Genomic DNA, 89,893 nt, shown 5'->3' with positions numbered 1-89,893 from the left:
GGTGCGAGTCGTTGGACATGTGGAACATCGCCACGAAGCGCACGTCCCAAGGGTTTTCACCCGTGCGTTCGTTCACCAGTACCGGCACGCGCTGGTAGATGGCGCGGGTGAGGTCGGCGTCTTGCCGGGTGCGGAAGACGGGCAGGGTGCGGGTGTTGGGGTTGATGCGGGCAATGTCCTGCGGCGTTAGGCTAAAGAGCCGACGCGGGTCGCGCAGGTGGTCGGCACGGGTGGCGAAGAAGGCGAAAGCAGGGGCACTCGCTGATACGTTTCTGCCGGTGAGGGTGAGCAGGCAGAATTTCATGCGACTATCCACCGCCGGGAAGAGTTTGTCGCGGTTTTCAAAATCAAACAGACTGGCCAGTTGCCCTTTTTCCACCACATCGGCAAAGAAAAGCTTGTTGGTGTCGTCGGTGGCAATGCCGGTAGGAATGATGATGCCCGCCCGTCCGCGGGGGCTAAGCAGGAGGCGCACCCTCTCGGCAAAAACGGAATAGGTGTTGATGTCGCCGCGACCCGTGAGCGGATAGGCTCCACTGCTGCGCAAAAAGCGGCTGGTGCTTTCGGCAGCATGCAGGGCGTGTTGATACTCTGCCCACAGAGCAGGGTTGACCTCAGGCAGTTGCTTAATCAAGCGCTTGCGGGCATCAGCATTGGGTGCTTTGGCAATCTGGGCATCGCGGCTGGCAAAAAACTCCTCTTCCTGGAGCTTGATCCGCTCCCACGGCGGGTTGCCCAGAATGACGTCGAAGCCGCCCTGCTCAAAGACCTCAGGAAACTCCAGCGGCCAGTGGAAGAAGCGTTGCTCTGAGGCCAGGGCTTGGGCAGTTGCTAGAGCTTGGGGATGGGCCCTACCCTCCAGCCGGTCAATCACCGCTTGGGTGGTAATGGCTCTGGAGAAGTCAGAGGTCAAGGGCTGGAAAAAGGCCGCTGTCCAGAGGTGGCAGGCTTCCACTAGCTTTTGGTGTTGCGGGTCTTGGCAGTAGCGGCTGTAGAGCTGCTGCTTACGGCTCACCTCCTCTGGGGAGTTATCTGGAATGGCTTCTAGCTCCTGTCGTTCCTGGCTTAGCTTGGTCAGCGCCTCCTCAGGTTCAAGGGGAAGGGAAAGTTGCCCGCTTTGCAAAGCTTTGCGCTCGCTGCGATTGCGCCTCTTGAGGGACTGGGCAGCCTCCCTGGAGTCAGAGCTGACCGGGGTGAAGGCTTCATCGGGAATGCCTGCTTGCAACACCTTGGGATCCAGCACCCCCACCAGCGAGTCGCCACACTTGATGCGGTGATCCAAAAAGGTAAGGGGCTTGCCGGCACAGTGGGCTTCTAGCCACAGGGCCACCCGACAGAGCTCCACCGCCAGGGGGTTTTTGTCCACACCATAGAGGCAATGGGCTACAACATCCCGGATGGCTTCCCGCACCCGCTCTGGGGCAGGTTCCTCTTCGCCGCTGCGAATCTTGGCCAGCTCCTTGCCCAAACGCCGGGCCGCTGCCAGCAGGAAGTGCCCCGAGCCACAGGCAGGATCCAGAATGCGCAGGGAAAGCAGGGCCTGCTCAGCCGCAAGAATGTGGCGGTCACTCAAGGGGGTAGACTGCCAGGCTAGGGCCAGTTCTTCTTCCGAGGGAGTTGCCTGCCGTTGACCTCCAGGGGGCTTTGCCAGTCTTGCAGCGACTTGGCGGGCAAGCCTCTGGCGAAGGGCTGGAGGGATCGAGCTCCACTCCCTGCTAGCTATCTTTCTTGCTTCCTCTAGCCGTGCTTCCAGGACGGGCTCCAACGCCGAGCGGACCAGTTCAGCCACTAGCTCCGGTGGGGTGTAGTAAGAGCCCGTGCTCTTGCGCTCAGAGCCGTAGCCGAGTTCAAAGCGAGGCACCCCCTGGGAGGTGACAACCTGGGGCTGGTAGTCCAGCAGACTTTCGTAGACGGATCCCAGCTCCTCCACGTCCAGGGCAGCGTAGTTCACCCGGCGAGGGGGAGAGGTGGGGCTTTCCTGGTAGTAGGCCAAGTGCCAGAAGGCCTGCAGCAGATCCCGGTTGCTGAGGCTGCAGCTATCCAGATCCAGAGGGGCAAAGAGGTCCCCATTGAGAGGGGCAGCCCCCAAAAGCTGGGCCAGCTCCTCTTGGGAGAGCACCCGCCAGAGCACTCGCAGGCTGCACCAGAGATCCTCATGTTCCGTAAAGGCGCTCCGCCGCTCCAAAAGCTGCCGCAGCCGACCCACGCCGTAGTGATCCCGGTAGAGAGGACTGGCGCTGATAAGCCCCCGCTCCTCCGAGACCAGCAGGAACAAGAAGCGATAGACTAGCCGCAGCAACTGGCGGTAGAACTCCAAAGCTGCCGACCTGCCAGAAGCCAGCCAACCCCGCAACTGGGAGTTCTTGGGGTGGGAGAGAAACCCATTGGCCAAGCCCTTGAGGCAGGCTTCCACCCCATCCCGCAGTCGCTCCCGTACCCGGCCACCTTGCTCCAGAGCCTGCTGGTAGTACTTTTCCAACAGACAATCCGCCGCTTGCCCTGCAACTTGGGGCAGCCGGCTGCGGTGCAGCAGCCGAAAGAGAAGGGCAAAGTCGTTAAACCGCTGCTCCTCTAGGATTTGCCTTAGGTCAAACTCCACATAGGCCTGCCGACGCACATAGGTGGAGTCGCGCAAAAGGCGCAGGGTCAAGCCGTTGGTGACAATGCCCCAGAGGTGCTCGCTGCGGTTGAGATACTCCTGCAACAGAGAATGGGGCGCTAGACGAGGTCGGCCCGTTGGAGCTAGCCGCCCCAGCTCCTGCCGCACGCCCACAATGTGCACCGGCGGCGCCTCTTCCGCCTCCCCTGCCCGGTGGGAGATGGCAAAGGTAGCACCATCAACCTCCTGGGCCCGTGGGTTGTAGTGCAGCTCGTAGCCCAGCAGGCTCAAGAACGGGATAACCCAGGCGTCGCGCGTAACCGAAGTGCCCAGATCCTCTTGGGGCAGACGGGCCAACCGCCCCTGGAAAGCCTCCCAGTAGGTGCGGGCAGTGGCCAGCGCCATGGCTATCTCTTCGGTGAGGCTGCGCTTGCTGGCTAGGCCAAAGTCTTCTGGCTTTTGTCCTGGCAGATCCCCGGCTAGAAGTTTCTCCAGGATGTCAGGCCCCAACAGGCCCCCTTCGATGCGTACCCCAGCCCACTCACTCATTTCTGCCCGCCCACCAAAGGTTGGAGAACCAGAAGTCCCAGAAGATCCGGGGGAAACTGCGGCTTTACCTGCAGGCCCCGCACCTGCAGCGACACCGCCTGACGGATGCGCCTGTGGGCAGCCTCCAGCTCACTAGCCCGCTGGCCAATCCGCTCCCGCACCGCCTGCTGCAGGGGGTGCCCTGTCCCCCAGTTTTCCCCTGTTTCCGGCCAGGGGCCAAGACAGGCCAGGAGATGCTCGACCAGCTCCTGTTTTTCTGCCAAGGGCAGGTTGGCATCCGGCTTGGCTTTGGCCAGCAGTTGCCAAGCGGTGGCTGTCTCCAGCCACTGGGCCTCCCCCCTTTCCAGGCCAACCCCACCCAGCACCAACACCTCCTCCCCCAAAAGAGGCTGGTTTTGGGATAGCTCCAGCAGGTAGCGCACCCGCAGCAGCAAGAGGGTGGTGAGCTCAGCTACAGCCCGGCTGCGGAGAGCGCCACAGCGGCAGATGAGGGGATTCTCCCCAGCGCTGAGGGCCTCCTCCAGCAAAAAATGGGCCAGGGCAGCCACAAAGCGGTGGTTGCGGCCAACATACTCCGCCCCTGGCGGTGTAGGCGAGTCAAAGCTAATGAGCCAGCGCCCGCTCTTGGAAGCGGGTAGAGCCAGGCGAAGGGCTTCCGGCAGGGTGGCGGTGGCCTCGGCGCCCACACTCACCTGGTAAACTCCAGGCTGCTTCTGGGGGGTTACCGTCAGGTTGAGGCGCTGGGCGGCAGTCAAGAAAAACTCGCGGACGGCGTCGGGATCCCCTAGGACAGCATCTGCAGCCTCCAGCTCCCGCTGCACTTCTTCAGGCTTGAGGGCCCGCTGGGCAAAGCGAGTGCGGTTGAGCTTTTCCCGCTGGGCCTGCTCCTCCCACTGCTGGTGAAACTTGAGCACTTCTCCGTCCAGATCCAGCACCAACTGGCGCTCGGCTGACCACTCTCCTTGGCGCAGGAAGAGGGCTTCCAGCACAGCCTGGGTAACGCTTTCGCTGGCTTCTGGGACAGGCACCGGGGTGCCGAGGGTGCGGTGGATTTCCCGCGCCTTGTCCAGCAACACCTTCAGCACCACGCCGTCGATGGGGTTGTCCTGCCCAAAAAAGCGGATCACCTTGACCCGGTCGGCTTTTTGGCCGTAGCGATCCACCCGCCCCTCCCGCTGCTCCAGCCGATTGGGGTTCCAGGGTAGGTCGTAGTGGATGACGGCGGTAAACTTTTCCTGCAGGTTGATCCCTTCCGAAAGGCAGTCGGTGGCCACCAGTACCCGGGGCTGCTCAACGGCCAGTTCGGCAATCTTGGCCTTGCGCTCCTCGTCCCCCATCCTGCCGGTTACGCAGGCTACTTGGGCGGCGGATCCCAGGTGTTGCCGCAGGTGGCTGGCCAGGTACTCCGCTGTGGCTACGTAGCGGCACCAGAGGATGGGGTGAAAGCCTTCTTCGAGCAACCTCTTCACCAACTCAATGGCCCGCGCCAACTTGGTGTCGTGCTCGGGGCCCTGCAGGTGTTCAGCTAGCCGAGCCAGAGCTTGTAGCCGGCGGCGGTCGCTATCTCCAGCTTCTAGAGCTAGCGCTGACCATTCATCGTCAACCCGCTCTTCTGCCGACTCGAACACCCAGCGGCTCAACTCCGCCTCAAGGTCTTCTGCCTCCGGGGTTAGGCCGCTGCGATGGCGCAAGGCGGCCACGGCTGCTGCTGGGCTGGACATCACACAGCGCAAGAGAGCCAAAGCACCCCAGTAGCGCACTCGCCGCCGCCGCTGCTCCAGATGTTCTCCTGTCCGCACCAACTCTGAGCAAAAGGCATAGGTGCGCTCAAACAGCTCCCGCTGCCGCTCAGAAAGGGTGTAGGTTGCATCTCCAGCTTCGCGGGTTGGAAAACAGGTCAGCTCTTGCCAGGTCTCCCTAATGTCCCGCCGGGTGCGCTGGACAAAGTGACGGGCTAGCTGGAGACGTTGCTCTTCTGAGAGAGCCTGGAGATCCCACCCCTCAAACTCAGGCCGCAACAGCCCCAGCAGCGAGCGAAAGGCCTCTGGAATGCCACTGTGGGGGGTGGCCGTCAGCAGGATCAAGTGGCGGCTGGGCTTTTGGGCCACCGCTTTGAGCAGGCTATGGCGTTCCTGCTGGCTTCTGCCTGGAGCTGCCGCTGCCCCATGGACTTCGTCGGCAATGACCAGCTCAGGACAAAACTGCAGAAACTGGTGGCGGTTGCGCTCAGTCTTGAGGAAGTCAATGCTGGCCACCTGGACAGGGAAGTGTTCGTAGAGGCTGCGCCCAGGGGGGGTTTTCCGCTCCAGTTGCCCCACCGTTCCCGAGCGGAGGATCACGGGCTCCAGGTTAAACTTTTCCGCCAGCTCACTGGCCCACTGCTCGCAGAGGTAAGGGGGACACAGGACGCAAAGGCGTCGGATCTCGCCGCGATCCCAAAGCTCTCTGGCTATCAGCAGCGCCTCAATGGTTTTGCCTACCCCCACGTCGTCGGCAATCAACAGCCGCACCGGATCCAGGCGCAGGGCCATGAGCAGCGGCACAAACTGGTACACCCGTGGACGGATGGAGATGCGGCCCAGGGAGCGGAAGGGGGTGGCTCCCTCCCGTAGAATTAGCCGGGCAGCCTGCCAGAGAAGGTAAGTGCTTGTAGCGTCGGAAACATTCTTGGCGCTTGGCAGGGGAAATGAGGCAGGGGTAACCCGCTCAAAGGGCAGGGTACCTCCCACCAGATGCATAAGCCGCCGGTGGACGTGAACCCCCTCCTCAGGGGTGCCAGTCAGGGGCCGGAGCACCAGGACTTCCTCGGTCTCGCCGGGGAGCACCACCCACTCGCGGTGGCGAAAGCGAACAACTGAGCCAGGCTGCATGGAACCCAAAAGGCGCCACGGAACAAGCTTAAACTAGCTGTTGTCCCAGTAGAATCAAGAAGAAGCCTCGCCCTACTGCTACGGGTTTTGCCTGGGTGGGCAGTGGGCTTTGGCAAGCCAAGAGGGTGGGGAGGATGTCAATCTGGGCTGTTTTCCATGGCTAAGTCTTGCGAAACCCTGGAGCTCCGCGACGAGCAAAACCAGCCTCTCAAGTGCGAGGTGCTAAGACGGGTGGTCATTGAGGATCAGGTCTATGCCTTGGCCACCCCCCTGGATGCCGTCATCAAAGTGCTGGTGTGGGAGGAGGAGCCCGGGCAGAATGGAGATGCAGAGATGGAAGGGATCCTGGATGAGCCGGATCCCGAGGAGCTCCAGGCGGCTCTCCCCACCCTCCAAGCGGTTTTGGGGGAGTTGAACCTGACCCTGCAGCAAAACGGCTTTGACATCTTGACGGTGCAGGGAGAGCTGCCCCCCGTGGAAGAGGAAGATGTGTTTGAGCTGGGCGAAAGCGAGGAGGAAGCCCAGGAGTTCCAACTGTTGGCTACTTTCTTCCACCAGGACAAAAAGTACGGCGTTTTTACTCCCCTTGAGCCGCCGCTCATTTACGTCGCCCTGCCCGACGAGGGGGATCCCTACCTGCTGGATCCAGAGGACTCTCCTGCTCTTTTCAATCAGCTTAGTGCGCTGCTCTTGGATCTAGACGAGGCGGGCGAGGATGAGGAGTAGGTGACGCCTCTCTCCCTGCGGCTTTGAGCTGCTGGCGGTGGCAGGGCGCCTAGACTTTAGCTCGCCCTATAAGGAGCAGCAGGGATGCAACCGGTTGACCTGACCACCCTCCGGGCGGTGCTGGCGGATCTCAAACGGGCTGAGGCCGGCAGGGATCCCTTGCTGCCTGCCCGCGTGGAGTGGATCCAGCAGACGGATCTCTGGACAGTGGTGATTGGCCTACGCACCCTCACGGCCCGGCCTTGCTTGCTCCTGTCTTGGCATCCCCAGGCGGCCCGAGTTCACCTCTGTCAGGCTCCCCCTAAGGAGGCAGAGGACTTCCCATTTGGCCAACAGCTGCAGCGGCACCTGCGGGGCTTGGCCTTGACAGAGCTGGCGCTGCTGGACGAGTGGGAGCGGGTGATTGACTTTCGCTTTGGCCCTCGCCCTGGGGATCCCCCTCAACGCCACCTTTATCTCGAAGTCATGGGCAAGTACAGCAATGCCATCCTGGTGGACGAGGGGGGCGTGATCTTGGCCTGTGGCCACGGGGTCAGCGAGCGGCAGTCGCGGGTCCGCCCCGTGCAGCCGGGTCTACCTTACGAAGCTCCCCCTGCCCTCAGCGATCCCATCCCGCACCAAGCCGAGCCCTTCTCCCAGTGGCAGGAGCGCCTTGCCCTGATCCCTGGCCCCATCAGTCAACGGCTGCTGCGCGGCTACCGTGGCCTCAGCCGGCATTTGGCAGAGGCGATGTGCCTGAAGGCCGGGATCCCACCCCAAACCCCCAGCAGCCAACTCTCGCCCCAGGAGTGGCAGGCCCTGTTTTTTTGGTGGCAGGACTGGCTGGCTCGGCTGGAAACAGGCCGGTTTGAGCCGGCACTCACCCCCCAGGGGTACACTGTTCTCGGCTGGGGGGGCTCCAGCGGGGATCCCGTTCAGCCCAACTTGCACCAGCTCCTTGAAACCTACTACCAAGCCCAGCTCAACCGCGAACGCTTTGAGCGGGAGCGGCAGCGTCTGGGGCAAAAGCTAGCTGCCCTGCTGAAAAAACTCCGCCAGCGGCGCGAGCACTTTGAGAAGATGTTGGCCGACTCGGCCCAGGCCGAAGCCTCCAAGCAGGCTGCCGATCTCCTCATGGCCCATCTCCACCTCTGGCGGCCAGGGCTGAGCTCGATTGAGCTGCCGGATTTTGCCAGCGGCCAGAGGGTCAAGATCCTCCTGGATCCGGAGAAAAACGCTGTTCTCAACGCCCAGGCCTACTATCGCAAGCACCGCAAACAAAAGCGAGCCCAGGAGGCCGTCCGACCTTTGCTAGAAGCTGTAGCGCAAGAGATCCGCTACCTAGAGCAGGTGGAAGCGTCCCTGCAGCAGCTAGAAGCCTACCGCGAGCCCCAGGACTTGGCCGTCCTCCAGGAAATTGAGGCGGAGCTGATTCAGCAAGGCTACCTAGAAAGCCCCAGCCGGCTAGAGGGATCTAGGCGGGCCTCCTCAGCCAGCTTCAACCCCTATCGCTTCACTAGCCCCAGTGGCTTTTCTATCTGGGTGGGGCGCAACAACTGGCAAAATGAGCGGCTGACCTTTCGCGTCGCCCAAGACCAGGACTGGTGGTTCCATGCCCAGGAGATCCCGGGCAGCCATGTGCTGTTGCGCCTACCTCCAGGGGCGGTGGCCGAAAGCGAAGATCTCCAAGCGGCTGCCGACTTGGCGGCCTATTTTAGCCGCGGCCGCTTCAGCGAGCAGGTGCCTGTGGTGTATACCCGCCCCAAATGCGTCTTTAAGCCCAAGGGATCCCCCCCCGGAATGGTGGTCTACAAGCACGAGCAGGTGCTGTGGGGGCGCCCCAGCCGCGCTCAGTTGCTTGTGGAAAGCCTCCCAGCCCTGTTGTAGCCTCTACTTCGGGTCTACTACGGATCCCATAAACAGCAGCGTTTGAGCCGCCGGGTTGCCGCCGGATCCCGAGGCCACAATGGCCAACCAGAAGGGGCGATCCGCTACGAATTGGAAGGGTTCTTGCCGGTCGAGAGCGGTGCGCGAGACAAGCACGCCAGTGGCGGCTGCCGCCTCGGATCCCTCTTCGTTGACTTCGAGGGCCGCCTTGTGCAAGACTCTGCTGACCCGTGTCGGCTCTGGGGTCATCTGGCTGAAATCGGCCCGACGGGAAAAGGCGATCCCCAGGCCCAACTGCTGCAAAGCCGGCCCCAGATCGGTCTCGTAGGCCAGCTTAAGCTTGGGGATCCGCACCGAGCCGGGGCGGGTGGGCAGGGATCCCGTCCATTCTTGCCACGTTTCTGGGCTGAGCTCCTGCCGCAGGGCTTCTAAGCTTACTCCCGGTTTCGGCAGCAGGATCAGCAGGGCCAGCTCCCCTTCCCCATAGGGCAGGCGCACCACCTGGAGCTGCTTGGTCTCCCGGTAGCCGTAGCGGCCGGATTGGGCCATCATCGGCACTTGGACACGGCTGCCATCCGGGCGGGTGAAGGGCTGGGGCTCTGTCAGGGCCGGATCGAAGGGCTGGGTCCACTTTCCCCTGAAATAGATGGCGTTGAGCAAAACCATCCTGTCTTCACGGCTGAGGCGGTCCACAAGGCGGTCAATCTTGCCCTGAGTGCGCTCGGCTACCCAACGGTTGATGGCCTGCACCGTTTGAGGGGATCCCAGCTCCACCCGATTGGCCACTGCTTGGTAATAGGTAGCCAGGGCTTGCAAAAAGGGAGGCCGCAAGGTGAGGGTGGTATCGACCCAAAGACCGTTGGCCATTTGCACCTGGATTGGCCCTGCTGTTTGCGATCTTTCCGCCAGCCAGCGCACCATCTGAGCCTGGGTCCAGTTCAACTCATTGAGGGAGAGTTCCTGGGCCTCCAGGACCTTGGCCATTGCCGCTTGGGTCTCTCCAGCAGCGCCGTTGTACAGCAGGCTCAAGGCTAGGCGAATGCTCAAGGGGGAGAAAAAAAGGTTCTCTCGCGGCTGCTGCCGGAGCAAGTGATCGAAGAGTTTTAGCGCAAAGCGACTTTGGGCTTGCTGGGCCACCGCCTCTTCTCCATACCCTTCCCCGTAGGTCACGGTCGGCTGGAACGGGAGCCGCAGAGGGGTTTCCTGGGATCCCATCCCGTGCGTGGGCCAAAGGCCCAAGAGCAACAGGCCAAACAGAACCAAAAGCGGGATCTGGCTTGCCGAGAATCTGCTCATTCTTGGTTGGGGAACGACTCTGAGGCTATGGTATCGGGCTAGGGGTGGAGGGCTCTTGCCCAAACTGGCCGTTGTGGCTGCGCTTGAGGAGATCCCGGCCAAACTGGCCAAGGCTTTCCTCTAGTCCTCGTTCGCGACAGCGGTGCGGCCCAATTCCTGTCGGATTAGCAGCAGCAGAGCCAGCACCAAGGTCACTTCCGAGAGCAAGGTGGCCAGGGCTGCCCCTCGCCACCCCCACGCCGGGATCCAGATCCCGTTCAAAGCTCCATTCAGGACTAGGGCTGCCAGTTGTCGGCGGCTTCGCAGCTTTTGCAGGCCAGCGCCAGTGAGCAGATGAGACAGCAGCAGGTGGAGCCCTTCTAGCAAAATGACGGGACTAAGCCAGCGCAGGATGAGAGCTGTCTCCTGGTAGGCGGATCCCAGCAGCCAAGGGATCCCGTAGGATCCTAGGGCCACCCCCAGAGTAGCCAAGCTGCCATAGCCGACCACCCAGGGGAAAAGCTGGCGGGCGTAGCGGCAGCCCTGCAGCAGGCCCTGCTGACCCTGGCGGCACAGCTCGGCAAAGTGGCTAGTGAGCAGCGCAATCATCGGCGTTTGCGAGAAGTTGATGACCCGGTAGGCGGCGCTGTAGAGCCCCCCTGTTGCGCTCGAGGCCAGGCGAGGCAAAAGCAGCTTGTCTAGGTCGGCGAAGGTTTTTGCCGCAGCCAGCCCTACGGCAAAGTCCCAACCTGCTCTCAGCCGTGGCCCTACCTCTTGCCAGTCCAGAGCCGCAAGAGAAGGAGCGCACCACCGCCGCATCCTCCAGCTCATTGCCCCCAGCACTGCCAACACCATTAGCCCGTAGAGGATAGCCCATTGGGTCAGGGATCCCCAGCCCAAAACCATCGCCAGCAGCACGGCACTAACCCGCCCTAGGGCCATGCCGGTGTCGATGAAGGCTACCCCGGCAACTTGCTCTTGCCCAATGAGGATCCCTCTGTACACTTCGGGGAGGGCAATAAACAGCAGGTCGCTCCCCAGCAGGATGCCCACCTCAAGGGGGGAGATCCCGGCTAGCCAAAGGCTCAGCAGAGGTGTTAACAGCAGCACTATCCCACCGCAGCCCAGTCCGACCAGCCACAAGCTGGGAGCGATCTCCTGGGCAGATGCTGCGGCTCCTCGGCCGCTTAGGCGCTGGATCAGAAGTTCTGACTGGCCCCAATAGCCAAAGGGGGCAGCTAGATTGCTGCAGGCCAAGATGGCGGAGAACACCCCAAATGCTTCTGGGCCCAACAGCCGCGCCAACAGGACGAAATAGGCTCCAGACAACCCTAAGCGCAGCCCATTGCCCAGCATCAGCCAGGCTGCCTGGCGCAGTCGGTGCCTTGCTTTTCCTGGACGAGGCCTGCCAAGGCTAGAGATACTGAGTAGATGCTGAGGCTGTCCGCCTAGCTGGCTCCCATTCTTTTTCCGGCAGTTTTTCATGGCCAAACTTTACCCTGTTGCTCCTGCCCCGCCCAGCTCCAGCGCCTTAGGGGAGCGGAAGCCTCAAGCCTTGTTTTCCCCCCACTCCAAGCCGGCCGTACTGCGACAAGTCCTTCCCCCACCGCCGTCCCCTAGCCCCCCTTGCCTGGGATCCCCCCCGGCCAAAACAGTAGGCCAAGGCTATCGAGCCCTTGCCTTGCTCTTGCTGGCTAGCGGGTTGCTGTGGGGAGGACTGGGATCGCGACTGGCCTACCTGCAACTGGTGCGTGCCCAGTACTACCGCCAGTTGGCCGACACCAACCGCATTCGCCTGTTGCCCCAGCCGCCGGAGCGGGGACGCATTGTCGATCGCAACGGCGTGTTGCTGGCCGGTAGTCAACTGTCCTACTCGGTCTTTCTCTGGCCGTTGGTGCAGTCGCGGCAAGGTTGGCAGGAGACGATCCCCAAGCTGGCTCAGTACCTAAACCTGGATGCCAAAGAAATTGCTCAAAAACTGGAGCAAGCAGGTTATCGCTCCCCATTCCCTGTGCGCATCCTGCGCAACGCCAGCCCCGAGGTGGTAACTCGGCTGGAGGAGAGAAGCCGGGAACTTCCAGGGGTGATGGTGGAGGCGGAGACGGTACGCTTCTATCCCCACGGCAGCTTGGCCGCTCACCTGCTGGGCTACACCGGCGAGATCCCCCCAGAGCAGCTGCGAGCCGATCCCAGCTATCGCCTGGGGGACATTGTCGGCCTGATGGGGGTGGAGGAACTGTTTGAGAGCCATCTGCGCGGCCAGTGGGGTGGGCGCCAGGTGGAGGTGGACGCCGTGGGAGAAGTGCTGCGGGTGCTAGGCGAACAGCCTCCTCAGCCGGGCAAAACCCTGCAGCTGACGCTGGACGTGCGACTGCAGCAGGCGGCAGAGCGAGCCCTGGGCCAGCAGAAAGGAGCAGTGGTCGCCATGGATCCCCGCGACGGCTCGATCCTGGCTATGGCCAGCTATCCCACCTTTGATCCCAACCTCTTTTCTGGCCGCATCACCCAAGCGCAGTGGGAGAGCCTGCAAAAGCAGGATTTTCCCTTCCTCAACCGCGCCCTGCGGCCCTATCCCCCCGCTAGCACCTACAAAATCATCACCACTGCCGCCGGGATTGAATCGGGGGTCTTCCCTCCCGATACGGTGCTGCAGACGGCTCCCTACATTAGCGTAGGCGGGTGGCGCTTCTGGGAATGGAACCGCGCCGGCTTTGGGCGGCTGAACTACCGTCAGGCGATAGCCTACAGCAGCGACACCTTTTTCTACCAAATTGCTCTAGGCACCAAGGCCGCCCCCTTGCAAGAATGGTCGCGCCGCTTTGGGTTAGGCCAGCCTACCGGGATTGGCCTCAAAGGGGAAGCCGCGGGTCTGGTGCCGGATGCTGAGTGGAAGCAGCGCCACTGGCGCGAGCCCTGGTATGTGGGCGACACGGTCAACATGGCCATCGGCCAGGGATTTATTACCGCTACGCCGCTGCAAATGGCGGTGGTAACGGCAGCCGTGGCCAATGGGGGCTGGCGGGTTCGTCCCTTGCTCTCCCAGCAGGTGATCCCGGAAAGCCCTGTGCCCCTGCGACAGAAGGTGGGCCTCTCCCCTGCCACCTTGCAGATCCTGCAGCAGGGGTTGCGGGATGTGGTAGTTTACGGCACCGGCGGCAACGCCAACCTGGGCCCAGGCCTTCCTCCCGTAGCAGGCAAAACTGGCACCGCTGAGGATCCGCCGCGGCGCTCCCACGCCTGGTTTGTCGGCTACGCTCCCTACGATTGGCCTAAGTTGGTGGTCGTGGTTTTTCTAGAAAACAGTGGCGGCGGGGGTGGATCCCGGGCAGCCCCGATCTTCCGCGAGGTGATGCGGGCCTACTTCCAAAGCAACTAGTAATACCCCAGCCCCAACCTTTGCTAGGGGAGCATTAGCATGATCTCAGTGCTGCCTTTGTGTTCAAAAAATTCTGCTCTGCTCCTCGATTGGGTTAGCACGAGGGAGTCCCTAAGCTCCTTCTCTAGCCGGCTTCTAGCCTAAGTTGGCTGTAAAATAGGTCAGTGATTTGGAGCCAAATGGCTACAATCCTATCGTCAGCAGCGGCTGTGCCCTGGCACAAGGCTAGCCCTGCTCCTATATCCGCAACTTCTCTGAGCCGCTCATTGAGGAGACCAGGATGAACAAGGCAGAGCTTGTGGAAGCCGTCGCTCATCGCGCTAATGTAACTAAAAAAGAGGCTGAGGCTGTCTTGACGGCAGCCCTGGAGATCATCGTGGAAGAGGTTGCCTCCCGCGATGAAAACGGAGAACCCAAAGGAAAGGTCACCCTAGTGGGCTTTGGTTCCTTTGAGGCCCGCAAGCGCAAAGAACGGGAAGGCCGCAACCCGAAAACCAACGAGAAGATGGTGATTCCCGCCAGCGTTGTCCCCACTTTCACTGCTGGCAAAGCTTTTCGCGATGCGGTGGCAGCTGGCCACAGGTCTTGAACCGCTGGGTTAGGCTAAGTCCCGTTCGCCCAAGCGGGAGGGAGTCCTGAGGGGATTAGCGTGCAACGGCCTCGACATGGTGGCCACCGAGCTTGGGCAGCAGCGATTGCTGGTTGCCCTGTTGAGGCCATCGTGGATTTTTCCGCTAGCCTCAACCCCCTGGGCCCGCCGCAGTCGGTTGTGCAAGCCCTAGTTCGAGCGCTGGCGGCACCGGACCCAGTTGCCATCAGCTGCTACCCGGATCCCGACTATCGAGAGCTACGCGCTTGTTTGGCGCAGCGCTGGTCAGTCGACCCGGAGTGGATTTTTGTCGGCAACGGGGCGGCGGAATTGCTGACCTGGGCTGCTCGGGAGGCGCAGGGGCTAGAGGTATGGCTGCCCCGTCCTGCTTTTGGCGACTATGAGCGGGCACTGCGGGCAGCAGGTGCCGTGATCAAGCCGCTGGATTGGCTGTCTTGTTCGGGATCGCCCACTGCCGCTTTGCTGCCAGAAGGGATCCCTGGCAACAAGAGAGGCCGGGTGCTCTGGCTAAACAATCCCCACAACCCGACGGGCCAGCTGATCCCGCGGGAGGCCATTCTGCCTCTTCTACCCCACTTTGAGCAGGTGGTGGTGGATGAGGCTTTTATGGACTTTCTCCCGGGAGACGCGCCGCAAGATCCAATTGATCTCTGCGCTGCAGCTGCTTGCCCCAACGGGTCAGTGGCCCCTTTGCCCCGCAGCCAAACCTTGATCCCCTACCTTGAGGCCCACCCTAACACCCTTGTCATTCGCTCGCTGACCAAGTTTTTTACTTTACCCGGGTTGCGCATTGGGTTTGCAGTGGGCCATCCGGAGCGCTGGCGACGCTGGCGGCAGTGGCGGGATCCCTGGAGCGTCAATGGCTTGGCGGCAGTGGCGGCGGCAGCGGCTTTGGCTGACGCGGACTTTCGCCAGCGCACCTTGATGTGGTTGCCCAGGGCCCGCGAGCATCTGCTCAGAGGTCTGCAGGCGCTGCCCGGTTGGGATCCCTGGCCCAGCCAAGCCAATTTTGTGCTGGTGCGCTGCCCCCTCTCCGCCACGCAGCTTCAAGAACAGCTGCTGCGGCAGTACCGCATCCTAGTGCGGGATTGCCTAAGCTTCCCAGAGCTGGGGGATCGCTATCTGCGTATTGGCCTAAGAACTCTGCCGGAGCAAGAGCGCCTGCTCTCGGCCTGTCGAGAGATCCTGGAAAAATGACCTGGGTGGAGGCCTTGCTTGCCCCTGCTCGCCCACTGCAGCTCCTTGCGGCCAGGCCCTAGAAGCTGGCCTTAGGTCTGTGGCATGGTATTAATGGCGTTGTCTCTGTCCCTTGCCCCAGTCCTGCTGTCAAGCTGTCAACGGCTAGAGTGTGAGGTTGGCTTTGCATACTGGTTCCTAAGCGAGGGAGGGTAGGTTATCTATGGACTTTTCTCCACTTCACTCAGATCCTACTCAGCCCCTGCCGCCGCCTCAGAAAACGCAGCTGACGCCCCAACGAACGCTTTCGGAAGTCCCTAGCCGTCTGCATCTGGATCCGCCCAAAGAAGGGAAACATTTCCGTCGCTGGCCGCGTTTACAGCGCCGGGAGTCCATCTCACGGCTGCGGGGGAGCCAGTCCGCTAGCAGCCTTCCCACCCACCGTCCTTTGCCTGTGCTGATCCAAGAGGTGGTGGAAGATTTAGAGGAAGAAGAAGTGCCCCGCCCTTCTAGAGGAGTTTCGCCCCTGGCGGCTTTGCTGGTTTGGGTGCTCTCTTGGGTGGGGATTGGCTTTGGGGTGCGCTGGCTACTCTGGCCAGAGGAGCTGTCGCTGCCCAAAGCTGAAAAGAAACTTGCTTTGGTGGACTTGGCCCAGCTACCCCTGATTCCCGAGGTGGGGGAAGAGTCGTATTCAGGTGGGGTGACTCCCCCTGAGTTAGCGCTGGGGTTGACCACTCCTTCGGTGGAGAGACTGCAAGTCGAGCCTCTTGAAAATGTCCCCAACCCGCTGGATAGCCTGCAAACTCCTCCCAGCCAGGAGACATGGGTGGAGAAATTGGCAGCTAGCCTGGAGCGTCCCTCCCAAGACAAGCTGCCCCGGGCGGTACCTTTGACCGGCAGCGATCCCGACTCGCTGGGGCCAAACCGCGGCGAGGGCACTTTCTTGGTGCTGACCACCTACTCTGGGGAGGAGAGCTTGGCGCAGGCTCGCCGCATTGCCCGTGACGCCTTTGTTAAAGAGGTGAACGGCCAAAAGTTTGTACAGGTAGCAGCCTTTGCACAACTAGAATATGCCCGCTACCATGCCGAGACCTTGAAAAATCAGGGCTTTAACGTCACGATTGTCGAGCAGTAGCTTGGGCCGGTTGAGTTGCAATCACCTTTGGCCTCCCCACAGCTCTTCTAGATAAGCTTGGCAGCGGCGTAGAAGCTGGCGGCTTTCTTCAAAGGTCATTTGTTCCAAAGCTTCGGCGTAGGAGCACCAGCGGTAGGCAGCCACCTCCTCCGGTTGAACCTGTAGCTCAGGGGGAGGGAACTGGGTTGGCAGGAGAGCGACGTAGTAGGTAACGGTCTTGGCTACGGCATTCCCGGCGGAATCGGTGAAGGTGTAAACCTCCTGCAGCGATAGAGGCTCGGACTGGCCCGGCAACACTAGAAAGTGATACTCGGTCAGGCCGGTTTCCTCGCGCAGCTCCCGCTGGGCTGCCGCCAGCTCGCTCTCACCCTCATCTTTGTGTCCTTTGGGGAAGGCCCAGTGCCCCTTTTGGTGCTGAATGAGCAGATAGAGATGGGATCCCTGGGCAGGTGGGAGGGGAAGCACTGGGATCACGCCGTAGGCAGCGTCCGTCAGCATGGAAAAGTAGGCCATGTTTTTAGAGATTCTAGCTTTCCTGCCCCCCAAATCCTAGGCCTCAGCAGAGAGGGAGGATGCCAGCAGCTCATCTCCGGAACTGCTGTTGGTGGGGTTCGGGATTCTGGGCTGAGCTTTTGACTATAGCAGGCTAAGCCTAAGGTTTTTCCCGTAGCCTGGAGAACAGGTACACCCCATCGCGATGGTAGAGCAGTCGAAACGAGGCTTCTTTTTGTAAAGCTCGGATCAGAGCATGGGAGAACTCTGGGCTGCTGCGCCATCCTGGATGGCGGCTGTTCAGTAGCACATAATCAAAAAAATCCCACTGGTCAAGGGGGGATCCCTTAAAGCGGCTTTCGTCGGTAAAGTAAATAACCCGCCGGTGGGTGAGGTGGGGGCAGATCTCGTGGGTGGTGAGAACGCCCCCTTGAGTGGTGATCTGGGCAAGGGCCTCTCGAGTGGCCTGCCAAGTGTCGAGAGACTGGAGATAGATAGATCCGAAAAAAGTGTATTTGCCCAGAGCCAGAAAAGCCAGCAGCGACCAGGTCAGGGCCGCTTTCTTGGCAAAACGAGCTTGAAAGCAAGGCGTTTTCATCCTTTCAATAATAGCCAGAAATAAGAAGGGGACAACAGGCAGTGCGTACTGATGCACCAGATCCCGATAGGCAGGATTGCTGGAGAGAATGTTCAGCCCCAAAGTTGGCAGAGCAGGGATCCAGGGATCCCAGTGGCGCCAAGAGAGCCCCCAGGCCACGGGGATAATCAACAAAAATCCATAGAATAGGGTATCGAGAGAGAAGAATTTGCCCAGGACTAATGTTGGCTTGAGCACCAAGTTTTGGATGATCTCAGAAACAGAGCTGCCCAGATAGCTATAGTGGGAGATGGCCGCCGGCTCGCTGCCGCTAAAGTGAGGGATAATCCAAAAAGTGGCTATGCCAAACCAGGCTGAACCTAACGCTATGGCCACCCAGCCGGCCACCTGGCAGCGCTGTTGCCAGCGCTTCTGGATTCGCCTGCTTTCGAAAAGCAGTAGCCAAACTCCCAGGGCAACAACATTGAGAGACAACACTGCCTTGCAGCCAAGGATACCGCTCAGGCACAGCAAGAACCCCCACAGCTTGCCAGAGCGAATGCAGAGTATAGCTGCCAAAAAAAGGGGAACGGCCAACACCTCTGGGTGAAAATCAAAAAGGTTGGCGTTAAAGATAGCCGGGTAGAGAAGATAGGCGGCGGCAATGGTCTTTGCCTTTCCAGGATCAACCTCGGCCTGGAGCGCAAGATGGTAAACGGCCAGCGCTCCCAAAGTTAGCGCCAGAGATTGGATGCCGAACAGCCAATAAACCGAGGGGACAATGCGGTACAAGAAACTGATGGGATATAGGATGAAGGCCGCATGATCCCCGAGGATGTGGATCCCGCGGATGGTGGAAAAAGGAACTTCTCCACGGCTAATTAGATAAATTGATTGGTCAAAAATTCCGAGGTCGTAGCCGCCCGACTGAAATAAGTGATGCCGCACAACGCTGCAGCTCAAAAGAGCCAAGAAAGCGCAGAGCAGCATTGCCAACATAGACATAGGCAGAGGACGATCCTTCAACACTCGCCAAGACTGGGGGATCCCACCGGAGCAGATCCAGTTGCTGCCAACGAACTGTCGGTTCTGCCCAGCCGAAGCCGTGTTGCTATCGCAAAAGCTAGGGATTGCTTGAACCCAGACGGCAGTGCAGACAGCTTGGCCCGAAGTCTGAGGAAAAACCCCGACAGTCTTGCTAGAAGAGGCACCGCGACCGTCCACCGATGAGAAGGAGAGTTGGCCATTGTCTCGGCTGTGGAGGCAGCGCAGAAGCTTGAGAAGGTCTAAAGTTTTGCTTTCTTTCCACCGCCTCTTTTTAGGATACAGGCAGGCCATCCAAAGCCGCTGCGTGGGGAATTCTGCATGGGTGAAGCCATCCGCTACGACCTGCTTTTGGTGGGGGGGAGCTGCTCGAACCTAATCCTGGCCCATCGCCTTCTGGATCTGGCCAAGCTCTCTGGGCTTAAAATCTCCATTGCCATTTTGGAAAAAGCCCGGCAATTTGGTGGGCACATTGTCAGTGGCGCTATCTGCAACCCCCAGGTGATTGCCAAGCTTTTCCCGGATTTTGAGAGCCAAGGATTTCCCCACGAGGGGCGGGTGGAGGTGAGCCACCTGAGCATATTGGGATCCCAGGAACGCTGGGACTTGCCAGAGGCAGTGATCCCAAAGGGGTTGCGCAAACAGGGGCAGCTCATCCTCACCCTCAGCCATGTCATTCGCTGGCTGGCCGAAACCCTCCAGGAAAAGGCCAAAGGGATCCCCAACGTCACCCTGGACGTATTCCCTGGCTTTGCCGCCCATGAGATCCTCTATGAGGGGGAGCGAGTCATTGGGGTGCGGGTGAGCGACTCCGGCCAGGTTTATGAAGACTGTGTCTTTGCCGAGCTCACTTGTTTTGGCGACAAGGGGTTTATCTCTAAGGACCTGATCGAAAGATTTCACCTGCGCCCCCGCCCGCAACTGTGGTCAGTGGGGGTCAAGGAGCTGTGGCAGATCCCTGGCTCACTGCAGGGGCAGGTGTGGCATACCCTGGGCTACCCCGTTTTGGATGGCAGCTTTGGCGGCGGCTTTGTCTATGGTCTCAAAGATAACCGCCTGGCTCTGGGCCTCATCATTGGCCTCGACAGCAAAAATCCCAACCTCAACCCGCAGCAGCGCCTGCAGGAGTTCAAAGCCCACCCCTGGATCCAGTCCCTGATTGCTGGCGGCAAGTTGCTCAAGTACGGGGCGGCTGTCATTCCCGAAGGGGGCTACTACAGCTTGCCCACCCGCTTTGGCGTCGAAGGGGCCTTGCTCTTGGGCGATGCCCTGGGGGTGCTGGATGTGGGCAGCCTGGCCGGGATCAACAACGCCATGGAGACCGGCTACCTAGCAGCGGGCCTCATTCACGACGGCTTCTTGAAAGGAGATCTGCGGATCCAAGAGGCCTACCAAAAGGCGGTGATGGAGAGCTCCGTTGGCCAAGATCTCTACCGTAGCCGCTACTTCCGGGAGGCCTTTTTGGAAAACTCCCGTCTGCTGGAAGCGTACCTGCCCCAGATCTGCTGCAGCGTGGATGCCGGCCACCCTTGGCTGGGATCCCTGCGCTGGGGCCTGCAGGATCCCGTGCGTCGCGGCGGGGAACTCCTGCGTGCCTATACCCTGCTGACGGGACGGGTCAGCGCCAGCGAGCCACCCCCACGGGGATATGTGGCCCCCCATGCCGCCATCCAGGCGGACTTTGTGGCCCCCAGCGTTGTGGATCCCGAAACATTGACCACTCGAGCGGGCTATTTCTCGCGATCCGAGGCCGTCTTTTTTGCGGATCCCCGCTACCCCGAAGGCAACCGCCATATCCTCGAGTTTAGCGCCGACACCTGCCGCCAGTGCATTGCCACCTACGACAAACTTAACCGCCCTACCCCCTGCGTGGCCGATTGCCCGGCAGAAGTCCACCACATCCGGGAACGCAACGGCCTCCGCTCCCACGCCATGGCTTTGGAAAACTGCATCCAGTGCCGCACCTGCGAGATTGTCTGCCCCTATCTCAACTTGCGGGTTAACCCCAGCTACGAGGGATCCGGCCCCGATTTCTACGGGCTGTAGTGTCCTCTAGGTTGGCTAGGGCAGCTCTCTGGCCAGTTGGGACGGCCAACCACTAGAATCCCAGTCTGGACTCTAGAGGAGACAGTTCTTGGCCAATCCCTTTAGCCAGAGGCAGTCCTCTTGGAGGAGGACGGGGCCCTTTTTGGGTAGCTACACCCTGAGCCTAGATCCGCACCACCTGTGGGTGCCCTTGGCCTGTTTTGGGGATGGGCTCTGTATTTGGCTGGCCTTCGGGGCAGCTTACTGGCTGCGCAGCCTAGGCCCTCACCAGCTTTTGCCGTGGGATGTTTACGCTGGCTTGGGGTTGCTGACCGTTCTCAGCTACTGGGGCGTTCAGGCCGGTTTGGGAGGATACGGCGAATCAAAGCGCCTATCTCGCTTTGAAGAATGGGCCAGCTTGCTGCTGGGGCTGGGGGTGACCTTCGGCCTGGTGCTGGCAGGGGCCTTCTTCGTGCGCTCCGTCTCGCTGTCGCGCTTGGTGGTAGGCTATGCTGGCCTGCTGGCTCTGCTCGGCTTGACAGTAATGCGGGCAGCGCTGCGGCTGGGCATGGGCTGGCTATACGCCCGCGGTCAGGGGAGGCGACGGGTCATCTGGGTGGGATCCGGACTGCTTTTGGCCGAGGTGCTGGAGCGGCTAGAGCGCTGTCCAGCCTTGGGGTTTGAGGTCAAGGCTTGGGCCGTGGCTGGGGATCCCTCGGCGCCAGAGCCGGGGCCTCTGCAGAAGCTGGAGCGGCTTGAGCCCGCTCATCTGGTGGCCTATGTACAGGCTCACCCTGAGATCCAGGAGGTGTGGTTTGGGCAGCCCCAGTTGGCCTCTGCGCCCCTCTTGCTGAGCTTGCAAGCCCTCTCCGTTCAAGTGCGCCTGGTGCCAGATCTTCTCAGCTTCTTAACCGTTAACCTCCAGTTCCACTCTCTGGATGGGATCCCGCTGCTGACGCTGCGGCAGCCCCCTCTGCGCTATGCCCACAACCGTTTCCTCAAGCGCGCTGTAGATATCCTAGGGGCCTCCCTGGGTCTGGTGTTGCTTAGCCCGCTCTTCCTGGTCATCGCTCTGCTGGTGGCCTGCAGCAGCCCTGGCCCCATCCTGTATTGGCAGGAGCGGGTAAGCTTGGATGGGCGGCGCTTTTGGATTGCCAAGTTCCGCACCATGCGGGTAGATGCGGAGGAGCCTGGGCAACCGGGCTGGACGCGCCCTGGGGATCCGCGTCGAACCAAGATAGGAGCCTTTTTGCGCCGCACCAATCTGGACGAGCTTCCCCAGCTTTGGAACGTTTTGAAGGGGGAAATGAGCCTGGTGGGCCCTCGCCCCGAGCGGCCCTACTTCGTGGAGCAGTTTAGCCAGGAGATCCCCAAGTATCCAGATCGGCACTTGGTGAAAAGCGGCCTTACCGGCTGGGCCCAGATCCACGGCCTGCGGGGAGACACCAGCATTGCCCGCCGCACCCAGTATGATCTCTACTACGTGCAAAACTGGTCTCTGTGGCTGGATCTGCGCATCCTGGCCATCACCCTCTGGCAAGGGATCCGCGGACGGTTGAACGGATATTAGGGGTTGCTCATGTCCAACTTGCCCACGCCCCAAGAGCTCCTCTACGAGGGCAAAGCCAAACGGGTCTACCGCACCGCCGATCCCCAGGTTTACCTCTGCCAGTACAAAGACGACGCCACGGCTTTTAATGCCCAAAAGCGGGGATCTATCGCCGGCAAGGGGGAGGTCAACTGCACCGTCTCTAGCCGGGTGTTTGCCTACCTGGCGCAGCAGGGCATCCGCAACCACTTTCTGGCCCAGACCGGCCCCCGTGAGATGCAGGTGCGCGCCCTGCGGATCCTGCCCTTAGAAGTGGTGGTGCGCAACCGTGCTGCCGGCAGCCTCTGCAAGCGCCTGGGCTTGGAGCAGGGGCTTCCTATCCAGCCGCCGCTGGTGGAGTTTTACTACAAAAACGACGCCCTGGGGGATCCCCTGGTGACTCCCGACCACATCCGCCTGTTGCGCCTGGCCACGCCAGAGCAAGTGGAGGTGTTGGGATCCCTGGCTTTGGCAGTCAACACTCACCTTCGCGACTTCTGGAGGCGCTGCCGGCTGGAGCTGGTGGACTTTAAGTTGGAGTTTGGCTTGGACGAGGAAGGGCAGATCTGGCTAGCGGACGAAATTAGCCCCGACACCTGCCGCCTGTGGGATCTGGAGGGAGCTGAGCCACGAGTGCTGGATAAAGACCTCTTTCGCTTTGATCTCGGCGATCCGGCAGCCGGCTACCAAGAGGTGCTGCAGCGGGTGCTCCAGGCTACGGATCCCAATCTCCCCTCTCCCTTTGGGAAAGGGGTTGGGGGTGGGGGCTAGAATACTGGCGACATACCCTGCTACACCCGGCACCTTGACGGGATCCCCTGTGACTTCTCCCCGCCCCGACGACCGCTTCCGCCGTCAACTGGCCGACCTGCTGAACACCTGGGTGGAGCAGGGGTTGATCGAACCTGCCCAACGGGATCGCCTGCGGGAGTACTACCAGCTAGAGAGCTTGCCGCGAACAGCCGGCAGCCGCTTTACCCTGTTGCTGCTGCTGTTTGGCGCCGTGCTAGTGGGCTTGGGGGCGATCTCCTTCGTGGCCGCCAACTGGGACGCCATTCCCCGCTGGGCCAGAGCCTTGGGATCCCTGGCTCTCACGCTGGGGCTGCAGGGGGCCGGCTTTCGGCTTAGGCAGCAGGGCTCCCCGCGCTTGGGCAGCGCCTTGTTGATTGCCGGCGAGCTGTCTTTGGGGGCTGCCATTGGCCTGACGGCCCAGTGGGTTCAAATCGGGGGATCCCCGGCGGGCTTGTTCTTGGCCTGGGGGCTGGGCAGCCTGGCCATGGCCTACAGCTTGGTCCACACCCCCAGCGGCATCTTGGCCTGTCTCTTATTCGCCCTGGCTGGGATAACTACCCTGTGGGAGGAGGGGATCGGCTCGGCTCTGGATCCTCTCTACCCCTGGCTGGCCCTTGGCCTATTGCTGCCCCTTGCCTATGGGTGCCGCTCCCGTTGGATCTTGGCTTTGGCATTGGTGAATTTCGGCCTGGCGCTAGAAAGGTTGGCAGGGCGCTGGGACAGGTCTGCAGAAAGCTTGACCCTCTGGCTGCTGCTTGGTCTTGCTGTCGTCTGGGGGCTGGGCTTTTGGCACCAACGCCATGGGCAGTGGCTAGGCCAGATCTTGACCGGAGAAGATGGCCAGGAGGGCGAGCAGGAGCAAGGCTTGGATTTGGACTCGACGGCGGAGGGGCTGGCCTTCCTGGGGTTGGGCTTTCTCCTCTACCTCTGGAGCTTTCGTGAGCTTTGGGACTGGGATCTCAGACCTGTACCCTTAGTCCAAACTGTGGATCCCTGGGCGGGCCTGTCGGCAGCAGGATTGCTATTGCTAGCCGGTTGGAGCTGGTGGCAGGGCTGGCAGGCAAAGAGTTCCCAGCCCGTTTCTGCTTGGCTGAAGGATGCTGCCGTTCTGTTCTCGCTGGTTGCCTTGGCGCTTTTGCTGGGGATCCGCAGCGCCCTGCCTTTGAACCTAACCGCAAAGGTAGCCTTGGCCTTCTTTGCTCCCTGGATCGTGACCCTTTTGCTCGTGGGATTGTCGGTGGTGCTCTGCTGGGAAGGGCTGCAGCAGGGGCGGCGGAGCCGCTTCTGGCAGGGGCTATTGGGCCTGACCTTGGTGGTGCTGACCCGCTTTTTCGAGTACCCAACCGGCCTGTTGGCCAAGTCGGCGGTGCTGGTGGTCTGTGGGATCGGCGTGATCTGGCTTGGGCTGAAGTTTGAGAGACGTATCTTCAATGCCTAGGAATCTTTCCTTTGGCTTTCTCAGGAGCTCAAGAGTCAATAGAAGTTTACAAAAAATCGCGACACTTAGGGAACTTACTCTTCTCTGAAAAGTCTTTATTGGTAGAAAGTTTCTTGGAGAACGTCAATGAAAAAAACAGGCCTGGGCCTAGGTATACTGGCTCTAGTCTCTTTTGGTTTCTGGAGCTATGGCCCTTCCTCGATTGCCTCTGGTAGAGATCTGTTTTGGGGGCACTTTCCGGTAGCGCAAGCTCCAAGGCCGGCTGTGCCAGCAAGGCCTAGGACTCCAGAACCCGCGCCCTCCCCTGTTCCCGAAACTGAGGCCATCGATGAGCTGTTCCGCCAGATCCCCATTCTCCCCTCTCCAAGACCGTTGCCCACGCTCCCCTGCCCTCGGCCCATGAGGTTGCAGTCGGTGAGGCTGCAGGCTCCGCCACCCAGCCCCGCTGTTCCTTTGCAGCCAGAGATTCCAGCCACCATTTGGAGCAATCTCCAGGGTCCTTATGGAACTACCAACTGGTCAGAACCAAACCCAAATAAAGTCTTTGCTCACACTTTTCAATGGAATCCTCCTTGTAAAGCAGGCTGCCGGCTGGGAGGTACTCTGACGTTTGCCTACCGCAACAATTTGCCGGCTAGCAGCAACAGTTCTCCGGATGCGGGCAACGACAAGTACTACGTGTATAACGGCGGCACTCTAACTCAATCGGGGTTCCTATACGCTTCACCTGTTAGTTCGACAGGTCAGACTTTTACCAAAACCCTAACGCTCTCGCCCGCTGAAGTTGCCAACAACAAGGTTACGTTGGTGGTTCAAGACGACACGGCTGTCTTGGAAGCTAAGGTGGAGCTCAACTACTGCTGCTGTGAATGTGAGTTCCCTATCTGAGGCAAGTCCTTGGCAGCAGTAACGGCAGAGGGGGGGATCTAAAACTCTCCCTGCCGTTTTTCTTTCCCTTGGCCAGTTTCCCGAGAGCTAGCCAAGAGAATTTAGCAGCGAGCCCGGGCAAAGATCTCCTGCAAGATCTCGTCGGCTCCCTGCTGCTTCAGCTTCTCCGCCAGGGCCACCCCAACCGCTTCCGGATCGGCGGTGGATCCCGTCTGGGTATCGCGGATGAGCCGTCGCCCCTCTAGGTCGGCCACCATGCCGGTCAGGTGCAGCTCTTCCCCTCGAACTTGGCTGTGGACGCCGATGGGCACTTGACACCCTCCTTCCAAAGCCCGCAGGAAAGCTCGCTCGGCCAAACAGCGGGCTGTCGCCTCCGCATCGGCCAAGGGTCGGATGAGCTCCAGAATCCGCTCGTCCCCCTGCCGGCACTCGATGCCGAGGGATCCCTGGCCAACGGCGTACAGAGACACACTGGGATCCAGCACCTCGTGGATCCGGTCGGTTTTGCCCAGCCGCTTTAGGCCGGCCACCGCCAAAATCAGGCCGTCGTACTCCCCCCGATCCAGCTTGGCCAAGCGCGTGTTAAGGTTGCCCCGCACGTCCTTAAACTGCAAGTGGGGAAAGGCGTGGCGCAGTTGGGCCAGTCGCCGTAGCGACGAAGTGCCAATCACCGTCCCTTCGGGCAGGGTGGCGAGTTGGTAGCCACGCAGCTCCTCCCGCAGCACCAGCGCGTCCAAAGGATCCTCCCTCTGCGTAATCGCTCCTAGTACCAGGCCCTCTGGCAAACGGGTGGGCAAATCCTTGAGGCTGTGCACTGCCAGATCGCTACTGCCGTTGAGCAGACTGACCTCCAACTCCTTGGTAAACAAGCCCTTGTCTCCAATTTTGGCCAGCGCCACATCTAGGATGATGTCTCCCTGGGTGGAAAGCGTGTGCAGCTCCAGCGGCAATCCTGGATGGTGGGCCTGCAACTGTCCCATTACCCAGTAGGTCTGGGCCAAAGCCAGCTCGCTTTTGCGGGAGGCGATCCGCACTGGCTGGGCAGCCCCTGCCGAGGGCCGCAAGGGAGTTGAGGCCAGTTCGCTCATGGCTGCTGCAAAATCCGAGAACACCGTCTTTCACGCTAACTGACTTCGCGCCGCCGCAGGGCAGCGACCTTCAAGATCCTTAACCAAAGCTGCCATTTCGCCCCAGCCCAGACTTTACCGCAGGGATCCCAGCCAGTAGGATAGAGTAGGTGTGTTTTCCTTCGGCTCAGCAGGAGAGGATTTAGTCTGCTGAGCTTTCCTTCCCCAAGTCCAGGGTTTTGAGGGGAGATTTCTACAGCCCCAGTTTGCTCGATTGTCTGCCTGGTATCGGTCTTATGGAAGAAAACAACGTCGGCAACGGCACTCAGTTACTGCTCAAGCGCACCATCCCTGTTAAGGTGGTGGTCACCCCCCTCTGGAAGAAAGAAATGCGGGAGCAATTGGAGCGGCAGATTGAAGCCACCGATGCTCAGATACAGCAACTGGAGTTTCAGGGTAAGCGGGCCATTGCCGAAATCGAAAAGCAAAGCCCTAACCCCAATAGCCCTCAGGTGCTCCAGCAGGTGGAAGCAGTGAAAAGCCGCGTGAACGAGCAAAAGGTTAGGCTCCTGGATCAGAAAAACCAGTTGCTCCAGCAGCTCAACCAACTGAGCGACCTGGAACTGAACCAGGAGGTGCTGCAGGGCAGCGTGGAGAGCTTCTTCTACGTGCAAAAGGGAGACAATCTGATTCAGAAAATGCAGGTGGAGATCCTGCTTGAAGATGGGGTCATCAAGGAAATTCGTGGCAACCCATGAGCTCCCCATTGGGGCAGGAGGGATCCCTTGCTGCAGGGGTGGCAGCCCAGGAGCTTAGGTTTTCAGCCCAACTCGGTGACAACCCGGTGGTGACTATTAACGACCTCTGAACAGCCGCCAGGCCTAGGTTTAGGCAAGCCGGTTGATTTGGGCAAAGCTGTTACCGACAAGATGCTCCCCATGTCTGAGTTTGTCTGGTCAGAGGCGGTTCCCCTTGAGGATCTGGATCTCCCCGAGTGGCTGCTTACCTCAGCCCAGCGCCGCCGGCTTAAAGCTCTGCTAGTTTTGGCGATGGTGTGGGGGGTAGTGAGCCTGATGCATCAGGTAGCCGTGGCCCGTTGGCTTACTGTTGGCCTAGCTACCTTCATGGTTATCCACGTCAACCGCCTGTTTCGCCTGCAGCCGGCAGAGCCGCCGCCTCCCTTACGGCTTCACCCCCTGGAAACCCCAGTTGGAGACGAGGTTGACAAGGGATCTCCCAACCTTCCCTCAGAGGCTTTGGCCTTGCAGGAGCCACCTCTGCCGCGGGTAACGGTGCTGATCCCGGCCAAAAACGAGAGCGCTGTGCTACCGCGGCTGCTGCACAGCCTTAGCCAGCTGGACTACCCTCGCAGCCATCTAGAGCTCTGGGCCATTGATGACGCCAGCAGCGATGCCACCCCAGACATCCTGCAGGAGGCCCAAAAATGGCTGCCGCACCTCCGAGTTTACCGGCGGCCCCCAGGGCGAGGGGGCGGAAAGTCTGGTGCCCTCAACGAGGTCCTCCCCCTGACCCAGGGAGAGATTATCCTTGTCTGTGATGCCGACGCCATTGTGCCCTCGGATCTACTGGTTCGCACCCTGCCTTTATTTGCTCAGCCTCCTCGTCCTGGTCGGCGGGCAGTAGGTGCTGTACAGGTGCGCAAAGCCCTGAGCAACCCCGACGTCAACTTCTGGACGCTGGGCCAGGTGGCAGAGATGGCCTCCGATGCCTACTTGCAACAGCAGCGGGTACTCATCGGGGGTATTGGCGAACTGCGGGGCAACGGCCAGTTGGTACGGCGAGATGTTCTGGAAAAGTGCGGCGGCTGGAACGAAAGCACCCTCACCGACGACCTGGACCTCACCTTGAAGCTCCACCTGGCAGGGGTGGATATTGCCTTCCTCACCGAGCCCGCTATTGTCGAAGAGGGGGTTACCTCTTGGAAAAGCCTTTGGTACCAGCGTTGTCGTTGGGCAGAAGGGGGTTACCAGCGTTACCTTGACTATTGGCCAGGGATCCTCAGCGGTCGCCTAGGCATGGCCAAGACCGTTGATCTCTGGGCTTTCTTTATCTCCCAGTATCTGCTGCCCATGGCTTTGGTTCCCGATACCCTCTGGGTGCTGTTGACGGGCCACTCCTCGGTGCTGCTTCCCCTGAACGCTCTAGTTATGGGATCCCTGACCCTGGCCTTCTATCGCGGCCTACGCCAGGTGGAGGGGCTACGCGGGCCGCAACTGTGGTGGCGTACGGTCCTGGGGTTGCTCTACATGCTCCACTGGCTGCCGGTTATGATTGTCACCACGGCTCGGATGTGTGTGCAACCCAAACGGCTGAGGTGGGTGAAGACCGTTCACTATGGCCACTGAACCTGCTCTGTTTTTCCCTGCCATCCTGGTATCCTAGTTCAAACGCAGCTACTCCCTACCCAGCCTAAGTATGGCTCGCCTCTACTACGATACCGACGCCAACCTAGAGTTCCTAAACGGCCAGACGGTGGCCATCATTGGCTACGGCAGCCAGGGGCACGCCCACGCTCTCAACCTGCGCGACAGCGGTGTCAACGTCCTCGTCGGCCTCTACCCCGGCAGCCCCTCTTGGCCCAAAGCCGAGCAGGAGGGGTTGACCGTCAAGACGGTGGCCGATGCCGCTGCTGCCGCTGACTGGGTGATGATCCTCTTGCCCGATGAAGTCCAAAAGGCTGTCTTCCAGAGCGAGATTTGCCCCCATCTGCGGCCGGGCAAGGTGCTTCTATTTGCCCACGGCTTCAACATCCACTTTGGCCAGATTCAACCCCCCCCGGATATCGACGTCATCATGGTGGCTCCCAAAGGCCCTGGTCACCTGGTGCGGCGCACTTACCTAGAGGGCCAAGGGGTGCCCTGTCTCTTTGCTGTCTATCAGGATGCCTCCGGGATGGCGCGGGAGCGGGCCATGGCCTATGCCAAGGCGATTGGCGGCACTCGAGCTGGCATCCTCGAGACCACCTTTCGGGAAGAGGCCGAGACCGATCTCTTCGGCGAGCAAGTGGTGCTCTGCGGCGGCCTTACGGCCCTGATCAAAGCGGGGTTTGAGACGTTGGTGGAAGCAGGCTATCAGCCGGAGCTGGCCTACTTCGAGTGCCTGCACGAAGTTAAGTTAATTGTGGATCTCATCGTCGAGGGGGGGCTGGAGAAAATGCGCCAGAGCATCTCCAACACGGCAGAATACGGCGACTACACCCGTGGCCCCCGCCTCATCACGGAGCAAGTCCGTGCCGAGATGAAGCGCATCCTTGCTGAGATCCAAAGTGGCCAGTTTGCCCGCGAGTTTGTCCTAGAAAACCAGGCAGGTAAACCGGTGTTGACTGCGATGCGCCGCCGCGAGGCCGAGCACCCCATTGAGAAAGTGGGCAAGGAGCTGCGGGCCATGTTTAGCTGGCTGAAAAAGTAAGAAGTTCTTGCTAGACAGGTCTTGTGCTGGATCTAAAGCTGCTGCGGGATCGCCCGGAAGAAGTGCGCCAAGCCCTGAGCAAGCGCGGGGCCGTCGCCGATTTGGACAGGATCCTAGAGCTGGATGGCAAGCGGCGCCAGTTGGAGACCCGGCGCGTTGCTCTGCAGGCCGAAAGCAACAGCCTGGGCAAGAAAGTGGGCGAGCTCATCCGGCAGGGGGCGGATCCCCAGGGAGCGGAAGTGACGGCCCTGCGGCAGCAAGGAGCAGATCTCAAGGCTGAGATTGCCCAGCTGGAGCAGCGGGAGCGGGAGCTGGAGGAGGAGATACGGACTCTTCTCCTCACCCTGCCCAATCTGCCCTTACCCAACGTGCCAGTGGGCCAGGATGAGACGGGAAACGTGGAGGTGCGCCGCTGGGGGGAGGCGCTAAAACCCACCCACCCCGTTCTTCCCCATGACGAGATTGCCGAGAAGCTGGGCCTCTTGGAGGTTGGCCGTGCCGTCAAGGTAGCCCAGAGCCGCTTTGTGGCCATGGTAGGGGCAGGAGCAGCTCTGGAGCGGGCTTTGATTGCCATGATGCTGGAGCGCCACATTGCCGCTGGCTACACCGAGGTGATCCCTCCTTTTTTGGTCAACAGCGCCGCCTTAGAGGGGACAGGGCAACTGCCCAAGTTTGCCTCAGAGAGCTTTCGCTGTGCTGAGGACGACCTCTGGCTAATTCCGACGGCAGAAGTGCCCCTCACGAACCTGTACCGGGATGAGGTGATCCCGGCCGAACGTCTGCCGCTTTATTTTTGTGCCTACACACCTTGCTTTCGCCGCGAAGCCGGCAGCTATGGCCGGGACACCAAGGGCCTAATCCGGCTGCACCAGTTTCAAAAGGTAGAGTTAGTCAAGATTACCCATCCCCAGCAATCGGAGGCCGAGCACGAAAAACTCGTGCAGGATGCTGAGGCCATCTTACAGATGCTGGAGCTGCCCTACCGGGTGGTGGAGCTGTGTACCGGCGATCTCGGTTTTTCGGCGGCCCGCTGCTTCGATCTGGAAGTGTGGTTCCCCTCCCAAAACCGCTACCGTGAGATCTCCAGTTGCTCCAACTGCTGGGATTTCCAAGCCCGCCGCGCCAACCTGCGCTACAAAGAGGCTGGGCAAAAGGGCACCCACTTCGTCCACACCCTCAATGGCTCCGGCTTGGCGGTGGGACGGACTCTAGCCGCTCTGTTGGAAAATCACCAGCAGCCAGACGGCTCGATCCGCATTCCCCAGGCGCTGCGTCCTTTTCTAAGCCCTCGCTTCCTAACAGAAGACGGCACTCTCCAGAGTGCTCCCTGAGCCTTTCTATAGACTTCTTGTTCAGGAAGGAAGGGCGCTGCCGAGGCTTAAGCTAGCCTGGACTAAGTGCCCCTTCTCAGGCAGGGGATCATGTTGCCAAAGCATCGTCCCAAGCAACTGTCACTGGGCCCTCTGGAGTCGGAGATCCTTGAAATCCTTTGGGATCTCGGCAGTGCCAGCACTCGTCAAATCCACGAGCGCCTTTTGGCCGACCCGGATCGGGAGCTGGCTTATGCCTCGGTAACTACCGTTTTGCGGCGCCTGAGCCAAAAGGGCTGGGTAAGCTGTGAGCGGCGCACCGATGCCGAGGGGCGGTCTTTGCCAATGCTGTGGCGGCCCCGTCTCTCTCGCCAGGAAGCTGCTAGCCTAAGAGCCTTTGCCCACTTGCAGCAGTTTTTGGCAGTGAGCGACCCAGACACCGTGGCCGCCTTTGCCGACAGCCTGGATCAGGCCAGTGTTTCCCAGTTGCAGGCGATTGCCGAACGGCTGCGAGCAGCCCGCCAGGCTAGGAGGGATCCCCAGTGAGCCACCTGGGCCTGTTGCTGTTGGGCTTGGCCTTCAGTTGGCTGTGGCGAGCCCAAGTGCGGCTAGATAGGGCGGGCTCCTGGGCGCAGCGCTGGCAGTGGGCCTGGATCCACTTCTTGCTGCCGCCCCTGTTTTTGCTAACAACCGCCCTGGCTTTGGCCTGGATGGGGCCACGGGGACAAATGGCTGGAGCGGGAGGGTGGTTTTCCTACGGCTGTGCGCTGTTGGTACTGGCGGCAGCCACAGGCCTGGCCTTGCGCTGGATTGGGGAGTACTGGTGCTCCTGTCAACGCGCCCACCGGCAGGCCCTGGCGCAGGTGAATTTGTGTGGCTTTTCGGCTTACGTTTTGGACTTGGAGATCCCTTTTGCCGCTCAGGTAGGCGTGTGGAACTCGCAACTGGTAGTTAGCCGCGGCCTGCTGCAGCAGTTGGATGAAGAACACCTGCGGGCAGTGCTGATCCACGAAGAGGCCCATCGCCACTACCGCGATACCCTGTGGATGTTGGCGGTGGGCTGGCTGCGCCGCCTTAGCGCTTGGCTGCCAAATACGGAGCTTCTCTGGCAGGAGTTGCTGACCCTGCGGGAACTGCGAGCGGATCGCTGGGCAGCCCAGCGGGTGGATCCCTTGGTGCTGGGAGAGGCGCTGCTGCAGGTGGTGAGCTATGGGAGGGGACAGCAGCCGTCCAATGCCTGGGTTGGCTTTGCCCTGGAAATGGACCCCCCTCCAGGAGGGCGCCTGCAAGAGCGCATTGAGGCTTTGCTGCAGCCCAAAGGGCCTGAGGTCTCCGGGCCCTCGCCGTCTCGGGAGAGTTGGGGTTGGCTAGGGTTGGCGCTGTTGCCCCTGCTCGCTATTCCCTTTCACACCTAAAAGTCCAGCTCTGCCTAGTGGCTGCTGCACAGGGGTGGGCAGGTCTTCTTGAGGGCTGAGGGTCTCCAGCGCTGGCAAGGCTGAACCTGGCATTGCCGCAGGGGCAGGGCTCGCGGCGGGATTGACAAGAGCCAACTCCTGCAGCGCCGCTTGGGCTGGCTGAAACTGGGGGTCTAGCTCTAGGCAGCGCTGCCAACTAGCCTGGGCCGCTTCCTGCTGGCCAGTCCGCAGTTGGGCTAGCCCCAAGGTATGCCAAAAGGCAGGCCGCTGGGGCTCCAGTTCTGTGGCCCGTTGGGCGTCGGCTAAAGCCAGCTCCAATTTCCCCAGCTTCAGGGCTTCCCAGGCGCGGTTGTTGAGGGCCACTGCGTCCTCGGGGGTCAGCTGCAAAACCCGCGAGTAGGCCTCCACCGCTTTTTCTGCCTCTTTCAGGTCGCCATAGACCAGCCCTAAGGCAAACCAGCCCCAGGGATCCTGCTCATTGAGGCTGGTTCTCTGCTGACTGGCAGCAAGGGCCTCCTCCAGCCGACCCAAGCGCCGCAGGCTTGTGATCTGGCCAAACCAGCAGGCTACGCTGCCAGGACGCTGCTGCAGTAGGCGTTGGAACTGCTCCAAACTAGCCTCGTACTGCCCCAACGCTTGCAGAACCGCCGCCAGGGCATAGCGGGCCGGAAAGTTCTCTGGCTGGATCTTCAGGGCCTCCTCGAAGTGGATGCAGGCCTCTTTGAGGTAGCCCAATTTCTGGAAAGCCACGCCGCGGGCATACCAGCCTTTGGGGTTGTCAGGGTCATAGCGCAGGGCGCGTTCCAGGGCTTTGCTGGCTAACCGGTACTGCCCCAGGCGCAACAGGGCCACGCCCAAGTTGTATAGCGTCACGGGATCCCGACGGCGCAGTCGCAGCGAGCGCTTGTAACACTCAATGGCCGAGCGCAGCCGCTGGCAGTGGAGCAGAGCATTCCCTTGGTAGCGCCAGACCCGCGCGCTTCTGGGGTTGAGCTTCAAGACCCGGGCAAAACTGGCCGCCGCTGCACTGGGCCGCCGCAGCCGTCGCAGGGCAATCCCACGCGCCAACCAGCTGCGGGGTTGCTTGGGGTTATGTCGCAACGCCTTGTTCAAGCTGTTGAGGGCCAGCTTTGGCCGTTTGAGTTGCAGCAGACGAATGCCGCGATTGTGCCAGGCCAAGGCATCTTCGGGGTTGCTCTCCAGCACCCTGTCGTAGTTGACCACCGCCGCTTTGTACTGGCCCAGGCGCCCCAGAATTAGGGCCAAGCGCAGCCGCGTCTCCTCGTCATAGGGGTTAATGCTCAGGGATCCGTGGTAGCTGTCGATTGCCTCGCGGTAGCGGCCTAACTGCACCAGCACGTCGCCGCGCCGACTCCAGGCCAGGGCAAAGTTGGGATCCATGTTCAAGGCGCGGTCGTAGGCAGCTAGAGCCTCGGTTAGGTTGCCCCGCTTGCGCCATTCCTCCGCTCGCTCAAACTGGATATCGGCGCTATTCCACTGAAACAGGCGCTGAAGAAATTGCAAAATGGCAATCTTGCGTGCCCCTTCCTCTGGTGTAGCGGAAGGCAGTTCGCCAGTGGCAATGCGCAGGATGGCTAGCTGAATGGCTCGTAGAAAAGCTTGGAACCCCCGCACTTCCTCATCTTCAGGAGGTTCCTCACGGCGGCGGTAGTGCAGCCGAAATCGCTGGAGATCCCCAGGGGCGGGAAAGCTGGGGTCCAAAAAGTGCATCAGCTCGCGGGCCCGGTACTCAAACAGCACCGGGTCTTCCTCAGAGCCGCTAAAATCCACCAGCGGCGCTTCTGCCAGGGGCTGAGGCAGCTCAGTGGGCGTGTGGAGCAGGGTCAAGAGACGCTGGTTTTGCCGGGGCGGGGCGTGGGAGAAGCCACTGTAGAGCTCATCTCGGGGCCAGGGATTGGCAACAAACTCCGGCGAGGCCACCACCCCAATCCAGCGGCACTGCTCGATGGCCAGTTGCAGTTCCAGCTTGCGGTTATCCCCGGGTTGCAGCATCCAGCGATCGAACCAGACCTTGAACCCCTCTTGGTCCAGCCGCTCGGCCAGTTGCCGTACCCAGCGGGTCTGGGCGCGGTGGTAGCGCAGGAAGAGATCGAATTTGTAGGGTCCTGAGGACATGAACGCCCCCTTGCTGCCTCCTTCCAGCTTATCTTTGCTACTGCCTCAGTGGCTTGGGGCTGTAAAATATCGCGAGGACAGCGCTCCCCCTCCCAGCGCTTCTGTGCTGCGTCTTTTTCCGTGAAACCCGTTCCCCTTGGCACCCGTGGCACTTGGCAAGGGATCCCTGGCCCTGAGCACACGGCAGAGGCCCTGGGCAATCCCGGTGTGCAGGTCATCGCCTCCCCGGCTCTGTTGGCGCTGATTGAGCGATGTGGCCACACCACCTTGCAGCCCTTCTACGAGGCAGAAGAAGCTGCCGTCGGGATCCGCTTTGCCCTGGAACACCGCTCGGCGGCGGTAGTGGGGGATCCCTTGCAGGTTGAGGTTGAAGTCGTGGCTGTGGAGGGAAGGCGCGTTCAGTTTCAGGCAGAGATCACCCAGCAGGGGCGACTGGTAATGCAGGGATCCTATACCTGTCAGGTGATTGATTTGCCCCGTTTTCTAGCCCGCTATGGATTGACGTTAGGGGATCCCAGTCGGTGCTCAAGCTCCTAGGAGGATAGCTGCTGGCCAGCTTTGCGGGAGTTGGCCTCATGGGGCAACCTCGCCAACGAGCTAGGGGGCTAGCGGCTACTTTCTTCTATCCAGAGCGCGGCAGACGCTGTCTTTACAGAGATCCACCCCCAAGCAGAGCCCCAGAGCAAACCCCTGCTAGACTGTTGAATTGAATTAAAAAGCTGGCCAGTCTTCCGATGCAGCCGCTCCAGGTTGAACGCTCGGTAGGGGGGAGAGGACATCGTGGCAACAGGGGCCTACGCACTGGTGGATAGCTTACATCGCCATGGGGTGCAGCACATTTTCGGCTATCCGGGAGGAGCAATCCTGCCCGTTTACGACGAGCTGTACAAGGCCGAATCCCAAGGGCTACTCAAGCATTTCCTAGTCCGCCACGAACAGGCCGCTGCCCATGCTGCCGATGGCTACGCCCGCGCTACCGGCAAGGTGGGGGTGTGCTTTGCCACCTCGGGGCCGGGGGCAACCAATTTGGTGACAGGCATCGCCAACGCCATGATGGACTCTGTGCCTCTGGTGGCCATTACCGGCCAGGTGCCCCGCCATTTGATTGGTACCGACGGCTTTCAGGAGACTGACATTTTTGGCATCACCCTGCCCATTGTCAAACACTCCTACGTGGTGCGCGACCCCCGGCAGATGGCCCGGATTGTGGCCGAGGCCTTCCACATCGCCAGCACGGGGCGACCCGGTCCAGTGTTGATCGACATCCCCAAAGATGTGGGCCTGGAAGAGTTCGACTACCAGCCGGTCAGTGAGGTCCATATCCCCGGCTACCGGCCCACTGTGCGGGGCAACCCTCGCCAGATCCACGCGGCAGCCAAACTTATCCTGCAGGCCAAGCGACCCTTGCTCTACGTGGGCGGCGGGGCCATCATCTCCGGAGCCCATGCTGAGATTGCGGAGCTGGCCCACACTTACCAGATCCCGGTAACCACCACCCTCATGGGCAAGGGGGCCTTTGATGAGAATGATCCCCTCTCAGTGGGGATGCTGGGCATGCATGGCACGGCCTACGCCAACTTTGCTGTTACTGAGTGCGACCTGCTCATTGCCCTTGGAGCTCGCTTCGACGACCGTGTAACCGGCAAGCTGGACGAATTCGCCAAGCATGCCAAAGTTATCCACGTCGATATCGACCCAGCGGAGGTGGGCAAAAACCGCGTCCCTGACGTGCCGATTGTGGGAGATGTGCGCACCGTTTTGGTGGAGCTGTTGGCGCAGCTAAGCAAAATGCCCTACACCCCTGGCCAAACGCAAGCTTGGCTGGCGCGGATCGAGCGCTGGAAACGGGAGTACCCCTTGCAGGTGCCCTCCTATGAGGGCGTGATCGCCCCGCAGCAGGTCATTGAGGCGTTTCGGCGCCATGCTCCCCACGCCTACTACACCACTGATGTGGGTCAGCACCAGATGTGGGCGGCCCAGTTTCTGCGCACTGGACCCCGCCGCTGGATCTCCAGCGCCGGCTTGGGCACCATGGGCTACGGCTTTCCAGCAGCCATAGGAGTCAAGGTGGCCCTGCCTCACGAGGAAGTCATCTGCATCAGTGGCGATGCCAGCTTCCAGATGAATATGCAGGAGCTGGGCACGGTGGCCCAGTACGGCATTGCCACTAAGGTGGCCATTATCAACAACGGCTGGCAAGGCATGGTGCGGCAGTGGCAACAGGCTTTCCACGGCGAGCGCTATTCTCACTCCGATATGGCGGCGGGCATGCCAGATTTTGTCAAGCTGGCCGAAGCCTTTGGTATCAAGGGCATGCGCGTCGATCACCCCGATCAAGTGGACGACGCTATCCAGGAGATGCTGCGCCATGAGGGGCCAGTAGTGGCTGATTTTGTGGTCAAGCGGGATGAGAACTGCTACCCAATGGTGCCTGCTGGCAAAGCCAACTACCAGATGATTGGCCTGCCGGAAAAGCGGCAACTGGAGCAGGCTGCCGAGTTGATCTATTGCCCCAACTGCGGCGCCAAGAACCCCAGCTCGCACAAGTTCTGCCCCGAGTGCGGCGCCAAGCTCTAGAGCCAGGGATCCCTGCAGAGATCCCCGGCTTTAGCTGGGGGTGGTTGGAACTCCAGCCCTTCTGGGCACTCTAGAGGGGCCGGTAAACCCGGTAGTTGATATTGGGGAAGATGTTGTCCATATATTCCACCTTGGCCAGCCACTGCTCGTCTTCGGGCGTAACTTTTTCCCGCCGAAACTGACCCGCTTGAATCTTCTCGTAGAGGTGGTTAAAGCGCAGTAGATGAGACTTGGTGCGGCGTACCGCGTAGGGAACCATCGTCCCCGTGCGCATGATAAAAGCCCAGTCCGAGGATTGAGCTAGCATCAGCTCCCGCGCCGCCTGGTTTAGGGCTCGCCACTCCAGGTCATCGGCAGGCTCACGGCGGCTCAGCTCAATCATGCGCTCGGTAGCCTTGTGGAGGTGGGGATAGATCCAGGCATTGGTGGGGTTGAGCCAGTACTCGTGGAAGCCGCGCGCCCCCCAGCTAGACTGAGCAGGTTTGCACACCTGGTGGGTAGGGTTCTCTCGCAGGTACTCCGCCAGGTGGGTCATGCGATAGGTATTTTGGTCAAAGTAGCTCTTGCGGATGAGGAAATCCAAAAACCAGGGTCCCTCATACCACCAGTGGCCAAAGAGCTCGGCATCGTAGGGAGCCACCACCAACGGCGGGCGTCCCATGACGCTGGACAAGTACTCGATTTGCCGTTGGCGGTTGAACATGAAGTTGCCTGCATGTTCGGCTGCTTTCTCTCGCGCCCAGTAGGGATCGTAGAGTTCCTTTTGCCCCAGATCCAGGTTGCGCCCGGTGATGCGGTGGTACTTGATGCCGGTGTTCTTCCGCTGGCCATTGGGCATGATGTAGGGCTTGATGTACTCGTAGTCGGCCTCGTACCCCAGGTCTTTGTAGAACTCGCGATAGACGGGATCCCCAGGGTAGCCCACCTCCGCCGACCACACCTGCTGGGAAGACTCGTGGTCGCGACCGAAGACGGCAACGCCGGTCTCGGTAAAGATGGGGGCGTACATGCCGTAGCGGGGCCGTGGCTTGGCATATAGCAGGCCGTGGGCGTCGGTAATCATGTAGCGCAGCCCAGCATCGGCCACCATCCGCTCCAACCCCTGGTAGTAGGCGCATTCGGGTAGCCAGACCCCCCGCGGCCATTGGCCAAAGTGCTCGTTGTAGTGCTCACAGGCTACAATCAACTGCGCCCAGACTGCCTGGGGATACATCTGCATCAGGGGCAGGTAGGCATGGGTAGCGGCACAGGTGATGATCTCCAGGTTGCCGCTGTCCTGAAACTGCTTGAAGGCCTGCACCAGATCCCGGTCGTACCGCTCCCAGAGATCCCGCACCATGGCAAATTGCTTGATGTAGTGCTCCGCTAGGTAGCGAATGTGGCCGTTGTGGGCATTCTTGTCGTACTCCAGTTGGGCTAGCTCTTCCAACTTGGTGAGGTAGTGGTCGTAGCGCTCCTGCAGCAAGGGATCCCGCAGCATCGACACCAGAGGTGGCGTCAGGGACATGGTGAGGCGAAAGTCAATGCCATCTCTCCGGAGCCCCTCAAACATGTGCAGCAGCGGGACATAGGTCTCGGTAATGGCTTCGTAGAGCCATTCCTCTTCCAGCACAAAGTCCTGCTCGGGGTGGCGCACAAAGGGCAGGTGCGCGTGGAGTACCAGGGCAAGATAACCCAAACTCATAGGTAGAAGATAGCGGAGTAAGCTCGCCTTCCTGGGCAATAAAAAAGAGCGGGATCGCTACCTATCGTCCAGCATTTCCCCCTTGCGGTCAAGGGCGGGGATCGCTGGGGATCGCTGGCTGGATCAGCGGTGACGAATGAACTCGTAGATCTCTAGGTATTCTTTGCCGGGGTAGTTCCAGGAGTAGTCATAGCTCATGCCCTGGATTTGCAGCTGGCGAAACTGGTCGGGAGCGGTGTACCACAGGTCAATGGCCCGATCCAGCGCCGACTCCAGAGCCGCGTGATCTGTGTGGTAGAACACGTAGCCATTGCGTTGCTCCGGCAATTTGCGAGTGTCGTAGTCGCGGTCGAAAACCGTATCCGCCAGGCCGCCCACCCCTCTCACCACGGGCACTGTGCCGTACTTTAAGCCAATCATCTGCGTCAGTCCGCAGGGTTCGTAGTGGCTGGGCACCACGAGGATATCTGCCCCCGCATAGATGAGGTGGGAGAGCTCTTCGTTGAAAGCTAGCTCGATGTGAACATCGGGGTTGTCGTTGAGGTAACGTTTCTCATGGGCAAACCAGGCGCCAATTCCTGGCTCGGTGGCGGATCCCAGCAGGACAAACTGAGCATTTTTAAACAAGGAGCGATAGATGGCATGATGCACCAGATGTACGCCCTTTTGCTCATCTAGCCGCCCGATATAGGCCACAATAGGCTTGTCAACATCGCGTAGCCATAGCCGCTCCCGCAGGGCTTTCTTGTTTTTGGCCTTGTTTTCTAGGGTCTGTGCGGTGTATTGAAAAGGGATAAAACGGTCAATCTCGGGGTTCCAAATGTCGTAGTCAACGCCGTTTAAAATGCCGCGAAACTTGTGCTGGTGCAAGTAGAGCGTGTGTCCCAGTCCATAGCCGTAGTCGCCAAATCGTGCTTCCAGGGCGTGGGTGGGTGAGACTGTTGTTACAAAGTTGGAAAAGACAATCCCCCCTTTCATAAAGTTGAGGACAAAAGGGTTGAAGTTATCGCGCAGGCGGTCGTAGTGGAAGTAATAGGGCTCGCGATTGAGTCCCGTGGCCCACAGAATTTCCGGCCCCCCAAAGCCCTGATGCTTAAAGTTGTGAATGGTGTAGCACACCCGCTGGTTTTCCATGCCGTGGTACTTATAAATCTCAAACAGCAGCACCGGCACCAGGCCTGTCTGCCAGTCGTGACAATGGATGATGTCGGGGCGCTTGTTGCTTTTGAGGAGAAACTCCAGGGCAGCCTTGCTGAAAAAGGCAAAGCGCATGTTGTCATCTGGGCAGCCGTAGTAGCAGCCGCGGTTAAAAAAGTTATCGCTGGAGTGGGGCTCAATGAAAAAGCAAAGGCGGCCATGCACCCAGCCGCAGTACACCGAGCAGTGAATAGCCCCGCCATACCAGGGCACCCAGAGGTCGCGGTAGGCGTCGTGCAGGCCCCAGATTTGGTCGTAGCGCATGACGTCGTATTTGGGTAGAATCAGCTCGACGCAGTGCCCCCGCACTTCTAGCTCCCGGCTGAGGCCGTACACCACATCCCCCAGCCCACCTGCCTTGATGACTGGGGCACATTCCGACGCAATCTGCACGATGTACATTTCGCAATCCCCTGCAGCATCGCCTTACCTTTCTTCACAAAATAATCCCTCCCCCCTTGTGAGCACATCTCCCGCAAGGCTAAAAAAGGATCCCGATGGCGGGATCCACAGGGTTAGCCAGGAGCTCCCTCAATACCACTGCTGGGCGTAGAGGCGCTGCACCAAATAGAACACCAACAGGGGCACATCGACGCGGCGCTCGTCGATCATAAAAGACTCGAGGGTGCTGGCCGGGGATCCTGCAGTAGTGCAGCGGAAGAACTTACGGCCGTTTAGGGATCCCTCGGCAAAGAGGACGCTAAACTGCTTCTGGCCGCCGGCAAAGGAGCCAATCAGCGTCTTGCCTTCCAGGCGCAACTGCAAATCGTGGACGCCGCGTTTTTGAAAAGCGGCAATGGCCGCCGGGATCACCTCTTCTGTAATCAGTTGCTCGAAGGGTTTTTCTTCTTTGACTTCTTTGGCGGGTTTTTTTGCAGCAGCCTTGGGAGGGCGGGTTGCTTCCTCAGCAGGCTTGGCGACTTCGGCGGTAGTCTCCTGGGCGGGGGTAGGTTCTCCAGACATGGGCTGGACTCCGATAACAGCTAATGGGGAAGGGGAAAGAAGCTAGCTTTTGGGAATGTACTGATCCACAACTTTTTCCGCAGGGATCTGGGGAAAGCCTAGGCTGTAGTTGAGGGTGCGCCCTTGCAGGTTGTAGGCAATCTCCCCTTGCCTCAGCAGGGAGCGGATGAAGTGTTCCAGCTCAGATCCGATGCGCCGTAGGTTGTACTCCGTCAGATCCCGGCCTCGGTACTCCTCCACCAATTCCTCGAAGCGGGCATAGACCTTCTGCAGAGCAGCGTCGTTCCAGACTAGCTCGTTATCGGGATCCACATCGAGGGTCAGCACATCGTCGCGGGGCACCAAGCGGTTATCAGCCGTCACCTCGCCAGCAAAGATGTGAATGTGGCGGGTGGTGCACTTGAGCATGGCGGTCGCTCCGGTTGTAATCCTACACTTTTCCTCAGGGTATCACTCCTAGAGGCGTGTGGGACACCTGGATCCCCGCCGCCAATGGAGGGGAAGAGGCAGGATCCCCAGAGTGCAGGTAGGGCAGGCAGGGACTTCGACGTCCAAGGGGGGATCAGCCAGCTACAAAGACAGCCATCGATGCGGATAGGTCATACCTAGGCGGCATCCTTTTCAGGCACCTTCTCTGCCTTTGGCTTCTCAGCGCTAGTAGGAGACTCCTCCTCACGGCTGGGGTTATTCATCTCTTCCTTAAAGCTGCGCAAGGCTTTGCCAAGGGCGCTGCCCAACTCTGGCAGCTTCTTGGGGCCAAACACCACCACTGCGATCAGCCCAATCACCGCCAGCTCTGGCAGGCCCATGCCAAAGATGCTAACAGCCAGGATAGGTTTGCTCAACAGCAGGATAGCCATAAATCCTCAGAACCTGAAAAACAGAACAGGCTGACCAACCCAGCTTGGAAAGGGATTGCCCGTCTCACTCTAGCAAGTTCTCCCTTCCAGGAGAAAGCGCTTGGCTCCTGCTTTCTTGGGAGCTGGTTCTCGAGGAGGATAATGTCAAGGCAAGCTGGAGAACTCCTAGCGGGGACGCTCGAGCTAGAGCGGTAGCCAGCCGTCGTTAGACTGAGATCAAGGGTCTGCTGGGGGTTGCCATGGGCTTTCTCCTGTCTGCCGAGCAAGTGGTTCAGTTTGTTACCAACCAATGGCAGGATCCCTATGCTGTTTTGGGGCCACAGCAGATAGAGCAGGGGGAGGTGTCCTTCTGGCTGGTGCGTGCCTTGGTGCCTAACGCGCGGCAGGTTTGGCTGGTGGAACGTGCCACTGGGCAGGCCCACCCCATGCAGCCGCTGCATCCAGAAACCCTGTTTGAGCTGCGCTTCGAGCCAGGAACCCCCCTGCCAGACTACTTTTTGCGAGCGCAGCGGGTTTGGGATCCGGAGGGCCAACACCTGGAAGAATGGGAGGATCCCTATCGCTTTCCGCCGGAGAAGGTCAACCACATCGGCGAGCTGGATCGCTACCTCTTCAACGAGGGCAACCACCACCGCATCTACGAGAAGTTGGGCGCTCACCCCATAAGCGTGGACGGGGTTCAGGGAGTGCACTTTGCCGTCTGGGCTCCCAATGCCCGCAACGTCAGTGTTATTGGCGACTTCAACCACTGGGATGGGCGCCAGCACCAGATGAAGCGCCTAGACGAAAGCGGCATCTGGGTCCTGTTTATCCCCGGCCTTGGGCCAGGAGCCATCTACAAATACGAGGTGAAGGCCCCCTGGGGGGACATCTACGAAAAGTCGGATCCCTACGGCTTCCAACAGGAGGTTCGCCCCAAAACCGGCTCCATTGTGGTTGACCTCAACACCTACACCTGGCATGACCAGGAGTGGATGGAAAAACGGGCTGCCACTGACCCGCTGCGCTCCCCCATTTCGGTGTACGAGGTCCACCTGGGATCCTGGATGCACGCCTCCACCGAAGACCCGCCCGCCGATGGCCACCTGGTGCCAGTGGAGCGCAAGCCCAACACCCGCTTTCTCACCTACCGGGAGCTGGCGGACAAACTCATCCCCTACGTCAAGGAGATGGGCTTTACCCACATCGAGCTCTTGCCCGTGGCCGAGCACCCCTTCGACGGCTCCTGGGGCTACCAGGTTATCGGCTACTACGCCGTAACCTCCCGCTACGGCTCCCCGCAGGACTTTATGTACTTTGTCGATCGCGCTCACCAGGAGGGAATTGGTGTCATTATCGATTGGGTGCCAGGGCATTTTCCCAAAGACGGGCATGGGCTGGCCTTTTTTGACGGTACCCACCTCTACGAATATGCTGACCCCCGCAAGGGCGAACACAAAGGCTGGGGCACCTTAGTTTTCAATTACGGCCGCAACGAGGTGCGCAACTATCTGGTGGCCAACGCCCTCTTTTGGTTTGACAAATACCACGTTGACGGCATTCGGGTGGATGCAGTGGCCTCGATGCTCTATCTGGATTACGACCGCAAGGAATGGATCCCCAATTGCTACGGCGGTCGGGAACACCTAGAGGCCATCGACTTTTTCCGTCAGCTCAATACCCTTATTTTCAAGTACTACCCTGGCGTTCTTTCCATTGCCGAGGAATCGACTGCCTGGCCAATGGTGACCTGGCCAACTCACGTGGGCGGTCTGGGCTTTAACCTGAAGTGGAACATGGGCTGGATGCACGACATGCTGGATTATTTCCGCATGGATCCCTGGTTTCGCCAGTTCCACCACAACCTCGTGACTTTCAGCCTCATGTATGCCTTCAGCGAAAATTACATGCTGGCTTTTTCCCACGATGAGGTGGTACACGGCAAAAGCCACATGCTGGGCAAAATGCCAGGAGATCTGTGGCACAAGTTCGCCAGCTTGCGGGCTCTCTACGGCTACATGTTCACTCACCCTGGCAAGAAAACCTTGTTCATGAGCATGGAGTTTGGCCAGTGGAACGAGTGGAATGTTTGGGCAGATCTAGACTGGGAGCTGCTGCAGTATGAGCCCCACGCCAAGCTGCGCCACTACGTAGCCACTCTCAACCAGCTGCTGCGCTCGCAACCGGCTCTCTACACCCAAGACACCAAGCCGGAAGGATTCCGCTGGATCGACTGCAGTGACCATCGGGGCATTATCTCTTTCATCCGCTATGGGGAGGATCCCAAGGAGTGGCTGGTGGTGGTCTGCAACTTCACCCCCGTGGTCTGGCCAAACTACCGCATTGGGGTGCCGGAGCGGGGGTTTTACCGGGAGCTCCTCAACAGCGACGCGGTGGAGTTCTGGGGCAGCGGCGTTGGCAACCTAGGAGGCAAGTGGACAGAGGACTGGCCCTACCACAACCTGCCCTACTCTCTTGATCTCTGCCTGCCCCCCCTTTCTACCTTGGTGCTGAAGTGGCAGCCGGAGGACTCCGCCGAAAACAAAGCTATGCTGGATTGAGTACGGCCTTCCCTCCTCATTGCCATGCGAGATCTCCTGCGCGACATCCTCCGGGATTACTCCGGCTTTGTGGAGCTGCGCTACCACAGCAAAGTCTTTCGCAGTGTCACGGCGGAAAAGGGCCGCATTGAGCGCACGGCAGTTCGGCGGCGCTCGGGGGTGGGGGTGCGGGTGCTAGAAGACGGCACCTGGGGCTTTGCCGCCACTGGGGATCTCTCACCCGCAGCCATTCGCAAGGCCATTGCCGAGGCCCAGCAAGCGGCCCGCGCCAGCGCCAACTGCCGCAAGCAGAAGCTGAAGACTTTGCCCCGCGTCCAACTAGCCCAGGGGGAGTTCTGTGAGCCCGGGGTGGAGGAAGTGGTCAACAAGCCGCTCGAGGCGAAGATTCAATTGGCTTTGGAAACAGAAGCCCAGGCGCGCAAGTCCTCCACTCGCATCACCTCCGCCAGTTGCACCTACAACGAGATCTACGAGGAGAAAGCCATCGTCACCACCGATGGGGCGGATGTAGCCTTCCGGCTGGTGCGCCCCGAATTGCGGGTGCAGGCGGTGGCTGAGGCCGATGGCCAACTCAGCAGCGGCACGGAGTCCATTGGCGTGACGGGGGGGTGGGATTGCCTTTTTCGGACGGATCCCTTGCAGATGGCGGAGAAGGCGGCTGCCACGGCAGTTGATCTCCTCTCTGCAGGCTATGCCGAGGGGGGATGGGCCACCGTCATCCTCTCCCCTTCCATCGTGGGACTGCTGGTGCATGAAGCCATTGGCCACACGGTCGAGGCCGATTTCGTCCTCGCGGGCTCGGTGGCGGCTGGCAAGCTAGGGCAGCGGGTGGCCAGCGAACTGGTTACTCTCAAGGACTCTGGCCGTTCTGAATTTATGCCGGGGGCAGGGGGAACGCTGCCCGTGGACGATGAAGGTGTTCCCACCCAAACCACTACCATCATCCAGAATGGCATCCTGGTGAGCTACCTGCACAACCGGGAGACTGCCGCCCACTTTGGCGTCGAGCCCACCGGCAATGCCCGCGCCTGGGAGTACGCCGACGAGCCGCTCATCCGCATGCGCAACACCTACATCGAGCCGGGATCCCAGACGCTAGAAGAGATCCTCGCCAGCACCCCCGACGGCTACTTCCTGGATGGGGCCAGGAACGGGCAAGCCGACTCCACGGGCGAGTTCATGTTTGGCGTGGAGCGGGCCTACCGCATTCGCAATGGCAAGCTGGCGGAGCTATTGCGGGGAGTTACTATCACCGGCAATGCCTTTGAGGTGTTGCAGTCAGTGGACGCTGTGTCGCGAGATTTCCTTTGGGATCTCGGATCCGGCCACTGCGGCAAGGGCCAGCCAGCCAAGGTGGATGCCGGCGGGCCCTACATTCGCTGCCGCGCCATTGTGGGTGGCCGCCAGCCCGCCTCGTAGCTCCTTGGGTAGGGGGGAGTTAGTTAGGGAGCAACTCGCAGCACCAGCCGATCCGCCTCCCACTCCCGGAACAGGCGAAGGACGTGCTCGGCTCTTTCGGCGTGGTCGGCCAAGATCTCGGCGCCAGAACGAGCTTGCTTGGCTAGGGGCAACAACAGCTCCACCACCTGGTAGCGGCTGGAGGCAATCATCTTGCCGGGAATGCGAGCAATGGACCAGAAGATGTCCATTTTTTGAGCCGCGATCTGGGCCGGATCCACCTTGCCCAGCAGATCCGAAAAGGGGATGGTTTGATCCCAGTAGCGCACTTTGCCGTGCTGGACAAAGAGGGGGTTGAGCTGCCAACGGGAGCTTTGGAAAAACTCAGGGGTAAAAGGATCCCAACTGGCCACCTTTTTGCCCTGATGGCAGCACCAAAAGAGATTTTGCGTGTGGTAAAGAGGCTCCAGATACTCGATAACTCGTAGCTGGTCGAGGCGAGAAAGGGCCTCGTAGCGGCGATGGAACTCGGTGTGAGTAGCAGCAATCAAGGGCTTGGCGTTCCAGTAGTCCAAGTAGGGGGCTACATCGATAAACTCCAAGCCCGCCTGGGCCAGAAGGTCGGGGATTTCGCCGATGTCAAAAGGAATGTCGTTGGCGTGGAAGAAATTGTCGACGATGTTCTCGTCTGCTAGGTAGTATTCCTCATGGGCCTTGGCGTGCTTGGCCAAAAGGGAGTTGGGATGAGCTGCCTTCAGCAGTTGCCGCACAAATTCGATCTTTTCCCGGGTGGCCGGTGGAGTAATCCCCAGCAGCTCCAAGGCACGACGAATGCGGTAGACATGCCAACGGCCTGAGCGGTTGTAGAGCATCAGGGCCATTACCCCGTCGGGAGCCAGGCGCGAGGCCAAGTTCTTTAGGGCCTTGACAGGATCGGCGGTGTGGTGGATTACCCCATAGGAGCTGATCATGTCAAAGCTTCCCTCCGGCCAGGTGGAGGGATCCATGAGATCCCCATAATGCACCGAGCAGTTGCGCAGGCCGTGGTACTTGATCCGCTTCTGGGCAATTTCCAGAGCTGGGCGGCTGAGGTCGATCCCTACCACGGCGCCATATCCGGGGTTGCTGGCGGCGATGACGTGCATCTCCCAACCAGTGCCGCAGCCGGCCACCAAAAACCTGGCCCCAGTGGGCTCTTGCAAGGTGCGGGTGCGGGCGTATTGGGCCAAGGTATAGCTGCCCAGGCTGGAAAAGCCCTCAAAGGGCTGGTCGTAGGGAACAGGGGGATAGGGGAAGGTTTCGTACTGGGCTTGCACTGCCCGTGTAATCTCGGCTTCGGTAACCAAGAGGACTTCCTCCTGCGTACTTCCCTCCCAATCCTATGGCTTTCTCAAGGGCTGGAGGGGAAACCTGCTGGCTAGGCCACTGCCAAGCTGTGGGCAGCTCGCCGGTAAGCTTCTTCCAGCGTCTCTGCCAGGGTGGGGTGAACATGCACCAGGCGAGCCAGTTCTTGCACCGTGGCGCGGCGGGCAATGGCCTGGGCCGCCTCGTGGATGAGATCCGCTGCGTGGGGACCAAAGATGTGGGATCCCAGCAAAAGCCCCGTCTCCTTGTCGAAGACCAGCTTCACCATGCCCTCAGTCTCGCCAGAGGCAATGGCCTTGGAGTTGCCGCCAAAGTAGGTGCGCACCGTGCCTACGCTATAGCCCTCGGCTTTGGCTTGGGGCTCGGTTAGCCCCACAAAGCCCATCTCAGGGTGGGTGAACACTGCTGCCGGGATGCTCAGGTAATCCATGTAAGCAGGGCGGCCACAGATGTTTTCCACCGCCACCCTCCCCTGGGCTGCTGCCGCGTGGGCCAACATCATCTTGCCCGTCACATCGCCGATGGCCCACAGGTGAGGCAACTCCGTGGCCATGCGGCTATCCACCGGCACGAAGCCGCGCTTGTCTAACTCCACCCCTAGCTCTGCTAGGCCCAGTTCCTCTGAGACCGGGATCCGCCCAGCGGCCACCAGACAACCATCCACCTGCAGCGTCTCGCCATTGGATAGGTGGATGGTTACCGGCTGCCCAGGGATTACCTGTTTGGCCAGAACCCCTACGTAGGTCTGGATTTGCCTGGGTTTGATCAGCACCCGCTGGGCCAAGCGGGCAATGTCGGGGTCAAAGGCTGGCATCAGCGTCTCCAGGGCCTCGATGAGGATGACCTGGGATCCCAGCGCCGTGTAGACGTCGGCAAACTCCTGTCCAATGTAGCCGCTGCCGATGATGGCCAGCCGCTCCGGGATCCACTCCAGCCGTACCGCCTCGTCGCTGGTAAACACCGTGCGGCCATCCACCTCGATCCCCGGCGGCACGAAGGGTCGAGAACCCGTAGCCAAGATAATGTCCCGCGCTGTGTAGGCCTGGGATCCTTCTTCCCCCTGCACTTCGACCGTTTGCAGCCCTGCCAGCCTGCCCCGTCCCCGCAGGATCGTTACCCCCAGCTTTTCCAGCGAGCGGGTCATGTCGGCGCGGATCTTCTCCACCACCTGGGCAGCGTGAGCGGCAATCGCCCCCCGGTCAGCCTGGACGGATCCCACCTGCAGCCCTAGCTGGGAGCTGTTTTGCAGTTCCCGCAGGCGTCCTGAGGCGGCCAGCAGCGCCTTGGAGGGGATGCAGCCGCGGTTGATGCAGGTGCCGCCCATTTCGGCGCACTCGACGATGGCGGTTTTCAGGCCGGACTCGACGGCATGCAACGCCGCGCCGTGGCCGCCAACGCCGGCACCGATGATGATCAAGTCAAAGTCAAAGCTCATGGCGAGACTTGGATAACCGGTGCCTCATTTTCTCATCTTGTTGGCCTTCCTAGGAACCGGCTAAGAGGATCTAGCATAGGGTGGCTTGCCCCCTTGACCAGAGGCTGGCCGGATGGAGCTGCAAGCTTTGATTTTCGACGTGGATGGCACGCTGGCAGATACAGAGCGGGATGGGCACCGCGTGGCCTTTAACGCGGCCTTTGCTGAGGCAGGGTTGGACTGGCACTGGTCGGTGGAGCTCTACGGCCAGCTCCTGGCTATCACAGGCGGCAAAGAGCGCATTCGCCACTTCATCGAGACCTGCCAGCAGCCACTGCCTGCTGGGGAAGACCTGACGGCCCTGATAGCTCGGCTGCACCAGGCTAAAACCAGCCACTACACGGCTCTATTGGCCCAAGGAGGGATCCCTTTGCGCCCCGGCGTCAAGCGCCTCTTGCAGGAAGCCAGGGCCGCCGGGATCCGCCTGGCCATCGCCACCACCACCACGCCCGAAAACGTGACGGCTCTTCTGGAGCGCGCCCTGCCAGAGAGCCTGAGCTGGTTTGAGGTCATCGCTGCCGGCGATATCGTCCCTGCCAAAAAGCCTGCCCCCGACATCTACTTCTACACCTTGGAGCGGATGGGCCTAGATCCCCAGGAGTGTCTGGCCTTTGAGGACTCGGAGAACGGGCTGCGCTCGGCACAGCAGGCAGGTGTCCCCACCGTGGTGACGGTTAACGATTACACTCGAGATCAGGATTTTTCTGGGGCGGCTTTGGTGCTGGATCATTTGGGAGAGCCTGATCTGCCTTTTCAAGTGTTGGCGGGAACGGCAGGATCCCACAGTTACTTCAGCCTGGAGCTGGCCCGCCAGGTTCACGCCCAAGCCATCCACTCTGAGGTAGAAAACTGATGCCGGAGGTGGGGAGCGAAGACCTGCAGCGGCGCCTAGAAGCCCATCTCCGCCAGGTAGCCCAGCCCCGCGATCCCGACTGGTCGCCTTGGGGCCACCGGCAGGTGGAGCAGTATATCCAAAAACAGCTTTCCGAGTGCGGCCCGGTGGAGCCTTTCCCCTTTGAGGCCAACGGCCGCCAGCACTGCAACTGGATCTTGAAGTTGCCCGGATCCCGCCCGGGTCGGCCGCCTATCCTGGTGGGAGCCCACTTTGACGCCGCTCCGGCCACCCCTGGAGCCGACGACAACGCCAGCGGCGTGGCGGTACTGCTGGAATTGGCCCGCCATTTTGCTGCTGACCCTGCCCCTTCTCCTCTGTGGCTGGTGGCCTTTGACCTGGAGGAGCGGGGAATGGTGGGCAGCACAGCCTACGCCCGCTTTCTTAAACAGCAGCGCCAGCCCCTGCGGCTAATGCTGTCGTTGGAGATGCTGGGCTACCGGGATCCCACCCCCGGATCCCAGCGCTACCCCGCCGGCCTGGAGCGGCTCTACCCCAACCGGGGAGATTACATTGGCCTAATTGGCAACTGGCCCACCTGGAGGGATCTGCTCAAGCTGCAGCGGGATTTTCAGAAAGTGGGGATCCCCTGTTGCTGGCTGCCAGCCGGACAGCGAGGCCTAATCCTGCCTGCCACTCGCCTCAGCGACCACTCCCCCTTTTGGGATGCGGGTTACCCCGCCGTCATGGTGACCGACACCGCCTTCTTGCGCAATCCCCACTATCACAAGCTGAGCGACACCCTCGAGACCCTAGATCTTGACTTTCTGAGTGGGGTCTGCCGCGGCTTAATGCAAGGGATCCGATCCCTCTAGGGAAAACGACCCCTCACTTTCCCTGGCAGCCAGTACGGAGATCGCTCCAGGAGTTTCGCGATCCCTTGACCCCCACTTGGGTCACAGACGGAGATAATAGGCTGCACAGGAAACCTCAGCCACTTTAAGTGCCGGCCCCGCTTAGCCTACCTGGATATTTTGAAAGCCTTAGCCTAACCGATTGACAGTATGAGGTGAGCCCATGGTTGCGAGTGATTTTAAGGATTACTACAAGATCCTGGGCGTCAGCCGAGATGCTTCCTTAGAGGAGATCAAGCGCGCCTATCGCAAGCTGGCTCGCCAGTATCACCCCGACGTTAACCCCGGCAACAAAGCAGCCGAGGAGCGCTTCAAGGAAATCAACGAAGCCTACGAGGTGCTCTCCGATCCAGACAAGCGGCGGCGCTACGACCAGTTTGGCCAGTACTGGCAGCGAGTAGGCACTGGTGCGGCGGCGGGGCCGGGCATGGAGGGATTTGCCCAGTACGCCACCTTTGAGGACTTCATCAACGAGCTGCTGGGCCGCATGGGATCCCGCCGCGGCGGCTTTCAGGGCTTCACCACCGGGTTTGGGCCGTTCGTCTCGGTGAATCTGCCGGGGCAAGACATAGAAACTACGCTGGGCCTCACCTGGGCAGAAGCTTTCCACGGCACCCAAAAGCGGCTAAGCGTGGACGGCGAAACCCTCACCATCCGCATCCCCCCCGGCGCCAAACCGGGCAGCCGCCTCCGCGTCAAGGGCAAGGGTCAATATAGCCCCTTTGGCGGCCCAAGAGGAGATCTCTACCTCACCCTGGAGCTGCCTCCCCACCCCTTCTTCCGCTTCGAGGGCGACAACCTGGTTTGCGAGCTGCCCATCACCCCTGACGAGGCGGTTTTAGGCGGCACGGCGGAAGTGCCCACCCCCACCGGTCGGGTGCAACTGAAGATCCCTGCCGGCGTGGATAGCGGCCAAACCCTGCGGCTGCGCGGCCAAGGTTGGCGGGATCCCCAAGGCCAGCGGAGCGACCTGCTGGTGCGGCTGAAGGTCGTCACGCCCAAATCCCTTTCCCCAACTGAGCGGGATCTCTACGAAAAACTGCGGCAAAATCGAAGCTGGGATCCCCGCGCCCGGCTGCAGGAGGTGAGTCTATGAGCCTGGCCATTGTGCGGGTGGAGGAGCGGCTCTATACCTTTGAGCAGGCAAGCGAAGTAGCCGGGATCCCTCCTCACCTGCTGGAGTGGTTGCTCGGGCAAGGCCTGGTGGAAGCCGAAAGCTGCTACCTCAACCCCCAGCAACTGCGGCGCTTAATCCAGATGACCCGCCTGCATCGCGACTTGGGCCTTAACTGGGTCGGGGCGGCCATGGTTTTGGACATGGCCCAGGAAATTGCCCGCCTCAGGGCGCAGCTACACTACTACCGTGGAGGCTAAGCAGCCCAAGGCTTTAGCCCCCTTGAACCCCGCTGCTTGTCAACTTCAGGAGAACTTCTGTATGGACCAAATCGTCCGACGCAGCCAAGTGGTGGGCCTGCTGGCCATAGATGGCAGCACTGCCACAGCCCTGGGCACTGTCGAGGAAGTCTGGGTCGATGGGCAGGGACGGGTCTGCTACTTTACCAGCCAGCAGGGATACACCCCCTTGGAGCAAATCTCTCTCATCGGGCCGGACGCGCTGCTGACCTACTCCAGCGTTGTCACCACCCCCGCTATGCCGCTCAGCTCCCTCTATCGGCGAACCGTGCGCCTTGGGGATCAGCCAGTGGGTTGGATTGAGGATTTTCTCTTCGACTGGGAGACTGGGTCCATTGCTGCCTATATCCTGGGGGGCAGCATTGCTGAGCCCTGGGGGGGACGGGCCGTCCTGTTACCTGAGGACGTAGAGGCCATCGACGTGGACGCGGTGGTAGTCAAGGAAGATGCTCCCCAGCGACTCCAATCGGAGGCCGAGGGCCTAAAGAACTTTTGGAGCGAAAAGTCTCGCCAAGTCAAGCAGCTCATCCAGCGCATGGGGGATCGCCTCAAAGCCCTAGTCAGCCCGCAGGATCCGCCCGAGGTAGTGCGCGTCAAGGTCAACCAAGTGCGGGACGAGCTAGCCAAAGGGGGCAAGTTCGACCTTTCCCTGCTGGATGAAGCGGCAGAGTTCCTACAGCAGAAATGGGAAAGCTGGCAGCAGCGCCTTAAACGGGCTGCCCAGCGCATGCAAGCTGCCCTCCAGGCCGCTTGGGAAAAGCTGACCGAATGAAGCTGACAGGAAGCAAGTTTTTCCGCTAGGATTATAAATCGCTGTCAATGCTCGGATCAGGTTTTAAGACCCGCAGGGGCACCTGTACGGCAAGGAAAAGGCATGACCTACGCGATTGTGGAAACCAGTGGCAAGCAGCTTTGGGTAGAGACGGGGCGCTTTTACGACATCGATCACCTGCCTGACACAGAGGAAAACAGCTCTTTGGCCCTCTCCCAGGTCTTGTTGATCAACCACGAGGGACAAGTAACCCTAGGGCGTCCCTACATTCCCGAGGCGGTGGTGAGGGCGCGGGTTTTGCAGCACCGCCGGGGCAACAAAATCATCGTCTACAAGATGAGGCCGAAGAAGGGAACCCGCAGGAAAAGAGGCCATCGTCAGCTCTTGACCCGTGTGCTCATTGAGTCCATCGAACTGAACGGGACGCCACTAGCCACAGCCCCAGCAACTTCGCAGCCTGCTCCAGAGCTAGGGATCCCTGCGGCGGAGAACTAGAAGTTTTCAGCGGCAACACAGGTGCATAGGAGGCGCTATGGCTCATAAAAAAGGAACGGGCAGCACCCGCAACGGCCGTGACTCCAATTCCAAGCGGCTGGGTGTGAAGTGCTTTGGCGGCGAGCTGGTTCATCCCGGCTATATCCTGGTCAGGCAACGGGGCACCAAGTTCCACCCAGGGGTGAACGTGCGCATTGGTAGGGATGACACCTTGTTTGCTGTAGCTACAGGCATTGTTACCTTTGAGCGCTACGGCAAACGGCGGCAGAAGGTGAGCGTTTACCCAGTAGCTGCGCAATAGGCAGCGATTTTTCCAAGCAACCTGTCCCCCAGCCTGCTCTTGTGCAAGGGAAGGGATCCCAGTTTGGCCCAGTGCCCAATGTGGAGAGTGCATGTGAGATTGAGGGGGGCGTGGGTGCATTTGTTTCGTTGGGTGGGGTTGCTGCACCTCATTGCCGGGGTGGCCTATCTTTACTGGCGGATTACCGAGGGGCTGACCGGTCTGGGATCCCTTCTGTTTTGGGGTGCGGAGGCCTATGTCTGGCTGGCAGCGGTGGGGTTTACCCTCAGCCGCTACGCTCAGGTGCCGAGCGAGACCCTTCCCTCTCCCGAGGTTCTGCGGCGGGCGTTTTTTCAACTGCCGCGGGTGGACGTGCTGGTCATACGCCAGCGGGACTCTCTGGAGGCCACTCGGCAGACGGTGCTCTCAGCCCTACGCTTGGATTACCCCTGGGAGCGGCTATTTGTCCACATTGTGGATCGGGTTGAAGACAGGGAGATGGCCAAGGTGGCGCAGGCCATCCCCTGCGAGTACTGGCCTTGCCCCAGCCCCACGACCGATCCGCTAGCCTACCTGCTGGGATCCGGCCATCTGCAAGGAGAGTACCTGCTGCTGCTGCAGCCAGGCCATTTTGTCGAGCCGGACTTTTTGTGGCAGACTTTGCCTCTGTTTTACGACTTTCCAGAGCGGGCCCCCATTGCCAACTCAACCGGCTTTGTCCAGGCCATGCTGCGCACCCTAGGTCGGCCCCAGGCCGTTCACCCCCTACAGCAACTGCTGGCGGTGGGATCCCAAGGCTACCAGGCAGCGCCGCTATTGGGATCCGGCTGTCTCATTCGGCGGGCGGCCCTGGAGGGGATCCCGCACATCGACATTCGCCGTCCTGTGCAGTTGGGGTGTCAGATGCACTGTCGCGGCTGGCAGTCCTACCTGGCTCGCCAAGCCCAGGTCACCGGCGCTTTGTTACCCTTGCGCAACCGCCGCGTGGCTCTGCTGGCAATTTTTTCGGCCTTGCGGGAAAATCCCTTCTGGGGCAAGCCGACCACCCAGCAGCAGCGCTTTCAGTACCTGTGGCTGGCCCTCTGGGCCGCTGGAGGGGCGGCGGAGCTAGCCTATTTGGCGGTGCCGATCCTCTTCCTCTGGACGGGCTGGATGCCAGTGCCGGCCTTTGACAGGGTTTTTTTTGCCTGGTTTCTGCCCTATGCCCTGCTGGGGCGGCTCAGCTGGCTGTTGGCCTTTCCTCCCTCTCGGTGGGGGGCTGCGTGGCAGTCAGAACGCCAGACAGGTAGCCAGTTTTTCCAGTCCATCCAGGCGTTGGTGCAGGCAATGCGGGGGGTGCCTCCCTATCCCGAGCAGCCATCCCAACTCTCTCTTGGCCCGCAGGCCTTGGCCATTGCGTTGACCCTAGCAGCAATGGGGGTAGGATCCCTGCGCTTTGCTGGCAACTGGGATCCAACCTGGCTAGAGCTGCTGTTTGGCCTGGTCTGGGCCTTCTACAACCTGATGATCCTGACGGTGCGCCCGGACGACCACGATTTTGCCGGCTTTGCCTTGGGTAGCCGCAACCCGGCGCCAGCAGAGATCTCAGATGCACTCCCCAACTCCTAAAGTGGAAGCTCTCAGCCAGCTGGAGGCAGGCAGAGGCCAAAAGCTATGCTGGAACTGGAGAAGCAATAGCGCTATCGATAGGGCGAATTGCTAGAGACTGCCCCCATGGACGGATGGAGAGCAGGGATCCCCGCCTAAGCCCTCCGTGGGTTCGGCAAAGCTTGAGCGTGCTCTTCTAGAAGACAACCGAAGACAACGCGCCTGTGGAGTCAAAGAGACCTCCCCTTCGACTATTCCCCCTGGGCACAGATCCCCGCCGGCAGGGCTGCGCCTACTGGCTGGAGATGGGATCCTACCGTTTGCTTCTCGATTGTGGCTTGCCTGCTCCCGCTCTCCTCAAAGCCTTGCCAGGGATCCCCGATGCTGTTATCTGCAGCCACGCCCACTTTGACCATGTGCAGGGGCTACCTGGCTTTTATCGCCGCTACCCACAGGTGCCCATCTACGCCACCCCGGTAACGGCTCATTTGGCCAGCGGCCTCTGGGAGCGCGGCATCTGGCCAGACTACGACCGGGAGATTCGCTTTCCTCCTTTTCGGGCGCTGCCTTTTGGCCAGGCGCGGGAGATCTTGCCTCACTTGATGCTCACCTTCTTTACCGCCGGGCACCTGCCGGGGGCAGCGGCAACCCTGTTGCAAAATACCCAGACTACTCCAGCTCAAACCTGCCTGTACACTGGCGACTGTTCCCTGGCCTCAACTCGCTTTGCCCCTGGCTTAGATCTGAGCGCCTTGCGCCATTGGCAGCCGGATGTGCTGCTCATCGAGGCCTCCCTAGGCTCTACTCGCCATCCACCCCGTCGCCATCTGGAAAACCGCCTGGTGGAGCGCCTGCTTGGCGCCTTGGCGGCAGGCCAGACGGTGCTGTTCCCGCTGCCAGTGCTGGGGTTGGGCCAGGAGTTGATTTTCCTCCTCAAAGCTCACCACCGCTTTACCCAAGCTTCCCAGGAGCTGACGGTGTGGGTGGCGCCAGGCCTAGCTGCAGGCTGCGATCTCTACGAACGCTTGCTCCCCTACCTGCCGGAGCCAGTGCGCAATTTTGCCACCTACCAGCCCTTGTTCTGGGAAGACCGCCTGCAGCCGCGGGTGCAGCCCCTTACGGCGGTGGATCCCTTGCCCCAGGGCCTGTTGCTGTGCGACGCCGATGCCGATCCGGAAGCCTGGGAGCCCATCTGGTTACGCCTGTTGGCCCAACCGCAGCGCTCCTGCCTGCTGCTGCGGCTGCCGGAAGTGGAGCTGGCTACGCCGTTTGAGCAGTGGCCAGCGCCGCTGCGCTCCCGCGTTGGGGTGGAGTGGTTGGCCTGGCACAGCCACAACGATGTTGGGCATCTTGCCCAGATCGTCCACACCTTTCGCCCCCAACATGTGGTTTTGGTGCACGCCAGCCCCCAGCAAGCGCAGGAGCTGGCGGATCTGCCCGAGCTGTGCAACCGTTACCATGTCCACTGCCCCCAGCTTGGCCATTGGCTGGAGCTGGTCGACAGCCGCCTGCAAACCTTGGTCAAGCCGTCCGAGTTCCTTGGGGATCCCGGCGTGCGCTACGAGGGGGAGGTGGAGGAGATCTGGCAGGAACAGGACTCGCCCCGCACCTTGGCTGGGGTTCAGGTGCGCCTACCCCCCCAGATTACCGAGGATCCCCGCTGGGCCGCCTGGGCTGAGACCGGCTTGGTGGAGGCTCGCTGGCAGGGATCCGAACTGGTGCTGCGGGGCCTTTCGCCGCGAGAGCTGATCCGGCCGGCGGAGGTTGCCCCCTCCTCTGGCCTTGTGCTGCGCCCCAAACCCGCCCCTATCTTTGCTGCCGGGGGCATGAGGTGCCAGAGCTGCCGCTTTGCCCGCCAGAGCTTGTCCGCCCACACCCAAGTTCTTCGCTGCGATCAAGAGCGCTCCCCCCTCTACCGCCTCCAGGTAGATCCCCAGGGGAGCTGCCCCTATCACCAACCGCGGGAGATCTGCTCTTCCGGCTAGTGCCCAGGGCAGTCGCCGCCCAAAAGCCGGCTAGAATGGGGCCAGTTGCGGTGTCAACCATGCTCGAGCAACAACCCTGGGCAGATCGTCGCCAGGGGGCGGTTGGATCCCTGGAGCGTCCCGCCGAGACCCTGGCCCCAACCCGCCTGCCCTTGGTGCAAATGGTGGGGGTTAACAAAGTCTACCCGCTGCTAGAGGGCAGTTTCCAGGCTCTCTACGACATCAACCTGACAATCTGGCCGGGAGAGTATTGCGCCATCATGGGACCCTCGGGCTCCGGCAAGTCCACCCTGATGAACCTCATGGGCTGCTTGGATCGGCCTAGCTCGGGGCGCTACTGGCTAGACGGCGTGGAAGTCTCTGCCCTGCCGGATGGGGAGCTGGCCCGGATTCGCAACCAAAAAATTGGCTTTGTCTTCCAGCAGTTTCACCTCCTGCCCGTCTTAACCGCCCTGGAGAACGTGATGCTGCCCCTGGCCTATGCCGGGATCCCCGAGTCAGAACAGCGCCGGCGAGCTAAACAGGCTCTAGAACAAGTGGGCTTGGGAAGTAAACTCCACCAGCGCCCAGCCCAGCTCTCTGGCGGCCAGCAGCAGAGGGTGGCGATTGCCCGCGCCATTGTTAACCGGCCACAACTGCTTTTGGCCGATGAGCCGACTGGCGCCCTGGACAGGCGCACCGCCCAGGAAGTGCTCAGCCTTTTTGCCGAGCTCCACAGCCAGGGCATTACTCTCGTCGTAGTTACCCATGACCTAGAGGTGGCGCGGGCCGCCCAGCGCCTCATCCACGTTGCCGATGGACATTTGCTGCCCTAGACCTGGACCTGCCTGAACAATTGGGCTCTTGAGGACTGGCCGGCTTCCTCCTCTCTAGGACTAGCTAGCTTGCGCTAGTCTAAACACAATCCCCTGAGCCTCTAGCAAACTTATGGGACTCATTGAAGATATCAGCCGGTTTTTGGAAACCCGCCTAGAGGAATTCCTCAGAGCCCATCCGGAGATTGAGCTGCAGCTCCTTGCCGAGGAATTGCGCCAGCAAGAAGAAGAAACTCGGCAGCTGCTCCAGGAAAGCCTTGCCCAGCGGCAAGCTCTCCAGCGCAGCATTCTCCAGTTGGCAGAGGAAATCAAGACCTGGCACTTTCGCATCGAAAAGGCCGAACGGGCCAACCGCCCGGATCTGGCTGAGGGAGCGCGCCGACGGGAAGCCGAGCTTTTGGAGCAAGGGAGCCGGTTATTCAACCAAGGGAAGGCCCTGGAGGAGAGAATCCGGCAACTGGAAGCTCTGCTGCCGCAAATTGCCCAGCGCCGCCAAGAGGTGCGCACCAAGCTGCAAGAAGTCAAAGCCGCCCAAACCCAGAAGGCCAGCGAGCCGGATCGGAAGTTCAACCCCTGGGGCAGTCTGTTTGAGGATAAGTTGGAGGAGGAATTTCGGCGGCTGGAGATGCAGCTCGAAGTGGAAAAAGAATTGGACACCATAAGGAAGAAGGTGCAGGAACAGCGGCGGCAATAACGGCTTCCTCGTGAAAAACTCTTTCTTATAGCCCCGGTGATGCTGTCTTTGAAACAAGTTCCTTCCCCCAAGAGCGGCCCAAGAGTGGTACGCTATTGCGCATGAAAGAGTTCTATCTAAATCACCCCACATTTGGTCTGCTCTACGGCCTGTGTCAGGTTAACGAAGGGGAGGCCATCTTCACCACCCTTTATGCCCAAAGGCTGTTTTTTCGGGTCTACTTCAAGCCCCCCGCTGACGACGACCCCTCTGCTGTGGAAGAATTGGTTTTTGACCCGATTAGCCGCAACGAAGCCCGCCAAGTTCTCGAAGAGCAGATGCGCTTGCTGCGCCGCGCCAACCGCAAAGACGAGCTGGAACATCTGCAGTTGGTTTACAAACGCACCTTTTCCTAAGCCGCTCTAGAATTGCGACAGAAAGCGCAGGTCGCTGCTGTAGAACAGCCGGATATCCTGAACGCCGTGCAGGAGCATGGCCACCCGCTCGACACCGATCCCTGCCGCAAAGCCGGTGTAGCGCTCTGGGTCATAGCCAACTGCCTGAAACACATTGGGATCCACCATGCCGCAGCCGAAAATCTCCAGCCACTTGGAGCCAAAGCGTACGTCCATTTCAGCCGAGGGCTCCGTGAAGGGAAAGTAGCTAGGCCGAAAGCGGGTTTCCTGCTGGCCTAACAGGCGAGCCACGAACTCCTTGAGGGTGCCCTTGAGGTCAGTGAAGGTAAGGTTTTCCCCTACTGCCAAGATTTCCACCTGGTGAAACACGGCCGAGTGGGTGGCATCGACCTTGTCGCGGCGCATCACCCGTCCCGCGTGGACAATGCGCAGAGGCGGCTGGTGTTGCTCCATGTAGCGCACCTGCACCGAAGAAGTTTGGGTGCGCATCAGATAACCCTTTTCTAGATAGAGGGTATCCTGCATGTCCCGCGCCGGGTGGTCGGCAGGGGTGTTGAGGGCTTCGAAGTTGTAGTACTCCGTCTCGATCTCCGGGCCATGGACTACCGTATAGCCCATTCCCACAAAGATGTCGAGCATGCGGTCAATGGTGGCCTGCAGCGGGTGAACCCGGCCCAGCGGCCGGCGCGGCCCCGGCATAGTGACATCCAAACGCTCTGCTTCTAGGCGGGCTTGGAGCTTGGCTTCAGCTAGGGTCCGTTTGCGCTCCTCCAGGCTGGATTGCAGGGCCTCTTTAAAGCTGTTGGCCAAAGCGCCGATAGCTGGCCTTGCTTCCGGCGGCAGCTTTCCCATTCCCCCCAAGATCTTGGAGAGCTTTCCCTTCTTCCCCAGATAGTCAATGCGGATTTGCTCCAGGGCGTCTAGCTCGGCAGCCTGAGCCACTTGGGCAAGTGCTTCTTCCTGGAGGGCAAGCAGCTGTTGGCGCAGGATGTCCTGTTCCTCTTGCATGGAGTCGGTTATTCCCCCACTTGTGGTAGCCCAGCCAAGCAGCTAGGAAGGAGGATCCCTGCTGTGGGCTAGGTCACTTCTTCAACCGTATCATTTTTGCCTGCAGCGCCTCCTACTGCAGCAGCTCCCTCTGCCAATCGACAACTTTGCGAAAGCGAAAAGGGCCTGCCAATGCCCCCCACACCTGGCGGTGGGTAACTGGATCCATGCCTCGGTCGTGGCTGCAGAACTCGCTTTCGCTCAACTGCAGCGTGGTCTGCAAATAGGTGGTTTGGCCGTTGCGCACTACCCAACAGCGACACCCCGGCTCTGTGGTGCCGACAAACTGGGATCCCTGCCTCTTCACATGCACATCACACCCCGGCAGGTAGGCCAGATCCGCAGGGCTCAATTGGCTGAGCTGCCCGGCTCTTTCGCGGGCACAGCCCCGCCACCGCTGGGGCTCCAGAGGACGGTAGTTGCGAATCACGATCCCGTCCCCTACTTGGGTAAGCTCCACCACCGCCTGACGATAGGGCTCCTCCAGATGGCCGCTGTAGGCCTGCTCCACATAAAAGCCGATCCCTGCCAACACACCGGCTGGCAAGGGGCGATAAGCCACCCGGATGGAGGCAAAAAAAGGCGGGTTCTCCCAGGCTTGCTCTTGGTTGCTGAAGTCTCCCGCTAGCCACCGCGCCATTTGCAGCAGCTCGGGAGAGAAGGTGGGCTGCAACTGGATCGCCATAGCCTCAAAGCCAGAGTAGGGGCCACTACATGGCTAAGTCTGGGGTTTTCCGGGCCGCGTTTCCCCGGTGAAAGCCTGCTCAGATTTTCTCTCAGCTTTGCCTTGCCTAGGAGACTGGCGCAAGTATTAAATTATGTGTACTTTATGAGAAGGTTTACTTGGATACAGAAGCGGGCCTCTTGACTTGACTGCAAAGCCATGAGCAAGGCTGTCGTTGTTCCTGATATTGTAAACTCATGTAAAGTAGCATTGTTTTTTGTAAAAACCAAGGCCTCAAAGGATTTGGACAAAAAGGCCAGAGTTGCCCACTAGGAGCAGATCTGGGGCTGTTTGCATCTAGTAAAGACCCTTTACATTTTTTGATTCAATCCCTCCCCGCCCTCGCGGTAGAAGTAAGAACTGGAAGCAAGGCAAGCTGGCTTTTCCTCACTTACCTAGTGCAGGGTGTCAGCAGCAAAAAATCCTTGTTTCACCCCGATTCCCCACAGTCTGCCAGCAAGTGGCTTCATTCTTGAAGCTGGCTAGGCAAGGGGAGGTGAGGAGGTTCCTGCCGGTGGTTCTGTTGGGGCAAAGATTTGCGCTAACAGGGCTCTTCGGTAGGGAAGCTGCAAAAGACTGCTGGGTTCGTAGAGCGCTTTTGCCCTCTAGTAGAGATTTAACCTCTTTTGCTTTCGCTAGGAGATTGAGAACCATGAACGACGTATTTAGCAAAGTTGTTGCCCAAGCTGACGCCAAAGGCGCTTTCCTGGGAGAAAACGAGTTTGCGGCACTGCAGCAGGTGATTGCTGACGGAAACAAGCGTTTGGACGCAGTGAACCGCATCACCAGCAACGCCTCCAAAATCGTGACCGATGCTGTCCGCGAATTGTTTGCTGAGGAGCCTAATTTGAATGCTCCTGGCGGCCCTGCCTATCCAAGCCGCAACGTGGCTGCCTGCTTGCGGGATATGGACATCATCCTCCGCTACATTACCTACGCCGTGGCGGCTGGAGACCCGAGCGTCCTGGATGAGCGCTGCCTGAATGGCTTGCGGGAAACCTACCAAGCTCTTGGCACCCCTGGCAGCTCTGTGGCCAATGGCATCCAGAAGATGAAAAAGGCGGCAGTGGCAGTGGTCAATGATCCCAATGGCATTACGCGCGGTGACTGCAGTGCTTTGATTGCCGAAATCGAGTCCTACTTCGATCGCGCCGCTGCTGCAGTGGTCTAGTATTCCGCAGCTATTTGCAAGCTAAGCTTTGAATCCTTTGTATTGTTGCCTTGACTGGAGCTGAGGTAAAGGAGCGTTTTGAGTCATGCAAACCCCAATTGTTGACGCCATTGCCACTGCCGATAGCCAAGGACGCTATCTCAGTAACAGCGAATTGCAAGCCATCAGCGGCCGTTTTCAGCGGGCAGCCGCCAGCATGGAAGCAGCTCGCGTCCTGAGCAGCCGTGCCGAGGAGCTGGTGCGCGGTGCCACTGAGGCCGTTTATGCCAAGTTCCCCTACACCACTCAGCCAGGGGGACAATGCTACACCCAGGCGGGTAAAGACAAGTGTGCCCGCGACGTGCGCCACTATCTGCGCTATATCACCTACTGCTTGGTTACCGGTGGCACTGGCCCCCTGGACGAATGTATGCTGGCCGGGATCCGCGAGATCAATGCTGCTTTTGAACTCTCTCCCAGTTGGTACATTGAAGCCCTGCGCTACATCAAGGCCAACCATGGCCTGACCGGGCAAGCAGCCACCGAAGCCAACGCCTATATTGACTACGCCATCAACGCCCTCAGCTAGTTCTTAACCCCAAAGCTGGGTTCAAGGCAGTAGGGATCCCCGGGGTGAAGGGGATCCCTCTCCGTAGGCTGCAGTGGCCGTGGCTCTGCAGGGAGGAGATCTTGAGGGGGTAAATCTTTCAGTTTCAAAGTTGGTCTAGCTGGTTTGTTGGATTTGAGGAGTTAGCATGAGCGGAATTACAGCGGCAAGCCGGATGGGGATCCGGGCCATCACAGAGACAACTCCTTTAGAGTTGCGCCCCAATGCTAGCCAGGAGCAGCTCAACGCCATCCTACGGGCTATCTATCGCCAGGTTTTGGGCAACGATCACCTATTTGCCTCCGACAGGAAGGAGCTGGCCAGTGCGGAATCGTTGCTGCGCCAGGGCAGCTTGACGGTGCGAGAATTTGTGCGTTTGCTTGCCAAGTCGGAAGCCTACAAGCGGCGGTTTCTCTACCCCAACTCGCAAACCCGCGCCATCGAGCTTAACTTTAAGCATCTCTTGGGGCGAGCTCCCACCAGCCCAAAAGACATTGCCCGCCACCTAGATATCTATCACTCGGGAGGCCACAGCGCGGAGATTGACTCCTACATTGACAGCCCAGAATACCTAGAAGCGTTTGGCGATAACATTGTTCCCCATCCACGCGGCTTTGAATACCGCAAGGCCCACACTACCCGCGACTTTACCAACCTCTTTGCTCTTTACGGAGGCTATGCCAACAACGACCGCTCCCAGGGGCGGAGGCCGCGCCTGATGATTCCCCTGGCCACTGGGTTTACCCCAGCTATTCGCCGCATTGGGGTACGAGGACTGCTGCCACCCAGCCCCATTTCCAAGCACTTGGGGCCGCCCACGGGTCAGTCTGACCGCATGTTTTGCATTGAGGTAACGCGGCTGCTCAACCCACCCTCAGCCCTAGCGACTTCTAGCCGCGTGCGCAAATCCAACCAGCAGATCTTCGTTTCTGCCGATCAACTCTCGGCAACAATGCAGCGACTTCTCAAAGCGGGCGCCAAGATTGTCAGCGTCCGCAGCGCCTAGCTGTTGGAGTTTTGGCCTGTGGACTCCTTGAGCCCAGTAGCTCCTCCAGACTCCTATCCGTCGGCGGATCTCACCCCGGCTGGGCAAATTGCCAAGCTGCGATACGGGGATCCGGGAGAACGCTACTACGCGGCTTGGTGGCTGGGGCGCATGCGGGTGAGAGAGGGGATCCCGGCCCTCATCGAGGCGCTGGCCGATGAGACCGATCGCACGGCTCAGGGGGGATATCCGCTGCGGCGCAATGCCGCCCGCGCCCTGGGCAAGCTGGGATCCCCTGCGGCGATCCCGGCTCTAAAAGAGGCTTTGCGCTGCTCCGACGGCCAAGTGGTGGCGGCAGCAGCCCAGGCGCTGGTCGAGATTGCCCTGGCCAACTTCCTCGACCGGGATCCCGCCCAGCTTGAAGACCTGGGAGGAGCATTGCTGCAGGGGCTGCGCCGCGCGGAGCAGGGTCTCCAGACCGAAAACCTTGCTGCCTTAGAGGCCCTCATCGAAGCGCTTGGACAACTGCAGGTGTCTGCTGCCCTGGAGCCGATTCGCCTCTACCGGGATCACCCCTCCCTTCGTTTGCAATGTGCGGCAGGGCAGGCCTGTTACCGCTTGACGGGAGATCCCACTTTTCTTGAGCCTCTGCTGTCGCTGCTGGCTCATCCCAACGTTCATCTGCGGCGGGCTGCCCTCCTGGATCTAGGGGCCAGCGGCTATTTGCCGGCAGCTCCGGCCATGGCGAGAGCGGCAGTAGAGGCTAACCTCAAGCTGCTTGCCCTCAAGCAGTTGGTGGAGGTGAGCCTCAGACGTGGGAAGGAAGACGGAACTAACTTGCACCAGGTGCTACGGCTAATCGACGAGCTGCTTTAAAGTTGACATCCAAAGGCTTATTTTGTTAAAGCTGATACAGAATGAAGTTGGGTTTTACCCTCTGGGCCACGCCAGGGAAGCTGAAGCTGTTGTCCTACAGCTCCCGAGAAGGGGGCTACGGAAGTTGCTTTCCCCGTCAGATGGCCGCTGTCTACTTAGGGGACTCTTCATATGCAACTGACCTATCGCGGCATTGCCTACGTCTTTGTCCCTTCTGCCCCCGCGAGCTGCCAGCGGCAGGCGGTGCGAGTGCGGTACCGGGGCTTAGCGTGGGACTGGCCAGCTCAATCGGCATCTGTGGCGCTGCCACAGTCTTTTGCCCTGACGTATCGAGGCCTTGCCCTCAACCCAGTGGCGAAGACAGCGAGCAGGGCGCCGGCAACTATCTCCCCGCATATGGAGACCCATCGGCAGAATCTGCTGCGCCGGCTGCAGGAGCGCATTCGTTCTGCCCAGCTCCGCGGGGATGAGCATCTGTTGCAGCAACTGGAGCAGGAGCGACAACTCCTGGCCTGAGCTCTTCCTCGACCTCCCTGCATAGATCAGGAGAATGCGGGATAATAGTGCTGCCCTATGCCGAACGAGGGGGGTAGCGGCTGTGAGCTTGCGGGTGGATTTCGAGAAGGAAGGGATCCCAGGGGCCTCTTCCTCCCGCCGTTCCTTGCTCTCAGTAGCGGGGCTAGTGGCTGGTGCTACCCTGCTCAGCAAGGGCATGGGGTTTGTCCGGCAGGCCCTGATTGCGGCAATCTACGGCTCGGGGCTGGAGTACAGCGCCTTTGGGGTGGCCTATGTCCTGCCCGGTTTTTTGTTGATCCTGCTGGGCGGGATCAACGGTCCTTTTCACAGTGCCATCGTCAGCATTCTTAAAAAGCAGCAGCTCTCAGGAGAAGCAGCAGCCCGCTGGCTGGAGTCAATCTCCACCTTGGTGGGCTGTCTTCTCTTAACCGTGACCTTGGGCCTATGGTGGGGAGCAGACTGGGTAGTGCGCCTGACGGCGCCGGGATCCAGCCCCGCAGTCCATGCCCTTGCTGCCCAGCAACTGCGGATCATGGCGCCGCTGGCCTTGCTCTCGGGGTGGATTGGCATTGGCTTTGGGGCACTCAATGCGGCCGAGCACTACCTCTTGCCTGCCCTCAGCCCCCTAATCTCCAGCCTGGCAGTCATCGGGATCCTGCTTAGCTTGGGGTGGACAGGGATCCCAACCTTGCTGGCCTGGGGCGTACTTGTCGGGGCCATTGCCCAGTGGTTGGCTCAGGTACCGTTGCAGCAGCGGCTGGGGCTGGGGCGGCTGCGGCTGCGCTTTGAGTGGGGATCCCCGCAGGTGCGAGCCGTGGGCCTGCTCATGCTGCCAGCGGTCATCTCCTCTGGCATGATCCACATCAATGTCTACGTGGATCTCTTTTTTGCCTCCTTTGTGCCCGGGGATCGCACCATCGGCAACTTGGGCTACGCCCAGCTTTTGGTGCAAACCCCCCTGGGGATCCTTTCCAACATGGTGCTGGTGCCTTTGATGCCCCTCTATGCCCAACTAGCAGGAGAGAGAGACCGATGGCCCGAGCTGTGCCGGCGCATCCGGCAAGGGTTGATGGTGACCGCCATCCTCACCCTGCCCCTTGCAATGCTGTTGGTGGCCTTGGCCGAACCCATTGTCCAGGTGGCCTACCAACGGGGTCGCTTTACGGCGGAGGCAACCCAGGAGGTGGCGGCTCTGCTGATGGCCTATGGCCTGGGGATGAGCTTTTACCTGCTGCGGGATGTGCTGGTGCGCATCTTTTACGCTCTGGAGGACGGAACCACGCCCCTGCGCATCAGTGGCCTAGCCATTGGCCTCAACGCCCTTCTGGACTTCCTATTTCTACAGGTCTTTGGGGCACCAGGCATTGCCCTGGCCACAGCAGGGGTTAACCTAGTAGCCCTGATTGGACTGGGGATCTGCCTTCACCAGCGCCTGCCAGGGATCCCCTGGCAAGAGATGGGACAAGCCCTACTGCCCCTGCTGGGGATCACCGTCCTAGCTGGTGGGCTTAGCCACTGGCTGTGGATGCAGCTACGCGCCTACGAGATCTTGGGATCCCCCCTGCTCACCGCCCTTGTCTGGGCTGGGCTGGCCGGTGGCCTGGGCCTAAGCCTAGTGGTAGCTGGAGCTCTGTATCTGCAGATCCCGGAGGTGGAGGGGCTGGCCCTCCAGATCTGGAGGCGGCTTGCTCGCCCCTAATTGATGGCCTCCAGGTAATCGCGTACCCGGTTGCGCCGCTTAGGCTGCCGCAGCTTCTGCAAGGCTTTGGCCTCGATTTGCCGTACCCGCTCCCGCGATAGATCCAAAGCGCGGCCAATTTCCGCTAGGGAGTAGGTGCGACCATCCCCCAGCCCAAAGCGCATGCGAATCACATCCCGCTCGCGGCTGGTGAGATCCTCCAACAGCTGCTGCAGATCGCGCTGGAGGGCCTCGCGCATCATCATCTCTTCGGGAGAGATGTCATCGGTCTCTAGCAGATCCCCTAGCTCGGTATCCTTGTCTTTACCCACCTTGGTTTCTAGAGAAACCGAGCGCGGCACCCGCACCAGCAGCTCCCTGACCTGGGGCACTGTCATCTCCAGCTCGGAAGCAATGTCCTCAATGGTGGGGGTACGGCCTTTTTCCTGGGAAAGCTTGCGCTGGGCTTTTTTGATCTTGTTTAGCTTCTCGGTAATGTGGACAGGCAAGCGGATGGTGCGGCTTTGGGTGGCAATAGCCCGGGTGATCCCCTGCCGGATCCACCAGTAGGCGTAGGTGCTGAAGCGGTAACCCTTTTTGGGGTCAAACTTCTCCACTGCTCGCTCCAGGCCCAGCGTGCCCTCCTGGATCAAATCCAGCAGCTCCAGGCCGCGGTTTTGGTATTTTTTCGCCACCGACACCACCAGGCGCAGGTTGGCCTTGATCATCTGTTCCTTGGCCCGCTTGCCGATGCGCTGGATCTGTTGCAGCTTTTCAGGCGTAAGGTTGGCCCACTCGGGGAACTGGTTGGCCCTAGCCACCCATTCTGCCAGAGTAGGCTCCCGCCCCAGCTCTTTCTGCAAACGCAGGCGCACATCCAAGAGCTTCATGTAGTCTTGGACTTTTTGGGCCAGCGCCACCTCCTCGTCTCGTCCCAAGAGGGGAACACGTCCAATCTCCTGGAGGTAAAGGCGCACCAGGTCGGTGGAGGGTCGAGCTGGCCCCTCTTCGGCGTACTCGCTTTCGGCAAACTCCGCCTCTTCCTCCTCCGTCAGGTCGAGGAGGTCGGTTGGGGTTTCAAACAAAGTGTCGTTGGCTTCAGGTTCGTAGATAGACATGTAAGTGCTACTGAGTGAAATAGCAACAGAGACAGTCAAGCAGCTGGACTAACATTGAAGAGGGGGCTAAGTTGAGGGTTCCCCAGGGACAGTGGCTGTGCGCTGTCATCATCCCCGCGGAGACAACACTCTCCTCTGGCTAAGTCCAACCCTGGAATCCTGCCCTCGGTAGGGAACGGCTGAGATAGCCACGAAGGAAGCCACCTGCTGGCGAAGTGTAAGCCCCTTATCATAACTTAATTATAGTTGCCTCTCTCAGCTTAGCTGCATGAGATTGGGCGCAGATTTCTCCCCCCTGAGCCGTCGTCACGGTTGCTGGAAAGCGCAGGGTTTTTGCTGCTGCGCCATTGCTCCTGCGCCATTGCTCCTGCGTCGAGGTAGGATCTACCAAGCGTGGCTACTGCCGGCGGCAACCAACCTCTCTGCAGAACTTAAACTAGGAGGTAGAGGGTCAACCTCCACGAGCTATTTTTCTGCCCCTTCCCTGCTACAGTGGAGAGGCTACAGGTCAAGCCGCCCGACCAGATGGGGCTCGTTCCTGTCATCCCTATGAATTGGGTAGCTACATCACTCCCCCTCTCCCTGAAGGGAGAGGCCATTTCTACCCTAGCGCTGACGCTGCTTCTGGGGATCGGCCTATTCTTTTTTCTGCGAGCCTCAGGTAGAGATCGCAGCGAAACCCGCTTCTATTCTAGCAGCCGCAGCCTGGAGGAAATAGGATCCCTTCTCCGAAAGCACCTGGAAGGGCGGGCCTATCGCTTGCAGTTTGCCGATGCCGAGGGGATCGCCACCTTTATCGGTCAGGCTCGGCCCAGTGTGGGGTTGGCTGTTTTTTTGACAGGGCTAGCAGGAGTGGGTCTGGCCTGTTTGGCTCTGGTGCTGTCCATGCTGGAGCCGGCGTGGGGAGCCTGGCCCTGGACCCTGGTGCTGGCCGCTCCTTGGGCAGGCTGGTACTACTGGCGGCGCAACTACCGCCTGGAGCGGCTTCGCCTGAAGTTGCAAGAGGCTGACCCACCCCCTGGATCCCTGCTGTGGGTGGAGGGGCAGCGAGATGAGCTGGAGGTGCTGGCCGCCAGCTTGGGGCTGCAAGAGCGGGAGCCGGAGCGAGGGTAGAGCCCTAAGGCTCCTCGGAAAAGAGGGAGGCCGGGATCAGAGACAGTTGCTCCGCCGGAGCGGGGTTGCGGATCTCGAGGGGCTCAGGGTGTTGTTCAGGCTGTTTTTTCTTGGAGGAAAGGCGGCTTTTCCCTTGGTTGCGCAGGCCCAGGCCAATGCGGCTGTGTTGTTCCACTAGGGCCAGCACCTGCTTAGCCCGCTCGATCACCGGCTGGGGCAGGCCGGCCATGCGTCCTACCTCGATGCCGTAGGAGCGGTCGGCCCCCCCGGGCTGCACCTGGTGCAGGAAGATGATGCGATCCGGCAGCTCTTTCACCACCACCTGGAAGTTGGCCACGTTGGGCAGCAGGGTCTCCAGTTGGTTGAGCTCGTGGTAGTGGGTGGCAAAGATTGTGCGGGCGCGCACCTGGGTGGCGAGGTACTCAGCCACCGCCCAGGCAATGGAGAGGCCGTCGAAGGTGGCGGTGCCGCGGCCAATCTCGTCCAAAAGCACCAGGGAGCGCTCGCCGGCGTGGTTGAGGATGTTGGCCGTCTCGTTCATCTCCACCATGAAGGTGGACTGTCCCGTGGCCAGGTCATCGACAGCGCCGATGCGGGTAAACACGCGGTCACAGAGGCCCAGCTCCGCCCGCCTTGCCGGCACAAAGCTGCCCATCTGGGCCAGGATCTGGATGAGCCCGATCTGCCGCAAATAGGTGGATTTGCCCGACATGTTGGGGCCAGTGAGGACAATCAGATCCGGGCCGTGGGGGGATCCCAGACGCACCGAGTTGGGGACAAATAGGCCCTGGGGCAAAGACTTCTCCACCACCGGATGGCGCCCTTCCTCGATGACTAGGCGGCGGTCGGTCGTGATTACGGGACGAGTGTAACCCTGCTGCACAGCCACTTCCGCCAAGCCAAACAGGGCATCGACGGCGGCCAGGGTCTGGGCCACCTGGCGGATGGCGGCAGCTTGGGATCCCGCCTCTTGGCGCAGCTGCACAAACAGCTCGTATTCCCGCTGGTTGATCTCAGTCTGAGCGGTGAGGACGCGGGCTTCTTTTTCTTTGAGCTCAGGGGTGATGAAGCGCTCTTCGTTAGTCAGGGTCTGCTTGCGGATGTAGTCTTTTGGCACCTGCTGGGCCTTGGCGCGGCTGATGCTGATGTAGTAGCCGAAGGCTTTGTTGAAGCCGACTTTGAGGGTGGGGATCCCAGTGCGCTCGCGCTCGGTTTTCTCCAACTGGGCAATCCACTGGCGGTCTTGCTCCACCTGCTGCCGCAGCCTGTCCAGCTCCGGATCGACGCCGGGCCGGATTAGCCCCCCTTCGGTGAGCACAGGGGGAGGGGAGGGCAGGAGGGTGTGCTCGATGCGGCGGCCCAGGTCAACCAGGGCGGGATCCACCTGCTGCAAGCTCTGCAGGAGAGGGGTCTTGGCTTCGGCCACCAGCTCCGCCAGTTGGGGCAGTTTGCCCAAGGAGGAGCCCAGGGCCACCAGCTCGCGCGGGTTGGCGGTGCCGGAGGCGACGCGGTTGGCCAAGCGCTCCAGGTCATAGAGAGAGTCCAGCAGGGATCCCAGGCGGGTGCGCAGGGAGGGGTTTTCCAACAGCTCCTGGATGGTGTCCTGGCGGAGGCGGATTTGCTCGAGATCCCGCAAAGGCTGCAGCAGCCAACGGCGCAGGGTGCGTCCTCCCATGGCAGTGCGGCTGTGATCCAGCACCCAGAGCAGGGATCCGACAAAGGCCCCCTCGCGGATGGTCTGGGTGAGCTCCAAGTTGCGGCGGGTTTGGGGATCCAAGATGAGGTAATCCGTCAACTGGTAGGTGCGAGGGGGACGTAGGAGGGGGTGGCCCCCCTGGGGAGAAGGCTGCACCAGGTTCTTTTGCGTCTCCTCCAGGTAGTGCAAGAGCCCTCCCGCCGCCCGAATGGCCAGGGGCAGCTCCTTGCAGCCCAAGCCCTCCAAAGAGCGCAGGCCATAGGTCTGTAGCAAGTTTTCTCGCGCCACCGCCAGCTCAAAGGGCTCCGCCGGGCGCAGGGTATAGGTGTACTGGCCGGGCAGGCCCAGGGGAGCTTGGGGATCCCCAGGCCGAATTAAGCCCAGGCCCAGCCCTTCCTCGGTGGGCAGCAGGATCTCCGCCGGCTGCAGCCGGGCCAGCTCCTGTTCTAGCTGCTCTTGCCCCTCGCTCTGGCAGACCCAGAACTCGCCGGTAGAAATGTCGGCGTAAGCCAGGCCCCAGGGGGTTTGCTTGGAGCCTCTCAGGCGGACCACGGCGGCCAAGTAGTTGTTTTGCCGTGCCTGCAGCAGCTCCTCTTCGATGACCGTGCCGGGGGTGATGACCCGCGTCACTTCCCGCCGCACCAAGCCTTTGGCCTGATCCGCCGGCTCCATCTGGTCGCAGACGGCCAGGGCATAGCCTTTGGCCACCAACTGAGCAGCATAGCGGTCAAAGGCGTGGTAAGGGATCCCGCACATGGGCACCCGTCCTATGGCCCCTGCCTCCCGCCCGGTGAGCACCAGCTCCAGCTCCCGCGACACCACTTCCGCGTCCTGGAAAAACATCTCGTAGAAATCCCCTAGGCGGTAGAGCAAGATGGCGTGGGGATACTGCCGCTTCAGCTCCACATAGTGCTGCATCATGGGGGTGAGCAGGGCGGGATCCACCTCTAAGGCATCCCAAGTAGGCTCGGCGGAAGAACTCATGGCATCAAAACGTGGGCAAGCAATGGGCTGAAGGTTCGGAGTCTAGCCAACTCGGGCCGACCAGCTTGGGCCATTCTAGATCCAGGTCTAGATGAAGTTTGAGACGTTTCCCCAGCCCTTCTCCCCTGATTCCCATTTCGCGGTTGGTTGCCATGACCTCGCTCAGGGTAGTTGGATCCCCCCTGAGATAAGTCCGAATGGCTGGGCAGAGGCGCTGCCCGGTCTTGTCCAAAAGCCCTGAAGCGCAAGAGGGAGAAATTTAGGCACAAGCTATTGAAACTGACTTGCAACATCCAAGAAGCCTTGCTATTCTAGCGACTACGTTTTGTTGAGTTTACTTTCAATAAAGCTCGGGAGGGAGGCCTGGCCAACTTGGCTGAGTTTTCCATCCCGCCCTTGCGGGCGGAGGGGGTTTCTTGGCCTCAGAAGGCTCTCTTCCTGGGCAAAGCTCGAGAGGTTTTCCCGGTGCTGGTCGATCGCGAGTGTCCGTATACAGAGGTTGAGGGGGGCAGCGGCTGGGGGCAAAGAAAGCGGCTGCTCTCGCCAATCGGTTTGACCTGTTTGCTATTGAGTTTCATTTTCCTAGTACTTTTGGTCTCGATTGCTTTGGGATCCGTTCCCATGACTTTCCCAGAACTCTGGCAAGCCCTGTGGGGGCAGGGGGATCCCATTCGGCAGACGATTGTTTGGCAGTTGCGGCTGCCGCGGGCGCTCTTGGCCCAGTTGCTGGGGGCGGCTCTGGGGATGGCAGGGGCCCTGTTGCAGGGGATGCTGGGCAATGGGCTGGCGGATCCCTACCTGCTGGGCATTTCGGCGGGGGCGGGCCTGGCGGCGGTGGGGTTGCTCACCTTGGGAGAGTGGACGGCTTGGGTGCCCCTGGCCGCTTGGGTGGGCGGGGTGCTGACTACCGTGTTGGTGTACGGGTTGGCGCGTACTCCCTCGGGACTGGCGGTGGAGCGGCTGATCTTGGCGGGGGTGGCCGTCAGCGCCCTGTTTGGGGCCATTAGCTCCACCTTGTTGTTGATGGCAGATGACCGGGTGCAGGTGGCTCTCACCTGGTTGATCGGCAGCTTGAGCGGGCGGGGCTGGCCAGAGGTGCAGGTGGCCGGGGCGTATATCCTGGTCGGCTTGGGATTGGGATGGGGGCAGGCGCGGGCTTTAAACCTGCTGAGCTTGGGGGAAGAGATGGCGGTGAGCTTGGGGATCCCTCTGGCGCGGACGCGGGTAGTGATTGGTCTGGTGGCGGCTTGGCTGGCGGCAACCGCTGTCAGTGTGGGGGGGTTGATCGGCTTTGTCGGTTTGGTGGTGCCCCACATGGTGCGGCAGGGGGTGGGATCCGATTACCGCTGGCTGTTGCCCCTTTCTGCCTTGGCAGGGGCGACCCTGCTGAGCGGTGCCGACATCCTGAGCCGTTTGGGCCCGATAGAGCTGCCGGTGGGGATTGTCACCGCTGTGATGGGGGCTCCCTTTTTCGGCTGGCTGCTGTGGCAGCAGGGGGCAGGGCGATGAGAGAGCCCATCCTGCAGGTCGAGGATTTGAGCGGGGGCTACGGATCCCGGACGGTGGTGCGACAAGTGAGCTTCAGCGTGCAAAAGGGGGAATGGCTGAGCATTGTCGGCCCCAATGGTTCCGGCAAATCGACGGTGCTGCGACTGTTGAGTCGGGTTCTGATTCCCCAAGCTGGGCGCGTGTACTTGGGCGGTCGGGATCTGCACGCTCAACTCACTCCAAAGCAGGTGGCCCGGCAGTTGGCTCTTTTGCCGCAGCAGCAGCGGATCCCGGCAGGGCTAACGGTGCGGCAATTGGTCAGTCTGGGGCGTTCTCCCCACCAGCCCTGGTGGGCGTGGCAGTTGACGCGGGCCGATTGGCAGCGGGTGGAGTGGGCTCTAGAGCAGACGGGACTGGGATCCCTGGCGCTGCGGCGGGTGGAAACCCTTTCGGGGGGCGAGCGGCAACGGGCTTTTCTAGCGTTGGCTTTGGTGCAGGAGCCGCAGGTGTTGCTGTTGGATGAGCCCACCACCTTTTTGGATCTGCGCCACCAACTGGAGCTGCTGGAGCTGTTGCAACGGCTGAAGCAGGAGCAGGGCCTGACGGTAGTTACGGTGCTGCACGACCTGAATTTGGCCATTCGCTACAGCGAGCAGATTGCCTTGCTGGGATCCGGCCAGATGCAGGCCCTGGGGTCTCCCTTGGCGGTGTTGACCCCCAGCCGGGTGCGACAGGTGTTTGGCCTGGAGGTGGAGTGGATCTCGACTCCGGTAGGGCCCCAGCTTTGCCCCCTGCGCAGCACAGCTCCAGCGGCAGCAAGGCTCCTCTCCCTGCCGGTGTCAGGGGGCTGAGGGAGGGTTTGTCCGGTTTGGAGTGAGTTTTTCCTGGGGTGGATTTGAGGAGTCTGAGAGGTTATGCGCGTGAACGGTCGTTGGTGGCGGGTGGTGAGTTTGGGGTTGAGTTTGGGAGTGGGCTGGGGATCCCTGTCCCAGGCTCAGCCCAATGCCCGGATCCCTGATTCGACAACTCCGCCGCTGTTGGCCCAGGCCACTCCTGCGCCGACCACCTTGCAAGAGCAGATTAGGGAGCTGGAGGCGCAAATAGAGGCTGCTCGCCGGCGGGGGGATCAGGCAGAGGTGGAGCGGCTACAGGCCGAACTTCGGGCTCTCCAGCAGGAAGGCACGCCGATCTTTAACCTGCAACAGGTCACCGTAACCGGTACTCGCACCGAGCGCACTTTGGCCGACTCACCCGCCAGCATTACCGTCATCGACCGGGAGCGGTTGCGGCGGGAGCTGGTTCAAAACATTCAGGATCTGGTGCGCTACGAGCCGGGGGTAAGCGTGCGGCGCAGCGTTCGCTACGGCCTGCAGGACTTCAACATCCGCGGCCTCGACGCCAACCGGGTGTTGATCCAGGTGGATGGGATCCGCCAGCCGGAGCGATTTTCCTTCGGCCCCTTCACCATTGGCCGGGATACCTTTGAGCTGGAGACCCTGAAAACTGTAGAAATTATCCGCGGCCCCGCCTCCACCCTCTACGGCAGCGACGCGCTGGGGGGTGTGGTGACCTACACCACCCTGGATCCAGCCGATCTGCTGGGGGAACGGGACATCCATGTGGGCCTGTCCAGCCAGTACGACAGCAAAAACCAAGGGTACGTCAACACCCTTAGCTTGGCGGGTCGGCAGGATAACTTAGAGGCCCTGCTCATCTACACTCGCCGCGACGCCAGAGAGCCGGATATTAAAGCGGATCCCAGTTTCAAGGATCGGCAAACGGTGGAGGGAGACAATGTTCTGGCCAAGCTGGTCTATCGCTTCAGTCCCTTTGACAGCCTCACCCTGACGGCGGAATACTTCAACAACCGCACCACCACCACCTTTTCGCCCCGCAACCTGGATCCCAGCATCCGCTTTTTCAGGGAGACCATTGAGACCGAGCGCAGCCGCCTCAGCTTGGAATATCGCTACGCCAACCCCGATACCCCCGCTTTTGAGCTGGCCACCGTCCAGATCTACTACCAGCCGGCCCGCACCCAGGAGCCCAGCGTGGAAGAACGCACCCTCACGGTACAAGGTCGGCCCGTGCCTGTGCGTCGGGATACCTTCAACGAGCTGGTCAGCAACATTCTGGGAGCCAGCGTACAGGCCCAGAGCCGCTTCCAAACCGGGGATCTCTCCCACCGCTTGGTGTATGGAATGGAGATCTCCACCACCCGCAACGAACGTCCCCGCAACCGCTTCCAAACCAACCTGCTGACCGGGGCAGTCACCCAAAACATCCCCCCGGACACTTTTCCCACCAAAGATTTTCCCGACTCCGATACCGTGCGCTTTGGGCTGTATTTGCAAGATGAGATCGACTTTGGGGGCGGCAACTTTACCCTCATCCCCGGCATCCGCTACGACACCTACCGCCTCACCCCCAGCCCTGACGAAGCCTTCTTGAAAAGTGGGGCAGAAGCCGCCAGCCTGTTTGCCGATGCCATTTCTCCCAAGGTGGGCCTGGTGTGGAGGATTAATCCCAACCTCACCTTTACGGCCCAGTACAACACCGGTTTTCGGGCCCCTCAGTACAACGAAATCAACAGCGGCTTCACCAACCTGGTCAGCCCCTTCTTCCGCTACCGCACCCTTTCCAATCCCAACTTGCGACCGGAAACCAGCCAAGGCTTTGAAGTGGGGTTGCGGGGGATCTACCCCCAGGCCAGCTTTAGCTTGGCCGCCTACTACAACACCTACAACGACTTTATCGAGGCTTTCCGGGCGGTGGGATCCGAGCCTTCACCCCCCGGCCCGCCAGGGAGCCCGCCACCTCCACCGGTGACTCTCTTTCAGAGCCAGAACGTCAGTCGGGCCCGCATCTATGGTGTAGAAGCCACCGGGCAGTACTTCTTCAGCCCCGATTTGACCGGCTGGAGCCTCAATGGCAGCTTTGCCTGGGCGGTGGGGGATAACCTCACCGAAAACAAACCCCTCCTTTCCATTGAGCCACTGACGGCAGTACTGGGACTGCACTACGACGATCCCAGCCAGATCTGGGGAGCCAGGTTGGTGGCCACGCTGGTGGCGGATCCCCGCGACCCGCAACGGGAGGTAGTGCAACCGAACCCCAACGCTCCACCTCAAATTCCGTTTGTGCCCAAGGGCTACACCGTGGTGGATCTGCTGGGCTACTACAACCTGGACGACAACTGGCAATTGAATTTCGGGGTGTTCAATCTCTTTGATGAAAAGTATTTTCTCTACTCCGAAACCCGCTCTCTCTTTGTCGGCCCTGAAGTGGAACGGCTGGCCCAGCCGGGACGGCATGCTGCGCTCAGTTTTTCCACCCGGTTTTAGGGGCCAAGACCCGAGGCCGTGTTTACTCTGGATCCTGCTCTAACCGATGCTTGCCGAGCCACCTGCCCGCACCCCCAAGGGATCCCTCTCTCTTCTTCGGAAGTCCTGTCCCCAGCTTTTGTGGCGACTGCAGGGGTGGTATTGGCAGCAGGCGGGCATGGCCTGGGAGGCGGGGCTGGCTTGGTTGGCGTTGTGGCTTTGGGCTGGCGCAAGAGAGAGCGGCTGGCTGGAGTGTGCCGAGGAGCTGCTGCAAGAGGCTTGGGTGGCCGGCTATAGCTGGGCTGCCCTCTGGACAGCTTGCCAGGAGGGGGAAGAGCCGCCGGGGACCGTCCTCCACCTGCGAGCCAGGGATCCCCGACCGCTGCGCTGGGAGGGGTTGATTTCCCTCCTCTTGCACCTGATGGCGCTGCTGGGGCTGGCTTGGTGGGGATCCCGGCCTTTATCAGACGCAGAACTCCGGATCCCAGTCACGCTTTTGCTGGAGGATCCCGAGCCACAGTTGCTCGAACCGGATTCAGAATCCATAGAATCTCTCCCACCAGAGCCAACAGCAGAGCCGCCCGGCCCGGCCCCGGAATCGCCCCCTGCAGACGATCTATCCCCACCGGAGCCTGTGCCCCAAGAGATCGAGATGCCAGCCATCCCGGAGGCTGAATCTTTGCTGGCCCTGCAAACTCCGACCCCTACGCCTCCACCGACCCCTACACCCATTCCCACGGCAAAGCCAGAACCCACCCCTACTCCTCCGCTGACCCCATTACCGACAGCCACCCCGCAACCCACTCCTCCGCCACAACAGCCCACCCCAACTCCGGCGGTTACCCCCACCTCTACAGCGACTCCACTCACCTCCGCCCCGGTTACCTCAAGCACCCCTCTGCCCCGCTTTACCCCCTTGATCCAAGGGATCCGTTCCAGCGTAAAGACTGCCGCCGCTCCGCCTTCCCCCGGCAGCGAGAGCAGATTGGGGCCAAGGGATCCTGAAACTGGGACACCTGGCGGTATAGGTGCAGCCCAACCCCATTCCTCTGCCCCAACACCTGCCACCCCCCCCAGTTCCTCCCCACCGACAGTGGCTGCCAACCCCCAGCCGGACGTCCTGGCCCGCCCGATCCCCGGTCGCAATCCTCCGCCCCCCTACCCTCCTCAAGCTCGCCGTCTCGGCCAACAGGGGCAGGTGCTGCTGCGGGCCAAGGTCAATGCCCAGGGGCAGGTGCAGCAGGTGGAGATCGCCTCTTCCAGTGGGTTTCCCGCCCTGGATAGGGCAGCGCAGGAGGCGGTGCAGCGGTGGGAATTCAGCCCGGCCTTGAGAAACAACGTCCCCATCGAGTCTTGGGTGGTGGTGCCCATCCAGTTCACCCTCAATTGATTGCTGTTTGGGAATTGTTTTGGAGATTGTCTATGCTGTCTCGTCTTTCTCGCCGTCAACTGTTCGCCTTTGGTCTGGCCAGCGTGGGGGCCTGGGGAATGGGGCGTTTGGCCCAAGCCCAAGGTCGGATCCCTCAGGAGCTACTCCTGTCAGCAAGACAGAGTCCTTTTCGTCGGGTAGTCAGCCTCACCACCTTGACTGCCGATATCCTCTATCGCTTGGCCCCCGATAGGTTGGTAGGGATCCCTGCCAGTCGTTTGTTGGAGGAGGATCCCCGCTTCCAAGGCTTGACCCGCCTGGGGCTGGGCAACCAACCCAACCTGGAGCAGATTGTGGCCCTACAACCGGACTGGGTGGTGGGGGCCAGTGGCTTTCACGAGGCTCTGGCAGAACGGCTGCAGGAGCTGGGGATCCCCACCTACCTCACCCGCGTGGACAGTTGGGCTGCTTTGGAAGAGACGATTGCCACCCTGGCTGCTGCTTTGGGGGCGGATCCCGATCCCTTGCTGCGGCAGTATGGATCCCTTTTGCCCCAGGAACTGCCCCGCGTTCGACCCAAAACCTTGCTCTTGGTGGGCACCCAGCCGATTCTTTCTCCCAACCGGCAAAGCTGGGCCGGGGATCTGCTGGAACGCTTTGGCGCGGACAATCTCACCGCTACTTTGCAAAGCCAAGGGCCTTTTCGGGGCTACGTCACCCTTTCGGCAGAGCGCATCCTGGAAGCCAACCCAGAAGTTCTGCTGGTGGTCAACCCGGAGGCGGCGGATCCCTTGGCGTTTTTCCGTTCCCGCCCCTTTTGGAATCGGTTGCAAGCCGTCCAAACTGGGAAAGTTTATGGATTTGACTACTACGGCTTGGTCAATCCCGGCACCCTGGAGAAGATCAGGGCAGCCTGCGAGCAGTTGGCTAGGGTTCTTTTGAAGGTGGGATAGAGGGGCAGTAAACGCTGTTTTTCCTAGCAGGGGAAAGGGGATCCCCCTCTCCTATGCATAAACCACAACTTAGCTATGCCGAAATCGCATAGCTCGTTAAGAAGTGTAACGCCAACTACCAAAGTCAATGGTTCGTCATCGCTAGGATAGGCGGCGTTCATCCCACGGCAGCGATCATGGCGAACCAGTTTGAACGCCTTAAAAGCGAGAAGGATGGGCTGGCGGTTAAGGACGAGCTGGAAGCTTTTGCCCAAATGGGCTGGGAGAACATCCCCGAAGACGACCGAGATCACCGCCTCAAGTGGCTGGGGATCTTCTTTCGCAAGCGCACCCCTGGCCAGTTCATGCTGCGGCTGCGCCTGCCCAATGGGATCCTGACCAGCGGCCAAATGCGCAAGTTGGCCGAGATCCTCCGCCCCTACGGCCAAGATGGCGTAGCCGACATCACCACTCGGCAAAACCTGCAACTGCGGGGCATTCCCATTGAGGACATGCCTCAGGTTCTGCGGCAACTCAAGGAGGTGGGCCTGACCAGCATCCAGTCAGGCATGGACAACGTGCGCAACATCACGGGATCCCCTCTGGCCGGTATCGACCCGGATGAGCTGATCGACGTGCGCGGCCTCACTCGCAAAGTGCAGGACATGGTAACCAACAACGGCGAGGGCAACCCTTCCTTCACCAACCTGCCGCGCAAGTTCAACATCGCCATCTGCGGTTGTCGCGACAACTCGGTGCATGCCGAGATCAATGACCTGGCTTTTGTGCCTGCTTTCAAAGAGGGCAAGCTGGGCTTCAACGTCTTGGTGGGAGGCTTTTTTTCGGCCCGCCGCTGTGCCGAGGCCATCGGGCTGGACGTTTGGGTAGATCCCCGCGATGTGGTTCCTCTATGTGAGGCGGTGCTGCTGGTCTATCGGGATCACGGCCTGCGGGCCAACCGGCAAAAGGCGCGGCTGAGGTGGCTCATTGACGAGTGGGGCCTGGAGAAGTTTCGGGTGGCGGTGGAGCAGCAGATTGGCCACCCTCTGCCCAGAGCGGCGGAAAAAGACGAGGTGGTCTGGCACAAGCGGGATCTGCTGGGAGTACACGCCCAAAAGCAACTGGGCCTTAACTTTGTAGGCCTGCACGTGCCTGTCGGGCGGCTCAACGTCCCGGAGATGAGGGAGCTGGCTCGCTTGGCGGAGGTGTACGGCTCCGGAGAGCTGCGGCTAACGGTGGAGCAGAACGTGCTCATCCCCAATGTGCCCGACTCGCGGGTGGGGCCGCTTCTCCAAGAGCCGCTCTTGAAAAAGTTCTCCCCCAACCCGGGACCCTTGCAGCGGGGGTTGGTGTCCTGTACGGGCAACCAGTTTTGCAACTTTGCCCTCATCGAGACCAAAAACCGCGCCGTGGCCCTGATGGAAGAGCTGGAAGCCGAGCTAGAGATTCCTCAAACGGTGCGCATCCACTGGACAGGCTGTCCCAACTCCTGCGGCCAGCCCCAGGTGGCCGATATTGGCCTCATGGGCACCACCGTTCGCAAGGACGGCAAGCCGGTGGAGGCGGTGGACATCTACATGGGAGGAGAAGTGGGCAAAGACGCCAAGCTGGGCGAATGCGTGCGCCAAGGGATCCCTTGCGAAGACCTCAAGCCCGTCTTGGTGGAGCTGCTGATTGAGCACTTCGGGGCCAGGCCGCGTCGTGATCCCTCGGCTGCTCAGACCTCTGCTTCCCCCTTGATGACCTACTAGGCAGTTTGTCGTTCGAAATTTTGGAGGTTGTGATGTCTAAGCTATTCAACACTTCCTCTCCCATCTCCCGTCGCCGGTTTTTGGCTGGGGCAGCTGCCCTTGCGGCTGGAGCAGCTACGGCTGGGATCCCCCGCGCCCAATCCCAATCCTTGGGGCAGGGCTACTGGGTAGCTCAAGCTGATACCCCAGAAACCACGCGAGCCAGGCTGGGATTTATCGCCCTCACCGATGCTGCCCCCCTCATCATTGCCAAAGAGAAGGGGTTTTTTGCCAAGTACGGCATGAAAGACGTGGAGGTGGTCAAGCAGGCCTCTTGGGGCACCACCCGCGACAACTTGGTGCTGGGATCCGCCGCCGGCGGCATCGATGGGGCGCACATTCTCAGTCCCATGCCCTACCTCATCACCACCGGCAAAGTTACCGATGGCAAGCCGGTGCCTATGTACATTTTGGCCCGTCTCAATCTCGACGGTCAATGCATCAGCATTTCCAACCAATATCGGGATCTGAAAATTGGCTTGGATAGTTCCCCCCTCAAAGCTAAGTTTGCCGAGTTGCGAGCAGCCGGCAAAGAGCCCAAATGCGCGATGACCTTCCCCGGCGGTACCCACGACATGTGGATGCGCTATTGGCTGGCGGCAGGCGGGATCGATCCCACCCGCGATGTCTCCCTCATTGTGGTGCCGCCGCCGCAGATGGTGGCCAATATGAAATCCAGAACCATGGAAGCCTTCTGTGTGGGCGAGCCTTGGAATGCCCAGCTGGTGAACCAAAAAGAGGGGTATACTGCCCTCACCACCGGCGAGCTATGGAACAACCACCCGGAAAAGGCCTTTGCCCTGCGGGCCGACTGGGTGGATGCGCACCCGAAAGCCACCCTGGCCCTGTTGAAAGCAATCCTAGAAGCCCAGATCTGGTGCGATCAGATGGAAAACAAAGAAGAAATGTGCCGCATCATTAGCAACCGTCGCTGGTTGGGGGTTCCCGTAGCGGATATCTTGGGCCGCGCCAAAGGCACTTTCGACTACGGCACCGGCAAGGTTGTTGAGAACAGCCCCCATTTGATGAAGTTCTGGCGAAATAGTGCTTCCTACCCCTTCAAGAGCCACGATCTCTGGTTCTTGACCGAAAACATCCGCTGGGGTTACCTACCTGCTGACACCGATACCAAAGCTTTGGTGAATAAGGTCAACCGAGAAGATCTCTGGCGCGAGGCCGCCAAAGCCATTGGCCAGCAGGCTGCTATTCCCCCCAGCACCTCCCGCGGCGTGGAAACCTTCTTCGATGGGGTGAAGTTCGATCCCGAAAATCCTGCCGCCTATCTGGAGAAGTTGGCGATTAAGAAGCTGGCCTAACTTGCTGACTTGCCTGAGTTGGTAACTGCCCAGGAGAGAAGGGATCCGCCAACTTCTACCTAGAGTGTTCAAGTTGAACCCCTTCTCTCTTGGGATCCCTCTAAGCTAACTTCAACCTCACTCCTAGTAGACTATGAGACTTCCCAAATCCGCCCTAAAGTTGAGCTACCACCTCTTGCGGATCTTCCTTTCCCTACTGGCTGGCCTAGGACAATGGCTGCTGAAAACTGGCCCAGGTTTTGCTCTTCAGGCCAACGCCGGCATTGGTTCACCCGCTAGCTCTACCTTTGCTTGGCGGCAACGGGTTCAGGTTTACAAGGTGCTGCGCCGCATTCTGTTGCCCGCCACGGCCATTCTAATCCTGCTCATTCTCTGGCAAGTTGCCTACAGCCGGCCCGGGGCCAACCTGCCCACACCTCTCCAAGTCTGGCAGGACACTTGGGATCCCCTCATTAAAGATCCCTTTTTTGACTATGGTGGCAATGCTAAAGGGCTGTTCTGGCAAATTTGGGCCAGCTTGCGGCGGGTGTTCATTGGGTTTGCCCTGGCCGGCTTGGTGGGGGTCGTGGGCGGCATGATCATTGGGGTTAACCGCTGGCTCTACGAGGCCTTGGATCCCATCTTTCAGGTGCTGCGCACAGTGCCACCTTTAGCCTGGCTGCCCATTTCCTTGGCCGCCTTTCGCGATGCCAATCCTTCCGCCATTTTTGTTATCTTCATCACTGCCCTCTGGCCTATTTTGATCAACACCATCGCTGGCGTGCAGCGGATCCCACAGGATTACCGCAATGTGGCCAGAATTCTGCGTCTGTCTGGCTGGAAGTATTTCTTCAAGATCGTCTTCCCGGCAACCGTGCCCTACATTTTTACTGGCTTGCGCATTGGGGTGGGCCTGTCTTGGCTGGCTATTGTGGCAGCAGAAATGTTAATTGGCGGCGTGGGCATTGGATTCTTCATTTGGGATGCCTGGAATAGCTCCCGCGTTAGCGAGATTATTCTAGCTTTGGTCTATGTTGGCCTAGTTGGACTGTTGTTGGATCGCATCACGGCTTGGATTGGCTCGCTAGTGGTGAGCGAAGATCACTAGGCTAAGTTTTCCTGCTCCCAACAATCCACTGCAAGGGATCCCTTAGGTAGCCTTATGAAGACCCAGCCCTACATCGAAGTTGATCATGTAGACAAAGATTTTCTCCTAGACAATGGAGAGATCTACCCTGCCCTGAGAGACATCCACATAGAGATCCAAAAAGGGGAGTTTGTCTCGCTCATTGGCCACTCCGGCTGTGGCAAATCGACCTTGCTCAATATCCTTGCCGGCTTAGAGAAGCCATCCCGGGGCGGTGTTCTCTTGGAGGGCCGGCAGGTGACGGATCCCGGGCCGGATCGCATGGTGGTGTTTCAGAACTATTCCCTGCTGCCCTGGTTGACGGTGCGGGAAAACATTGCTCTAGCCGTAGACGAGGTGCTGGGATCCCTTCCCAAAGCGGAGCGGAAGCAGATTGTGGAAGAGCACATCCGGCGTGTGGGGCTGCAGGGGGCAGCCGACAAGCGTCCGGCCCATCTGTCGGGGGGGATGAAACAGCGGGTGGCCATTGCCCGGGCTTTGGCCATTCGCCCCAGGGTGCTGCTGTTGGATGAGCCGTTCGGGGCCCTGGACGCCCTTACCCGCGGCAGCCTGCAGGAGCAACTGATGGAGATTGCCCAGGCCGAGCAGCTCACCTGCGTCATGGTGACCCACGATGTGGACGAGGCGCTTTTGCTTTCAGATCGAGTGGTGATGCTCACCAATGGCCCTGAGGCCCGCGTCGGCCAGATCTTGCGAATCCCGTTTCCCCGCCCCCGCCACCGCCTGGAAGTGGTGAATCACCCCGAGTACTACAGCCTGCGGGGCGAGATGATCTACTTTCTCAACCAGCAAAAGCGGGCCCGCCAGAAAACTCTCACCCGCGTGGCCATTGCCAAGGGGGGGCTGGAAAAAGTCAACTTGGCAATTGGCTTTGTGCCCCTCAACGACTGCGCCCCTCTGGTGGTGGCCCAAGAAAAAGGCCTGTTTCAAAAGCACGGTCTGGAACAGGTCACCCTGGTGCGGGAGCCGGGCTGGAAGACCATCTGGGAAGGGATCCGCTCCGGTCGGCTGGATGCGGCCGTGGTGGTGGCCGGGATCCCGTTGGCGTCCACTCTGGGAGTGGGGGGAGTGCCGGTGCCTTTGGTAACCTCGTTAACCCTCTCCCGCGGCGGCAGCGCCATTACCTTTGGGCGTCGACTTCTGTTGCAGGGGGTTTTTAGCCCCTGGGATCTTGGCAACTACCTAAGGCAAACCCCAGAGGCCGTCCCTACCCTGGGGGTGGTTCACCCAGCTTCCCTGCACAACTTCTTGTTGCGGCACTGGCTGGCCAGCGGAGGGGTGGATCCGGATCGCGACGTCACGTTGACAGTGATCCCGCCGCCGCAGATGGTGGCCCACCTCAAGGCCGGCAACATCGATGGCTACTGCGTGGGCGAGCCCTGGAACTCCCGCGCCGTTAGGGAAGGGCTGGGGTTCATCGTCACCACCACTCCCGAAATCTTGCCCAGCCACATCGAGAAAGTCCTAACAGTGCGCCAGGACTGGGCCCAAAGCTACCCCCGCACCCACGTGGCCCTGGTCAAGGCGTTACTGGAGGCCTGCCACTACTGCGATCAGCCGCAGCACCGTTCTGAGATCTTGGAGTGGCTGGCCCAGCCTCAGTATGTGGGCGCGGCCCTGGAGGATCTGCAGCCGGGGTGGAGGGGTGTCCTGCAGCGGGGAATTGCCGATGAATCGCAAGTGATTGTCGGTTTCCATCAGTTTGCCAACGGGCGCAACACCTGTCCGGAAAGATTGGAGCACCTTTGGATCCTGACGCAGATGGCTCGCTGGGGCCTCTGCGCTTTTCCTCGCAATTGGGTTTCTGTCCTCGAGCAAGTGCTAGACGACAAGACCTATGCCCTAGCTGCCAGCGACCTGGGGCTGCCGGATCGGGCCCACGACCGTGGAGCTTTGCTCTTTGGCGATGGATCCCGCTTTGATGGCGAGGATCCCATTGCCTACCTGGAGTCGGTGGCCATAGGGCAGGAGCCGAAGCTGCAGAACTACCGGCTTAGCGAAGTTTAGCTTTTGTTACCTTACTCAACCCGAAAACGCCATGATGACCCGCTCTCGCCTATCTTCCTCGCCCTCGTCTTCAACAATTTCTGCCGCAGGGCTGCCTCTTCTGCGTCTTCAGAATGTGGGCAAGACCTACTGGACTGCGGCAGGGCCTTTTGTTGCCTTGGAAAACATCAATCTGGAAGTATCTGCCGGGGAATTCGTCTGCATTATTGGCCACTCCGGCTGTGGTAAGTCCACCTTGATCAACATGGTGGCCGGGTTTTCTGCTCCAACGTCTGGGTCCATTACCCTCAAGGGCCAGCCCATCACTGCTCCAGGGCCGGACCGGATGATGGTGTTTCAGAACTATTCTCTTTTGCCTTGGCTGACAGCTTTTGAAAATGTTTATCTGGTGGTGGATCAGGTCTATCCTGATAAATCCCCCAGCGAGAAAAGGGAAATCGTTCAAGAACACCTGGAACTCGTGGGTCTGGCCGAAGCAGCCCACAAGCGGCCCAAGCAGCTTTCTGGCGGCATGAAGCAAAGGGTGGCCATTGCGCGCGCTCTGGCCGTTCGCCCCGAAGTGCTGCTACTGGACGAGCCCTTTGGGGCCTTGGATCCCATCACCAAGGAAGAGCTACAGGATGAGCTGCTAGCCATTTGGCGGGATCACCGCTGCACGGTTTTGATGATTACCCATGACATCGACGAGGCTCTTTATCTATCAGACCGGGTGGTGATGATGACCAACGGCCCTGCTGCTCGTATTGGCGAGATCTTGACCATTCCTTTCGAGCGACCGCGCATCCGCTCCCGTATCCTGGAAATGCCTGAGTTTTACGAGCTGCGCCACTCTGCCCTCGACTTTCTCTACCGTCGCTTTGCCCATGTCTTGGATTAAGCCATGACGGCCTCTGGGCACCAACCTCCGTCGCCCCTTCAGCAGCAGGCTAAGCAGCAGGCTTCCCGTCGCCTTTTGAAGGGATCCATCATCGGCGCTGGGCAAGTGGGCATGGCCTGTGCCTACGCGATGGTTATCCAGAACACGCTGGACGAGCTGGTTCTTCACGATATCGACCGCGCCAAGCTGGAAGGGGAAGTGATGGACCTGGTGCATGGGATCCCCTTTGTCGAGCCGACGCGGATCTGGGCAGGGGAGCTGGCCGATTGCGCCGGGTCTGATGTGGTGATTTTAACGGCAGGGGCCAAGCAGCGGCCTGGGGAAACCCGCTTGGATTTGGTCCACCGCAACGTCGAGATCTTCAAAAGCCTGATCCCGGCCCTGATGGAGCATTGTCCAGAGGCCATCTTCCTCGTGGTGAGCAACCCCGTTGATGTCATGACCTATGTCTCTTTGAAGTTGTCGGGGCTGCCGCCAGGGCAGGTGATGGGGTCGGGAACGGTCTTGGATACGGCCCGCTTTCGCTACCTTTTGGCCCAGCGGCTGGGGGTGGATCCGCGCAGCCTGCACGCCTACATCATCGGCGAGCATGGGGATAGCGAGGTGGCCGTCTGGAGCAAGGTCAATATCGCCGGCACGCCAATTGGCCAGCTTTCGCCGGCCTGGGATCCCGCCCACTTGGGGGATATTTTCGAGCAGGTGCGCAACGCCGCCTACGAGATCATCCGCCGCAAAGGGGCCACGAGCTATGCCATTGGCCTAGGGGTGGCGCAGATTGTCCAGGCGCTGGTGCGGGATCAGCGGCGGGTTTTAACCGTGAGCAGCCTCACCCAGGGGGAGTACGGCCTGCCGGAGGTCTGCCTTAGCTTGCCCAGGGTCGTTGGACGGCAAGGGGTGGAGCGCACGCTAGTCATGGCCCTTACCGAGAGCGAGCAGCAGCAATTGCACCGCTCGGCCCAGATCTTGCGGCAGGTCATTGACAGTATCCAGTGGTAGCTTAGATTTCCCCTGGCGGAGGGTTCCCTCTGCAAGAGCCGAAGCTGGCGCTTATGGCAACAGAAGTGCAACGGCCCAGTCCTAGGAGTCCTAGAAGCCAACCCAAGGAGGGCTCTTCTTCTCCCCCCTGGGCTGACCTCCCGCTGCAAAAGGGGCTTGGCCAACGGCTGCGGCAACACGTCAACCCCCTGCAGGCTCAGTACCAACAGCCTGCTTCCCCACCCCACTGGGAACGGGTGTATCGGCGGCTGGGACAGCCCTTTCACTTGGATATCGGCAGCGGGAGTGGGCGCTTTCTGCTGCGCCTGGCCCAGGAACAGCCCGACTGGAACTTTTTGGGCGTGGAGATTCGGCAGCCGCTGGTGGAGCGGGCCAATGCCTGGCGGGACGAGCTGGGGCTGGACAATGTCTATTTCCTGTTTGCCAACATCAACGTCTCCCTAAGGCATCTGTTTGCTCCCGGGGATCTTAGCCGCGTCACCATTCAATTTCCGGATCCCTGGTTTAAAAAGCGCCATCACAAGCGGCGGATCGTCCAGCCCCAACTGGTGGCGGATCTGGCGCTGCTGCTGCAACCGGGCAGCCCTGTTTTCTTGCAGTCGGACGTGCAGGAAGTTGCCGAGGAGATGGTCGCTCGTTTCCTGGAGCATCCGCAGTTTTGGAATCCCTACCAGGGTCCCCTCGATGACAACCCCTTTGGCATTCCTACTGAGCGGGAGTGGCAGTGTCTGCAGTTGGGGCTGCCCATCTACCGTTATTGGCTGGAGCGACGCTGACTCCTTCAGTCGGCTGAGGCCAAGAGAAGCTAGGATATAAGCCGCTGGAGTTGCCGCTGTTGCTGCCATGTCTCCCTCTGAAGCCACGGCTTTTGTCGATCCCTTTTTCGGTTGGCTTTCTGTTCGCCGGGGGCTCCTCAACCTGCTCAGCTTGCTGGCTTTTGTCATTGTTGGGCTTGCGTTGGCCAGCAGTTGGTTCCAGCCGCCGCTGCAAACGAAGCTGGACCTGTTGCAAGTTGATCTTGCCCTGCAGGCTGCCCGCACCCTTGACGATCCTCGCTATCAGGATCTGGCCCGAGCTCTGCTGGATCAGGAGGTGTTCAAGGTAGCTAGCAGTCGCTACCAGCAGGTGGCCGACAACTACGCCGAGCGCCTACAGCGCCTGAAACGGGTGGCAGGGCTGGAGACGAGGGGCGAAGGGTCCACAGGGGATCCCGCTCTCCTGGCTTCTGTCCAGGAGCTGCAGGCAGAGCTGGACGGGCTACGGCTGCGCCTGGGCTTGCTCTACGCTTACCAGGAGGATCTGGAGGCGGCCCACCGGCAGTGGCAGCAGGTGGTTGATCCCAGCCGTCCCTTCGAGTTGGAATCCCCGCAAAAGGAGGCGGCCCAGGTCTTGCAGGGGCTATGGGGGACGCCGCGGCGCATCCTGCCAGAGGCCGAGGTACATCTCCACAACCACCTGGACGGCTGGTTTGAGGCGGTGGCCCTGCAGCAGCTCTACCGGCTACAACAGCGCGGCGACAGCCTCAATGCCCTTAACCAGCAGCAGGAAAAATTGGCTCTGGCAGCTTTGTTCCGGCTGGCGGTGGTGGGCGGGATCCCCCTGCTGGGGGCGCTGCTGGGGCTGATCCTCCTAGTGGGCTGGCTGGGCTGGAGCTTCTGGCGCCAACGTTCTCTCGTGGGTCCTCCCTGGGAGGTGCCTTGGCCAGGGATCGGGGCGCAGGCAGTGCTGACGGGATGGTTCCTGGGGTTTCTTCTTCTCAACGCCTTGGTGCCTCGACTCTACACCACCCTCCTTGGCCTGGAAGCCCAGCAGCTTAGCCCTTGGCACCAAGGAGCGATCCTGTTTCTCACCTACAACTCTGGGGCTTTGCTGGGGGCAGGGCTATTGTCCTGGCTCCTACGTGCCTACCCAGGCTGGCAAAAAGTGCTGCAGGTGCGCCTAGGGGGTCCTTGGCTGCTCTGGGGCCTGTGCGGCTACGGGGCGGCCCTACCGCTGGTGGTGCTGGCGGCGGCGCTGTCGCAGCTACTGCTGCCGCAGGCGGGGGGCGGCAACCCCATTTTGCCGCTGCTTTTGGAGAGCCACGGCTGGGGGGCGCGGTTGCTATTTCTAGCTGTGGTCTCTGTCTGTGCCCCCGTTTTTGAGGAGGTGCTGTTTCGGGGTTTTTGGCTGCCGACGCTGAGCCGTTACCTGCCGATGGGGGCTGCCATTGCTCTAAGCGCCTTCACCTTTGCCGTTGCTCACCTCAACCTTGCCGATTTGCTGCCCTTGACCATGCTGGGGGTAGTGCTGGGAGTGGTGTACAGCCACAGCCGCAACCTGCTAGCCCCCATCCTGCTCCACAGCCTCTGGAACACGGGATCCCTGGTCACGCTGCTGGTGCTGGCAGGCGCTTCCTGAAGGGAGCTGAGCCTACGTTTTCTTGCCGAAGATGCCGAAGAGGCGGCTCCAGAAGCCACCGCTTTCTCCCTTGCGGGAGGGCGGCACCACTTTTTGGGGCTGGGAGGTCTGACGGCTAGCCGAGGAAACGGGAACCGGCTGCTGGGTGGTGACCTGCTGCAGCCAGCGGCGCACTTCGGCCATCAACTCGGCGTTGTTGGGTTCTAGGCGACTGGCCTGCAGAAAGTCAGCCTTGGCCATACCGGCGTTGCCCTGCTTCAGGTGGGCAATACCCCGGTGCAGATAGTAGCGGGCCACGTTGGGCTGGGCGCTGATGGCAAAGTTTAAGTACTGGATGGCAGCCCGGTACTGCTTGCGCTCAATCATGTCCAGCGCCTGCAGGAAGCGGGTCTCGGCAGGACTGGGTTGGGGAGGTGGAGGCGGGGCGGCAGGAGAAGGGGGCGGCGGAACTGGGGGGCTGGTCGGGATCCCGCCCAGGGGGGTGGTTTTAGGGGCAGGAGCTGGGCTTGCCTTGTAGCCAGCCTTGAGCAACAGATAGGCCAGGTTGAGCTCGCTCAGTTGCTCGGTTTTCTCCAGCAGGGTGGCCAGGGAGCTGTATTGCTCTTTGGCCAGCTTTTCCACCCGCTGGACATACTCTTCCTCCCAGTTGGGAGACTCGGCCAAACCTTTGACTGCCTCTCCCGTAGGCCAGAGATCTGCAGGCGGCGACTCCAGTAGCCGTTGGATGCGCAGCTTGAGCAGAGCCTCGTATTCCGACCGCTCCCGCTCTTTGGTCAGCACCTCGTTGGCCGGGTTGACCAGCTTGGCAAAGAGGACATTGGCCCGCTCTGCCCCTTCCGGATCCCCGACAAAGCGATCCGGGTGCAGGGCCCTGGCCGCCTGCAGGTAGCCGCGCCGAATCCTCTTGGGGTCGGCGGTGAGGGGCACGCCCAGGATGGCAAAGTGGTCGGTCTCGTAACGGGCTAGCCCCCGGTCAATGCGGGGGACATCAGCGTTGGCTCCCATAGTTGCCACCTCTCCAAGATTTGCTGCAGAGTTCCATTTTCGGCCAGGGTTGCGATCGCCGCATCCACCGCTTCCTTCAAGGAAGGGTGCTGCGAGGATACCACTCCCACCAAAGGTATGGGGAAGAGAGGCGGCCCCACTAGGCGCAGC

The 89,893-nt window shown here is 60.5% G+C and carries 73 protein-coding genes (2 of these 73 running past the window's edge); 52 read left to right on the top strand and 21 right to left on the bottom strand.

All coding sequences use genetic code 11. The features are described from left to right. Positions 1 to 3,148: part of a DUF559 domain-containing protein coding region (locus NW804_RS03540; protein ID WP_414422874.1), annotated on the bottom strand (this coding region is incomplete at its 3' end). 1,336 nt of the annotated region lie to the left of the window's left edge; the window shows 3,148 of its 4,484 annotated nt. Continuing rightward, complete coding sequence (locus NW804_RS03535) at positions 3,145 to 6,018, bottom strand: helicase-related protein (protein WP_414422873.1); 2,874 nt, start codon at positions 6,016 to 6,018, stop codon at positions 3,145 to 3,147. The genes NW804_RS03540 and NW804_RS03535, both read right to left, overlap by 4 nt. A gap of 156 nt (positions 6,019 to 6,174) precedes the next feature. Here NW804_RS03535 and NW804_RS03530 point away from each other — a divergent pair, with 156 nt between their 5' ends. Continuing rightward, positions 6,175 to 6,744 (top strand): DUF3727 domain-containing protein, encoded by a 570-nt coding sequence (locus tag NW804_RS03530; RefSeq protein ID WP_414393870.1) that lies wholly within the window; start codon positions 6,175 to 6,177, stop codon positions 6,742 to 6,744. A gap of 84 nt (positions 6,745 to 6,828) precedes the next feature. After that, positions 6,829 to 8,610 carry an NFACT family protein gene (locus NW804_RS03525; RefSeq protein WP_414422872.1) on the top strand — a complete coding sequence of 594 codons (1,782 nt, stop codon included), beginning with the start codon at positions 6,829 to 6,831 and terminating at the stop codon, positions 8,608 to 8,610. Between the two features lie 3 nt (positions 8,611 to 8,613). Here NW804_RS03525 and NW804_RS03520 read toward each other — a convergent pair whose 3' ends face one another. Both NW804_RS03520 and NW804_RS03515 read right to left on the bottom strand, forming a co-directional pair. Beyond that, the gene (locus tag NW804_RS03520) at positions 8,614 to 9,906 is read right to left on the bottom strand and encodes a serpin family protein (protein ID WP_414422871.1); all 1,293 of its coding nucleotides are present in this window, start codon (positions 9,904 to 9,906) and stop codon (positions 8,614 to 8,616) included. A 120-nt stretch (positions 9,907 to 10,026) separates the two neighbouring features. After that, positions 10,027 to 11,370 carry a lipopolysaccharide biosynthesis protein gene (locus NW804_RS03515; RefSeq protein ID WP_414422870.1) on the bottom strand — a complete coding sequence of 448 codons (1,344 nt, stop codon included), beginning with the start codon at positions 11,368 to 11,370 and terminating at the stop codon, positions 10,027 to 10,029. On the opposite strand from NW804_RS03515, the gene mrdA reads away from it, so the two are divergent. The 4 genes from mrdA (at position 11,369) to NW804_RS03495 (ending at position 16,182) form a co-directional block, all read left to right on the top strand. Further along, on the top strand, positions 11,369 to 13,261 hold the full coding sequence (gene mrdA / locus NW804_RS03510) for a penicillin-binding protein 2 (protein ID WP_414422869.1): 1,893 nt from the start codon (positions 11,369 to 11,371) through the stop codon (positions 13,259 to 13,261). The genes NW804_RS03515 and mrdA overlap by 2 nt on opposite strands. Before the next feature lie 280 nt (positions 13,262 to 13,541). Then, on the top strand, positions 13,542 to 13,850 hold the full coding sequence (locus NW804_RS03505) for an HU family DNA-binding protein (protein WP_414393879.1): 309 nt from the start codon (positions 13,542 to 13,544) through the stop codon (positions 13,848 to 13,850). 60 nt (positions 13,851 to 13,910) lie between these two features. Further along, positions 13,911 to 15,068, top strand: coding sequence for a pyridoxal phosphate-dependent aminotransferase (locus tag NW804_RS03500; RefSeq protein WP_414422868.1), 1,158 nt, complete (start codon positions 13,911 to 13,913; stop codon positions 15,066 to 15,068). A 202-nt stretch (positions 15,069 to 15,270) separates the two neighbouring features. Beyond that, positions 15,271 to 16,182, top strand: a complete 912-nt coding sequence (locus tag NW804_RS03495; RefSeq protein WP_414422867.1) for a hypothetical protein — start codon at positions 15,271 to 15,273, stop codon at positions 16,180 to 16,182. Positions 16,183 to 16,203: 21 nt separating this feature from the next. Here NW804_RS03495 and NW804_RS03490 read toward each other — a convergent pair whose 3' ends face one another. Together NW804_RS03490 and NW804_RS03485 are read right to left on the bottom strand one after the other, a co-directional pair. Continuing rightward, positions 16,204 to 16,695, bottom strand: a complete 492-nt coding sequence (locus NW804_RS03490; protein ID WP_414410873.1) for a bis(5'-nucleosyl)-tetraphosphatase — start codon at positions 16,693 to 16,695, stop codon at positions 16,204 to 16,206. Between the two features lie 139 nt (positions 16,696 to 16,834). Then, entirely contained in the window at positions 16,835 to 18,256 is a 1,422-nt protein-coding gene (locus tag NW804_RS03485) for a DUF2079 domain-containing protein (protein ID WP_414422866.1), read from the bottom strand. A gap of 360 nt (positions 18,257 to 18,616) precedes the next feature. Here NW804_RS03485 and NW804_RS03480 point away from each other — a divergent pair, with 360 nt between their 5' ends. From NW804_RS03480 to NW804_RS03465, 4 genes are all read left to right on the top strand, one after another. Next, positions 18,617 to 20,341 carry an electron transfer flavoprotein gene (locus tag NW804_RS03480; protein WP_414420610.1) on the top strand — a complete coding sequence of 575 codons (1,725 nt, stop codon included), beginning with the start codon at positions 18,617 to 18,619 and terminating at the stop codon, positions 20,339 to 20,341. 142 nt (positions 20,342 to 20,483) lie between these two features. Continuing rightward, positions 20,484 to 21,890 carry a sugar transferase gene (locus NW804_RS03475; protein ID WP_414422865.1) on the top strand — a complete coding sequence of 469 codons (1,407 nt, stop codon included), beginning with the start codon at positions 20,484 to 20,486 and terminating at the stop codon, positions 21,888 to 21,890. Between the two features lie 18 nt (positions 21,891 to 21,908). Beyond that, positions 21,909 to 22,679 (top strand): phosphoribosylaminoimidazolesuccinocarboxamide synthase, encoded by a 771-nt coding sequence (gene purC / locus NW804_RS03470; RefSeq protein WP_414422877.1) that lies wholly within the window; start codon positions 21,909 to 21,911, stop codon positions 22,677 to 22,679. A 49-nt stretch (positions 22,680 to 22,728) separates the two neighbouring features. After that, positions 22,729 to 24,138 (top strand): DUF2157 domain-containing protein, encoded by a 1,410-nt coding sequence (locus NW804_RS03465; protein ID WP_414422864.1) that lies wholly within the window; start codon positions 22,729 to 22,731, stop codon positions 24,136 to 24,138. Between the two features lie 989 nt (positions 24,139 to 25,127). Here NW804_RS03465 and hemC read toward each other — a convergent pair. Beyond that, positions 25,128 to 26,114, bottom strand: coding sequence for a hydroxymethylbilane synthase (hemC, locus tag NW804_RS03460; RefSeq protein ID WP_414420684.1), 987 nt, complete (start codon positions 26,112 to 26,114; stop codon positions 25,128 to 25,130). Between the two features lie 275 nt (positions 26,115 to 26,389). Here hemC and NW804_RS03455 point away from each other — a divergent pair, with 275 nt between their 5' ends. The 6 genes from NW804_RS03455 (at position 26,390) to NW804_RS03430 (ending at position 32,247) form a co-directional block, all read left to right on the top strand. Next, positions 26,390 to 26,851, top strand: coding sequence for a YlqD family protein (locus NW804_RS03455; protein ID WP_414393895.1), 462 nt, complete (start codon positions 26,390 to 26,392; stop codon positions 26,849 to 26,851). A 180-nt stretch (positions 26,852 to 27,031) separates the two neighbouring features. Then, a complete protein-coding gene (locus tag NW804_RS03450; protein WP_414422863.1) occupies positions 27,032 to 28,459 on the top strand; it encodes a glycosyltransferase family 2 protein in 1,428 nt (475 codons plus the stop codon). Between the two features lie 70 nt (positions 28,460 to 28,529). After that, the gene (ilvC, locus tag NW804_RS03445) at positions 28,530 to 29,522 is read left to right on the top strand and encodes a ketol-acid reductoisomerase (protein ID WP_414420614.1); all 993 of its coding nucleotides are present in this window, start codon (positions 28,530 to 28,532) and stop codon (positions 29,520 to 29,522) included. Positions 29,523 to 29,545: 23 nt separating this feature from the next. Beyond that, positions 29,546 to 30,853: a serine--tRNA ligase gene (gene serS / locus NW804_RS03440; protein ID WP_414422862.1), complete on the top strand. Its 1,308-nt coding sequence runs from the start codon at positions 29,546 to 29,548 to the stop codon at positions 30,851 to 30,853. A gap of 90 nt (positions 30,854 to 30,943) precedes the next feature. Then, positions 30,944 to 31,378: a BlaI/MecI/CopY family transcriptional regulator gene (locus tag NW804_RS03435; protein ID WP_414422861.1), complete on the top strand. Its 435-nt coding sequence runs from the start codon at positions 30,944 to 30,946 to the stop codon at positions 31,376 to 31,378. Continuing rightward, positions 31,375 to 32,247: a M56 family metallopeptidase gene (locus tag NW804_RS03430; protein WP_414422860.1), complete on the top strand. Its 873-nt coding sequence runs from the start codon at positions 31,375 to 31,377 to the stop codon at positions 32,245 to 32,247. Before NW804_RS03435 ends, NW804_RS03430 begins: the two co-directional genes overlap by 4 nt. On the opposite strand, the gene NW804_RS03425 is transcribed toward NW804_RS03430, so the two are convergent. Further along, a complete protein-coding gene (locus NW804_RS03425; RefSeq protein WP_414422859.1) occupies positions 32,200 to 34,383 on the bottom strand; it encodes a tetratricopeptide repeat protein in 2,184 nt (727 codons plus the stop codon). The genes NW804_RS03430 and NW804_RS03425 overlap by 48 nt on opposite strands. 120 nt (positions 34,384 to 34,503) lie before the next feature. Between NW804_RS03425 and NW804_RS03420 the strand changes: the two genes are divergently transcribed. Both NW804_RS03420 and ilvB read left to right on the top strand, forming a co-directional pair. Then, positions 34,504 to 34,920, top strand: coding sequence for a thioesterase family protein (locus NW804_RS03420; protein WP_414420618.1), 417 nt, complete (start codon positions 34,504 to 34,506; stop codon positions 34,918 to 34,920). 243 nt (positions 34,921 to 35,163) lie between these two features. Further along, entirely contained in the window at positions 35,164 to 36,960 is a 1,797-nt protein-coding gene (ilvB, locus tag NW804_RS03415) for a biosynthetic-type acetolactate synthase large subunit (RefSeq protein WP_414420619.1), read from the top strand. A 70-nt stretch (positions 36,961 to 37,030) separates the two neighbouring features. Here ilvB and NW804_RS03410 read toward each other — a convergent pair whose 3' ends face one another. The 5 genes from NW804_RS03410 to tatA all read right to left on the bottom strand — a co-directional run bounded on the left by NW804_RS03410 (position 37,031) and on the right by tatA (position 41,664). Further along, a complete protein-coding gene (locus NW804_RS03410; protein WP_414410858.1) occupies positions 37,031 to 38,644 on the bottom strand; it encodes a glycoside hydrolase family 57 protein in 1,614 nt (537 codons plus the stop codon). Between the two features lie 123 nt (positions 38,645 to 38,767). Further along, the gene (gene glgA / locus NW804_RS03405) at positions 38,768 to 40,243 is read right to left on the bottom strand and encodes a glycogen synthase GlgA (RefSeq protein WP_414393913.1); all 1,476 of its coding nucleotides are present in this window, start codon (positions 40,241 to 40,243) and stop codon (positions 38,768 to 38,770) included. 129 nt (positions 40,244 to 40,372) lie between these two features. Beyond that, positions 40,373 to 40,804, bottom strand: coding sequence for a DUF2996 domain-containing protein (locus tag NW804_RS03400; protein ID WP_414410856.1), 432 nt, complete (start codon positions 40,802 to 40,804; stop codon positions 40,373 to 40,375). 42 nt (positions 40,805 to 40,846) lie between these two features. Further along, complete coding sequence (locus NW804_RS03395) at positions 40,847 to 41,212, bottom strand: NAD(P)H-quinone oxidoreductase subunit M (protein WP_414393917.1); 366 nt, start codon at positions 41,210 to 41,212, stop codon at positions 40,847 to 40,849. 197 nt (positions 41,213 to 41,409) lie between these two features. Beyond that, complete coding sequence (gene tatA / locus NW804_RS03390; RefSeq protein ID WP_414405971.1) at positions 41,410 to 41,664, bottom strand: twin-arginine translocase TatA/TatE family subunit; 255 nt, start codon at positions 41,662 to 41,664, stop codon at positions 41,410 to 41,412. Positions 41,665 to 41,903: 239 nt separating this feature from the next. On the opposite strand from tatA, the gene glgB reads away from it, so the two are divergent. Continuing rightward, on the top strand, positions 41,904 to 44,204 hold the full coding sequence (gene glgB / locus NW804_RS03385) for a 1,4-alpha-glucan branching protein GlgB (RefSeq protein WP_414393921.1): 2,301 nt from the start codon (positions 41,904 to 41,906) through the stop codon (positions 44,202 to 44,204). A gap of 24 nt (positions 44,205 to 44,228) precedes the next feature. Beyond that, positions 44,229 to 45,623, top strand: coding sequence for a TldD/PmbA family protein (locus tag NW804_RS03380; protein WP_414420623.1), 1,395 nt, complete (start codon positions 44,229 to 44,231; stop codon positions 45,621 to 45,623). Positions 45,624 to 45,646: 23 nt separating this feature from the next. Here NW804_RS03380 and NW804_RS03375 read toward each other — a convergent pair whose 3' ends face one another. Together NW804_RS03375 and lpdA are read right to left on the bottom strand one after the other, a co-directional pair. After that, positions 45,647 to 46,948 carry a class I SAM-dependent methyltransferase gene (locus tag NW804_RS03375; protein WP_414422858.1) on the bottom strand — a complete coding sequence of 434 codons (1,302 nt, stop codon included), beginning with the start codon at positions 46,946 to 46,948 and terminating at the stop codon, positions 45,647 to 45,649. A 71-nt stretch (positions 46,949 to 47,019) separates the two neighbouring features. Further along, entirely contained in the window at positions 47,020 to 48,402 is a 1,383-nt protein-coding gene (gene lpdA, locus NW804_RS03370) for a dihydrolipoyl dehydrogenase (RefSeq protein ID WP_414422857.1), read from the bottom strand. 112 nt (positions 48,403 to 48,514) lie between these two features. On the opposite strand from lpdA, the gene NW804_RS03365 reads away from it, so the two are divergent. From NW804_RS03365 to NW804_RS03310, 12 genes are all read left to right on the top strand, one after another. Next, complete coding sequence (locus NW804_RS03365) at positions 48,515 to 49,294, top strand: HAD family hydrolase (RefSeq protein WP_414422856.1); 780 nt, start codon at positions 48,515 to 48,517, stop codon at positions 49,292 to 49,294. Further along, entirely contained in the window at positions 49,294 to 50,148 is an 855-nt protein-coding gene (locus NW804_RS03360; RefSeq protein ID WP_414420626.1) for a M28 family peptidase, read from the top strand. The genes NW804_RS03365 and NW804_RS03360 overlap by 1 nt, the downstream gene beginning before the upstream one ends. 202 nt (positions 50,149 to 50,350) lie before the next feature. After that, entirely contained in the window at positions 50,351 to 51,283 is a 933-nt protein-coding gene (locus NW804_RS03355; protein ID WP_414410848.1) for a DnaJ C-terminal domain-containing protein, read from the top strand. Beyond that, entirely contained in the window at positions 51,280 to 51,561 is a 282-nt protein-coding gene (locus tag NW804_RS03350) for a chaperone modulator CbpM (protein WP_414393933.1), read from the top strand. Before NW804_RS03355 ends, NW804_RS03350 begins: the two co-directional genes overlap by 4 nt. A 61-nt stretch (positions 51,562 to 51,622) precedes the next feature. Further along, entirely contained in the window at positions 51,623 to 52,372 is a 750-nt protein-coding gene (locus tag NW804_RS03345) for a photosystem reaction center subunit H (protein ID WP_414420627.1), read from the top strand. Between the two features lie 102 nt (positions 52,373 to 52,474). Then, positions 52,475 to 52,867, top strand: coding sequence for a 50S ribosomal protein L21 (rplU, locus tag NW804_RS03340; RefSeq protein WP_414422855.1), 393 nt, complete (start codon positions 52,475 to 52,477; stop codon positions 52,865 to 52,867). 37 nt (positions 52,868 to 52,904) lie between these two features. Continuing rightward, positions 52,905 to 53,168 (top strand): 50S ribosomal protein L27, encoded by a 264-nt coding sequence (rpmA, locus tag NW804_RS03335; protein ID WP_414393939.1) that lies wholly within the window; start codon positions 52,905 to 52,907, stop codon positions 53,166 to 53,168. Between the two features lie 114 nt (positions 53,169 to 53,282). Beyond that, a complete protein-coding gene (locus tag NW804_RS03330) occupies positions 53,283 to 54,755 on the top strand; it encodes a cellulose synthase (protein WP_414422854.1) in 1,473 nt (490 codons plus the stop codon). 203 nt (positions 54,756 to 54,958) lie between these two features. Further along, positions 54,959 to 56,719, top strand: a complete 1,761-nt coding sequence (locus tag NW804_RS03325) for an MBL fold metallo-hydrolase (protein WP_414422853.1) — start codon at positions 54,959 to 54,961, stop codon at positions 56,717 to 56,719. Between the two features lie 59 nt (positions 56,720 to 56,778). Beyond that, positions 56,779 to 57,534 carry an ABC transporter ATP-binding protein gene (locus NW804_RS03320; RefSeq protein ID WP_414393944.1) on the top strand — a complete coding sequence of 252 codons (756 nt, stop codon included), beginning with the start codon at positions 56,779 to 56,781 and terminating at the stop codon, positions 57,532 to 57,534. A 112-nt stretch (positions 57,535 to 57,646) separates the two neighbouring features. Continuing rightward, positions 57,647 to 58,228 carry a TIGR04376 family protein gene (locus NW804_RS03315; protein ID WP_414393945.1) on the top strand — a complete coding sequence of 194 codons (582 nt, stop codon included), beginning with the start codon at positions 57,647 to 57,649 and terminating at the stop codon, positions 58,226 to 58,228. Between the two features lie 101 nt (positions 58,229 to 58,329). Continuing rightward, positions 58,330 to 58,623 (top strand): PipX family protein, encoded by a 294-nt coding sequence (locus NW804_RS03310; RefSeq protein ID WP_414393947.1) that lies wholly within the window; start codon positions 58,330 to 58,332, stop codon positions 58,621 to 58,623. 6 nt (positions 58,624 to 58,629) lie between these two features. Here NW804_RS03310 and pheS read toward each other — a convergent pair whose 3' ends face one another. Together pheS and NW804_RS03300 are read right to left on the bottom strand one after the other, a co-directional pair. Continuing rightward, on the bottom strand, positions 58,630 to 59,631 hold the full coding sequence (pheS, locus tag NW804_RS03305) for a phenylalanine--tRNA ligase subunit alpha (protein WP_414420631.1): 1,002 nt from the start codon (positions 59,629 to 59,631) through the stop codon (positions 58,630 to 58,632). A 112-nt stretch (positions 59,632 to 59,743) separates the two neighbouring features. Then, complete coding sequence (locus NW804_RS03300; protein WP_414412464.1) at positions 59,744 to 60,355, bottom strand: chromophore lyase CpcT/CpeT; 612 nt, start codon at positions 60,353 to 60,355, stop codon at positions 59,744 to 59,746. Between the two features lie 691 nt (positions 60,356 to 61,046). On the opposite strand from NW804_RS03300, the gene NW804_RS03295 reads away from it, so the two are divergent. From NW804_RS03295 to murJ, 6 genes are all read left to right on the top strand, one after another. Next, on the top strand, positions 61,047 to 61,565 hold the full coding sequence (locus NW804_RS03295) for a phycocyanin subunit beta (protein WP_414393951.1): 519 nt from the start codon (positions 61,047 to 61,049) through the stop codon (positions 61,563 to 61,565). A gap of 85 nt (positions 61,566 to 61,650) precedes the next feature. After that, the gene (locus NW804_RS03290; protein WP_414393953.1) at positions 61,651 to 62,133 is read left to right on the top strand and encodes a phycocyanin subunit alpha; all 483 of its coding nucleotides are present in this window, start codon (positions 61,651 to 61,653) and stop codon (positions 62,131 to 62,133) included. 166 nt (positions 62,134 to 62,299) lie between these two features. Then, positions 62,300 to 63,157 (top strand): phycobilisome rod-core linker polypeptide, encoded by an 858-nt coding sequence (locus NW804_RS03285; protein ID WP_414422852.1) that lies wholly within the window; start codon positions 62,300 to 62,302, stop codon positions 63,155 to 63,157. Positions 63,158 to 63,175: 18 nt separating this feature from the next. Then, on the top strand, positions 63,176 to 64,012 hold the full coding sequence (locus NW804_RS03280) for a HEAT repeat domain-containing protein (protein ID WP_414420633.1): 837 nt from the start codon (positions 63,176 to 63,178) through the stop codon (positions 64,010 to 64,012). Positions 64,013 to 64,183: 171 nt separating this feature from the next. Beyond that, on the top strand, positions 64,184 to 64,528 hold the full coding sequence (locus NW804_RS03275) for a DUF4278 domain-containing protein (RefSeq protein ID WP_414422851.1): 345 nt from the start codon (positions 64,184 to 64,186) through the stop codon (positions 64,526 to 64,528). Positions 64,529 to 64,610: 82 nt separating this feature from the next. Continuing rightward, positions 64,611 to 66,227 (top strand): murein biosynthesis integral membrane protein MurJ, encoded by a 1,617-nt coding sequence (murJ, locus tag NW804_RS03270; RefSeq protein ID WP_414422850.1) that lies wholly within the window; start codon positions 64,611 to 64,613, stop codon positions 66,225 to 66,227. Here murJ and sigC read toward each other — a convergent pair. After that, positions 66,224 to 67,324, bottom strand: coding sequence for an RNA polymerase sigma factor SigC (gene sigC, locus NW804_RS03265; RefSeq protein ID WP_414393961.1), 1,101 nt, complete (start codon positions 67,322 to 67,324; stop codon positions 66,224 to 66,226). The genes murJ and sigC overlap by 4 nt on opposite strands. 525 nt (positions 67,325 to 67,849) lie before the next feature. Here sigC and NW804_RS03260 point away from each other — a divergent pair. After that, positions 67,850 to 68,437, top strand: a complete 588-nt coding sequence (locus NW804_RS03260) for a cofactor assembly of complex C subunit B (protein ID WP_414422849.1) — start codon at positions 67,850 to 67,852, stop codon at positions 68,435 to 68,437. Between the two features lie 4 nt (positions 68,438 to 68,441). On the opposite strand, the gene mutS is transcribed toward NW804_RS03260, so the two are convergent. Then, positions 68,442 to 71,117 carry a DNA mismatch repair protein MutS gene (gene mutS, locus NW804_RS03255; RefSeq protein ID WP_414422848.1) on the bottom strand — a complete coding sequence of 892 codons (2,676 nt, stop codon included), beginning with the start codon at positions 71,115 to 71,117 and terminating at the stop codon, positions 68,442 to 68,444. 372 nt (positions 71,118 to 71,489) lie between these two features. Here mutS and NW804_RS03250 point away from each other — a divergent pair, with 372 nt between their 5' ends. The 13 genes from NW804_RS03250 (at position 71,490) to NW804_RS03190 (ending at position 88,738) form a co-directional block, all read left to right on the top strand. Further along, the gene (locus NW804_RS03250) at positions 71,490 to 72,626 is read left to right on the top strand and encodes a FecCD family ABC transporter permease (protein WP_414420637.1); all 1,137 of its coding nucleotides are present in this window, start codon (positions 71,490 to 71,492) and stop codon (positions 72,624 to 72,626) included. Next, complete coding sequence (locus tag NW804_RS03245; RefSeq protein ID WP_414420638.1) at positions 72,623 to 73,456, top strand: ABC transporter ATP-binding protein; 834 nt, start codon at positions 72,623 to 72,625, stop codon at positions 73,454 to 73,456. The genes NW804_RS03250 and NW804_RS03245 overlap by 4 nt, the downstream gene beginning before the upstream one ends. A gap of 63 nt (positions 73,457 to 73,519) precedes the next feature. Next, positions 73,520 to 75,949 (top strand): TonB-dependent hemoglobin/transferrin/lactoferrin family receptor, encoded by a 2,430-nt coding sequence (locus NW804_RS03240; protein WP_414422847.1) that lies wholly within the window; start codon positions 73,520 to 73,522, stop codon positions 75,947 to 75,949. Between the two features lie 46 nt (positions 75,950 to 75,995). Beyond that, positions 75,996 to 77,318, top strand: a complete 1,323-nt coding sequence (locus NW804_RS03235) for an energy transducer TonB (RefSeq protein WP_414422846.1) — start codon at positions 75,996 to 75,998, stop codon at positions 77,316 to 77,318. Positions 77,319 to 77,350: 32 nt separating this feature from the next. After that, on the top strand, positions 77,351 to 78,250 hold the full coding sequence (locus NW804_RS03230; protein WP_414422845.1) for an ABC transporter substrate-binding protein: 900 nt from the start codon (positions 77,351 to 77,353) through the stop codon (positions 78,248 to 78,250). A 176-nt stretch (positions 78,251 to 78,426) separates the two neighbouring features. Beyond that, positions 78,427 to 79,980 (top strand): ferredoxin--nitrite reductase, encoded by a 1,554-nt coding sequence (locus NW804_RS03225; protein WP_414410655.1) that lies wholly within the window; start codon positions 78,427 to 78,429, stop codon positions 79,978 to 79,980. A 32-nt stretch (positions 79,981 to 80,012) separates the two neighbouring features. Beyond that, entirely contained in the window at positions 80,013 to 81,335 is a 1,323-nt protein-coding gene (locus tag NW804_RS03220; RefSeq protein WP_414420643.1) for a CmpA/NrtA family ABC transporter substrate-binding protein, read from the top strand. 133 nt (positions 81,336 to 81,468) lie between these two features. Beyond that, positions 81,469 to 82,422: a nitrate ABC transporter permease gene (gene ntrB / locus NW804_RS03215; protein WP_414422844.1), complete on the top strand. Its 954-nt coding sequence runs from the start codon at positions 81,469 to 81,471 to the stop codon at positions 82,420 to 82,422. A 54-nt stretch (positions 82,423 to 82,476) separates the two neighbouring features. Beyond that, positions 82,477 to 84,468, top strand: coding sequence for a nitrate ABC transporter ATP-binding protein (locus NW804_RS03210; RefSeq protein WP_414422843.1), 1,992 nt, complete (start codon positions 82,477 to 82,479; stop codon positions 84,466 to 84,468). Positions 84,469 to 84,502: 34 nt separating this feature from the next. Then, entirely contained in the window at positions 84,503 to 85,345 is an 843-nt protein-coding gene (locus NW804_RS03205; RefSeq protein WP_414422876.1) for an ABC transporter ATP-binding protein, read from the top strand. Between the two features lie 75 nt (positions 85,346 to 85,420). After that, positions 85,421 to 86,341 carry an L-lactate dehydrogenase gene (locus tag NW804_RS03200; RefSeq protein ID WP_414394376.1) on the top strand — a complete coding sequence of 307 codons (921 nt, stop codon included), beginning with the start codon at positions 85,421 to 85,423 and terminating at the stop codon, positions 86,339 to 86,341. A 53-nt stretch (positions 86,342 to 86,394) separates the two neighbouring features. After that, a complete protein-coding gene (trmB, locus tag NW804_RS03195; protein ID WP_414420646.1) occupies positions 86,395 to 87,117 on the top strand; it encodes a tRNA (guanosine(46)-N7)-methyltransferase TrmB in 723 nt (240 codons plus the stop codon). Positions 87,118 to 87,184: 67 nt separating this feature from the next. Then, positions 87,185 to 88,738, top strand: a complete 1,554-nt coding sequence (locus tag NW804_RS03190) for a lysostaphin resistance A-like protein (protein ID WP_414422842.1) — start codon at positions 87,185 to 87,187, stop codon at positions 88,736 to 88,738. A 12-nt stretch (positions 88,739 to 88,750) separates the two neighbouring features. Here NW804_RS03190 and NW804_RS03185 read toward each other — a convergent pair whose 3' ends face one another. Continuing rightward, a complete protein-coding gene (locus NW804_RS03185; RefSeq protein ID WP_414422841.1) occupies positions 88,751 to 89,743 on the bottom strand; it encodes a J domain-containing protein in 993 nt (330 codons plus the stop codon). Continuing rightward, positions 89,701 to 89,893 carry the 3' end of an ABC transporter substrate-binding protein gene (locus tag NW804_RS03180; protein WP_414422840.1) on the bottom strand. It continues 575 nt past the right edge of the window, so 193 of the gene's 768 nt are visible here — the last part of the coding sequence; its start codon lies off the right edge, out of view; its stop codon occupies positions 89,701 to 89,703. The genes NW804_RS03185 and NW804_RS03180 overlap by 43 nt, the downstream gene beginning before the upstream one ends.

Source organism: Synechococcus sp. WC10meta (genome assembly GCF_047461475.1).
The sequence above is the reverse complement of the archived record's forward strand: the minus strand, read 5'-3'. Positions and strand labels throughout refer to the sequence as shown.

What these genes read in the sequence shown, in the direction of transcription:
- NW804_RS03535 (WP_414422873.1), bottom strand. Translation starts at nt 6,018, where the DNA reads ATGCAGCCTGGCTCAGTTGTTCGCTTTCGCCACCGCGAGTGGGTGGTG.
- NW804_RS03530 (WP_414393870.1), top strand. Translation starts at nt 6,175, where the DNA reads ATGGCTAAGTCTTGCGAAACCCTGGAGCTCCGCGACGAGCAAAACCAG.
- NW804_RS03525 (WP_414422872.1), top strand. Translation starts at nt 6,829, where the DNA reads ATGCAACCGGTTGACCTGACCACCCTCCGGGCGGTGCTGGCGGATCTC.
- NW804_RS03520 (WP_414422871.1), bottom strand. Translation starts at nt 9,906, where the DNA reads ATGAGCAGATTCTCGGCAAGCCAGATCCCGCTTTTGGTTCTGTTTGGC.
- mrdA (WP_414422869.1), top strand. Translation starts at nt 11,369, where the DNA reads ATGGCCAAACTTTACCCTGTTGCTCCTGCCCCGCCCAGCTCCAGCGCC.
- NW804_RS03515 (WP_414422870.1), bottom strand. Translation starts at nt 11,370, where the DNA reads ATGAAAAACTGCCGGAAAAAGAATGGGAGCCAGCTAGGCGGACAGCCT.
- NW804_RS03505 (WP_414393879.1), top strand. Translation starts at nt 13,542, where the DNA reads ATGAACAAGGCAGAGCTTGTGGAAGCCGTCGCTCATCGCGCTAATGTA.
- NW804_RS03495 (WP_414422867.1), top strand. Translation starts at nt 15,271, where the DNA reads ATGGACTTTTCTCCACTTCACTCAGATCCTACTCAGCCCCTGCCGCCG.
- NW804_RS03490 (WP_414410873.1), bottom strand. Translation starts at nt 16,695, where the DNA reads ATGGCCTACTTTTCCATGCTGACGGACGCTGCCTACGGCGTGATCCCA.
- NW804_RS03485 (WP_414422866.1), bottom strand. Translation starts at nt 18,256, where the DNA reads ATGTCTATGTTGGCAATGCTGCTCTGCGCTTTCTTGGCTCTTTTGAGC.
- NW804_RS03480 (WP_414420610.1), top strand. Translation starts at nt 18,617, where the DNA reads ATGGGTGAAGCCATCCGCTACGACCTGCTTTTGGTGGGGGGGAGCTGC.
- hemC (WP_414420684.1), bottom strand. Translation starts at nt 26,114, where the DNA reads ATGAGCGAACTGGCCTCAACTCCCTTGCGGCCCTCGGCAGGGGCTGCC.
- NW804_RS03455 (WP_414393895.1), top strand. Translation starts at nt 26,390, where the DNA reads ATGGAAGAAAACAACGTCGGCAACGGCACTCAGTTACTGCTCAAGCGC.
- NW804_RS03450 (WP_414422863.1), top strand. Translation starts at nt 27,032, where the DNA reads ATGTCTGAGTTTGTCTGGTCAGAGGCGGTTCCCCTTGAGGATCTGGAT.
- ilvC (WP_414420614.1), top strand. Translation starts at nt 28,530, where the DNA reads ATGGCTCGCCTCTACTACGATACCGACGCCAACCTAGAGTTCCTAAAC.
- NW804_RS03435 (WP_414422861.1), top strand. Translation starts at nt 30,944, where the DNA reads ATGTTGCCAAAGCATCGTCCCAAGCAACTGTCACTGGGCCCTCTGGAG.
- NW804_RS03425 (WP_414422859.1), bottom strand. Translation starts at nt 34,383, where the DNA reads ATGTCCTCAGGACCCTACAAATTCGATCTCTTCCTGCGCTACCACCGC.
- NW804_RS03410 (WP_414410858.1), bottom strand. Translation starts at nt 38,644, where the DNA reads ATGAGTTTGGGTTATCTTGCCCTGGTACTCCACGCGCACCTGCCCTTT.
- glgA (WP_414393913.1), bottom strand. Translation starts at nt 40,243, where the DNA reads ATGTACATCGTGCAGATTGCGTCGGAATGTGCCCCAGTCATCAAGGCA.
- NW804_RS03400 (WP_414410856.1), bottom strand. Translation starts at nt 40,804, where the DNA reads ATGTCTGGAGAACCTACCCCCGCCCAGGAGACTACCGCCGAAGTCGCC.
- NW804_RS03395 (WP_414393917.1), bottom strand. Translation starts at nt 41,212, where the DNA reads ATGCTCAAGTGCACCACCCGCCACATTCACATCTTTGCTGGCGAGGTG.
- tatA (WP_414405971.1), bottom strand. Translation starts at nt 41,664, where the DNA reads ATGGCTATCCTGCTGTTGAGCAAACCTATCCTGGCTGTTAGCATCTTT.
- glgB (WP_414393921.1), top strand. Translation starts at nt 41,904, where the DNA reads ATGGGCTTTCTCCTGTCTGCCGAGCAAGTGGTTCAGTTTGTTACCAAC.
- NW804_RS03380 (WP_414420623.1), top strand. Translation starts at nt 44,229, where the DNA reads ATGCGAGATCTCCTGCGCGACATCCTCCGGGATTACTCCGGCTTTGTG.
- lpdA (WP_414422857.1), bottom strand. Translation starts at nt 48,402, where the DNA reads ATGAGCTTTGACTTTGACTTGATCATCATCGGTGCCGGCGTTGGCGGC.
- NW804_RS03365 (WP_414422856.1), top strand. Translation starts at nt 48,515, where the DNA reads ATGGAGCTGCAAGCTTTGATTTTCGACGTGGATGGCACGCTGGCAGAT.
- NW804_RS03360 (WP_414420626.1), top strand. Translation starts at nt 49,294, where the DNA reads ATGCCGGAGGTGGGGAGCGAAGACCTGCAGCGGCGCCTAGAAGCCCAT.
- NW804_RS03355 (WP_414410848.1), top strand. Translation starts at nt 50,351, where the DNA reads ATGGTTGCGAGTGATTTTAAGGATTACTACAAGATCCTGGGCGTCAGC.
- NW804_RS03350 (WP_414393933.1), top strand. Translation starts at nt 51,280, where the DNA reads ATGAGCCTGGCCATTGTGCGGGTGGAGGAGCGGCTCTATACCTTTGAG.
- NW804_RS03345 (WP_414420627.1), top strand. Translation starts at nt 51,623, where the DNA reads ATGGACCAAATCGTCCGACGCAGCCAAGTGGTGGGCCTGCTGGCCATA.
- rplU (WP_414422855.1), top strand. Translation starts at nt 52,475, where the DNA reads ATGACCTACGCGATTGTGGAAACCAGTGGCAAGCAGCTTTGGGTAGAG.
- rpmA (WP_414393939.1), top strand. Translation starts at nt 52,905, where the DNA reads ATGGCTCATAAAAAAGGAACGGGCAGCACCCGCAACGGCCGTGACTCC.
- NW804_RS03320 (WP_414393944.1), top strand. Translation starts at nt 56,779, where the DNA reads ATGCTCGAGCAACAACCCTGGGCAGATCGTCGCCAGGGGGCGGTTGGA.
- NW804_RS03315 (WP_414393945.1), top strand. Translation starts at nt 57,647, where the DNA reads ATGGGACTCATTGAAGATATCAGCCGGTTTTTGGAAACCCGCCTAGAG.
- NW804_RS03310 (WP_414393947.1), top strand. Translation starts at nt 58,330, where the DNA reads ATGAAAGAGTTCTATCTAAATCACCCCACATTTGGTCTGCTCTACGGC.
- pheS (WP_414420631.1), bottom strand. Translation starts at nt 59,631, where the DNA reads ATGCAAGAGGAACAGGACATCCTGCGCCAACAGCTGCTTGCCCTCCAG.
- NW804_RS03300 (WP_414412464.1), bottom strand. Translation starts at nt 60,355, where the DNA reads ATGGCGATCCAGTTGCAGCCCACCTTCTCTCCCGAGCTGCTGCAAATG.
- NW804_RS03295 (WP_414393951.1), top strand. Translation starts at nt 61,047, where the DNA reads ATGAACGACGTATTTAGCAAAGTTGTTGCCCAAGCTGACGCCAAAGGC.
- NW804_RS03290 (WP_414393953.1), top strand. Translation starts at nt 61,651, where the DNA reads ATGCAAACCCCAATTGTTGACGCCATTGCCACTGCCGATAGCCAAGGA.
- NW804_RS03285 (WP_414422852.1), top strand. Translation starts at nt 62,300, where the DNA reads ATGAGCGGAATTACAGCGGCAAGCCGGATGGGGATCCGGGCCATCACA.
- NW804_RS03275 (WP_414422851.1), top strand. Translation starts at nt 64,184, where the DNA reads ATGCAACTGACCTATCGCGGCATTGCCTACGTCTTTGTCCCTTCTGCC.
- sigC (WP_414393961.1), bottom strand. Translation starts at nt 67,324, where the DNA reads ATGTCTATCTACGAACCTGAAGCCAACGACACTTTGTTTGAAACCCCA.
- NW804_RS03260 (WP_414422849.1), top strand. Translation starts at nt 67,850, where the DNA reads ATGGGGCTCGTTCCTGTCATCCCTATGAATTGGGTAGCTACATCACTC.
- mutS (WP_414422848.1), bottom strand. Translation starts at nt 71,117, where the DNA reads ATGAGTTCTTCCGCCGAGCCTACTTGGGATGCCTTAGAGGTGGATCCC.
- NW804_RS03245 (WP_414420638.1), top strand. Translation starts at nt 72,623, where the DNA reads ATGAGAGAGCCCATCCTGCAGGTCGAGGATTTGAGCGGGGGCTACGGA.
- NW804_RS03240 (WP_414422847.1), top strand. Translation starts at nt 73,520, where the DNA reads ATGCGCGTGAACGGTCGTTGGTGGCGGGTGGTGAGTTTGGGGTTGAGT.
- NW804_RS03235 (WP_414422846.1), top strand. Translation starts at nt 75,996, where the DNA reads ATGCTTGCCGAGCCACCTGCCCGCACCCCCAAGGGATCCCTCTCTCTT.
- NW804_RS03230 (WP_414422845.1), top strand. Translation starts at nt 77,351, where the DNA reads ATGCTGTCTCGTCTTTCTCGCCGTCAACTGTTCGCCTTTGGTCTGGCC.
- NW804_RS03225 (WP_414410655.1), top strand. Translation starts at nt 78,427, where the DNA reads ATGGCGAACCAGTTTGAACGCCTTAAAAGCGAGAAGGATGGGCTGGCG.
- NW804_RS03220 (WP_414420643.1), top strand. Translation starts at nt 80,013, where the DNA reads ATGTCTAAGCTATTCAACACTTCCTCTCCCATCTCCCGTCGCCGGTTT.
- ntrB (WP_414422844.1), top strand. Translation starts at nt 81,469, where the DNA reads ATGAGACTTCCCAAATCCGCCCTAAAGTTGAGCTACCACCTCTTGCGG.
- NW804_RS03210 (WP_414422843.1), top strand. Translation starts at nt 82,477, where the DNA reads ATGAAGACCCAGCCCTACATCGAAGTTGATCATGTAGACAAAGATTTT.
- NW804_RS03205 (WP_414422876.1), top strand. Translation starts at nt 84,503, where the DNA reads ATGACCCGCTCTCGCCTATCTTCCTCGCCCTCGTCTTCAACAATTTCT.
- trmB (WP_414420646.1), top strand. Translation starts at nt 86,395, where the DNA reads ATGGCAACAGAAGTGCAACGGCCCAGTCCTAGGAGTCCTAGAAGCCAA.
- NW804_RS03190 (WP_414422842.1), top strand. Translation starts at nt 87,185, where the DNA reads ATGTCTCCCTCTGAAGCCACGGCTTTTGTCGATCCCTTTTTCGGTTGG.
- NW804_RS03185 (WP_414422841.1), bottom strand. Translation starts at nt 89,743, where the DNA reads ATGGGAGCCAACGCTGATGTCCCCCGCATTGACCGGGGGCTAGCCCGT.